Annotated in this window: 105 protein-coding genes, 3 tRNA genes and 2 pseudogenes (2 of these 110 only partly in view); 71 read left to right on the top strand and 39 right to left on the bottom strand. The window is 66.7% G+C overall.

Features of this window, described 5'->3' with window-relative positions; translation table 11 throughout:
• Positions 1–1074 carry the 5' portion of an ATP-binding cassette domain-containing protein gene (locus CKJ82_RS02960; protein WP_240510654.1) on the bottom strand. The gene continues 741 nt to the left of window position 1, outside the view, so 1074 of the gene's 1815 nt are visible here — the first part of the coding sequence; the start codon lies at positions 1072–1074; the stop codon falls past the left edge of the window.
• Positions 1041–1784 carry a molybdate ABC transporter substrate-binding protein gene (gene modA, locus CKJ82_RS02955; RefSeq protein ID WP_240510653.1) on the bottom strand — a complete coding sequence of 248 codons (744 nt, stop codon included), beginning with the start codon at positions 1782–1784 and terminating at the stop codon, positions 1041–1043. Before modA ends, CKJ82_RS02960 begins: the two co-directional genes overlap by 34 nt.
• A gap of 297 nt (positions 1785–2081) precedes the next feature.
• Here modA and CKJ82_RS02950 point away from each other — a divergent pair, with 297 nt between their 5' ends.
• Positions 2082–3368, top strand: coding sequence for an HNH endonuclease signature motif containing protein (locus CKJ82_RS02950; RefSeq protein WP_095536956.1), 1287 nt, complete (start codon positions 2082–2084; stop codon positions 3366–3368).
• Here the strand turns inward: CKJ82_RS02950 and mobA are convergent.
• Genes mobA through CKJ82_RS02925 form a run of 5 tightly spaced genes read right to left on the bottom strand, consistent with a single transcriptional unit; the run spans position 3332 to position 8504 of the window.
• Positions 3332–3931: a molybdenum cofactor guanylyltransferase gene (gene mobA / locus CKJ82_RS02945; protein ID WP_255456040.1), complete on the bottom strand. Its 600-nt coding sequence runs from the start codon at positions 3929–3931 to the stop codon at positions 3332–3334. The two genes, CKJ82_RS02950 and mobA, sit on opposite strands and share 37 nt — an antisense overlap.
• 3 nt (positions 3932–3934) lie before the next feature.
• A complete protein-coding gene (moaC, locus tag CKJ82_RS02940) occupies positions 3935–4432 on the bottom strand; it encodes a cyclic pyranopterin monophosphate synthase MoaC (protein ID WP_095536955.1) in 498 nt (165 codons plus the stop codon).
• 8 nt (positions 4433–4440) lie between these two features.
• Positions 4441–5703 (bottom strand): molybdopterin molybdotransferase MoeA, encoded by a 1263-nt coding sequence (locus tag CKJ82_RS02935; protein WP_095536954.1) that lies wholly within the window; start codon positions 5701–5703, stop codon positions 4441–4443.
• 3 nt (positions 5704–5706) lie between these two features.
• The gene (gene moaA, locus CKJ82_RS02930) at positions 5707–6735 is read right to left on the bottom strand and encodes a GTP 3',8-cyclase MoaA (RefSeq protein WP_240510652.1); all 1029 of its coding nucleotides are present in this window, start codon (positions 6733–6735) and stop codon (positions 5707–5709) included.
• Complete coding sequence (locus tag CKJ82_RS02925; RefSeq protein WP_095536952.1) at positions 6732–8504, bottom strand: long-chain fatty-acid--CoA ligase; 1773 nt, start codon at positions 8502–8504, stop codon at positions 6732–6734. Before CKJ82_RS02925 ends, moaA begins: the two co-directional genes overlap by 4 nt.
• Positions 8505–8897: 393 nt before the next feature.
• On the opposite strand from CKJ82_RS02925, the gene rho reads away from it, so the two are divergent.
• The 19 genes from rho (at position 8898) to CKJ82_RS02830 (ending at position 25634) form a co-directional block, all read left to right on the top strand.
• The gene (gene rho, locus CKJ82_RS02920; protein ID WP_095275992.1) at positions 8898–10736 is read left to right on the top strand and encodes a transcription termination factor Rho; all 1839 of its coding nucleotides are present in this window, start codon (positions 8898–8900) and stop codon (positions 10734–10736) included.
• Positions 10736–11809 carry a peptide chain release factor 1 gene (gene prfA / locus CKJ82_RS02915; protein ID WP_095536951.1) on the top strand — a complete coding sequence of 358 codons (1074 nt, stop codon included), beginning with the start codon at positions 10736–10738 and terminating at the stop codon, positions 11807–11809. Before rho ends, prfA begins: the two co-directional genes overlap by 1 nt.
• 10 nt (positions 11810–11819) lie before the next feature.
• Positions 11820–12650 (top strand): peptide chain release factor N(5)-glutamine methyltransferase, encoded by an 831-nt coding sequence (prmC, locus tag CKJ82_RS02910; protein ID WP_095536950.1) that lies wholly within the window; start codon positions 11820–11822, stop codon positions 12648–12650.
• A gap of 24 nt (positions 12651–12674) precedes the next feature.
• A complete protein-coding gene (locus CKJ82_RS02905; RefSeq protein ID WP_095275998.1) occupies positions 12675–13334 on the top strand; it encodes an L-threonylcarbamoyladenylate synthase in 660 nt (219 codons plus the stop codon).
• Positions 13335–14537: an MraY family glycosyltransferase gene (locus tag CKJ82_RS02900; protein WP_095536949.1), complete on the top strand. Its 1203-nt coding sequence runs from the start codon at positions 13335–13337 to the stop codon at positions 14535–14537. It abuts the gene before it with no gap.
• An 11-nt stretch (positions 14538–14548) separates the two neighbouring features.
• Positions 14549–15013: a Cg1360 family ATP-synthase-associated protein gene (locus tag CKJ82_RS02895; RefSeq protein ID WP_095536948.1), complete on the top strand. Its 465-nt coding sequence runs from the start codon at positions 14549–14551 to the stop codon at positions 15011–15013.
• A gap of 440 nt (positions 15014–15453) precedes the next feature.
• A complete protein-coding gene (atpB, locus tag CKJ82_RS02890) occupies positions 15454–16248 on the top strand; it encodes a F0F1 ATP synthase subunit A (RefSeq protein WP_095276005.1) in 795 nt (264 codons plus the stop codon).
• Between the two features lie 101 nt (positions 16249–16349).
• Positions 16350–16595 carry an ATP synthase F0 subunit C gene (locus tag CKJ82_RS02885; RefSeq protein WP_095276007.1) on the top strand — a complete coding sequence of 82 codons (246 nt, stop codon included), beginning with the start codon at positions 16350–16352 and terminating at the stop codon, positions 16593–16595.
• Positions 16596–16649: 54 nt separating this feature from the next.
• Positions 16650–17222: a F0F1 ATP synthase subunit B gene (locus tag CKJ82_RS02880; RefSeq protein WP_095536947.1), complete on the top strand. Its 573-nt coding sequence runs from the start codon at positions 16650–16652 to the stop codon at positions 17220–17222.
• Between the two features lie 5 nt (positions 17223–17227).
• Positions 17228–18061 (top strand): F0F1 ATP synthase subunit delta, encoded by an 834-nt coding sequence (locus tag CKJ82_RS02875; RefSeq protein ID WP_095276012.1) that lies wholly within the window; start codon positions 17228–17230, stop codon positions 18059–18061.
• 10 nt (positions 18062–18071) lie between these two features.
• A complete protein-coding gene (gene atpA, locus CKJ82_RS02870) occupies positions 18072–19736 on the top strand; it encodes a F0F1 ATP synthase subunit alpha (RefSeq protein ID WP_095276014.1) in 1665 nt (554 codons plus the stop codon).
• 56 nt (positions 19737–19792) lie between these two features.
• Positions 19793–20767 (top strand): F0F1 ATP synthase subunit gamma, encoded by a 975-nt coding sequence (locus tag CKJ82_RS02865; protein WP_095536946.1) that lies wholly within the window; start codon positions 19793–19795, stop codon positions 20765–20767.
• 3 nt (positions 20768–20770) lie between these two features.
• A complete protein-coding gene (atpD, locus tag CKJ82_RS02860) occupies positions 20771–22279 on the top strand; it encodes a F0F1 ATP synthase subunit beta (protein ID WP_233125505.1) in 1509 nt (502 codons plus the stop codon).
• Positions 22280–22288: 9 nt separating this feature from the next.
• Entirely contained in the window at positions 22289–22660 is a 372-nt protein-coding gene (locus CKJ82_RS02855; RefSeq protein WP_095536944.1) for a F0F1 ATP synthase subunit epsilon, read from the top strand.
• A 219-nt stretch (positions 22661–22879) separates the two neighbouring features.
• Positions 22880–23338 (top strand): DUF2550 domain-containing protein, encoded by a 459-nt coding sequence (locus CKJ82_RS02850; RefSeq protein WP_095535050.1) that lies wholly within the window; start codon positions 22880–22882, stop codon positions 23336–23338.
• A gap of 74 nt (positions 23339–23412) precedes the next feature.
• Positions 23413–24105: an endonuclease NucS gene (nucS, locus tag CKJ82_RS02845; protein WP_095276025.1), complete on the top strand. Its 693-nt coding sequence runs from the start codon at positions 23413–23415 to the stop codon at positions 24103–24105.
• A gap of 16 nt (positions 24106–24121) precedes the next feature.
• Complete coding sequence (locus CKJ82_RS02840; protein WP_095276028.1) at positions 24122–24409, top strand: Rv1322 family protein; 288 nt, start codon at positions 24122–24124, stop codon at positions 24407–24409.
• A gap of 25 nt (positions 24410–24434) precedes the next feature.
• Positions 24435–24761: a thiamine-binding protein gene (locus tag CKJ82_RS02835; RefSeq protein ID WP_095536943.1), complete on the top strand. Its 327-nt coding sequence runs from the start codon at positions 24435–24437 to the stop codon at positions 24759–24761.
• Positions 24762–25634, top strand: a complete 873-nt coding sequence (locus tag CKJ82_RS02830; protein WP_095536942.1) for a tetratricopeptide repeat protein — start codon at positions 24762–24764, stop codon at positions 25632–25634. It begins immediately after the preceding gene.
• On the opposite strand, the gene glgB is transcribed toward CKJ82_RS02830, so the two are convergent.
• Together glgB and CKJ82_RS02820 are read right to left on the bottom strand one after the other, a co-directional pair.
• Entirely contained in the window at positions 25631–27835 is a 2205-nt protein-coding gene (gene glgB / locus CKJ82_RS02825; protein WP_095536941.1) for a 1,4-alpha-glucan branching protein GlgB, read from the bottom strand. The two genes, CKJ82_RS02830 and glgB, sit on opposite strands and share 4 nt — an antisense overlap.
• A 38-nt stretch (positions 27836–27873) precedes the next feature.
• Complete coding sequence (locus CKJ82_RS02820) at positions 27874–29898, bottom strand: maltotransferase domain-containing protein (protein ID WP_095536940.1); 2025 nt, start codon at positions 29896–29898, stop codon at positions 27874–27876.
• 188 nt (positions 29899–30086) lie between these two features.
• On the opposite strand from CKJ82_RS02820, the gene CKJ82_RS02815 reads away from it, so the two are divergent.
• From CKJ82_RS02815 to CKJ82_RS02795, 5 genes are all read left to right on the top strand, one after another.
• Positions 30087–30944, top strand: coding sequence for an ABC transporter ATP-binding protein (locus CKJ82_RS02815; RefSeq protein WP_095276037.1), 858 nt, complete (start codon positions 30087–30089; stop codon positions 30942–30944).
• A gap of 52 nt (positions 30945–30996) precedes the next feature.
• Positions 30997–31869, top strand: a complete 873-nt coding sequence (locus CKJ82_RS02810) for an NUDIX hydrolase (RefSeq protein WP_095536939.1) — start codon at positions 30997–30999, stop codon at positions 31867–31869.
• A complete protein-coding gene (locus tag CKJ82_RS02805; RefSeq protein WP_095536938.1) occupies positions 31850–33019 on the top strand; it encodes a THUMP-like domain-containing protein in 1170 nt (389 codons plus the stop codon). Before CKJ82_RS02810 ends, CKJ82_RS02805 begins: the two co-directional genes overlap by 20 nt.
• Before the next feature lie 21 nt (positions 33020–33040).
• Complete coding sequence (locus CKJ82_RS02800; RefSeq protein WP_095537059.1) at positions 33041–34177, top strand: cysteine desulfurase family protein; 1137 nt, start codon at positions 33041–33043, stop codon at positions 34175–34177.
• A gap of 100 nt (positions 34178–34277) precedes the next feature.
• The gene (locus CKJ82_RS02795; RefSeq protein ID WP_095536937.1) at positions 34278–35381 is read left to right on the top strand and encodes a glycoside hydrolase family 25 protein; all 1104 of its coding nucleotides are present in this window, start codon (positions 34278–34280) and stop codon (positions 35379–35381) included.
• A 13-nt stretch (positions 35382–35394) separates the two neighbouring features.
• Here the strand turns inward: CKJ82_RS02795 and CKJ82_RS02790 are convergent, their stop codons facing one another.
• The 6 genes from CKJ82_RS02790 to CKJ82_RS02765 all read right to left on the bottom strand — a co-directional run bounded on the left by CKJ82_RS02790 (position 35395) and on the right by CKJ82_RS02765 (position 40626).
• Positions 35395–36225 (bottom strand): spermidine synthase, encoded by an 831-nt coding sequence (locus CKJ82_RS02790; protein ID WP_095536936.1) that lies wholly within the window; start codon positions 36223–36225, stop codon positions 35395–35397.
• Positions 36226–36256: 31 nt separating this feature from the next.
• Positions 36257–37006: an ABC transporter permease gene (locus CKJ82_RS02785; RefSeq protein ID WP_095536935.1), complete on the bottom strand. Its 750-nt coding sequence runs from the start codon at positions 37004–37006 to the stop codon at positions 36257–36259.
• Positions 37007–37008: 2 nt separating this feature from the next.
• Positions 37009–37755 carry an ABC transporter permease gene (locus tag CKJ82_RS02780; protein WP_095536934.1) on the bottom strand — a complete coding sequence of 249 codons (747 nt, stop codon included), beginning with the start codon at positions 37753–37755 and terminating at the stop codon, positions 37009–37011.
• Complete coding sequence (locus CKJ82_RS02775) at positions 37752–38666, bottom strand: ABC transporter ATP-binding protein (RefSeq protein WP_095537058.1); 915 nt, start codon at positions 38664–38666, stop codon at positions 37752–37754. Before CKJ82_RS02775 ends, CKJ82_RS02780 begins: the two co-directional genes overlap by 4 nt.
• Positions 38667–38749: 83 nt before the next feature.
• Positions 38750–39451, bottom strand: a complete 702-nt coding sequence (locus CKJ82_RS02770) for a response regulator (RefSeq protein ID WP_205691351.1) — start codon at positions 39449–39451, stop codon at positions 38750–38752.
• Positions 39448–40626, bottom strand: a complete 1179-nt coding sequence (locus CKJ82_RS02765) for a sensor histidine kinase (protein WP_095536933.1) — start codon at positions 40624–40626, stop codon at positions 39448–39450. Before CKJ82_RS02765 ends, CKJ82_RS02770 begins: the two co-directional genes overlap by 4 nt.
• A 122-nt stretch (positions 40627–40748) precedes the next feature.
• Between CKJ82_RS02765 and mnmA the strand changes: the two genes are divergently transcribed.
• Positions 40749–41828, top strand: a complete 1080-nt coding sequence (gene mnmA, locus CKJ82_RS02760; RefSeq protein ID WP_095536932.1) for a tRNA 2-thiouridine(34) synthase MnmA — start codon at positions 40749–40751, stop codon at positions 41826–41828.
• On the opposite strand, the gene CKJ82_RS02755 is transcribed toward mnmA, so the two are convergent.
• Entirely contained in the window at positions 41825–42199 is a 375-nt protein-coding gene (locus tag CKJ82_RS02755) for a PH domain-containing protein (RefSeq protein ID WP_095276057.1), read from the bottom strand. The two genes, mnmA and CKJ82_RS02755, sit on opposite strands and share 4 nt — an antisense overlap.
• A gap of 37 nt (positions 42200–42236) precedes the next feature.
• Between CKJ82_RS02755 and CKJ82_RS02750 the strand changes: the two genes are divergently transcribed.
• Together CKJ82_RS02750 and CKJ82_RS02745 are read left to right on the top strand one after the other, a co-directional pair.
• Positions 42237–43088, top strand: a complete 852-nt coding sequence (locus CKJ82_RS02750) for a uroporphyrinogen decarboxylase/cobalamine-independent methonine synthase family protein (RefSeq protein WP_240510650.1) — start codon at positions 42237–42239, stop codon at positions 43086–43088.
• Positions 43085–43387, top strand: a complete 303-nt coding sequence (locus CKJ82_RS02745; protein ID WP_095536930.1) for a hypothetical protein — start codon at positions 43085–43087, stop codon at positions 43385–43387. Before CKJ82_RS02750 ends, CKJ82_RS02745 begins: the two co-directional genes overlap by 4 nt.
• Here the strand turns inward: CKJ82_RS02745 and CKJ82_RS02740 are convergent.
• Positions 43384–44079, bottom strand: a complete 696-nt coding sequence (locus CKJ82_RS02740) for a 3'-5' exonuclease (protein ID WP_198947114.1) — start codon at positions 44077–44079, stop codon at positions 43384–43386. The two genes, CKJ82_RS02745 and CKJ82_RS02740, sit on opposite strands and share 4 nt — an antisense overlap.
• A gap of 144 nt (positions 44080–44223) precedes the next feature.
• Here CKJ82_RS02740 and CKJ82_RS02735 point away from each other — a divergent pair, with 144 nt between their 5' ends.
• Positions 44224–44964: a cyclase family protein gene (locus CKJ82_RS02735; protein WP_095537055.1), complete on the top strand. Its 741-nt coding sequence runs from the start codon at positions 44224–44226 to the stop codon at positions 44962–44964.
• A 61-nt stretch (positions 44965–45025) separates the two neighbouring features.
• A complete protein-coding gene (gene ligA / locus CKJ82_RS02730; protein WP_095536929.1) occupies positions 45026–47089 on the top strand; it encodes an NAD-dependent DNA ligase LigA in 2064 nt (687 codons plus the stop codon).
• Here ligA and CKJ82_RS02725 read toward each other — a convergent pair.
• The 4 genes from CKJ82_RS02725 to CKJ82_RS02710 form a co-directional block, all read right to left on the bottom strand.
• Positions 47086–47607, bottom strand: a complete 522-nt coding sequence (locus CKJ82_RS02725; RefSeq protein ID WP_095536928.1) for an ArsR/SmtB family transcription factor — start codon at positions 47605–47607, stop codon at positions 47086–47088. The two genes, ligA and CKJ82_RS02725, sit on opposite strands and share 4 nt — an antisense overlap.
• Positions 47608–47612: 5 nt before the next feature.
• On the bottom strand, positions 47613–47873 hold the full coding sequence (locus CKJ82_RS02720; RefSeq protein WP_095536927.1) for a hypothetical protein: 261 nt from the start codon (positions 47871–47873) through the stop codon (positions 47613–47615).
• Positions 47870–48901, bottom strand: coding sequence for a serine hydrolase domain-containing protein (locus CKJ82_RS02715; RefSeq protein WP_095536926.1), 1032 nt, complete (start codon positions 48899–48901; stop codon positions 47870–47872). The genes CKJ82_RS02720 and CKJ82_RS02715 overlap by 4 nt, the downstream gene beginning before the upstream one ends.
• Positions 48902–48965: 64 nt before the next feature.
• Positions 48966–49655 (bottom strand): ACT domain-containing protein, encoded by a 690-nt coding sequence (locus CKJ82_RS02710; RefSeq protein WP_095536925.1) that lies wholly within the window; start codon positions 49653–49655, stop codon positions 48966–48968.
• 87 nt (positions 49656–49742) lie between these two features.
• Between CKJ82_RS02710 and CKJ82_RS02705 the strand changes: the two genes are divergently transcribed.
• From CKJ82_RS02705 to CKJ82_RS02680, 6 genes are all read left to right on the top strand, one after another.
• Positions 49743–50894, top strand: a complete 1152-nt coding sequence (locus tag CKJ82_RS02705) for a cytochrome P450 family protein (RefSeq protein ID WP_095536924.1) — start codon at positions 49743–49745, stop codon at positions 50892–50894.
• A gap of 115 nt (positions 50895–51009) precedes the next feature.
• Complete coding sequence (gatC, locus tag CKJ82_RS02700; RefSeq protein ID WP_095276076.1) at positions 51010–51312, top strand: Asp-tRNA(Asn)/Glu-tRNA(Gln) amidotransferase subunit GatC; 303 nt, start codon at positions 51010–51012, stop codon at positions 51310–51312.
• Positions 51313–52824 (top strand): Asp-tRNA(Asn)/Glu-tRNA(Gln) amidotransferase subunit GatA, encoded by a 1512-nt coding sequence (gene gatA / locus CKJ82_RS02695; RefSeq protein ID WP_095536923.1) that lies wholly within the window; start codon positions 51313–51315, stop codon positions 52822–52824.
• Between the two features lie 45 nt (positions 52825–52869).
• A complete protein-coding gene (locus tag CKJ82_RS02690) occupies positions 52870–54216 on the top strand; it encodes an MFS transporter (protein WP_240510649.1) in 1347 nt (448 codons plus the stop codon).
• A 70-nt stretch (positions 54217–54286) separates the two neighbouring features.
• Positions 54287–55318, top strand: coding sequence for a 6-phosphofructokinase (locus CKJ82_RS02685; RefSeq protein ID WP_095276080.1), 1032 nt, complete (start codon positions 54287–54289; stop codon positions 55316–55318).
• Entirely contained in the window at positions 55319–55861 is a 543-nt protein-coding gene (locus tag CKJ82_RS02680) for a mismatch-specific DNA-glycosylase (protein WP_095535029.1), read from the top strand.
• On the opposite strand, the gene CKJ82_RS02675 is transcribed toward CKJ82_RS02680, so the two are convergent.
• Positions 55801–56622 (bottom strand): PrsW family intramembrane metalloprotease, encoded by an 822-nt coding sequence (locus CKJ82_RS02675; protein ID WP_095536922.1) that lies wholly within the window; start codon positions 56620–56622, stop codon positions 55801–55803. The two genes, CKJ82_RS02680 and CKJ82_RS02675, sit on opposite strands and share 61 nt — an antisense overlap.
• Entirely contained in the window at positions 56619–57098 is a 480-nt protein-coding gene (locus CKJ82_RS02670; RefSeq protein WP_095536921.1) for a hypothetical protein, read from the bottom strand. The genes CKJ82_RS02675 and CKJ82_RS02670 overlap by 4 nt, the downstream gene beginning before the upstream one ends.
• Positions 57099–57237: 139 nt before the next feature.
• Here CKJ82_RS02670 and gatB point away from each other — a divergent pair, with 139 nt between their 5' ends.
• The gene (gatB, locus tag CKJ82_RS02665) at positions 57238–58737 is read left to right on the top strand and encodes an Asp-tRNA(Asn)/Glu-tRNA(Gln) amidotransferase subunit GatB (protein WP_095276239.1); all 1500 of its coding nucleotides are present in this window, start codon (positions 57238–57240) and stop codon (positions 58735–58737) included.
• Between the two features lie 86 nt (positions 58738–58823).
• Here gatB and CKJ82_RS02660 read toward each other — a convergent pair whose 3' ends face one another.
• Positions 58824–60278, bottom strand: a complete 1455-nt coding sequence (locus tag CKJ82_RS02660) for a YkvI family membrane protein (protein ID WP_095536920.1) — start codon at positions 60276–60278, stop codon at positions 58824–58826.
• Positions 60279–60586: 308 nt separating this feature from the next.
• Here CKJ82_RS02660 and CKJ82_RS02655 point away from each other — a divergent pair, with 308 nt between their 5' ends.
• A complete protein-coding gene (locus CKJ82_RS02655; RefSeq protein WP_095536919.1) occupies positions 60587–61069 on the top strand; it encodes a GNAT family N-acetyltransferase in 483 nt (160 codons plus the stop codon).
• Here CKJ82_RS02655 and CKJ82_RS02650 read toward each other — a convergent pair.
• Positions 61066–62129, bottom strand: a pseudogene (locus tag CKJ82_RS02650) (glutathione S-transferase family protein). The gene CKJ82_RS02655 and the pseudogene CKJ82_RS02650 sit on opposite strands and share 4 nt — an antisense overlap.
• A gap of 105 nt (positions 62130–62234) precedes the next feature.
• Between CKJ82_RS02650 and CKJ82_RS02645 the strand changes: the two are divergent.
• Complete coding sequence (locus tag CKJ82_RS02645; protein WP_095536918.1) at positions 62235–63011, top strand: DoxX family protein; 777 nt, start codon at positions 62235–62237, stop codon at positions 63009–63011.
• On the opposite strand, the gene ilvD is transcribed toward CKJ82_RS02645, so the two are convergent.
• The 4 genes and pseudogenes from ilvD to CKJ82_RS02625 form a co-directional block, all read right to left on the bottom strand.
• Positions 63008–64846, bottom strand: a complete 1839-nt coding sequence (gene ilvD, locus CKJ82_RS02640) for a dihydroxy-acid dehydratase (RefSeq protein WP_095536917.1) — start codon at positions 64844–64846, stop codon at positions 63008–63010. The two genes, CKJ82_RS02645 and ilvD, sit on opposite strands and share 4 nt — an antisense overlap.
• Before the next feature lie 62 nt (positions 64847–64908).
• Positions 64909–65427, bottom strand: coding sequence for a PH domain-containing protein (locus CKJ82_RS02635; protein WP_095536916.1), 519 nt, complete (start codon positions 65425–65427; stop codon positions 64909–64911).
• A 55-nt stretch (positions 65428–65482) separates the two neighbouring features.
• Positions 65483–65917, bottom strand: a pseudogene (locus CKJ82_RS02630) (TlpA family protein disulfide reductase); the annotation flags it as partial.
• Between the two features lie 178 nt (positions 65918–66095).
• Entirely contained in the window at positions 66096–67577 is a 1482-nt protein-coding gene (locus tag CKJ82_RS02625; RefSeq protein WP_095535021.1) for a multicopper oxidase family protein, read from the bottom strand.
• A 197-nt stretch (positions 67578–67774) separates the two neighbouring features.
• On the opposite strand from CKJ82_RS02625, the gene CKJ82_RS02620 reads away from it, so the two are divergent.
• Complete coding sequence (locus tag CKJ82_RS02620) at positions 67775–68101, top strand: heavy-metal-associated domain-containing protein (RefSeq protein WP_095536915.1); 327 nt, start codon at positions 67775–67777, stop codon at positions 68099–68101.
• Between the two features lie 13 nt (positions 68102–68114).
• On the opposite strand, the gene CKJ82_RS11970 is transcribed toward CKJ82_RS02620, so the two are convergent.
• Positions 68115–68354, bottom strand: coding sequence for a hypothetical protein (locus CKJ82_RS11970; RefSeq protein ID WP_240510668.1), 240 nt, complete (start codon positions 68352–68354; stop codon positions 68115–68117).
• On the opposite strand from CKJ82_RS11970, the gene CKJ82_RS02615 reads away from it, so the two are divergent.
• On the top strand, positions 68280–70388 hold the full coding sequence (locus tag CKJ82_RS02615) for a copper-translocating P-type ATPase (protein WP_240510648.1): 2109 nt from the start codon (positions 68280–68282) through the stop codon (positions 70386–70388). The two genes, CKJ82_RS11970 and CKJ82_RS02615, sit on opposite strands and share 75 nt — an antisense overlap.
• 49 nt (positions 70389–70437) lie before the next feature.
• A complete protein-coding gene (locus tag CKJ82_RS02610) occupies positions 70438–71124 on the top strand; it encodes a DUF305 domain-containing protein (protein WP_095536913.1) in 687 nt (228 codons plus the stop codon).
• A gap of 516 nt (positions 71125–71640) precedes the next feature.
• Here the strand turns inward: CKJ82_RS02610 and CKJ82_RS02605 are convergent.
• Positions 71641–73200: a mechanosensitive ion channel family protein gene (locus tag CKJ82_RS02605; RefSeq protein WP_095536912.1), complete on the bottom strand. Its 1560-nt coding sequence runs from the start codon at positions 73198–73200 to the stop codon at positions 71641–71643.
• A gap of 314 nt (positions 73201–73514) precedes the next feature.
• Between CKJ82_RS02605 and CKJ82_RS02600 the strand changes: the two genes are divergently transcribed.
• The 3 genes from CKJ82_RS02600 to ilvC all read left to right on the top strand — a co-directional run bounded on the left by CKJ82_RS02600 (position 73515) and on the right by ilvC (position 77054).
• Positions 73515–75404: an acetolactate synthase large subunit gene (locus CKJ82_RS02600; RefSeq protein ID WP_095536911.1), complete on the top strand. Its 1890-nt coding sequence runs from the start codon at positions 73515–73517 to the stop codon at positions 75402–75404.
• Positions 75405–75923, top strand: a complete 519-nt coding sequence (gene ilvN / locus CKJ82_RS02595) for an acetolactate synthase small subunit (protein ID WP_095536910.1) — start codon at positions 75405–75407, stop codon at positions 75921–75923.
• Positions 75924–76040: 117 nt separating this feature from the next.
• Positions 76041–77054, top strand: coding sequence for a ketol-acid reductoisomerase (ilvC, locus tag CKJ82_RS02590; protein ID WP_095535015.1), 1014 nt, complete (start codon positions 76041–76043; stop codon positions 77052–77054).
• A gap of 92 nt (positions 77055–77146) precedes the next feature.
• On the opposite strand, the gene CKJ82_RS02585 is transcribed toward ilvC, so the two are convergent.
• Positions 77147–77827 (bottom strand): hypothetical protein, encoded by a 681-nt coding sequence (locus tag CKJ82_RS02585; protein ID WP_095536909.1) that lies wholly within the window; start codon positions 77825–77827, stop codon positions 77147–77149.
• Positions 77828–78132: 305 nt separating this feature from the next.
• Here CKJ82_RS02585 and CKJ82_RS02580 point away from each other — a divergent pair, with 305 nt between their 5' ends.
• From CKJ82_RS02580 to CKJ82_RS02540, 9 genes are all read left to right on the top strand, one after another.
• Positions 78133–79029, top strand: a complete 897-nt coding sequence (locus CKJ82_RS02580) for a cation diffusion facilitator family transporter (protein ID WP_095536908.1) — start codon at positions 78133–78135, stop codon at positions 79027–79029.
• A gap of 20 nt (positions 79030–79049) precedes the next feature.
• Positions 79050–80894, top strand: a complete 1845-nt coding sequence (locus CKJ82_RS02575) for a DUF262 domain-containing protein (protein WP_095536907.1) — start codon at positions 79050–79052, stop codon at positions 80892–80894.
• Positions 80872–81735, top strand: a complete 864-nt coding sequence (locus CKJ82_RS02570; protein ID WP_095536906.1) for a hypothetical protein — start codon at positions 80872–80874, stop codon at positions 81733–81735. Before CKJ82_RS02575 ends, CKJ82_RS02570 begins: the two co-directional genes overlap by 23 nt.
• 87 nt (positions 81736–81822) lie before the next feature.
• Positions 81823–83406 (top strand): phosphoglycerate dehydrogenase, encoded by a 1584-nt coding sequence (serA, locus tag CKJ82_RS02565; RefSeq protein WP_095536905.1) that lies wholly within the window; start codon positions 81823–81825, stop codon positions 83404–83406.
• Between the two features lie 113 nt (positions 83407–83519).
• Positions 83520–84536 carry a 3-isopropylmalate dehydrogenase gene (locus tag CKJ82_RS02560; RefSeq protein ID WP_095536904.1) on the top strand — a complete coding sequence of 339 codons (1017 nt, stop codon included), beginning with the start codon at positions 83520–83522 and terminating at the stop codon, positions 84534–84536.
• A gap of 41 nt (positions 84537–84577) precedes the next feature.
• On the top strand, positions 84578–86095 hold the full coding sequence (locus tag CKJ82_RS02555; protein ID WP_240510647.1) for a cell wall-binding repeat-containing protein: 1518 nt from the start codon (positions 84578–84580) through the stop codon (positions 86093–86095).
• A 41-nt stretch (positions 86096–86136) separates the two neighbouring features.
• A complete protein-coding gene (locus tag CKJ82_RS02550; protein WP_095536902.1) occupies positions 86137–88008 on the top strand; it encodes a DUF294 nucleotidyltransferase-like domain-containing protein in 1872 nt (623 codons plus the stop codon).
• Position 88009: 1 nt separating this feature from the next.
• Positions 88010–88579 carry a 3'-5' exonuclease gene (locus CKJ82_RS02545; RefSeq protein ID WP_095536901.1) on the top strand — a complete coding sequence of 190 codons (570 nt, stop codon included), beginning with the start codon at positions 88010–88012 and terminating at the stop codon, positions 88577–88579.
• Positions 88580–88617: 38 nt separating this feature from the next.
• Positions 88618–89409: a fumarylacetoacetate hydrolase family protein gene (locus CKJ82_RS02540; protein WP_095537053.1), complete on the top strand. Its 792-nt coding sequence runs from the start codon at positions 88618–88620 to the stop codon at positions 89407–89409.
• A 12-nt stretch (positions 89410–89421) separates the two neighbouring features.
• On the opposite strand, the gene CKJ82_RS02535 is transcribed toward CKJ82_RS02540, so the two are convergent.
• Entirely contained in the window at positions 89422–90555 is a 1134-nt protein-coding gene (locus CKJ82_RS02535; protein WP_095536900.1) for an isochorismate synthase, read from the bottom strand.
• 129 nt (positions 90556–90684) lie between these two features.
• On the opposite strand from CKJ82_RS02535, the gene gltX reads away from it, so the two are divergent.
• The 8 genes from gltX to CKJ82_RS02495 all read left to right on the top strand — a co-directional run bounded on the left by gltX (position 90685) and on the right by CKJ82_RS02495 (position 97898).
• Positions 90685–92184: a glutamate--tRNA ligase gene (gltX, locus tag CKJ82_RS02530; RefSeq protein WP_205691372.1), complete on the top strand. Its 1500-nt coding sequence runs from the start codon at positions 90685–90687 to the stop codon at positions 92182–92184.
• A 260-nt stretch (positions 92185–92444) separates the two neighbouring features.
• A tRNA-Gln gene (locus CKJ82_RS02525) sits at positions 92445–92516 on the top strand.
• Positions 92517–92551: 35 nt separating this feature from the next.
• A tRNA-Glu gene (locus CKJ82_RS02520) sits at positions 92552–92624 on the top strand.
• 157 nt (positions 92625–92781) lie between these two features.
• Entirely contained in the window at positions 92782–93840 is a 1059-nt protein-coding gene (locus CKJ82_RS02515) for an ABC transporter substrate-binding protein (protein ID WP_420838542.1), read from the top strand.
• A 13-nt stretch (positions 93841–93853) separates the two neighbouring features.
• Positions 93854–95476, top strand: coding sequence for an ABC transporter permease (locus CKJ82_RS02510; RefSeq protein ID WP_095536897.1), 1623 nt, complete (start codon positions 93854–93856; stop codon positions 95474–95476).
• Positions 95473–96549 (top strand): ABC transporter ATP-binding protein, encoded by a 1077-nt coding sequence (locus CKJ82_RS02505; RefSeq protein ID WP_095536896.1) that lies wholly within the window; start codon positions 95473–95475, stop codon positions 96547–96549. Before CKJ82_RS02510 ends, CKJ82_RS02505 begins: the two co-directional genes overlap by 4 nt.
• Positions 96546–97736: a chromate efflux transporter gene (gene chrA, locus CKJ82_RS02500; protein WP_095536895.1), complete on the top strand. Its 1191-nt coding sequence runs from the start codon at positions 96546–96548 to the stop codon at positions 97734–97736. Before CKJ82_RS02505 ends, chrA begins: the two co-directional genes overlap by 4 nt.
• Before the next feature lie 89 nt (positions 97737–97825).
• Positions 97826–97898: transfer RNA gene (locus CKJ82_RS02495), tRNA-Glu, on the top strand.
• 308 nt (positions 97899–98206) lie between these two features.
• On the opposite strand, the gene CKJ82_RS02490 is transcribed toward CKJ82_RS02495, so the two are convergent.
• Positions 98207–100177 (bottom strand): purple acid phosphatase family protein, encoded by a 1971-nt coding sequence (locus tag CKJ82_RS02490; RefSeq protein ID WP_095536894.1) that lies wholly within the window; start codon positions 100175–100177, stop codon positions 98207–98209.
• 136 nt (positions 100178–100313) lie between these two features.
• Between CKJ82_RS02490 and CKJ82_RS02485 the strand changes: the two genes are divergently transcribed.
• Positions 100314–102002 carry an alkaline phosphatase D family protein gene (locus CKJ82_RS02485; protein WP_095536893.1) on the top strand — a complete coding sequence of 563 codons (1689 nt, stop codon included), beginning with the start codon at positions 100314–100316 and terminating at the stop codon, positions 102000–102002.
• 14 nt (positions 102003–102016) lie between these two features.
• Here CKJ82_RS02485 and CKJ82_RS02480 read toward each other — a convergent pair whose 3' ends face one another.
• On the bottom strand, positions 102017–102730 hold the full coding sequence (locus tag CKJ82_RS02480) for an IclR family transcriptional regulator (RefSeq protein ID WP_095536892.1): 714 nt from the start codon (positions 102728–102730) through the stop codon (positions 102017–102019).
• A gap of 49 nt (positions 102731–102779) precedes the next feature.
• Here CKJ82_RS02480 and leuC point away from each other — a divergent pair, with 49 nt between their 5' ends.
• Positions 102780–104201 carry a 3-isopropylmalate dehydratase large subunit gene (leuC, locus tag CKJ82_RS02475; RefSeq protein WP_095536891.1) on the top strand — a complete coding sequence of 474 codons (1422 nt, stop codon included), beginning with the start codon at positions 102780–102782 and terminating at the stop codon, positions 104199–104201.
• Between the two features lie 40 nt (positions 104202–104241).
• A complete protein-coding gene (gene leuD / locus CKJ82_RS02470) occupies positions 104242–104832 on the top strand; it encodes a 3-isopropylmalate dehydratase small subunit (protein ID WP_095536890.1) in 591 nt (196 codons plus the stop codon).
• A gap of 5 nt (positions 104833–104837) precedes the next feature.
• On the opposite strand, the gene CKJ82_RS02465 is transcribed toward leuD, so the two are convergent.
• The 3 genes from CKJ82_RS02465 to CKJ82_RS02455 are packed head-to-tail and all read right to left on the bottom strand — an operon-like array spanning position 104838 to position 106839.
• Positions 104838–105293 carry a YbjN domain-containing protein gene (locus CKJ82_RS02465; RefSeq protein WP_095536889.1) on the bottom strand — a complete coding sequence of 152 codons (456 nt, stop codon included), beginning with the start codon at positions 105291–105293 and terminating at the stop codon, positions 104838–104840.
• A complete protein-coding gene (locus CKJ82_RS02460) occupies positions 105293–105790 on the bottom strand; it encodes a YbjN domain-containing protein (protein ID WP_095536888.1) in 498 nt (165 codons plus the stop codon). The genes CKJ82_RS02465 and CKJ82_RS02460 overlap by 1 nt, the downstream gene beginning before the upstream one ends.
• A 14-nt stretch (positions 105791–105804) precedes the next feature.
• A complete protein-coding gene (locus CKJ82_RS02455) occupies positions 105805–106839 on the bottom strand; it encodes an NUDIX hydrolase (RefSeq protein WP_095536887.1) in 1035 nt (344 codons plus the stop codon).
• Between the two features lie 141 nt (positions 106840–106980).
• Between CKJ82_RS02455 and CKJ82_RS02450 the strand changes: the two genes are divergently transcribed.
• Together CKJ82_RS02450 and CKJ82_RS02445 are read left to right on the top strand one after the other, a co-directional pair.
• Positions 106981–107976, top strand: a complete 996-nt coding sequence (locus CKJ82_RS02450; RefSeq protein WP_095276170.1) for an NAD(P)H-dependent glycerol-3-phosphate dehydrogenase — start codon at positions 106981–106983, stop codon at positions 107974–107976.
• A gap of 42 nt (positions 107977–108018) precedes the next feature.
• Positions 108019–109065 carry a D-alanine--D-alanine ligase family protein gene (locus tag CKJ82_RS02445; protein ID WP_095536886.1) on the top strand — a complete coding sequence of 349 codons (1047 nt, stop codon included), beginning with the start codon at positions 108019–108021 and terminating at the stop codon, positions 109063–109065.
• A 2-nt stretch (positions 109066–109067) separates the two neighbouring features.
• Here CKJ82_RS02445 and CKJ82_RS02440 read toward each other — a convergent pair whose 3' ends face one another.
• Complete coding sequence (locus CKJ82_RS02440; protein ID WP_095536885.1) at positions 109068–110027, bottom strand: DUF3515 domain-containing protein; 960 nt, start codon at positions 110025–110027, stop codon at positions 109068–109070.
• A gap of 35 nt (positions 110028–110062) precedes the next feature.
• Between CKJ82_RS02440 and CKJ82_RS02435 the strand changes: the two genes are divergently transcribed.
• The 4 genes in view from CKJ82_RS02435 to CKJ82_RS02420 are tightly spaced (at most 11 nt apart) and all read left to right on the top strand, a layout consistent with a single transcriptional unit that may run on beyond the window.
• Positions 110063–111028 carry a thiamine-phosphate kinase gene (locus tag CKJ82_RS02435; RefSeq protein ID WP_095536884.1) on the top strand — a complete coding sequence of 322 codons (966 nt, stop codon included), beginning with the start codon at positions 110063–110065 and terminating at the stop codon, positions 111026–111028.
• The gene (locus CKJ82_RS02430; RefSeq protein WP_095536883.1) at positions 111025–111669 is read left to right on the top strand and encodes a uracil-DNA glycosylase; all 645 of its coding nucleotides are present in this window, start codon (positions 111025–111027) and stop codon (positions 111667–111669) included. Before CKJ82_RS02435 ends, CKJ82_RS02430 begins: the two co-directional genes overlap by 4 nt.
• An 11-nt stretch (positions 111670–111680) precedes the next feature.
• Positions 111681–113282: a fatty acid kinase ATP-binding subunit FakA gene (locus CKJ82_RS02425; RefSeq protein ID WP_095536882.1), complete on the top strand. Its 1602-nt coding sequence runs from the start codon at positions 111681–111683 to the stop codon at positions 113280–113282.
• Positions 113283–113285: 3 nt separating this feature from the next.
• A protein-coding gene (locus tag CKJ82_RS02420) for an ATP-dependent DNA helicase RecG (RefSeq protein WP_095536881.1) crosses the window boundary here: on the top strand, positions 113286–114095 show its start. Its footprint extends 1293 nt past the window's final position; 810 of the gene's 2103 nt are visible here — the first part of the coding sequence; its start codon is at positions 113286–113288; the stop codon falls past the right edge of the window.

Genomic DNA, 114095 nt, shown 5'->3' with positions numbered 1-114095 from the left:
CGGCGTCGCGGTCGGCGGCAGTGCGGGGTCCTGCGTGAGCAGCACTACGCCCCGTTGCTTTGCAACGCCCCTGGCCAGCGTCGTCTTCCCCGCGCCATTCGGCCCGATGAGCGCCGTCGTTGCGTTGGCGGGGAAGCGGGTGGCGCCGGCACGGACTTCCTCGCCGCGCGCGTCGGGGCGGGTCAGCTGACTGAGTTTCGCGGCGTCGATCGTGCCGGTTTCCCGCGGTTGTTCCGCGGGCCGGTGTCGGCCGCGCCACTGCGCGAGCGCGGCTGGCAGGGCGGTTGCCGCCAGCGCGAGGACCGCGAACCCCACCAGAATGGCGGAAAGCCCGTAGGCGAGTGACTGGTCGACCTCGCGCGCCAGGTAGATCCCCAGCGGCATGGTTCGTGTGGTGCCAGGCATGGAGCCGGCAAAGGTGAGGGTGGTGCCGAACTCGCCCAGCGAGCGGGCGAATGCGAGCCCAGCGGCGGTGACGAGAGCCGGGGCGATGGCGGGCAGGATAATCCGGCGAACGATCCGTCCCGGCGGGATCCCGACCGCCTCCGCCGAAGCGGCCACCTCCGGCCCCAGCTGGCGCAGCGCGGAATCGAGCGTGATGACCACGAAGGGCAGGGCAACGTACACGTGAGCGGCGACAACGCCGGGGAAGGCGAAGGCGAATTGCCAGTGCAGCGCGTCGAGGAGCGGGGCGGCGAGGCCCCGCCTGCCGATGAGCGCCGAGAGCGCAAGGCCCGCGACCACCGGCGGCATTGCCAGTGGCAGGAGGACGAGGAGCCGCGCCAGCGATGACCCGCGGCGGACCCGCTGGAGCCACAGCGCCAGCGGCGTGCCGAGCGCGACCGCGATGACCGTGGCAAGCATGGCCGACGCAACCGTTACCCGCAGCAGTTCGTGCGTTTCCGGTGTCCGGAGCACGGCGCCGAGGTCGGTCCACGGCACGCGCGCTCCGAGCGCAAACACGGGCAGGACGATGAGCGCGAGCGTGATCGCCGCCAGCGCCGAAACGGCTGGCGGGGTAGGGTTCGGCCGAGCGCGCATCATGCTGCCGGGGTGAAGCCGGACTGCTCCCACATCTCGCGCGCCTGCGGGCTGTGGAGTCGGTGCACCAGTTCGCCCGCCTCGCCCGGGTGCTCGGAGCTCGTGACGACGCCCGCGACCAGGGAGTTCGGGAACTCGGCGGCGTGCGGAATGTCGACGGTGTCCACGTCGCCGCCCGCCGCAGCCGCGTCGGTGCGGTACACGAACGCGGCGTCGGCTTCGCCCGAGACCACTTTGCCCAGCGTGTCTGCCACGTTGTGCTCCAGCGAGACGGGGTGAACGTCGAGCGAGTTGGCGCGGAGAAGCTGCTGCGACACCGCGCCGCAGGGGACTTGGGCGTCGCACATGACGAAGTTCACGTCGCCGCGCTCCAGGTCATCGACGCTGCGCACGCCCGCCGGGTTTCCCTTCGGCACCACGAGCACCATCGAATTCGTCGCCACGACCTCGGGATCGTGCGCTACGCCCGCGCGCACCGCGTCGTCCATGTTTTTCTCGTCGGCGGTGATGAGCACGTCGCCGGGTGCGCCGTCGCGCAGCTGCTGCACGAGGGTGGAGGAGCCTGCGTTGTTGAAGGTGAGTGGGGCGTCGATAAGCGTGCGCATCTCGTCGTTGAGGACTCTTGTCGACGCCGCGCCGAGGACGACCACCGCCTCGCTGCCGCCGGGAACGGGGTCGCTTGCGCACGAGGCGAGCAGGGATGCGAGCGCGGTCGCGGCGATGGCGGCGTGAACGGCGCGCACGGCGGCTCCTTTGTGGCGGCGAGTTGTACGGAGAGAATCTACCACGCAGGGGTGGGCGCAACGGCGCGGTGCAATGAGCCGATTTTTCCGCACAGGCGGAATTTCTGGCGGGCCGATTTTTCCGCACAGGCGGAAAACCGAATGCATGTGTGTGCGTAAATGTGGCGGGTTCTAAGAGGAGAATGTTCGGCCGTAGTATGCGCGATTACCTGCTATGTTCGAAATGTTCTGACTCCGTGTTCGGTGGGGGTGTTAGTGTTCGCACAAACATGAGATCGATGATTCGGAGACAGGACAGTGACTACCACCTTGGAGCGGCCGAAGAGCCTCAAAGCGCTCTCGGCGGAGATAGTGAAAGCGAGCCACGCGCTGAGCCAGAGCCACGCTGCGGTGCTGGATGCGATAGGGCAGTTTGATGAGGCAGACTACGCCGGCGAAACCGGGTGCCGCAGCACCGCGGCGTGGCTCATCCGTTACTGCAGGATGAAGAAGTCCCGCGCCTACGAATACGCTGATGTTGCCCGCAAGCTGCGCCCATACGAGCTGCTTCGTGAGGCGTTTGCTGGTGGGGAGCTTGATTATTCGACGGTCAGGCTTGTCCTGAAGTACATCACGCCGGACAACGAGGCGGTGCTTGTTGAGCAGGCTGTTGAGCTGGGTTACCACGGGCTCAAGCAGGCGCTGGCGGGCAGTATGGAGAACGATTCGGGCGGATCCACGCACTCCGCCAATGGGTTGCAGCTGAGGGAGGATGGGGAGAAGACTCGAATCTGGGGCACGATGAGCGCTGTCGACGGAGCGCAGTTCAAAGCGGCGCTGAAGGCAGGGGCGCTGGCGTACCACGCCGGGATGAGCGACATGCGCGACTACCTGGATGCGGACGGCATGCTGGACCACGCCAAGCTGGACGCGGCGCTGGACAAGGTCGCCGACCTCCCGGACGCCGCGCAGGCTGACCTGCTGAAATCGGGGACGGGTCTGCCTCCGCAGCGGCTGCTGCTCGCGTCGCTGATGGGGATGGTGCAGCTGGTCCGCTCGGGGATGGCCAGGTCGACCAAGCTCGCCCCGGCAGCGCAGGTGACCATCATGATGGACACCCAGGGGCGGGGATATTTGCCCAACAACACTTCGGTGCCGGCGTTCAGGCTGGCAAACATCGCGGCGAACGCAGAGGCGCGCGGCGTGCTCGCCGACACCCACGGGCTGATCATCAATTACGGGAGAAAGCGCAGGCTGGCCAGCAAAACCCAGATGCAGGCGCTCTCCGCGATGTGGGGAAGTCAATGTGCCATGCCCGGATGCACGCATGAGCACTTCATCGAGGCGCACCACATCGACGACTGGGCCAACGGCGGGCTGACCGACCTGGACAACCTCCTCCCGCTGTGCAGTTCGTGCCACTCCATGGTCTCCGACGGGGAAATACGAATTCTGCGACAGGGCGACGACATCCACTTCGTCGGTCCCGACGGCGCGCGGTGGGTCTCGCGGGACCGGCGCACCCCGCTGCGCGACGACGATGCCCGCGTCATGGCGGAGCTGCCAGATTACGGCGAATGCTTCGACGATTGGTTGGACGCATGAGTGGGGCCGAGTTCGACCTCACCGAGGGCGCCCAGTTCCTCTGGGGTGTCGTAGTCCTGCTCGCGGCCGTCGCCAGGTACGCGCGCCACCTGCGTGGGGGCGTCGAAAAGCCGCTTTGCGGCGACGCCGCTTGTGCCTCCGCGCTCGAGCGCCCGGAGCAGCGCTGTGCGGTGCCAGACGGCGCACAACGGCTGCAAGTAGCTGTCTTCGGCTTCGACTGCAGCGACGTCGGTCTCCTTGTCGGTGAGGGTGCGCACCAGGCAGGGCAGCAGCGCGCCGGACCGGGGAGCGTCCACGGCGATCACGCCGACGAGGTCGGTTTCGAGCGCGCCCAGACCCGCGGCAATCCCCGCGACGGGGCCGCCGAACGGCGGGTCCTCTGCGACCTGGCTGACGCCGCGCAGTCCCAGCGGGAATGGGGACACCACCACGACGTCCGCATCGTCCGGCAACGAGGCGATGACGTGGTCGACCAGCCGCTGGCCGTCGAGTTTGACCTGCGCCTTCTCCGCGCCCATGCGCGTGGACCTGCCGCCAGCGAGGACGATGACGCCGAGCGACACGCGCTACGCCTCCGGCTGCTCGCGCAGCGTGGGCAGCTCGCGCGACCAGTCACCGGAGCGCCCACCCGACTTCGCCGTAATGCCGCAGCGGCGGATGTACGCGGACCGGTCCACACCCTTCACCATGTCCACGATCGACAGCGCGGCGACGTTCACCGCTGTGAGCGCCTCCATCTCCACGCCGGTACGGTCAGCAGTGCGCACTGTCGCCTGGATAAACACGTGGTCCTCGCGCAGCGCAATCTCGACCGCGCAGCCGTGCACGCCAATCGTGTGCGCCAGCGGCAGCAACTCTGGCACGCGCTTCGCAGCGGCGATCCCGGCGACGCGCGCCACCGCGAGCACGTCGCCCTTCGGCACGGTTCCGTTCGCCAGCGCCGCCATCACCTCGGGCGAGCACGCGACCTCGCCCTGCGCCGTCGCCGTGCGCACGGTCGGCCGCTTCTCCGTGACGTCGACCATGTAGGCCTCGCCAGCGCCGTTCAAGTGGGTGAATTCCATCATGCTCCTTAGAGATATACGTGTACTGGGCCAGAGTGCTTATCGACGACAGCGAGCCCGTCCACACCCGCCAACGATGCCACGAAACTCGAGCTCGTCGCCGCCGAAAACGGCTCCGCCACCGCCCGGTCGCCGTCGTACCGCAGCCGGACGGGAACCGCGAACGTCGTGTCCGGCCTCGATGTCGACGGGAACCCGGGTGCACGCTCGGTCACAACCCGCGGACGCTCGGCGAGACGCAGTCGGTCAGTGCGACCGGCGTGGGCTGCAATCAACGGCGCGGCGTACAGGACGAACGAGACGTAGGCGGCAACCGGATTGCCCGGCACGCACACCATTGGGGTGCCGCGGAACGTGCCGGCCCCCTGTGGGCTGCCGGGGCGTTGCGCAACGTGGCCGAACCACATCGACCCGCTCGCCTCGTCCTCCGCCACCGCGCGGACCACATCGAACGCTCCGGCGCTGACGCCGCCGGAAGTAATGACCAGGTCTGAGGATGCGGCGGCGCGGGCAAGGAGGTCCGCGGCGTCGGTGGCGGCGTCGTTGGCGTGGAAGCGCTGGACGGTCCCGCGGTGCCCGGTCGCTGCGGCGGCCAGTTCTGCGAGCATTGGCAGGTTCGAGTCGGGGATCTGCGGGCCGCTGACCGCGCCGGGCCAGGGCACGAGTTCGCTCCCCGTGGACACGACGGCGATGCGAGGCGCCGCGAAGACGTCGACGGTGCGAATGCCGGTGGAGACGCACGCGGCGAGCGTGGGGGCGTCGCAAAGCGTGCCGCGGCTGGCTATCCGCGTGCCGGGGCGGACGTTCTCGCCGGCGCGCCGGATGTGGCGGCGCGAGGTGTCGGCTTCGTTGATGGTCACGTGCTGCGGGAGCGGGTGCGGGCCGCGGGGGATGCTGGTCTGCTCGACCGGGACGACAATCAGGTCGGAGTCGGCTCCGTCGACGGGGGCGCCCGTCATGACCCGGATGGCGTGGCCCGCGGGGCAGGCGAGTGCGGGCGAGCCGGCGGGGACGTCGCCCGCGACCGGGAGCGTCCACGGGCCGGGGGCGGGGAGGTCTGTCGCGTGGACGGCGAACCCGTCGACGGCGGAGTTGTCGAACGGGGGAACGGCGAGTGCTGCGCTGACATCGGAGGCGAGCACGAGGCCGGCTGCGGCGTCGAGCGGGACGTCGCGTTCGACGCGCGGGTGGGCGAGCGAGAGCACGCGTTCGAGGTGTTCGGTAACGCTCGGCCGTGTGCCCTGGCCTTCTCCGGGGTGGTGGGCGCGCATGGGTTAGCCGCCGATCTCGCTCATGAGGCGTTCGGGCTGGAGGAAGCCTTCGTCGTCAATGCCGTGACCTGGCTTCTTCAGCCACATGGCCTGGGCCCAGGCGTCGGCAAGTTCGTCGTCCGAGGCTCCTGCGCGCATGAGGTCGCGCAGCGACACCTCGTCCGCGGTTGAAGAGAATAGGCAGGAGCGGACCGCGCCATCTGTAGTGAGGCGCGTGCGGTCGCAGGCACCACAGAACGGGTGCGTCACCGATGCGATGACCCCCAGGGTGCCCGAGCGGGTGCCGTCCGTGATGTTCCACAGGGCGGCGGGTGCCGAGCCGCGCGGTGATTCGGCGGGCGAGAGCGCGTAGCGTTCCTCGACCCGGGCGAGGATGTCGGTGGCCGTCACCATGTCGCTGCGTCGCCAGTTTTCCCGCGGCCCCAGTGGCATCTGCTCGATGAAGCGCAGCTGGAGTCCCTTGTCCAGGGCGAAGTCGACGAGGTCGAGGATCCCGTCCTCGTTCACCCCCGGCATGACCACCGCGTTGACCTTGACGGGGGTCAGGCCGGCGGCGAGGGCGGCGTCGATGCCCGCGAAAACGTCGTGGATACGGTCGCGGCGCGTCAGGCGCGTGAACAGGTCCGGGCTCGTGGTGTCTAGGGACACGTTGATGCGGTCCAGCCCCGCATCGGCGAGCGCGGTGGCGCGGCGTGCCAGGCCTAGCGCGTTGGTGGTGAGGGCGGTGGTGGGAGGGGTGGGCGTGGCGTCGGTACGCATGCGCTTCGTCGCGGCGACAATCTGCTCGAGCGACTTGCGCAGGAGCGGCTCGCCACCGGTGAAGCGGACCTGGCGGATGCCCAGCGACTCGACGGCGAGACGGATGAGGCGGATGGTTTCCTCGTCCGTGAGTGCTTGCTCGGTGGGCATCCACTCGAGGCCGTCTGCCGGCATGCAGTACGTGCAGCGCAGGTTGCAGCGGTCGGTCAGGCTGACACGGAGGTCTCGGGCGGTGCGTCCGTAGCGGTCATCAAGCGTGCGGGCTCCTGTCACTTTCGCTCCTCTTCGTGCGCGGCCTCCACCTCCGCCGTCGACGGGTTGCCGTGCGACCGGTTGCCGGGGCCGGGTAGCGCGATGATGTCGAATTCGTCGCGGGCGAGGTGCTTGCGCAGGTCCTTCTTGTCAAACTTTCCCACGGAGGTTTTGTCGATGGAATCCACAAACGTCCAGTACTCCGGCGTCATCCACTTGGGTAGCACCGATTCCAGCCCGGCGCGCAGCCGCTCGGCGGTGGCGGGGGACGCCTCGATGCCTTTGAGCAGCTTCGTCACCGCGAGCGGGCGCTCGCCCCACTTCTTGTCGGGGATGCCGATGACGGCGCACTCGACGACGACGTCGGATTCCATGATGAGATTTTCCACCTGTGCGGAATAAATCCACTCGCCGCCGGAGCGGATGACGTCGCGGGCGCGGTCGTAGAGCGTCATGAACCCGTCGTTGGTCACGGTGCCAACGTCGCCGGTGCGGAGCCAGCCGTCGGCGGTGAAGTGCTTGCGGGCGTCGGTAATCTGCTCCCCGCGGAACTCGGAGGCGATTTCTCCGGGCTCCTGGGTCGGGGAGTGGTAGTAGCCCTTGGCCACGAGGTTGCCGCGGACCTGGATCTCGCCCTGGGTCAGGTCCGTCGAGGCCATGATCTGGCCGTCGTTGACCACCCGGTACTCCAGCGACGGCGAGAACCGGCCCTGGGAGATGCGGTACGCCCAGCGAGCCTCGCCGGACGCGCCCGACGGCGGGCGCGCAACCGTGCCCACCGTGGACGTTTCGGTCATGCCCCACACGTGGACAACGTCGACGCCGTAGCGCTCCTCCCACATCTTGATCAGCGCCGGCGGGGCGGGGGAGCCGCCGACGTAGAGCTCCTGCAGGCTCATGCGCTCCGGGGGATTGTGCAGGTAGTGGACCATCAGCTGGATCCAGAGTGTCGGCACGCCGTGGGCGACGCGCGGGTGCGTGGTGGCAATGAGCTTGGCCAGCGTCGGCGCGGACATGTCCGAGTCGGGCAGGACCAGGGGCGCGCCGGCGAGGAACGCGGCGAAGGGCACACCCCAGCTCAGCACGTGGTAGATGGGGATGCAGCAGAGGAAAGATTCGCCATGGGTCACGGCGAGCGAGTCCATGGCGCGCAGGCTTGTCGCCTCGAGCCACAGCGAGCGGTGCGAGTACGCCACGCCCTTCGGCGCGCCGGTCGTCGCGGTGGAGTACACCAGGGCGGCGGCCGTGTTTTCGGGGAGGGTGGGCCAGGGGAAGACGGTGCTGCGGCCGTCGAGAAGCTGCTCATAGCTCGCCGTGCGAACCCCCTCCGGAATCTCCTCCGAGGGTTCCGCGATGGGGTAGAGGCCGGTGAACACGACCGTCTCTACCAGCGGGCAGTGTGCGAGCAGGCGGCCGAGTTTGGGCGCGAGGCGCGGGTCGGCGACCACGACCTTCGCCCCGGAGTGGTTGACAATGTAGGCGATCTGGTCCTCCATGAGCTGGATATTCAGCGGCGTGAAGACCGCGCCCTTCGCGGCGACGGCGAACATCACCTCGAGGTGCTCGGCGCAGTTGTACATGAAGGTGGCCACGCGCTGGTCGCCGTCGATCCCCAGGTCATCGTGCAGTGCGTTGGCGAACGCCCCGGCGCGCGCGCCAATGTCCGCAAACGTGCATTCCTCTGCGCCGGTCGCGCGCCAGGTCGTGCACTTGGTGGACCCGTGGGTGTGCTGCCCGTAGTGCAAAATCTGCGCGACTGAGAACGGCACTTCCTGCATCGTTGAAAGCATGCGGTCTAGTCTAGCCAGTCCGACTCGCCGGAAAACAAGGGCAGGAAGTACACGTGTTGCGCTATGCGTTACACTGTTCGCGGGTTCGACATAGTGCCTGGGCGCTTGACGCGCAGTCGGGGTTCCAGGTAGTTCCCACCAACCCTCCGCACTCGTCGCGTCGCGCACGCAGGCGGCGCACGAATGGTGCGAGGCCAGTGATGCCTTGGCCACCACGACCTCGAGGCCTTTGAGGGGAACACTCGCGGCGAGCAAGTGCCGCATAGAGATTGACACGCCGGTTTAGGCGATGAACGTCCCACATATTGCGCACGGAAACGCGATCGCTTCCGGAGCGCCCGCCGGCTCCTTGGCGGGGGACACCACAATTGGTCAAGCGACGAAAGGACATTCGTGACCGACACGGGTAACGCGGCAGCAGGCGGCAACGCCGATCTTTCCGCACTCAAGATCCCCGAGCTGCGCAAGATGGCGGCGGAAAAGGGCCTGAAGGGCGTCTCCGGTTTGCGGAAGGGCGACCTGATCCAGGCGATTGTGACCGGGGAGGTTCCGCGCAAGGCACGCGCCGCGGCGGCCGAGGCAGCAGCCGAGGAACACACCAACGAAGGGCATCACCGCCGCGCTTCTCGACGCTCCGCTGGTCCCGCGGACGGTGAGCACGCAGCGCAGGACACGCAAGCGGAACAGCCGCAGCAGGGCGAGCAGGCTGAGAACGAGGGGCAGAAGTACGAATCGCGCTCGGCCGCGCGTCGGGCGCGCCGCAACCGCGCACGCCAGGACCAGGACGACAACAACAATCGCGACGACAAGCGCGATGAGAAGCGTGACAACAACGATCACGACAATCGCGACAACCGCGACAACAACAACGACAACAACGGTCGCGGCGGCAAGCACAACAATCGCGGCGGCCGAAACAATAACAACAACAACGACGACGGCAACCAGGGCGGTGGCGGGCGCCGCGGCCGCCGGAACCGCCGCAACCGGAACCGAAACCGTGACAACCGCGACAACCAGCACAATCAGAACGACAACAACCAGCAGTTCGACCCGGAGGAGCTGCAGGAAGTTGCCGGCATCGTGGACATCGTGGACAACAACGCCGCGTTTGTCCGCACCACCGGTTACCGCAAGAACAGCGCAGACGTGTACGTGAACCAGAAGCTGGTGCGCCAGAACGGCCTGCGCGCGGGCGACGCCGTGATCGGCCAGGTTCGCCAGAATGGGCAAAGCCATTCCCACGGCAACGGCCGCAACCGCCAGCGCTACAACCAGCTCGTCCGCGTCGACTCCGTCAACGGGATGACCACGGAGGAGGCGAAGCAACGCGCCGAGTTCCACAAGCTCACCCCGCTGTACCCGAACAAGCGCCTCCGCCTGGAGACCGAGCCGAAGATCCTCACCACCCGCGTGATCGACCTGGTCATGCCGATTGGTAAGGGGCAGCGCGCGCTGATCGTCTCCCCGCCGAAGGCTGGTAAGACGACGATCCTGCAGAACATCGCCAATGCGATCGCCACCAACAACCCGGAGTGCTACCTCATGGTCGTTCTCGTCGACGAGCGCCCGGAAGAGGTCACGGACATGCAGCGCAGCGTGAAGGGCGAGGTCATCGCGTCGACCTTCGATCGCCCGCCGTCAGAGCACACTGCCGTCGCGGAGCTCGCCATCGAGCGTGCGAAGCGTCTAGTGGAGATGGGCCAGGACGTCGTCGTGCTGCTCGACTCCATCACCCGCCTGGGCCGCGCGTACAACAACTCCTCGCCGGCGTCGGGCCGCATCCTTTCCGGTGGTGTGGACTCCAACGCCCTGTACCCGCCGAAGCGCTTCCTGGGTGCAGCCCGAAACATCGAGGAGGGCGGCTCGCTGACCATCATCGCGACCGCCATGGTGGAGACCGGTTCCGCCGGCGACACCGTCATCTTCGAGGAGTTCAAGGGCACCGGTAACGCGGAGCTCAAGCTGGACCGGAAGATCGCGGAGCGCCGCGTGTTCCCAGCGGTGGACGTCAACCCGTCCGGTACGCGCAAGGATGATCTGCTCATGAGCCCGGAGGAGACGCGCATTATGCACAAGCTGCGCCGCATCCTCTCGGCGCTGGATCCGCAGCAGTCCATCGATATGCTGATTAAGCAGCTGAAGAAGACGAAGTCGAACGGCGAGTTCCTCATGGGTGTGGCCAACTCCGCTCCCATGGTCGCGGACAAAGACGAAGAGGAGTACAAGTAATGGCGAATGAAGTCTCACTTGTAGACGACTACGTCTCCGAGTACCAGGGCATCCAGGCCCAGATGAGTGACCCGGAGGTGACCTCGGACCAGAACCTGTTCCGCAAGCTGTCCAAGCGCTACGCCGAGTTGCAGCCGATCATCAAAGCGAACGACGCGCTCCAGCAGGCCAAGGACGACCACGAGGCAGCAGCCGAGATGGCCAGCGAGGACAAGGAGTTCGCGGAGGAGGCGGAGCGCCTCGAGGGCGAGATCGTCCGCCTGGAGGAGGAGCTCGCAGACCTCCTCGCCCCGCGCGACGAGCACGATGGCGACGACGTCATCATGGAGCTCAAGGCCGGTGCGGGCGGCGAAGAGGCCGCCCTGTTCGCGGGCGACCTGGCGCGCATGTACCAGAAGTACTGCGAGAAGAACGGCCTGAAGTGGGACGTCCTCGACGCTGCGGAGACCGACCTCGGCGGTATCAAAGACATGACGGTGTCCGTCAAGGCAAAGAACCCGTCGCGCGACGGCGCCTGGTCCAAGCTGAAGTTCGAGGGCGGCGTCCACCGCGTGCAGCGCGTGCCTGTCACCGAGTCCCAGGGCCGCATCCAGACCTCTGCGGCAGGCGTCTACGTCTTCCCGGAGGCCGACGAGGTCGAGTCCGTCCACATTGACGAGAAGGACATCCGCGTCGACGTCTACCGCTCCTCCGGTAAGGGCGGCCAGGGCGTGAACACCACGGACTCCGCGGTGCGCATCACGCACCTGCCCACCAACATCGTGGTGACCTGCCAGAACGAGCGCTCCCAGATCCAGAACCGCGCCCGCGCGATGCAGGTCCTGCAGGCTCGCCTGGACCAGCTTGAGCGCGAGAAGACCGAGGCCGCAGAGGCCGAAGGCCGCGCCTCCCAGGTCCGTACGATGGACCGCTCGGAGCGCATCCGCACCTACAACTGGCCGGAGAACCGCATCTCGGATCACCGCATCAACTTCAAGGCGAACAACCTGGATTCGGTCCTCGACGGCAACATGGAGGACCTGATCACCGCGCTGCAGACCCACGAGCGCCAGGAGCGACTTGAAGCCGAGTAGGCGCACCACGATGCGGGAGCAGCTTCTCGACGCCACCTCGATCCTCGCCGACGCCGGCGTCCCCACCCCGGACGTCGACGCCCGCCTGCTCGCCGCCCACGTGCTGGGCGTGAGCCCGATGGCGGTGACGTTTGCGGAGGTGGACGAGACGTTTGCTGAGTGTTTCGCTGGCGTCGTTAAGCGTCGTGCGCAGCGCGAGCCGCTCCAGCACATCACGGGCACGGCCCCCTTCGGGCCGCTCGACCTCGCGGTCGGCCCTGGCGTGTTCATCCCGCGCCCGGAGACGGAAGTCCTGGCCGATTGGGCCGTGCGCACCCTCGCCGCCACGCCGGCGCCCACCGTGGTGGACATGGGTACCGGCTCGGGGGCGCTGGCCATCTACGTTGCCAGCCATATCCCCGAAGCACGTGTGTACGCCGTCGAGCTCTCCGCCACCGCGCGTGAGTACGCGGCGCGCAACGCCGCGTCGAACGGGGTGCGCATCACGCTTGTCGACGCCTCCATGACCGATCCCCAGCTCCTCCGCGACCTCGACGGCGCGGTGGACCTCGTGGTGGCCAACCCGCCGTACGTCCCGGAAACACCGGACCTCGAGCCGGAGGTGTACCTTGACCCGCCCGAGGCCGTCTTCTCCGGTGCCGACGGCATGGACGCGATCCGCGGGCTCGTACCGGTGGCCCAGCGCCTGCTGCGCCCCGGGGGCTGGTTGGGCGTGGAGCATGACGACGTGACGTCGACAAGCACGTGCTCCGTGATTGAGGCCTGCGGCGGCTTCGGCCCGCCGACGGTACTGCGCGACCTGGCCGGGCGGAACCGGTTTGTGCGCGCGAGTAAGCTGTAGCCGAAACGGAACCGAAGGAGCGTTATGGGGAGCATGATCTACAACTGCCTCGAGCCGAGCGGGCGCGAGGCGGGGCTGACCGCTGCGGTTGAACAGGTGCAGGCGGGTCGCTGCGTCGTGCTGCCCACGGACACGGTCTACGGGATCGGCGCTGACGCCTTTAATAACGACGCCGTGGCGAGCCTCCTGGCCACCAAGCGCCGCGGGCCGGACATGCCGGTGCCGGTGCTCGTCGGCTCCTGGACCACCATTCAGGGGCTCGTGCGGGAGTTCTCCGACACGGCGAAGACGCTGGTCGAGGCGTTTTGGCCGGGCGGGCTCTCCATCGTCGTCCCGGAGGCGCCGAGCCTGCCGTGGAACCTGGGCGATACGCGCGGCACCGTGCTGTTGCGCATGCCTAACCAGCCGCTCGCGCTGGAGCTGCTGCAGCGGACGGGGCCGATGGCGGTGTCGTCCGCCAACATCTCTGGCAATCCGCCGGCGCTCAACGCAGCGAACGCGAAGCAGCAGTTTGGCGACGCGATCGGCGTGTACCTCGACGGTGGCGACGCGCAGGTGGGCGAGCCTTCCACGATCATCGACATCTCCGGCCGCCACCCGCAGATCTTGCGCGAGGCCGCGATCAGCGCCGAACGGCTCGGTGAAGTCCTGAACCTTGACCCGGAGAGCTTGCGGAGGAAGTAGATGACGGGAGCTGGCGTCCCGCTGCGCGAGCTCGGCCTCGTCCTGCTCGTAGCCGCCGCAATCACGTACCTAGCCACCGGCCCGGTGCGCTCACTGCTCGTGCGCACCGGGCGTGTCGCGGAGGTCCGCAAACGAGACGTGCACACGCAGCCGACGCCCTCCGTGGGCGGGCTCGCCATGTTCACCGGCTTCGTTTGCGCCGTGTTCCTCGCACAGCAGCTTCCCGCGCTGACCCGCGGGTTTGCGCCGATCACCCCGGAGATGACGGCAGTGCTGGCGGGCGCGTTTGCGATCGTCATCGTCGGCATCGTGGACGACCTCTACGAGCTCGGCGCGATGACGAAGCTGCTGGGGCAGTTCTTAGCCGCCATCATTATGTGTCTGATGGGCATCGCGTTCACCGTGTTCTACGTGCCCTTCGGTGAGGGCACTACGCTGATTCTGGACCAAATGCAGGGGATGGTGATCGCTGCCGTGTTTACGGTGCTGCTGGTCAACGCCGTGAACTTCGTCGACGGCATCGACGGGCTCGCCGCGGGGATCGGCGTCATCGCCGGCGCAGCGATCCTGGTGTTTTCGCTCACCGTCCTGCACGAGCAGGGCGGTGCCGTGTCCGCGTATCCACCTGCGATCATTTGCGCGGCACTCGTGGGCATCTGCGCGGGTTTCCTTCCGCACAACTTTGAGCCGGCACGCATCTTCATGGGCGACTCGGGCGCGATGCTGATCGGATTGCTGCTGGCTGCGGCGTCGATCTCCGCGTCGGGCAAGATCAACATGTCGCTGTACGGGACCGCAGACCTCGTGGCGTTGATCAGTCCGATCATCGTGGTCGCCGCTGCGATTGCGCTTCCGGTGTTGGACCTGGTTTGGGCGGTGATTCGACGCACCGCGAGGGGGCAAAGCCCCTTTGCTGCGGACGCCGGGCACATCCATCACAGGCTGTTGCGCTTGGGTCATACGCACCGACGCACCGTGCTCGTCCTGTACTTCTGGGTCGCCGCTGTGGCGTTTGGCGCGGTGAGCTTCTCCATCGTGCCGGTGCGGGTGGCGGCGGTGTTCACCGCTGTACTCTTGCTCGGCGCCTTTCTGCTCACACTCGTCCCGTTGATGGCCGGAAAGATTGGGCCGAAACCGGTCGAGGCCCCGCAGGGGGCCGGCGAGGGGAGAGGGCGCGGGGAGATCGAGCACGCGCGTAGGTAAACTTACCCACCGTGACTACTTCCAGCCCGAATCCGGAATCCCAGCCCCGCGACCTCAACGTGCGCGACGCCTCCGAGTACACGGACCAGCGTCGGCCAATCATCCGAGCCCTCAAGGTTGCCGGGGGAGCGCTCGTCGCGCTCACGTTGGTCAGCCTGATGGCATGGGGCGCCACGCGCGATCTCCCCGGGATCTGGGCCGTGCTCTTGGGCGTGGCCATTGGCGGTGGGTTCGTGCTGGCCACCGCAGTCACCGTCCTGGTGACCTCCGAATCCTCGCCCAGCACCACGATGGCGGTCGTCCTCGGCGGGTGGCTGGTCAAGATGGTGGTCTTGATTTTGCTCTTCGTCTGGCTGCGTAACTTCAACTTTTATGATTCGACGGCGTTCGGTGTCACCACGCTCGCGGCGCTCGTTGTCGCGCTGGCCGCCGAGGCGTGGGGCGTTATTACGACGAGGACGTCGTACCTGAGCTAGCCCCGAGCTATCCCCGATCCGGCCTGCCCCCGGAGGTGCGCAACCGGGGGTAGCCAGGCCCACGCCTTGGCCAAAGAAGGGGAAAATTCCACCCCTTTTCGCGTGTGTGTGACTGATGTTACAGGAGGGCAAATCTGCAGGCTGTTGAGCCAAAGTTGGGCGCAAACTTCCCAGGTTGAAAGCACATAGTGTCCGAGTCCCCCCAAAGTCCAGGAAACTCGTGATGACCTGTTAAAGTATCCGCTGGGCTTACTTGAGGCAGGGGACTGCCCAGCGCCGCTGGGTCTCGCTGCCTGAAGAGACTCCCCTGTCCCCGCGGAAGCAGATGTGCGACGGAGTCCGCCGCGGGAGACAGCCTTGATGAAGACGTCCATCGCACCGCATTCTTTGAGGATGCGGCCCGAGAACGGGAGAGAACGCTGAGCGTTACAACTTTGGCCATGAAGGGTTCATTCCACGCACCCGAACTTGGTCCAGAAATTTTCCCGGGGCACACGTACGACCAGTTCATTGGTGAAGACTTTGCCAATGGATGGTTCGCGCTCGACCGCATTATGCTTGTCCGACTTCTTGTCGCGGCAATCCTTGTGGTCCTCTTTGTTATTGCCTTTAGGAAGCCGAAGCTGGTTCCTAAGGGGCTGCAAAACTTCGCAGAGATGGGCGTGGACTTCGTCCGCGTCAACATTGCAGAAGATACGTTGGGGAAGAAGGACGGAAACCGGTTCCTGCCGGTCATTGCCACCATCTTCTTCACCGTGCTGTTCATGAATGCCGCGACGATCATTCCGTTCCTCAACATCTCACCTAACGCACGTATCGGCATGCCGGCCGTGCTGGCGGTTGTTGCCTACATCGCGATGATCTACGCGGGCGTCCAGCGCTACGGTGTGGCGTTTTTCAAGCACTCCACCGTCATTCCTGGACTGCCTTTCTTCCTCCACTTCCTCGTGGTGCCGATTGAGATCTTCTCAACCTTCATCCTGCGTCCGGTAACCCTGGCAATTCGTCTGATGGCGAACTTCCTGGCCGGCCACATCATTTTGGTCCTGCTGTACTCTGCTACGAACTTCTTCTTCTGGCAGCTCAACGGGTGGACCGCATTCAGTGGCCTGACCATCATTGCTGCGATTCTGTTCACGCTCTACGAGCTCATCGTTATTTTCCTGCAGGCATACATTTTTGCCCTGCTGACGGCGGTGTACATCGAACTATCGCTGCATGCGGATGCGCACTAACAAAGCGCGACCAACCGGTCAAACTGAATAACCCCTCCACATTGTCACTCGCCCTCCCGCACTAGGAGCGGGGGAGCACCTAGAAAGGGAACGACTTTCACATGAACGACATCATCCTCGCCCAGGCAAACGAGTCTGTCACCGCGTTCGACGGCCTCCAATCCATCGGCTACGGCATCGCCACCATCGGCCCCGGCATCGGTATCGGCATGCTGGTTGGCAAGACCGTTGAGGGCATGGCTCGCCAGCCCGAGATGGCTGGTCAGCTGCGTACCACCATGTTCCTGGGTATCGCCTTCGTTGAGGCCCTTGCCCTCATCGGCCTCGTTGCCGGCTTCCTGTTCTAAGAAAAGCTCGCACCACCTAGCGAACAGATTTCATTTCTAGAACAGGAGCAACCAATGACTAACGTCAACGAATTTCTCGTGGCGGCAGAAGGGACCGAGGAGATTCCGATGACTTCGGAGCCCTCCGTGCTTCTGCCTGCCCCGTACGACGTGGTTTGGTCGCTTGTCGTCTTCATCATCATCTTCCTCCTCTTCTGGAAGTACGTGCTTCCGAAGTTCCGGGAAGTGCTGGCGGAGCGCGAAGACCAAATCAAGGGTGGCATTGAGCGCGCTCAGGCTGCCCAGGCTGAAGCATCGGCTGCCCTGGAAAAGAACAATGCTGAGCTTGCCGAGGCACGCGCCGAGGCCGCCGCGATCCGCGAAGCTGCCCGCACCAAGGGTAAGGAGATCGAGGCGGAGTCCCGCGAGCGCGCGGAGGCAGAGTCCAAGCGCATTGTGGAAGCTGGAGAGAAGCAGCTTCTGGCATCCCGTGAGCAGGTCGTCGCAGAGCTGCGCAACGATTTGGGCCAGAACTCGATCAACCTCGCCGAGCGTCTGCTTGGCACCGAGCTGTCGGACTCCACCCGCCGCTCGAACACGATCGACTCCTTCCTCTCTGAGCTCGACAACGTCTCGACGAGAAAGTAGGCGAGATGAAGGCAGCGAGTCGCGAAGCACAAGCAAAGGTCTCGGAGAAGCTTGATCAGCTGATCCAGAATTCCGACAATGCCGTCGCCGTGGCGATGAACGTCGGTGCTGAGCTCTTCCTCATCGTGAACCAGCTCGACGGCGAGCGCGCACTGCGCATCGCCGTTGCTGATAACTCGGTGGAGAGCTCCCAGCGCACCGGCATTATGCGCGACGTGTTCAGCGCCAAGGTCGCAGATCCGACGCTTGAGGTCCTGCTGGCAGCAGCCGAGCAGGAGTGGTCCACGCCCCGCGAGTTCCGCACCGGGCTGGTCAACCTCGGCCGCCGCGCAATCGCGCGCGGGGCCGAGAAAGACGGCAAGCTCGAGCAGGTTGAAACTGAGCTGTACCAGCTCGCCAACGTGCTGGAGCGCGAAAAGGATCTGACCCAGCTGTTGTCCGACCGCACGGCGGCCTCCGAGAAGAAGCGAGGACTGCTGGCAAACGTGATTTACGGCAAGGTGACGATGTTCACCGAGGCTTTGGCTTTGCAGGTCATCGGTCGCCCGCGCCACAACCCGGTAGATGACTTGGTGGAGCTGTCCTCCGAGTTTGCCGGTATGCGTGGCAAGACCGTGGCACGTGTCGCCACCGCGGAGGAGTTGTCCGACTCCCAGCGCGGCGTCCTGGCGCAGAAGCTTGAGAAGATTTACGGCCGCGAGATGGCCATCCACTCCGAGGTTGACCCCAGCCTCCTCGGTGGTGTGGTTATCCGCGTTGGTGACGAAGTGATTGATGGTTCGACGCGTGGCAAGCTCACGCGCCTGCGCACCGACGTCGCTGCCAACGCGGCCCTTTAGAACGAAGATAATGCTGGAACAAACTACCGAGAGCAGGAAGAACATGGCGGAGCTGACGATCTCCTCCGATGAGATCCGTAGCGCGATAGCGAACTACACCTCGAGCTACTCCGCGGAGGCCTCCCGTGAGGAGGTCGGCGTGGTGACTTCGGCTGCAGATGGTATTGCCCAGGTTTCCGGGCTGCCAGGGTGCATGACGAACGAGCTGCTCGAGTTCCCGAACGGCGTCATTGGCGTCGCACAGAACCTCGAGACCGATTCCATCGGTGTCGTGGTGCTGGGTAACTTTGAGTCCCTGACCGAAGGCGACGAAGTCAAGCGGACGGGCGAAGTCCTGTCCATCCCCGTTGGGGAAGACTTCCTTGGCCGAGTAATCAACCCCCTGGGTCAGCCGATTGACGGCCTTGGCCCGATTGAGTCCAAAGAAGAGCGCGCCCTGGAGCTCCAGGCCGCAGGCGTTCTCGACCGCCAGCCGGTCGAGGAGCCGCTGCAGACGGGTATGAAGGCGATCGACGCCATGACCCCGATCGGCCGCGGCCAGCGTCAGCTCATCATTGGTGACCGCAAGACCGGTAAGACCGCGGTCTGCATCGACACCATCCTCAACCAGAAGGCTTTCTGGGAGACCGGTGACCCGTCGAAGCAGGTGCGTTGCATCTACGTGGCTGTGGGCCAGAAGGGCTCCACCATCGCTGGTGTGCGCAAGACCCTGGAGGATCACGGCGCGCTCGAGTACACCACCATCGTGGCGGCTCCGGCGTCCGACTCCGCAGGCTTCAAGTGGCTGGCACCGTTCTCCGGCGCCGCACTCGGCCAGCACTGGATGTACCAGGGCAAGCACGTCCTGGTCATCTACGATGATCTGACCAAGCAGGCCGAGGCCTACCGTGCGATCTCGCTGCTGCTGCGCCGTCCGCCGGGCCGCGAGGCATACCCGGGCGACGTCTTCTACCTGCACTCCCGTCTCCTGGAGCGTGCAGCGAAGCTGAACGACGAGCTCGGCGCTGGCTCCCTGACCGCACTGCCGATCATCGAGACCAAGGCAAACGACGTGGGCGCGTTCATTCCGACCAACGTCATTTCCATTACGGACGGCCAGGTCTTCCTCCAGTCCGACCTGTTCAACCAGGGCGTGCGCCCGGCTATCGACGTGGGTATCTCTGTCTCCCGTGTCGGTGGCGCTGCGCAGACCAAGGGCATGAAGAAGGTCGCAGGTAACCTGCGTCTGGACCTCGCCGCATACCGCGACCTTGAGGCGTTCGCGGCTTTCGCTTCCGACCTCGACGCTGCTTCCAAGAAGCAGCTCGAGCGCGGTCAGCGTCTGGTCGAACTGCTGAAGCAGTCCGAGAACGCACCGCAGCCGGTGGAGTACCAGATCGTGTCCATCTGGGCAGCGAACGAGGGTCTCTTCGACGTCGTTCCCGTCGAGGATGTCCGCCGTTACGAGTCCGAGCTGCAGGAGGCCATCCAGTCCTCCGCACCCGAGGTCTTTAGCCAGATCGAGGGCGGCAAGCAGCTTGACGACGCTTCGAAGGACGCCATCAAGCGCGTCAACGAAGAGTTCGCTCGCACCTTCCAGGCTTCCTCGGGCGAGCGCGTCGTGCGCGAGCCGGAGGCGCAGGCCCTGGACGCCGGCGAAGTGTCCAAGAACAAGCTCAACGTCAGCCGCTCCTAGGTTCTGCAGCGCGCAGGACTTTAGGACCTACATAAAGGAAGGGAGGAAACAGCACCATGGCAACACTTCGCGAATTGCGTGACCGCATCCGGTCCGTCAACTCAACGAAGAAGATCACGAAGGCCCAAGAGCTGATCGCTACGTCGCAGATCACCAAGGCCCAGGCTCGCGTCGCTGCGGCGAAGCCGTACGCGGACGAGATGCAAGACGTCATGGAACGCCTCGCCGCCGCGAGCTCCCTCGACCACCCCATGCTCCGGGAGCGTGACGGTGGGCGAGTCGCGGCGATCCTCGTGGTCACCTCTGACCGCGGTATGGCTGGCGGCTACAACCACAACGTGCTGAAGAAGGCCGCCGAGCTTGAGCGCATGCTGAGCGACGCAGGCTACGAGGTGGTTCGCTACGTCACCGGTAACAAGGGAGTTACCCACTTCCGGTTCCGTGGCATGGACGTCGGTGGCGCGTGGACCGGCTGGTCCCAGAAGCCGTCGTGGGAGGATACGCACAACGTGCGTCGCCACATCATCGACGGTTTCATGGCTGGTTCCGAGGACACCGCCAAATGGCGCGAAGGCGTCAACGGCACGGAGGGCCAGGGCGTGCGCGGTTTCGACCAAGTGCACGTTGTCTACACCGAATTCGTGTCTATGCTCTCGCAGGAAGCGCGCGTGCACCAGCTGCTGCCCATCGAGCCCGTCCTCGAGGAATTCGAGTACGAGCAGAAGAGCATGCTGGAGCAGGACGGCTCCGTGAACCCGGATATGAGCTTCGAGCCCGATCCGGACACGCTGCTGACCTCGCTGCTTCCGACATATGTTTCCAGGTCGCTCTACTCGATCTTCTTGGAAGCATCGGCTTCGGAATCCGCTTCTCGCCGTACGGCGATGAAGAACGCGACGGATAACGCCACCGACCTGGCGAACAATCTGTCCCGTGAGGCTAACCAAGCCCGTCAGGCAAAAATCACCCAGGAAATCACCGAGATTATCGGCGGCGCTGGCGCGCTGTCCGGTAGTGGAGAAAGTGACTAAATCATGACTACTGCTCAATCATTTGATGAGCGCAACGATGAGCCGGTGGGCGAGGCCGAGACCAAGGCTGCAGCCCACGAGGCACAGTCCGCGCAGAACCCGCAGGGTTCTGACAACGGACGCGTCGTTCGCGTAATCGGCGCAGTCGTCGACGTGGAGTTCCCGCGCGGCGAGCTGCCCGCTCTGTACAACGCACTCGAGGTCGACATCGAGCTCGAGGGCATGTCCCGCACCATCGTGCTCGAGGTCGCCCAGTTCCTGGGCGACAACCTGCTGCGTACCATCGCCATGGCCCCGACCGACGGCCTTGTGCGTGGCGCGAAGGTGCTCGACACCGGCAACCCGATCTCCGTCCCGGTCGGCGACCAGGTCAAGGGCCATGTGTTCAACGCACTCGGCCAGTGCCTGGATGACCCGAGCGTCGGCGAGAACGGCGACCGCTGGGGCATCCACCGCCAGCCGCCGGCCTTCAAGGACCTCGAGGGTAAGACCGAGATCCTGGAAACGGGTATTAAGGTCATCGACCTGCTCACCCCGTACGTGAAGGGCGGCAAGATCGGCCTTTTCGGCGGCGCAGGTGTGGGCAAGACGGTCCTCATCCAGGAGATGATTACCCGTATCGCCCGCGAGTTCTCTGGTACGTCGGTCTTCGCCGGCGTCGGCGAGCGTACCCGTGAGGGCACCGACCTCTTCCTCGAAATGGAAGAGATGGGCGTGCTCCCAGATACGGCCCTTGTTTTCGGCCAGATGGATGAGCCGCCAGGGGTTCGTATGCGCGTGGCCCTGTCCGGCCTGACCATGGCGGAGTACTTCCGCGATGTGCAGAACCAGGACGTGCTGCTCTTCATCGACAACATCTTCCGTTTCACCCAGGCCGGTTCCGAGGTCTCGACCCTGCTGGGTCGTATGCCTTCCGCCGTGGGCTACCAGCCCACCCTGGCTGATGAGATGGGCGTGCTGCAGGAGCGCATTACCTCCACGAAGGGTCGCTCCATTACCTCGCTGCAGGCGGTCTACGTGCCGGCCGATGACTACACCGACCCGGCACCGGCGACCACCTTCGCCCACCTGGATGCGACGACCGAGCTGTCGCGTTCCATTGCCTCCAAGGGTATTTACCCGGCTGTGGACCCGCTGACCTCGACGTCCCGCATCCTGGAGCCGGGCATTGTCGGCGAGCGTCACTACGCTGTCGCGCAGAAGGTGATCGGTATTCTGCAGAAGAACAAGGAGCTGCAGGACATCATCGCCATCCTTGGTATGGACGAGCTGTCCGAAGAGGACAAGATCACCGTTATGCGTGCTCGTAAGCTGCAGCGCTTCCTCGGCCAGAACTTCTTCGTGGCGAAGAAGTTCACGGGCGACGAGGGCTCCTACGTCCCGCTCGAGGAGACGATCGAGGCCTTCGACAAGCTCTGCGAGGGCGAGTTCGACGCCTACCCGGAGCAGGCCTTCAGCAACCTCGGTGGTCTCGACGACGTCGAGGCCGCGTACCAGAAGCTGCAGGGCTAGGAGGCAGACATGGCTGAACTTACCGCGCAATTGGTGTCGGTGGACCGCATGCTTTGGTCGGGTCAGGCCAGCATCGTCACCGCCCAGACCATCGAAGGTGAGATCGGCGTGCTGCCCGGTCACGAGCCGTTCCTTGGCCAGCTCAAGGAGAACGGCGTGGTGACCATCCGTCCCACCAGCGGCGACCGCATCGTCGCCGCTGTGCAGGGCGGGTTCCTCTCCGTCCAGGGCGACAACGTGACCATCCTCGCTGACTTCGCGAAGCTCGCGGAGGAGGTTGACACCACCGAGGCAGAGTCTGGCCTGCGCGCCGACGACTCGCTCGTGAAGGCCCGCTCGGAGGCCGAGCTTGCCGCGGTTCGCCGCAACAGCTCGCGCTAGACCGAGTTTGCGTCAGCGCCCGGGAGGAGGGCAACGCACGCTCCTTCCTTGTACGTTTCGCGCCCCCACCTGCCGTGAGGTAGGTGGGGGCGCGACGTCGTTAAGCGGCTGCCCCGATGATGCTTGCATTGTCTGCGCAGCAAAGTAGGATTATCGCATAAGCGTGCTTCCACGATGTGCGGGGGCCTGGCAACAACGGAATCTCGCAGGGAGGTGTCGATGGAGATCATCGTCTCTGTGGTGCTGCTTGTGGTCATCGGGGTCACGGGTATTGCGATCTGGCGGTTTGCCATGTTCCGGAATTCCGGCGGGCGCGCGCTGATCCGCAAGCTGCCGGCCCAGGGGCTGCACGGCTGGCGGCACGGTATTCTGCGATACACGGGGGAAGAGCTGCAGTTTTATAAGCTGCGGTCGCTGTCATCAAACTACGATTACGCGCTGGACCGCCGCGACCTGACTATCAACGGGGTGCGCGACCTGACCGCGGATGAGCAGGAGATTATGCCGGGGGTGTCGACGGTCCTGGAAATGACCAGCCCGCGCGGGCAACTCGAGTTTGCGGCGGATCGCCATGTGGAGATGGCGCTCATTTCCTGGGTGGAGTCTGCGCCGGATCGTCGCCAGCAGCGCGTGGACGTTCGCTCGCTGGCACAGCGCGTGCAGCGGGGCCGCGCCTAAGTGCTTCTCGACGCCACCGCGCACCCACCCGACCCGTTTCTGTTCCCCGCTGCGCGCCCGGTACCCTGTGGTGCATGCGTCTCGTCATAGCTCGTTGCTCCGTTGACTACGTTGGTCGCCTCGCGGCGCACCTTCCGTCCGCGCTGCGCCTCATCTTGCTGAAATCCGACGGCTCGGTGTCCGTCCACGCGGACGACCGTGCCTACAAGCCCCTGAACTGGATGACGCCGCCGTGCACCCTGAAGGAGGAAGCGGTGGTCGACATCGACGGCGAGGATACCGGCGAGCAACTCTGGATCGTGGAGAACCCGAAGGGGGAGCAGCTGCGCATCACGGTGGAAGAGATCCTGTCGGACTCCTCCTACGAGCTGGGCGAGGACCCGGGGCTGGTCAAGGATGGCGTCGAGGCGCACCTGCAGGAGCTGCTGGCGGAGCACATCGGCACCCTCGGCGAGGGCTACAGCCTGGTGCGCCGCGAATACCCCACGGCGATCGGTCCGGTGGACATCCTCGCCAGGGATGCAGACGGACAGACCGTGGCGGTAGAGATCAAGCGGCGCGGCGGGATCGACGGCGTGGAGCAGCTCACTCGCTACGTTGAGCTGCTCAACCGCGACGAGGTGCTCAAGCCGGTGCGCGGGGTGTTCGCGGCGCAAGAGATCAAGCCGCAGGCGCGCACGCTCGCCGAGGACCGCGGCTTCCGCTGCCTGACCCTGGACTACGACGAGCTCCGCGGCATCGAGTCCGACGAGCTGCGGCTCTTCTAGGCGCGAAGGGGAAACGATGCCGAGACGGAACCGGAGACACAACGTCACCCCGTCCTACGTGCTACCGCGCGACGGGTCCACATTCATTGGGACCCAGGAGGTCGAGGGCCCAAGTTGGGCGAACGGGGAGATCTACCTCGTGCGCCAGATCGGCGCCGCAGCGGCGAATAAGTTCTACGTGTGCCCGCGATGCAACCAGAACATTCCGCCGGGCGTGGCGCACGTCGTGGCGTGGCCGCGCGACACAGGCGGGCGTGGCGACGATCGCCGCCACTGGCACAAGCACTGCTGGGAGAAGCGGTAGCGTCCGTCCGGGTAGGCTGGGCCGCATGATTGCTGCATTTTCTGTCGCCCCAACGGTGACCAATAACGCTACTGCAGAGATGTCGGAAGCCGTGTCGCGCGCCGTGCGCGTCGTGCGCGAATCCGGGCTGCCGCACGAGACGACCGCGATGTTTACCACGATCGAGGGGGAGTGGGACGAGGTCATGGACGTGATCAAGCGTGCCACGCAAGCGGTGGAGGCGGTGTCCCCACGGGTATCGTTGGTGATCAAAGCTGACATCAGGCCGGGCTACACCGACATGATGCACCAAAAAGTCGCGTCGCTAGAGAAGCACTTTTCCAATGACGCCAATGACGAAGGAGCGAACTAAATGCCGGATTTCGGACCAGGCGCAGTTGACCTGAACAAGCTGGTGGAGCAGAAGGAGGCGCAGCAGCAGCTCAAGGAGGGCGGATTCGAGCCGTTTATCACGGTCACCGAGAAGGACATCGAGGCCCGCGCCTTCCAGCGCTCCGTGCAGGTGCCGGTGGTGCTGATGATTGGCACTTCCCGGTCGGAGGATTCGGAGTCGCTCAAGGCTACGCTGCAGCAGCTGGCGGCGGGGCAGCGCAAGTTCCTCGTCGCGTATGTTGACGCGGACGCCACGCCGCAGGTGGCGCAGATGTTCGGTCTTCGCGCCCTGCCGACGGTTGTGGCGCTGGCAGCCGGCCAGCCGGTGACTAATTTTGAGGGCAACCAGCCCGCCGACCAGCTCAAGCAATGGGTCGACGCGCTGGTGAAGAACGTCGGCCCGCAGCTGCAGGGGCTGGACGACGAGCCGGAGACGGATGCCCCCGAGCCGGAGGACCCGCGACTGGACCAAGCAACCGCCGCGCTGAATAGGAGCGATTTCGAGGGTGCTACCGCGCTTTATAACGCAATCCTGGCCGACGAGCCCGACAACCAGCCCGTCAAGCAGGCGAAGGCGACGGTGGCGGTCCTGCAGCGCCTCGACCCCCAGCGCCGCACCACCGACCCGATCGCGGAGGCGGAACAGGACCCGCAGGATGTGGACAAGCAGCTCGTTGCGGCGGACGCTGAGGTTGTCGCTGGCGCGCCGGAGAAGGCGTTCGAGCGTCTGCTGCGCTACGTCAAGGCCGAGCCGAAGGCGAAGGAGCGCCTGCTCGAGCTCTTCACCTTGTTCGAGCCGGGCGATCCGCGCGTGATCAACGCGCGGACCGCCCTGGCCAGCGCACTGTTCTAGCCACGCAGCGTGTACAGCTGCACGCTCATCGCCGGGATGTGCAGGTTGAGGGACTGGTCGAACTGGTCCCAGGTGGTGGGCTCGGTGTCCACGGTGGGGAGGAGCTCGTTGCCTGCTCCGCCGTAGACGGCGTCATCGGTGTTGATGAGCAGCTCCCACGTGCCCGCCTTGGGTGAGCCCAGGCGGTAATTCGGCTGCGAGGCGCCGGAGAGGTTCACCACCGCGAGGACGGCCGAGCCGTCCGCGCCCCAGCGGACGTAGGCGAGGATGTTGTTTTGCGCGTCGTCGCCCTTGATCCACTGGAAACCTATGGGCGTGTTGTCCTGGGAGAAGAGCGCCGGGGTGTCGCGGTAGACCAGGTTGAGGTCGCGCACGAGGCGACGGATGCCCTTGTGGTAGTCGTGGTCCCAGTCGTCGGCAAGGTTGTCCCAGTTGACGGAGTGGGCTTCGTCCCATTCGGTGGTCTGCCCCCACTCGCAGCCCATAAACATGAGCTGCTTGCCCGGGTGCGAGAACATGTAGCCGTAGAGCGCGCGCAGTCCCGCGGCCTTGTTCCAGTCATCGCCCGGCATGCGGGTCCACAGCGAGCCCTTGCCGTGCACGACTTCATCGTGGCTAAACGGCAGGACGTACTTCTCGCTGAACGCGTAGACCAGGGAGAACGTGATCTCGTTGTGGTGGTAGGAGCGGTGGATGGGGTCGAGGGAGAAGTACTCCAGCGAGTCGTTCATCCAGCCCATGTTCCACTTCAGGGAGAACCCGAGGCCGTCGGACTCGGTGGGCGCGGTCACGCCGGGCCACGCGGTGGACTCCTCGGCTACGGTGATCACGCCCGGGTGGGTGCGGTGGACCGTGGCGTTCATCTCCTGCAGGAACTGGACCGCGTCCCAGTGCTCGCGGCCGCCGAACTGGTTGGGCAGCCACTCGCCGGGTTCGCGCGAGTAGTCCAGGTAGAGCATGGAGGCCACGGCGTCCACGCGCAGGCCGTCGAGGTGAAACTCTTCGCACCAGTAGAGCGCGTTCGCCACGAGGAAGTTGCGGACCTCGTTGCGGCCGAAGTCGAAGACGTAAGTGCCCCAGTCCTTCTGCTCGCCGCGGCGCCAGTCGGGGTGCTCGTAGAGCGCGGTGCCGTCGAAGCGCGCGAGCGCCCAGGCGTCCTTGGGGAAGTGTGCGGGGACCCAGTCGACGAGGACGCCGATGTTGTGCGCGTGGAGCTCGTCGACAAGCGCGCGGAACTCGTCTGGCGTGCCCCAGCGCGCGGTGGGTGCGTAGTAGCCGCTGACCTGGTAGCCCCAGGAGCCACCGAAGGGGTGCTCGGCAACCGGGAGGAACTCCACGTGGGTGAAGCCGTGCTCGACCAGGTACGGGACGAGCTCTTCGCGCAGCGTGTTGTAGTTCGAGCCCTGCTTCCAGGAGCCGATGTGGCACTCGTAGACGCTCATGGGGGAGTTCGCCGGGTCGACTCCCTGGCGGCGCTGCATCCACTCGGCGTCGCGCCACTCGTACTCGGTGGTGTCGGCGACGACGGAGACGGTCTCCGGCGGGGCGAGGGTGGCCTTGGCCAGCGGGTCGGCCTTGTCCACGCGGTAGCCTTCGGAGGTCTGGACCGCGAACTTGTAGTGGGCGCCGGGCGCGATTCCGGGGATGAAGATCTCCCACACGCCCGTCGAGCCCAGGGTGCGCATCGGGTACTGGTTTGGGTTCCAGTTGCAGAAGTCGCCGACGACCGCCACACCCTTGGCGTTCGGGGCCCAGACCGCGAAGGCGGTGCCGGTGACCTGGCCGAGGTCGGTGGTGTAGGTGTGGACGTTCGCGCCGAGGACCTCCCAGAGACGCTCGTGACGCCCCTCGGCGATCAGGTGCAGGTCCAGCGAGCCGACGGTGGGCAGGAAGAAGTAGGGGTCCGCGATGATCTGCGGCTCCGCGTCCGGGTAGGTGACCTTGAGGCGGTAGTCGCTCGCGTGCTCGCCCTCGAGCTCGGCGATCCAGATGTCGTCGCCGGTGTGGTGCATTTGCACGGCGTCGTTGTGAATGAGCAGCTGCACGTCGGTCGCGCCGAGCAGGCGGGTGCGCACGACGGTGTTTCCGGCCACGGCGTGGCGGCCGTAGAAGTCGTGCGGTGCGTGGTGCTTGCACTCGAGGAGGCGTTGGCGGTCGTGCTCCGGGATGAGCGCTGCGGGGGAAAGTTCGTGGCCGGTCATCATCGTCTTTCTAGTAAAGCGAATGGAGAAGGTGCTGGTTACGGGCGGTAGTCGTGGTCCGAGATCTGACGGTACGCGAGCGCTTCACGACGCTCCGGAGCAACCTCGGGCAGGCGGAAGATATGGGCAACGTTTTGCTGCGGCACGAGCTGGACGTAGTTGTGCTCGTTCCAGGTGTAGCGGTCGCCGGTGATGAGGTCGTGGACCGGGAAGGGCTCGCCGTTGTCCAGGCCGAGTGAGGCGGCGTCGATATGCACCATGCCCTCTTGCATGTGCCAGGGGTCCAGGTTGACCACAACGAGGACGGCGTTGCCCGTGACCGCGTCGACCTTGGAGTAGGCGATGATCTGGTCGTTGGTCACCTCGTGGAAGCGGATCTGGCGCAGCTGCTGCAGGGCAGGCTGCTCGCGGCGGATGCGGTTGAGCAGGGTGAGGTAGGGCTCGAGGGACTGGCCGCGCTCGAGGGCCGCCTCGAAGTCGCGGGGGCGCAGCTGGTACTTCTCAGAATCCATGTACTCCTCGGAGCCGCCGTGTACGGGGATGGACTCGTAGAGCTCGTAGCCGGAGTAGACACCCCACAGCGGGCTCATCGTCGCGGCGAGTGTGGCGCGGAGCGCGAAGGCGGCGGGGCCGCCCTGCTGCAGCGAGGCATGCAGGATGTCGGGGGTGTTGACAAACAGGTTGGGGCGGGAGACGTCGGCGACGTCGATGAGCAGCTGGGTGAAGTCGGTGAGCTCTTCCTTGCTCACCTTCCAGGTGAAGTGGGTGTAAGACTGCGAGAAACCGGCCTTGGACAGCCCGTACATGCGCGGCGGGCGGGTAAACGCCTCGGCGAGGAAGATGACGTCCGGGTGGGTCTCGTGCACCTTGGCAATGAGCCAGTGCCAGAAGTTCACCGGCTTGGTGTGCGGGTTGTCCACGCGGAAGGTAGAGATGCCCAGCTCGACCCAGTACATGATGACGCGGTAGACCTCGTCGTAGAGGGTCTCCGGGTCATTATCAAAGTTGATGGGGTAGATGTCCTGGTACTTCTTCGGCGGGTTCTCCGCGTAGGCGATGGTGCCGTCCGCGAGCACGGTGAAGAACTCGGGGTGGTCGTCGGCCCACGGGTGGTCGGGCGCGGCCTGCAGGGCGAAGTCGAGGGCGATCTCCAGGCCGAGCTGGTCGGCGTGGTGGAGCATGTCGAGGAATTCTTCCTCGCCGCCGAGCTCCGGGTGGAATGCGTCGTGGCCGCCGTCCTTGGAGCCGATGGCCCAGGGGGAGCCCACGTCGCCGGGCGCCGCGGTCACGGAGTTGTTGCGGCCCTTGCGGTTGACCTCGCCGATCGGGTGGATCGGCGGGAAGTAGACGGTGTCAAAGCCCATCGCCGCCACGCGGTCGAGCGCCTGAGCGGTCGTCGCCCACGTGCCGTGGACCGGTGCGCCGCTCTCGTCGCGGCCGCCGGTGGAGCGCGGGAAGAGCTCGTACCAGGAGTTCACGAGCGCTTCGCGACGCTCCACGAGAACGTCGCACACCGGGCCGTGGGAAACCAGGTCGCGCAGTGGGTAGGCGGCGAGCACGTCCAGGACGTCCTCGCTCAGGCCGGCTTCGATGCGCTCCTGGAGGGGGAGGGAATCGTCGGCAAGCGCCGATGCTACGTCGCTGAGCACAGCGGCGTCGGGGGCGGGGGTTTGCTCGGCGGCGGCGGTGAACAGCTCGATGCCGTGGGCGAGGTCATTGGCCAGCTCGGCGGCGGACTGGCCGGCCGCCAGCTTCTTCGTCACCGCGTTGCGCCAGGTCGCCATGACGTCGGACCAGGCGTCTACGCGGAACTGCCACAGGCCCTGCTCGTCGGGCACGAAGACGGAGTGGACGTAGTCGGGGCGGTAGGGCTCCGGGTGCATGTGCACGGAGTACTGCTCGCCGTCGGGGGAGGTGATCACCAGGGTTGCGGCCACCGCGTCGTGGCCCTCGCGCCACACCAGGGCGGAGACGGGAACGACCTCGCCGACGACCGCCTTCGATGGCAGCGTGCGGCCAGAGACCTGGGGCCGGACATCATCAATTCCGAATCTTGCAACCATGGCGTCATCTACCTCGTACGTGGCGTAGGGATCCCGCGACGCGCGTGCTGCGCCAACCGCGAGCCGGTCAGTAACACTAGCCACAGTAGCGAAACTGCAAGGACCGCACCGGCCTAAGTTGCTCCTAACTTTCGCGCTGGTGCGACGCGCACCCCAACCTCCCCACATGTGCCGGAAAATAGGACAGAATGGGAGGCGTGAATGACGCACAAGCAACCGAACCAGTGACCGACCCAGACCTCCTGCTCGACTTCCGCGGCGTGGAGTTTGTCCGCGGCGGCAATACACTCGTCGGCCCCGTGGATTGGCAGGTGGAACTGGACGAGCGCTGGGTGATCGTGGGCCCCAACGGCGCCGGCAAGACCACGCTGATCCGGATGGCATCGGCCCTGGAGTTCCCGTCCAAGGGCACCGCGTTCGTGCTCGGCGAGCAGCTCGGGCGCACCGACATGCGCGATCTGCGCGCCGCGATCGGGCTGACCTCCTCGGCGCTCGCGCAGCGCGTCCCGGAGGACGAGAAGGTGGGGGACCTGGTTGTCTCCGCCGGCTACGCCATCGTGGGCCGGTGGCGCGAGGACTACGACGAGATGGACTACGAGCAGGCCATGGACGTGCTCGAGCAGGTCGGCGCGATGCACCTCATCGACCGCCGCTGGGGCACGCTGTCCGACGGTGAGAAGAAGCGCGTCATGGTGGCGCGCGCGGTGATGATCAACCCGGAGCTGCTCATTATGGACGAGCCGGCCGCGGGCATGGACCTCGGCGGCCGCGAGGACCTCATGGCTTACCTGGGCGAGCTCGCGCTCGACCCGGACGCGCCGGCGATGGTGATGATCACCCACCACCTCGAGGAGATTCCGTACGGCTTTACGCACGCCATGCTGCTGGACGAGGGCGAAGTGGTCGCGCAAGGGCTCATCGATGACGTGCTGAACAGCGAGAACGTGTCCAAGGCCTACCACCAGCCGATCGAGGTGACGCGCGCCGACGGGCGCTACTTCGCGCGCCGGGCGCGCTCCTCCCGCGCTGGGGCGCACAGGAAGTGAGTGCGGGGGCGTCGAGAAGCACTCGAGGCCCTTCGGAACTATGAGTCGAGGCATGCAGCGCAGCGTGGGGGCGTTCTCCGCCGACCGCGGCGACGAGATCGACGTCACCGAGGTCAGCGGGTTCCATGGTGCGCGCATGTCCGCCACTGTGATCCTGCTGCGCGACACCGCCGCCGGGCTGGAAGTCTGGATGCAGGAACGCGTGCTGAGCATGAAAAACTACCCCGGGGTGACGGTGTTTCCCGGCGGCGGGGTGGACAGCCGCGACTTTCCGGGCCGCTCGTGGAACGACGGCGACCTGTGGCTCGGCCGCAGCGCGATCTCCATGGCCCGCCAGCTCGGCGTGACCAAGTACAAGGCACACGCGCTGGTGTTCGCGGCGGTGCGCGAGCTCTTCGAAGAATCCGGCACGTTGCTCGCCGTCGACGAGGAGGGGCAGCTGCTTGCCGACGCCCGCCCGTTCCACCACCAGCGTCTCCAACTGGAGTCGCACGAAATCTCGCTGACGGATGTGCTGCGCGACAACGACCTCAACGTGTGCGCCGACCTGCTCAAACCGTTCGCGCGCTGGGTGGGCCAATCCGCTCGCGGCGACTGGTTCGACACGTTCAGCTTCATCGCGGCCAACCCGACGGGACAGGAACCGGACGGCAACACGGGGGAAGCGGACGACGCGAACTGGTTCCCGCCTTCCCTTCTGTTGGAGGGCTGGCGCCACGGGCTGGTCCGCTTCGCCCCCGCGACCTGGGCGCAGCTGCGGCTGATCGAGCAGTACGGCACCGTCGACGAGGTCTTGGCCGCGGCGAAGCACGCGACCATCACGCCGGTGATCGGCGACCCGGTGGACGACGAACGCTTTACCGAGTTTTTCACGTTCAAACCCAAGGACCGGATCGGAGGCCGCTATGGCATTCAGCCCGAGTGAGGTCGCCTACCTGGCGGAACACGCCGCGCGGATCGAGGCGCTCGCCCCGGAGATCGCGCTGACGAAGGCGAGCGTGTTTGCGGACCGGGCGCGGCTAGACGCGGAGTTTGGGGAGCACGCCCGCGCCGTGTCCGCGCTCATCGCCGCGCAGCGGCAGGCGGACGGGAAGTTCCCCGGCTGGTGGCTCACCGACTCCGACGCCGCGCAGCAGGCGACTCCGGCGCTCGTGGCCGCGTACCGCGCGCGCACGCTCGCCGGCGCGGGCGCGACGCTCGTGCACGACGTGACGTGCTCGGTGGGTTCCGAGGCCCCACACATGCTGGACGCGGGGCTCACCTGGCTGGGCTCCGACCTGGACGCGACGCGGCTGCGCATGGCGCGCTACAACCTCGGCCGCGACGCCTGGCTCGTCCGCGCCGACGCGCTGCACCCGGTGTCCGCGCCGGTGGCAAGGGGCGTGGTTGTTGCGGACCCGGCGCGGCGCAAGAACGGGCGTCGCATCACAGACCCCGCCGACCTCGAGCCGCCCCTGCCTGCGCTCGTGGACGCCTGCCGGAGTTCGGAGCTGGCAATCAAGTGCGCGCCGGGCATTGATTACTCGGAGTGGGACGGTCTGGTCAGTGTCGTCTCGCTCGACGGCGGGGTGAAGGAAACCTGCCTCTACACGCCCGGCATTGGCGCCGGGCGCGAGGCGGTCGTGCTCCGCGCCGACGGGTTCGTGGACGTGGTGCGCGGCGCGGGCGACGTCGTGGGCGAGGGGGATCATCGCGCCGAAGGGCCGGGGGAGTGGATCGTCGAACCCGACGGCGCCGTCATCCGCGCCGGGCTGGTGCAGGAGTGGGCACGCCGCCACGGACTCTGGATGCTCGATCCGCACATCGCGTTTCTGACCGGTCGGGACGTGCCGCCGGGGTACAGCGGGTTCCGCCTGCGCGAGGTGGTGCAGCTGAAGACGCTGAAGGCGGCCCTCCGCGCCCACGACGCCGGGTCGGTTGAGATCCTCGTGCGCGGCGTGGGCGTGGATCCCGATGCGCTGCGCAAGAAGCTCAAGCTGAAGGGCGCACACCAGCGGGCGGTGATTGTGGCCCGGGTTGGCGACGACGCACTCGCCTATATCTGCGACGCGAGGGAGCACCGCCCGGCACCGTAGGAGGCGGCTACGATGAGCGGCATGGTGTATCTGGATCACGCAGCAACAACCCCCATGCGGCAAGTGGCTATCGACGCCTGGGTGGAACACGCACACGCCGTCAACCCAGGCGGGCAGTACGGCTCCGGCCGCGCGGCAAACGCTGTTCTCGCGCAGGCACGCGAGGACATCGCTGAGCTGCTTGGTGCGGACCCGGTCGAAGTGGTGTTCACCGGTTCCGGCACCGAGGCGGACAATATCGCGGTGCGCGGCCTTTACCGTGCCCGGACGAAGCAGGGGGCGCCGCGCCGGGTCGTCGCGAGCACGATCGAGCACTCCGCGGTCCTGGAGACGGTCAAGTCTCTGGCACAGACCGAAGGGGCGGAGGTGGCGTGGCTGGAGCCAGACCGGGGTGGCCACGTCCGCGAACTTTCGGCGCTCGATGATCCCGCCGCGGTGGCGACGCTCATGTGGGCGAACAACGAGACTGGCGCGATCCAGCCGGTCCGTGAGGCCGCCGAGCGTGCGAACGCCGCCGGCACGCCGTTGCACGTCGACGCGGTGCAGGCGGTGGGCAAGGTCGAGGTGGACTTCCACGCGTCCGGTGCGACGACACTGGCCGCCAGCGCGCACAAGTTCGGCGGACCCCGCGGCTCCGGCATCCTGCTGGCCAAGCGTTCCCCGGTCCCTCTGCCGGTGGTGCTCGGCGGCGGCCAGGAGCGAGGGCTGCGCCCCGGCACCGTCGACGTCGCTGCTGCGGCGGCGACGGCGGCTGCCTTGCGCGAAGCGCTGGACGAGCGCGAGGCGGAGAACGCACGGATCGCGGGCCTGCGCGACCAGCTCATCGAGCGTGTCGTCGCCGCGGTCCCGGGGACGAAGGTGACCGCGACCGAACCCCGCCTGGCCGGCCACGCACACCTGCTCTTCCCGGGCGCGGAGGCGGAGTCCATGCTCATGCTGCTCGACTCGCTCGGTGTCGAGGCCTCAGCGGGCTCGGCCTGCTCGGCGGGCGTGCACCGCGTCTCGCACGTGCTCGAGGCGATGGGGGTGGACGCTCGCGATGGCATGGGCGCGCTGCGCCTCACGCTGGGGCGAACCACCACCGAGGAGGACGTCGACACCTTCGTGGCCCATATCGCCGGGGTCATCGAGCGCGCCCGCGCGGCCGGCTCGCTCTAGGGCTGGGCGCTTATCAGCGCTCCTTGTGCTCCCAAACTTTCCGCCTCCAATGGTGTGTCTCGTGTGAAAGTTGTGAATTGAGTGCGCTAGAGTGCCGGGTATGCACGCATCCTGGACGCTTTCCCCCGCGCGCGCCTCGCGCCCGCACGCCCTGCTCAGCCACCCCAAAGCCCTCATTGCCGCGGTGGTCTCCGCCGCGATGGTGTTCACCCTGCTCGTCGTGAGCCCGATCGGTCAGAAGACCGCGGACGCGCAGTCGCTACCCGGCTTGATCTCCGGCGTCGACGTTGCCGGCCACCAGCACCCGGGCGGCGGCCCAATTGATTGGAAGACCGTTTCTGGCCCGGGCGGTCAGAAGTTCGCCTTCATCAAGGCCACCGAGGGCGTCGGATTCAAGAACGACTTCTACGACCAGGACGCTCAGGCCGCCGCGGACGCGGGCATGCAGGCCGGCGCTTACCACTACGCGCGCCCCGCCGAGGACGCGCTGGCGCAGGCCCGCTACTTCGCCGACGTCATCAACGCGGGCCCCAAGACCGACCTGCCGCCGGTCCTGGACCTGGAGGTCGACGAGGGGCTCGGCCCAGTCCAGCTCGCAGCCTGGACCCAGCTCTTCCTGGGCGAGGTTGAAGCGCGCACCGGCCGCAAGCCCATCGTGTACACCTACCGCTACTTCTGGTACGAGCACATGAACAACACCAACGCGTTCACCAGCTACCCGCTCTGGCTGGCCGCGTACCAGAACCAGCCCCCGGCCCCGGTTGGTGGCTGGCGCACGCTGAGCTTCTGGCAGCGCTCCGATGCCGGCCGCGTTGCCGGCATCAACACCCCGGTGGACATGAACCTGTTCAACGGCACTGACGCCCAGTACAACGCCTTTGCAGCCGGCAACCTGGACGCAGCCGGCGGCCTACTCGAGCAGTTCCAGGCACCCGACTCCGGCGAGCTGCAGGTCCTGGAGCAGGACAACACCGCGCTGGTCGTCGCGATCCTCGCGCTGGCGGGCGGTGCCCTCGGCATCGCCGGGCTCGCCGAGGCCGCCGACCAGGCAGGCTTCGACGACGAGGACGCGCGCAACATCGCCGACCTGGTGGCCAAGCTCGCCGCCAACGGCGAGCTGCCGGTCGATGACCTGCGCAGCATGATGATCGGCGACTACCAGGTCGGCGACCTGCTCATCCTGTTGGATAACGCCACCAAGTAGCCCCGGGAGTTCCTCACTCGCCGGCAGGAGGTGTCGGCTCGGGGTCGTGGCGCGGAGTCGTCGCTAAGCTCCGTGCCCACTGCTCGCCCTTGAACTGCGCCGGCACCGCGCCCTTGAGCAGGTTGCGCGTGAGTTGCGGGCTCGCCTCGATGGGGGTGTTGGCGCCGATGAGCACGATATTGCCGTAGCGCCGCCCCTTGAGCATCGGCGGGTCCGCGATCGCCGCAACGTGCGGGAACACCTCACACATACCGGCCAGCTCCTCCTTAGCCTCCTTGAGATCCGCGCGCGAGCCACAGTTGGCCACGTAGACGCCGGTTTCGCTTATCGACGCCCACACGCTCCCATAAAACTCCACCGTCGTCAGCTCCCGCGGAGTCACGGCGTTGGCGAACACGTCGCGGATGATGACGTCCCGGGTCGCTGGCTTGAACGAGTCGGTGACATCGCGCGCATCGCCCACCCGGATCTTCACGGCCGGGGCGCGGGGGACGTCGAACAGCTCGCGCGCGAGCTCGGCGAGCCTGCCGTCGATTTCCACGACGGTGTTGCGCGAACCCGGCCACGCATCCGCGAAGTACCGCGGCAGCGAGCAGGCCGCGCCGCCCAAATGCGTCAGGCGAGGCTTGGGCCAGCGGGCCTGGTCGCTCCCGCCGCTGCGCTGGACCGAGTCCAGGAAGTCCGCGATCCAGCGCATGTACTCAAAATCCAGGCGCTGCGGCTCGCCGGGGACGATGTGCGAGCTGGGGACCCCGTTGACCAGCAGCACCATCGACCCGTCAGGCTCGTGGTGGACCTCGGCCTCGCCGGTGTCGATCTGGTACGTCTCCTGTTTCGCAGCCATGCCTGGCAGGGTACCCGGCAGCCCCGGGGACTTAAGCGTTCACGTCGACGCGGCGCAGGTACATCGTTGACGCGAGCCACCCTGCCACGGCGAGTACCGCGGCTGTGAGGGTGATGCTGGCGACCGTTTTCGGGTCGAGTGCGTTGGCGTCCGCGACCGCAGAGCTGCCCATCCACAGCGCCTTGGACAATCCGACGGGCGGGAGCACGAACTGCATCGCGTGTGCCCTGGCAGCGATCGACCCGAAGGAAATGACGCCCGTGACCGCGCCGAGCGCGATCGGCATAGCAAAGTTGCGGATGACCATGGACAAAAAGCTTTGCCACGCCGCGACCGCCACCGCCGGGAGCACCGCAATGAGCGACGACGCGGGCAGCGCCCACGGCGGCATGCCGCTGAGCCCGCTCATCCACCCGCCGACAAGGCTGCACACGATGAAGATGAGCTGCATGGCCAGCGTGAGGGTGGCTATCGCCCCCAGCTTCGCGGCGGCGATGGTGCCCGCAGACCGGGAGGAGGTAAGCAGTGTGTGCCAGTTCCTGCCGCGGTGCTCGACACGCCAGGCCGCTGCCGCGATGATGGCAATGCCCACCACCATGAACAGCATGCCGTAGAACAGGGTGGCCTGTGACCAGTAGCTTTGCCACCCCGCGCTGAGCGTTCCGGAGTTTGCCGAATAGTTGGCTGCACCAAACGCGACCGCGATCAGCGGCACGCCGCACAGGACCGCTGCGATGTGGGTGCGGCGGAGCTTAGCAAGATCATTGACAAGCAGGTCCATGGCTAAATTTCCTTCCTATTGAGGTACCGGGTCGCCACGGCGAAGGCGGCGGCGAGACAGATGACGTAGGCGCCCCACAACACCCAATGGGGCTGGGTGAGCGCGATGCCGTCGTCTGCAAAGGTGTAGGGAAGCACCACCGCGAAGGAGCCGAACGGGTTGATCGCGGCGAGCCAGGCTGGGGAGAACAGCGAGGCGATCCCGAGGAAACCGCCCACCACCCCCAAGGTGAGTACGCCGATCTGGGAATCCGTCACGGCGGCGAGGACGAGCATGATGCCCGTGATGGCAAGGCCGGTCACCACAGCGGCGGCGCCGTACGCCACCCACGCGGATGCGACCGAGCCCGCGGGGAGCGGCGCTCCCATGGCAGCGGGCAAGGCGGCGCTTGCGCCGACCTCCACAAGTTTCAGCGCGACCATCAGCGGTGCGACAACGCGAAGCTTGCGGCGCAAAAGCGTGCCCTGCCGGATGCCGGCCACAGCGTTGAGCAGCCACCCGCCGTTGGCGTGCTCGTTATCCACGGTGCGGCTGGCAATGATCGCGGCCTGCAGGGGCGTAAGGAACGCGAGCGCGATCGCGACACCGATGAGGTGGCTGGCCCAGGAGTCGTGCGGGTCGGAGGCGAATTGCTCGATCTGGTCGCCGGCAAAGATGTTCATGCACGCGATCAGTACGATGCCGAGCGAGAGCGCCCCGCCCAGAAGGAGGACATGCGTGCGGCGCAGTTTTAACAATTCGACGCTCATGCGCTGAGCCCCTCTCGCCCAGTCATGCCGATGAAGATCTCTTCCAGGCTGCGACGCTTGCGCACGACCTGGTGGATCGGCACGCCGTGGCTGACAAGCTGTGCGCACGCGGCGGCGACGTCGTCGTCGGCGAGCCCGGTGAGCTCCACTCCGCCGGGCACGGTGCGGGGGCGCGATGCCCGCAGGACCTCCGCGGCGACGTCGCCTGCTGGGGTTTGGATGAAGAGGTCGGGGAGGTGGGCGTCGAAAAGCTGCTGCTGCGAGCCCTGAAAGACGAGCTTGCCCTGGTTGATGATGCTCAGGCTGGTGGCCATCTTTTCAATCTCGGAGAGGAGGTGGCTCGAGACTAAGACGGTGCGGCCCTCGTCGCGTGCGAGGCTGATGATGAGCTCGCGGATCTCCTCGATGCCGGCTGGGTCGAGGCCGTTGGTGGGCTCGTCCAGAATGAGCAGCTGCGGGTCGCGCACAAGCGCGATGGCGATCCCGAGGCGCTGCTTCATCCCGAGCGAATAGTGCTTGACCTGCTTGTCCATGTGCTGTTCGAGACGTACGAGTCGTACCGCGCGTTGCGCGTTTGCGGGATCGGCCTTAAACAGGCGGGTGACAATGCGCATGTTCTCGGCGCCGGTGAGGTGCGGGTACGCGGCAGGCGACTCGATGAGCGAACCAATACCGGTGAGTACCTCGCCGCGGGTCCCGCGCGTCATCGGCCGGCCCAATACGGTGATCTCGCCAGAGGTCGGGGTGGTCAGTCCGAGCAGCATCTTCATCGTGGTCGACTTGCCCGAGCCGTTCGGCCCCAGCAGGCCATGTACCGCACCCTTGGGCACTTCGAGATCGAGCTTATCGACGACTGCGTGTTTCCCGTAGGTCTTAGTCAGACCCTTCGTTGAAATGATTGGTGTGTCCATGGCTTCCACTCTTGCCGCGCGGAGCTGCGAAAACATCGGAGCGGGGTACCATTTTTCGCGTCATACCCGGGGATGAGCGCACCTTAGGGAGCGAGCAGATCGGCGCGACTGACCAGGCCGGTGCGGTAGGCAAACAGCGCCGCGTGCACGCGGTCGCGCGACTGCGTCTTGGACAGAATCCGGCCGACGTGGGTCTTCACCGTCGGCATGGAAATGAACATGTGCTCGGCAATCTCCGCATTCGACCAGCCGCGGCCGATAGCAACGAGGACCTCGCGCTCGCGGGCAGTGAGCTCCTCGAGCGCCACGCGATCCCCGTCCGAGAGCGGCGGGGTGTCGTGGTGCTCGGCAGGAGATGGGCGCTTGGAGAATCGCGCGAGGATGCGTTTGGTGGCTCGCGGGGAGATGACGGCGTCGCCGGCGGCCACGGTGCGGATGGCGTCGAGCAGCATTTCCGGCTGTGCGTCCTTGAGTAGGAAGCCACTCGCGCCGGCGGAAAGCGCGTTGACCACGTAGTCTTCGTCGTCGAACGTGGTCAATATGACCACCTTCGTCGCTGGGAACCGGCGGGCGACCTCGGCGGTGGCGGCGATGCCGTCGAGGACCGGCATCTGCACGTCCATAAGTATCAGGTCGACGGGGTGTGCCTCGCGCTGCTCGAGGGCCTCGGCGCCGTTGGCGGCAAGCCACTGCACCGACATGTCCGGTTGGGAATCGATAACGCGGCGAATTCCGTGGAGGAAGAGCGCCTGGTCGTCGACGATGCCGACGTGAATTGTGCTCATGCCTGCTCCTTCGGGTGAGGGGCAGTGTAGGGTACGCGCAGTTCAGTCACCCACTGCTGCGCTCCGGTGTTGGAGTGCGCGGGGCCGGTGTGCACGGTGGCGTCGATAAGCGAAGCCCGCTCGCGCATCCCCCGCAAACCGTGACCGTCCGAGGGGCCGGACGGCGGGGCTGCGATGATGTTGACCACATCGATCACCACCAGCTCGTCCTGCCACGTCACGTCGAGCGATGCCCGGCCGTCGCCGTGCTTGAGCGCATTCGTAAGCGCCTCCTGGACCATGCGCCGGGTCGCGATCGCCGTGGCCAGCGGCAGTTGCTCAGGCGGGGTGCCGGCCTCCGTGTAGTCCACGGCCAGGCCGCCGAGTCGGCTCGTGCGCACCAGCTCGTCCAGGTCAAGTGAATGGGGTGACGGTGCGACCGGCCGCGTTTCTGGCGCGCGTAGTAACGTGACTACCTCGCGCATCTGGGTGAGCGACTCCCGGCCGACCTCGCCGATCGTGCGTAGCGCCTCGTCCTTGGCCGCGAGCGCGGAGTCGCCGTCCCCGCAATATCGTCCGCCGTCGGCCTGCGCGACCATCACGGCCAGCGAGTGGGTGACCACGTCGTGGATCTCGCGGGCGAGGAAGGCGCGCTCCTCCGACATGGCGTGCTCGAGTGCTATCCGTTGCTGCTGTAGCGCCTGCTCCAGTTCGCGGGCCGCGGTCTCCTCCGCGCGCCTGCGGAGCTCGCCGAAAAGCCCAGCTGCGACGAGGAGCGTGGCGCTCCACGCCAGGTAGGGGAGGCGCTCGTCGAGAGGCATGCTCCGCAGCACGGGCGACACCAGGGAGAGCGCGAGGAGATCGCCCACGACCAGCGCTGCGGCGGCGACGTCGCGAAGCACAGGGCGCAGGTTGCGGCGGGCGATGTACGCGGTGAAGACCGCGACGACGATTTCGGCGATGGTGAGCTCCGTGCTGCAGGCGCGGATGCCCAACAGCGCACACGCGGAGAGCGCCGTCGTGATCGGCCACCGCCACCGCGTGAATGGCGCAGCGGCCGTCCACACGACGAGCATGGCGGTTGCCCAGACGGGTTGCGAGGCACTGACGACACCGAGCGCAGCACACGCCGCAAGCACAAGGGAATTGCCGACGTCTCGCACACGAATCGGCGACGGGGGAGTTGTGCGTGGCATACCCTCAACCTAGCCAACCCGCGCACCTGAATCGTCATGCCACGGTATGACCCTCCGGCCTGTTGAGAGCCCAGCGCCGACGGGTTTTCCCCGGCTCCTGTTGACGGGTACACTTCCGCCACATGCGAGTATTAGCAGCGATGAGCGGGGGCGTGGACAGCTCGGTGGCGGCTGCGCGCCTGGTTGAACAGGGCCACGACGTCATCGGCGTCCACCTCGCGCTGTCCAAGGACGCGCAGCAGACCCGTGAGTCAGCCCGCGGCTGCTGCTCGCTCGAGGATTCCGCGGACGCGCGCCGGGTGTGCGACAAGCTGGGCATCCCGTTTTACGTGTGGGATTTCTCGGACCGTTTCAAAGAGGACGTGATTGACAACTTCGTCTGGTCCTACGAGCACGGCGAGACCCCCAACCCCTGCCTGCGCTGCAACGAGAAGATCAAGTTCGCGGCGCTGCTCGAGCGCGCGGTCACTCTCGGCTTCGACGCGGTGGCCACCGGCCACTACGCCATCGTGGATGCGGAGGGCAATTTGCGACGCAGCGCTGATCCCAAGAAGGACCAGTCCTACGTCCTGGGCGTGCTCACCCGCGACGAGCTGGACCGCTGCCTGTTCCCAGTGGGCGATACGGAAAAGCCGCAGATCCGCGAGGAGGCCGCGGCCTACGGGTTCTCCACGGCGAACAAGCCGGATTCCTACGACATCTGCTTCATCCCAGACGGCAACACGCAGGCGTTCCTCGGACGCTCCATCGGCATGCGTCCCGGCCTGATCAAGGACCAGGACGGCACCGAGCTCAAGGAGCACGACGGCGCGTTCCAGTACACGATCGGCCAGCGTCGCGGGCTGAACCTGCGCGTGCCCGCCGCCGACGGCAAGCCGCGCTACGTCACCGACGTGGACGCCGAGACCGGCACCGTGACGGTGGGACCGCGCGAGGCGCTGAAGATCAACCAGATCACCGCGGACCGGCTCAAGGTGCTTCACCCGGCCATGGAGGGCGAGTTTGAGGCGAATGTGCAGATTCGGGCGCACGGTGGCGTCGTCAAGTGCACCGCGCGCATCGGTGACGACTCAATGACCCTTGACCTGCACACCCCGCTCGAGGGCGTGGCGCGCGGCCAGGCCGCGGTGCTCTACCTGCCTGACCCGGACGGGCTGGGCGATGTGGTGCTCGGCTCGGGCACGATCTGCGCTACGGCCTAGGACGCGCCGAACACGCAGGAGGCGATCAAGCGGTCGATGCCACGGATATCGATCTCCTTGCCCAGGTTGATCTTGAACTGGCCGACGTTGGTCCACAGCTCAAGCTCTGCGTTCCAGTCGAGCATCCTGCCGGCGTTTTCGGTCGACCACATGGTCACCGCTTTGAAGGGGATGGAATACATCTCGACCTTCTTGCCTGTCATGCCCTGCGCGTCGCGGATAATCAGGCGTTTGTTGGTAAACACGGCCGCGTCGCGGATTGTTTTGAACGCCTGGATCGCCTGTTCGCCGTGGGCGAGGATGTCCTGAATGTCGCTGGGGACAGGGCAGGGGGAGATGAAGGTCCAGCCCGTGAATTGTTCGAGTGCCATGCACAGAGCATACCCGCACGTCCGTATCATCGGTGCCGTGAGTGCAACTGCTTTTGGGCTTGGGCCCTTGCCCGGCGCGGATCTCATGCAAGCCGCCGACGTCGTACTTTCCGAGTCGCCGCTGCCACACATCCCGCAGCTGCCGGAGCGCGGCGTGGGCTCGGACGCGATCGGTCGCACGGCCGCGCTGTTGGAGATCCCGATTGGTCGCGGTCCGCGCGGTTGGCGCGTCGCCGCCCGCGAGCGCGGTGATGCCGACCGCATGGCCCGCGATCTCGACATGCTCGAGGAGGCCTGGCACGGCAAGGTTGACACCGTCAAGGTGCAGCTGGTCGGGCCGTTTACGCTCGCCGCTGAGGTGGAGATGCCCAATGGTCACCGCATGATCACCGACGCCGGGGCGCTGCGTGACCTCACGGATGCGCTGATTGAAGCGTGCGGCGAGCACCGCCACGATGTCGCAGCCCGCTTCGGCGACGTGGTACTACAGCTCGACGAGCCGCTGCTGCCCGAGGTCACCGCCGGTACGCTTCGCGGCACCACGGACTACGAGACGATCCGGGCCATCCCTGAGCCGCAGGAAACCTTGCAGCGATTCGGGGAGCACCTACTGCACACACCAAAGCTTGTCGACGCCACCCCGTGGATCACCGTCGACCCGCGCACCTGTGACAAGGACGCGCTGGCCAAGCTACTGGACCAGGGTACTCGCATCGCGATTCCGACCATGGCACCGCGCGAGCTCTACCGTGTCTTGGATGATCTGCAGATCGACCCGGCGCAGACCCGCGTCGACGTATACGCCGAACCCGCGGCGACGTTGGTGGGCACCGCCGCGAACTATCGCGCGGCCCGCGAGATGGCCGAAGAGCTGAGTATGGAGGTATGAGCGAGCCACTGCACTGGAGCAAGAAAACCGCCGACTACGCGACGGGCGTCACCTTTGGCACGATGTTCTTCGTCGTCTTCGGCCTGATGATGGACGACCTTATTTTGGGTACCGCCCTCGGTGTGCTGTGGTTCGTTGTGTTCTCGGGTTTGCTGGCAGAAAACATCGAGTCTGTGGACCTGACTGACGGCGACATGATTGTCCGGACGAAGAACGGGGAGGAGCACGCCCTGGGGTCTGATGACGAAGGGTTGCGTGAGTTCGTCGACAAGCTGCGCGCGGAGCTCACGGAGGTTTAGCCCACCATCGGCCAGCCCATGTTCACGTTGGACGCGTCGCGCCCACGCGACTCCAGCCACTTCTTCAGGTCGGTCTGGATGCGGTAGTTTTCTACCGCCTGGTACTCCATGAGCTCGTCGGTGTCCATCTCCGCGAGCTCGGGCCAGACCTTGCGCACCTGTTTCCACGCGATGCGCGCGGCCGCCATCGCGTCCGAAGTCGCCTCGTGGGCGTTGTCCAGGCGCACCCCGTAGTGCTCGCACAGCGCGCCCAGGTTGCGCTTGCCCTTGCGGTAGCGGTCGCGCGCCCTGTCGATGAGCAGCGGGTCAAACACCGGGCCGGTCACGGTGAAGTCGCCGGTCAGCGCGCGCAACACGCTTAAGTCGTAGGGGGCGTTGAAGACGATGAGCGTGAGCCCGTCCTCCCAGCCCTGCTTGATGGCGTCGACGGTCTCGCGCAGGACCTCGTCGTGGTCGCGGCCCTCGGCGCGCGCCTTCTCGGTGCTGATGCCGTGGACCGCTGCCGCGGCCTCTGGGATCTCCACGCCGGGGTCAGCGAGGGTCTCGTTGGCGGTGACCTCGCGGCCGTCGATACGCACGAGGGCTGAGGTGACAATGCGAGCCTCGAGCGGGTTTACGGAGGTGGTTTCGAGGTCGAAGGAGAGCATGCGGGACGCGTCAAAAGCGGCGGGTGCGGAAGCCATGCCCGTCATTGTATCCGCGCCCCCAACACGGGATGGGTTTCCGTTCGAACGCGCGGGAGTCGTTGCCGTGAATGGAAGTATTGAACCGAGCTGTCTAGTGGCGAATAGTTGACTCGCATCACCCCGATCCACCCCGACGAAAGGCGGCCCACCGTGGCACGACTCACCGACTGGCAGCAGCAGATCCTCGGCGCGAAGCGCGTCGACCTCACCCACGAGGTCCACCCCGACATCCCGCGCTTCGCGGCATTCGAGCCGATGCAGGAGCGCGACGTCCGCACGATCGAAAAGGACCGCTTCTGGGCCAAGGAGTACACCTTCGCTACGCCCTACGGCACCCACGTCGACGCGCCCGGCCACTTCGCAGCGGGCAAGCGGCTCGTCTCCGGCATCGGCGTCGATGAGCTGATTCTGCCGCTCAACGTGCTGCACCTGGAGGACAAGGTGGCGGCCGACCCGGACTACGCCGTGACCGCCGACGACATCGTCGCATTCGAGGCCGAGCACGGCACGATCGAGCCCGGCAGCTTCGTCGCCTTCTCCAGCGGCTGGTCCACACGTTGGGAGGACCCAGACGCGTTTGTGAACCTGGACGAGGACGGGGTGCAGCACACCCCCGGCTGGTCGCTCGAGGCGCTGCATGTGCTTATCGACGATCGCCGCGTCGCAGCCATCGGCCACGAAACCCTGGACACCGACCCCGGTGTCGCGGCCGCGGAAAGCGGCTTCCTCTACGGCGAGCTGTACGTGCTGGAGCAGGACATCTACCAGATCGAGGTGCTGGACAACCTCGCGCAGGTGCCCGCCACCGGTGCCGTGATCGTGGTCGGCCCGGCGAACATCAAGGGCGCCCCAAGCATTACCTCGCGCGTGTATGCGCTCTTCCAGGAGTAGCCAGCACGCTACAGAGTCGGCGCACCCCGGTCGGCGCCGCGGGCAACTAGAATCCAACGGCATGACTACACCTGAGCCAGACGTACCGTCGCCCGAGCGCCTCGAGGACCTGCAGCGCACGTGGAGTGAGATGGCGGACGAGGTCCGTCACCACCGCGACCTGTACTACAACGGGCAGCCCGTCATCTCCGATGCGGAGTTCGACGCCCTGTTCCGTCGGCTGCAGGAGCTCGAAAAGGAGCACCCCGAGCTTGCCGTGCCGGACTCGCCGACCAAGGAGGTCGGCGCGCCCACGTCCGCCTCCTCCGCGTTCGCGGACGTGACGCACCTGGAGCGCATGTACAGCCTGGACAACGTGTTCTCGGCCGAAGAGCTCGCTGAGTGGCTGGACAAGACCCCCGGCCCGTATCTCACCGAGCTGAAGATCGATGGGCTCTCCATCGACCTGGTCTACCGCGACGGCGTCCTCGAGCGCGCCGCCACCCGCGGCGACGGCACGGTCGGAGAGGACATCACCGCCAACGCCCGCGTCATCGAAGACATCCCGCACGAGCTTGCCGGCGACGCCCCCGCGCTGCTGGAGGTCCGCGGCGAGGTGTTCATCCGCCCCGAGGACTTCCCGGAGCTCAACGAGCAGCGCATCAAGGAGGGCGGCAAGCCCTTTGCCAACCCGCGCAACACGGCGGCCGGTGGCTTGCGCCAGAAGAACCCGGCAGACGTGAAGAAGCGCAAGCTGCGCATGATCTGCCACGGCATCGGCGCGCGCGAGGGCTTCGCACCGGAGACCCAGCACGACGCCTACCTCAAGCTCGCCGAGTGGGGCCTGCCGGTCTCCGAGTACACCAAGCCGGCCAAGACCGCCAAGGACGTCCAGGACGCGGTCAAGTACTGGGCGGACCACCGCCACGACGCCATCCACGAGATGGACGGGCTGGTGATCAAGGTCGATAGCGTCGCTCAGCAGCGCCAGCTCGGCTCCACCTCCCGCGCGCCGCGCTGGGCCATCGCGTACAAGTATCCGCCGGAAGAAGTCACCACCACGCTCAAAGACATCCAGGTTTCGGTCGGCCGTACCGGGCGCGCGACCCCGTACGCGGTCCTCGAGCCGGTCTTCGTCTCAGGCTCCACGGTGTCCATGGCCACCCTGCACAACCAGCACGAGGTCAAGCGTAAAGGCGTGCTCATCGGCGACACGGTCGTAGTGCGCAAGGCCGGCGAGATCATCCCCGAGGTGCTCGGGCCCGTCGCGGATCTTCGCGACGGTTCAGAGCGCGAGTTCGTCTACCCCCAGGACTGCCCGGTATGCGGCACCAAACTCGCGCCGGCGAAGGAGGGTGACGCGGATTGGCGCTGCCCGAATACCCGCTCGTGCCCGGCGCAGCTGTCGGCACGCCTGGAGTACCTCGCCTCGCGCGGTGCATTCGACATCGAGGCGCTCGGCGAGAAGGGCGCCCAGGACCTCATCTCCTCGGGCGTGCTCATCGACGAAGCCGCCCTGTTCGACCTCACCGAAGACGACCTGAAGAAGTCCAACGCCTACACGCGCAAGGACGGCCAGGTCAACGCCGCCGGCAAGAAACTGCTGGCCAACCTCGAAACCGCCAAGCAGGTCGACTTCTGGCGCGTGCTCGTCGCCCTGTCCATCCGCCACGTCGGCCCCACCGCCGCCCGCGCGCTCGCCGCCCGCTACAAGAGCATGCAAGCGCTTCTCGACGCCCCCTTGTCCGACCTTGCCGAAACCGATGGCGTCGGGCAGATCATCGCCGAATCCTTCAAGGACTGGTTCACCGTGGACTGGCACCAGGCCATCGTGGACTCCTGGACGAAAGCCGGGGTACGCATGGAAGACGACCACGACGCTGACGCCACCCCGCACACCCTCGAGGGCCTCACCGTCGTCGTCACCGGCACCCTCGAAGGCTTTAGCCGAGACTCCGCCAAGGAAGCGATCCTCACCCGCGGCGGCAAGGCCTCCGGCTCGGTGTCCAAGAAGACCGACTTTGTCGTAGTCGGGGAGAACGCCGGGTCCAAGGAACAAAAAGCCCGCGACCTGGGCCGCCCGATCCTCAACGAGGAGCAGTTCGTGACCCTGCTGGAGGAAGGGCCGGACGCGCTGTCACGCTAGTGTGCCTCCGCGGCAATGATGATTGCCATCAGCGGCACGACGCGCGCCGGGCGGATGGCAAACGCGCCGGCCTCCTTGGCAACCCACCCCGCGGCCTGCAGTGCGTTGAGGTGGTGGTAGGCCGTCCCTGTTGAGGTGACCACCTCGGCGGCGACAAGGTCTGCCGGGGTCGCGGGGCCGGAAAGCAGGTGCCGCAGCATCTCGGCGCGCACGGGGTGGGCGAGCGCGGCCAGGCGCTCGATCTGTTCCTGCCAGGCGTGCTCGGTCACCGCCTCCGTCGGCCGGGTCCACTGGTAGTCGTAGGTGCCGCTGCGGGTGGTGACCGAGCCGCCGAACGCGACCGCGCCGCCGTCGCAGCCTTCCAATGCGCGCAACGCGGCGGGGAGGTCGGGAAGGTCGGTGCCGTGCGGTACCGCGGTGGGCGCTGGGGGAGTGCCGGATCGCGCGGCTTCGAGCGCGGCGACGCGCGCCTCGAGGGCGTCCAGGCGCGCGTCGGTGGAGAAATCAGCAGATGTCATGCGTTCTAGCGTTCCAAAACCGTGGAACGCTGTAAAGCGAGTCGCGCGGCGCTCAAGCCGACGAGCACCGCTGCCCACACCGCGAGGGCCCACCACAGCCAGATGGGGAGCGTAGCGTTCCAATCAAGTGGGGTGGCGATCCACCACACTACGAGGGCGGTGAGGGCGGCGTTGACAAGCGCGAAGCCCCTACGCTGCGGGCGACGCATGGCGCGGAACGTCTCCCACGCCAGGAGGGCGATAACGAATGCGATGAGCGGGATCATGCGAGCTTCTTGGTGGTGTCGAGGAGGTTGATGCCTAGGTCATCGACCCAGGCTTCGGTGTCGCCGGCAACGAACACCGCGCGGTGCGGGTTTTCCGGGTCCCACACGAGCATCGTGCGAAACCCACCGGTCCCACCGTTGTGGAAGGTGTATGCATCGGCGGTGGCCCAGCCGTAGTCGGGCCGGCCGTGCTCGTCGACCCACTCGATGAATCGCGCCATGTCGGACGCGGTCGAGCGGATTGCGCCCGCCGGCGCCCAGCCGTCCATGTCCCAGGGCTCCGCCTCGCGCCCGTTACTGCGCAGGCCGCGCCCGAGCAGGTGCGTATCCACCCCGCCGGGGCCCGCCACGAACGATTCGTCCATGCCCGCAGGCAAGAAGATCCGCGTTCGCACAAGTTCTTCGTACGGCGTGCCAGTTTTCACCGCGAGCAGTTGCCCGAGCAGCGCGTGCCCGTAGTTGGAGTATGCGTATTCGCCGCGGCCGTGGAGCTCCATGGTCCGGGCGGCGGCAAGGATGTCGTCGGGGGAGTCGGTGCGGTACGCGTTGCCGCCCTGGGTGACGTTGGCTTTCAGGATGTCCGGCAGCCCGAGGTGGCCCATTGGCGGGAGCCCAGCGGTGTGGTTGAGCAGCTCTTCCACGGTGACTGAATCGATCGGTGCGCCGGTGGGGCCGAGGATGTCGTCGACGGTGGTGTGAAGGGTGAGCTCATTGGCGCGGAATAGCTGCCGTACCAGCTCCGCGTTGAACGTTTTGGTCACCGAGCCGATCTCAAACTCGGTGTGCTCGTCGGCGCCGAGGCCGCCGAACGTGACTCGGCCCTGGTCGTACACCAGCGCCGAGAGCGCGCGGTGCCCCGGCTCGGCGGCGGCGCTGCGCTCGAGCGCGGACGCGAGCTGCGCGTCGCCGGTGTGCATGGTAGCCAGGCTGATGCGCTGTGGGCCGAAGGTGAGCAGGAGGGCAGCCGTCGCGGCGGCGGTGACGGCGCCAATGGCACCGGCAATAGGTCGGGAGCATGCGTGTTTCATACCTTCTAGAATTCCAAAAATCTAGAAAGGTGTAAAGGGGGGGGCGGTGGCGTCGATAAGCCAACTAGCTCAGGATCGCCCCGATGATGCTGCCTAGGTCGCCGATTTGCGATACCTCGGAGGCCAAGAAGTCCGGCCCGCCGACGCGGCCGACCACCAGGACCAACTCGGTGCCGGGCAGGCGGGTGATGGACAGGGCGGTGTCCAACAGCCACCACGACTCGGGGACCCAGGTATCCGCGTCGGGCAGGAGGATGCGCGCGGCGTCCACGTCCTGCATTGTGGGGTGAGAGCCGTCGTCCTCCGGCGCCGCCTGCGACGCGGCGACGCGGTCCAGGCCGTGGTCGGTCGCTCGCAGCACCACCGCCCAGGACGAGGTCATCGACCGCGGAATCGCGCCCACCAGTTCCTCCATCGCGCGCTGCTCGTCGCCGGACGCCGCGACGATGCGCTGCAGCATCTGGACCTGGCCGCGGCGATCCACGCGCCCCGTGAACGGGCGGATCGAATCCACCTCCGCGCCCTCCACCGAGGCCGCGGCGGTAATTAGCGTGTCCACCATCGTGCCGGTGGGGAGCTCGACGACAATGTCGTCGGTCACGTGGCCGCTCGCCGAATCCCCCGTTTTGCCTGCGGCAACGCTGTCCACGATGTCCACGGATTGGATATTTGCGTCGACCATGCCGAACGCCGCGGCCAGCTCGCCAAGGCTGCCCGGGACATCAGGGAGAGAGACGCGAATAAGGTAAGACATGCACCTAGTTATATCAGTCAGCCCGTACAACTGACCGTGAAAACGGTGATAGGCTGGCGAATCTTTACGCAGAAAGGACCATGCACCGTGCACGCACGCGAGCTTCCAGACGCCCCCACCGCCAACACCGAACCACGCTCGTACGGCGACGCGCACCTCAGCCGCGGGGAGCGCATCGTGCGCAGCGGTAACGAGGTCGTCGTGCTCGGCAACATCCAGGCCCGCGCCGTGGCGGAGGACCCCGCCCGCTTCTCGTCTGCGGTCTCGCGCTTCATGCAGCTGCCCAACGGCCTCGATGGGGAGGAGCACGAGCGCTTCCGCGCGCTTATCGACGCCTACCTCACCCCCGACGCACTCACCCCCTACGCCCCGGCGTTCCGGGAGGCCGCGCGCAGCGTTGTCGCCGACGTCCAGGGGGCGCAGTTGGACGCTGACGGGGGAGAGGTGGACGCGGTGGCCACGATCGGCGCTCGCTACGCCGTGCGCGCCATGCTCGCGTGGCTTGGCTGGCCCGCAGGCATGGAGGATCGCCTGGTCGACTGGGTCGCGGAGAACAGCGCCGCCACCCGCTCGGGTCAGCTCGAGCGCACCGCCGCGGTGGCGGAGGCGTTCGACGCCATGATCCACGAGGCCGTCGATGCCGCGAAGGAGTCGAAGACTGCGAAGCCTGCAGACGCGGCAGGCCAGCCGAGCGTGACCCTGCAGTTGCTCAACGACACGAGCATCGGCCGCCACCTCGAATTCGACGAGCTGGTCTCCGTCCTACGCAACTGGACCGCGGGCGACCTAAGCTCGATGGCCTACTGCGTCGGCGTCCTGCTCTACGCGCTGGGCAACGACGCGGCGCTGCAGGACCGTCTGCGCAGCGGAGTGTCCGAGCGCGAGTTCACCGCGATCGCCGACGAGATCCTGCGCCGGGACTCGCCCTTTGTGAGTAACCGCCGCGTGACCACCTGCCCGGTGGATCTCGACGGCGTCGAGCTCGACGAGGGGCAGCGCGTGCGGATCCACTGGACCGCCGCGAACCGGGACCCGGAACACCCGAGCAACCTGGTGTGGGGAGCCGGCCCCCACGCCTGCCCGGGCAAGTACCTGTCCATGCTGGAGCTGCGGTGCCTCACCGAGGAGCTGCTGCGGGCGTTCACCGTGGGCGAGGTCGCCGCGGACGCGGGGCGGCGCGAGCAGTTCCCGGTCGGCGGGTGGGCGAGCCTGCCCGTCACGCTGAACCCGCGGCGCTAGCGTGGCGCGGGCGGTGCTCGTTAGCAAGCGAATGCCGTGACGTAAGATGAGGGGCGGTTTACTGACCTTGTTGGATAACGTTAGATAACTCAAGCACGAAAAGATTGGAACCGTTTTGGCTGAGATTTCACGCGAGGAGGTCGCCCGCATCGCCCGGCTCGCCCGCGTTGCGCTGCAGGACGACGAGCTCGATCAGATTTCGCAACAGCTCGACCAGATCGTCGACGCTGTCTCGAAGGTGCAGAGCGTGGACACCGAGGGCGTTGAGCCGATGAGTCACCCGCACTCCATCGAGGCGGGCATGCGACCGGACGTTGAGAAGAAGACACTGACGCAGGCGCAGGCGCTGGACCAGGCGCCGGAGGTGGAAGACGACCGCTTCGTCGTGCCGCAGATCCTCGGGGAGGGAGACGAGTAAATGAGCGAGAACACCAGCTTCACCATGCCCAGCGACGGCCTCATCGCCACGCCCGCCCACGAGCTGGCGCGCATGATCCAGGCCGGCGAGGTCACCTCCCGCGAGGTCACCCAGGCGTTCTTGGACCGCATCGCCGAAACCGACGAGACCCTCGGCGCGTTCCTGCACGTGGGCGCGCACGAGGCGCTCGCCGCGGCCGACGCCGTGGACGCGCAGGTCAAGGCGGGGGAGGAGCCCGCGTCCCCGCTCGCCGGCGTGCCGCTGGCGCTGAAGGACCTGCTCGTGACCACCGACGCGCCGACGACCGCCGCGTCGAAGATGCTTGAGGGCTACATGAGCCCGTATGACGCGACCGTCGTGAAGCACTTGCGCGAGGCCGGCATCCCGATCCTGGGCAAGACGAACCTGGACGAGTTCGCCATGGGCTCCTCGACCGAGAACTCCGCCTACAAGGTCACCCGCAACCCGCACGACACCGAGCGCGTGCCGGGCGGCTCCGGCGGCGGCACTGCGGCGGCGCTCGCGGCGGGCCAGGCACCGCTGGGTATCGGCACGGACACGGGCGGCTCGATCCGCCAGCCGGCGTCGCTGACCGGCACCGTCGGCGTGAAGCCAACCTACGGCGGCGTCTCCCGCTACGGCGTCGTAGCCTGCGCGTCCTCGCTGGACCAGGTCGGCCCCTGCGCCAACAACGTGCTGGACACCGCGCTGCTGCACGAGATCATCGGCGGCCACGACGAGTTCGACGCGACCAGCGTGGACCGCCCGGTGGCACCGCTTGCGGACGCCGCCCGCGAAGGCGCGAGCGGCGACCTCACCGGCGTCAAGGTGGGCAAGGTCAAGCAGTTCCAGCGCCCCGGCACCCAGGACGGGGTCAACGCGCGCATCGACGCCGCCTTTGCCCAGCTCGAGGCCCAGGGCGCGGAGATCGTGGAGGTGGACTGCCCGCACTTCGACGACGTGATGGGCGCCTACTACATCATCCAGATGTCCGAAATGTCCTCCAACCTCGCGCGCTTCGACGGCATGCGCTACGGCCTGCGCGAGGGCGACGACGGCGAGCACTCCGCCGAGCAGGTCATGGCCGCCTCCCGTGGCGCCGGCTTCGGCTCCGAGGTCAAGCGCCGCATCATCCTCGGCACCTACGCCCTGTCGGTGGGCTACTACGACGCCTACTACCTGCAGGCGCAGCGCGTGCGCACCCTCATCGCGCAGGACTTCGCCCGAGCATTCGAGCTTTGCGACGTCATCGCGGCCCCCGCCGTGCCGTCCACCGCCTTCAAGCTCGGCGAAAAGGTCGACGACCCGCTGGCCATGTACAACTTCGACCTGTTCACCCTGCCGCTCAACCTCGCCGGCCTGCCGGGCATGTCCGTGCCTGCCGGCAAGGCGGACGACACGGGTCTGCCGGTCGGCCTGCAGCTCATCGCCCCGGCGTTCGAGGACGCGCGACTCTACCGCGTCGGCGCCGCCTACGAGACCGGCCGCGACGGCCGCGACGCAGACAAGTAACGCGTCGCCCATCCCAACCCCCGAGACCCTGAGAGGACCCCTTTCGTGACAACTTCTGTGACGTCGGCGGGGCGCTCGGTGGCACCCCACTCTGGCCCCAACCCCTGGGTGACGCTCGCGGCGCTCGCCGCGGGCTACTTCCTCATCCTTGTGGACCAAGGCCTTATGCCGGTGATCACCCCGCGGCTGCCCTACGAGGTCGGCGACGCTGTCTGGCTCACCAGCGTCTACCTGCTGTGCACCGTCGTGCCCATGCCGGTGACCGGGCGGCTTGGTGACAAGTACGGGCAACGCCCCGTCTTCCTTACCGGCCTGAGCATCTACGTCGCGGCGCTCGCGATCGCCGCGGGCTCCTCGCACCTGTGGGGGCTCGTCCTCGTGCGCGCCATCCAGGGTGTCGGCTCCGCGATTTTCCTCCCGCAGGCTTTCGGGATGATCAACCGCGTCTTCCCGCAGCACAAGCGCGGCCGCGCGTTCGCCGCGTGGGGCGTCATCGGTTCCATCGCCTCGCTCACCGGCCCGGTGGTCGGTGGCGCGATCATCGACGCCGGCGGGTGGCGCGCCGGATTCATCGCCCAAGCTGTCCTGGGCGTCGTCGCGCTGTGCGCGGCGTTCGCGTGGGTGCCGCGGCTGCCGTCGTCGCCCGCGCAGATAGACCTGGCGTCGGTCGCGCTCTCCTTCGCCGGCCTGGGTTTGCTCATCTACGGCATCCAGTACGGCAACGTGGTCGCCATCGTGCTCGGCCTGTGCGGCGTCGCGCTCATCATCTGGCGCGGCGTGAGCGGGCGCGACCACGGGTTCCTGCCCGTCGGGCTGTTCCGCGACAGCAACTTCGCCCTGGGCACCCTCGGGGTCGCCGCCCTGGGCTTCACGGCAGCGTCGATGTTCATCCCGATGATGTACTGGCTGCAAACCGTCATGGAGGTGTCGTCGGCACGCGCGGGCCTGCTCACCGCCCCGATGTCTATCGTCGCGCTCGTGCTCACGCCGGTGGCCGGCGTGCTGTCGGACAAGATGCGCCCCAAGGTGCTGTGCGTGTTCGGCTTCGGCACGATGAGCATCGCTCTGCTCGCCACGTACGCCGTCGTGCGCACCGGTGCGAACCCGCTCTGGGTCGCGCTGCTCGCCGCGGTCTTCGGCGTGGGCAGCGCGTTCACGTGGGCGCCGAATGCCACGACCACGATGCGCTCGGTGCCCGAGGAGGACTCGGGCGCGGCCTCCGGGCTGTACAACACGTTGCGCCAGGTGGGCAGCGTGCTCGGCGTAGCGCTCGTCGGCGCCGTGCTCGTCTCCGGCGACATCGCAGTGTCGGTGCGCTGGGCTGTGCTCATCCCGCTCGCGGCGATGCTCATCGGTGCGGTCAGCTCGTTTTTCCTCAAGAGCGACCGCTAATTCGCTTTTCGACGCTCACGCCACCGACTCGGTCGGCCAGCTTCCTGGCAAACGCGCTAAGGTGGCAGTTATGCGACTTGCGACACTAACTTCCGGCGGCGACTGCCCAGGGCTGAACGCCGTCATCCGTGGAATTGTCCGCACTGCCAGCGCCGAGTACGGCTCGACCGTCGTCGGCTACCAGGACGGTTGGGTCGGCCTCATGGAGGATCGCCGCGTCGACCTGTACGACGACGCGTTCATCGACTCGATCCTGCTGCGCGGCGGCACGATCCTGGGCACCGGCCGCCTGCACCCGGACAAGTTCAAAGCCGGGATTGACACCATCAAGGAAAACCTGGCCGACGCGGAGATCGACGCGCTGATTGCCATCGGCGGCGAGGGCACCCTCAAGGGCGCGAAGTGGCTGGCGGACAACGGCATCCCAGTCGTCGGCGTGCCGAAGACCATTGATAACGATGTCGCGGCAACCGACTACACCTTCGGCTTCGACACCGCCGTCTCCGTCGCCACCGACGCGATCGACCGCTTGCACACCACCGCAGAATCCCACAACCGCATCCTCATCGTCGAGGTGATGGGCCGCCACGTCGGCTGGATCGCGCTGCACGCCGGCATGGCCGGCGGCGCGCACTACACCGTGATCCCCGAGGAGCCGTTTGACATCGCCGAGATCTGCAAGGCGATGGAGCGCCGCTTCCAGATGGGCGAGAAGTACGGCATTGTCGTCGTCGCAGAGGGCGCCACCCCGAAGGAAGGCACCATGGACGGCAGCCTGGGCGAGGAGGACGAGTTCGGCCACATCACCTTCAACGGCATGGGCCAGATCGTCGCTGACGAGATCAAGAAGCGCCTGGGCTACGACGTGCGCACCACCGTGTTGGGCCACATCCAGCGCGGCGGTACGCCCACCGCGTACGACCGCGTCCTGGCTACCCGCTACGGCGTCCACGCGGCGCGCGCGGCGCACGAGGGCAACTTTGACACCTGCGTGGCGCTGCACGGCGAGGACATCGACCTCGTCCCGCTGGAGAACGCGGTTGCGCACCTGAAGAGCGTGCCGGAGCACCGCTACACCACGGCGAAGGCGATGTTTGGCTAGATGCGGGATCGGATCCCGGACCCCTGCCGCCTGCTGGTGGTGGGGATTAACCCCGGTCGGCTGACGGAAGAGGTTGACGCCCCGTTCGCCCACCCCGGAAACCGGTTCTGGCCCGCGCTCGAGCGCGCCGGCATCACGCCGTACCGGGTGCACGCCGAGCGAGGGCTCGCAGATGAAGACGCCGCCATGCTCGCCGGAATGGGCATCGGTTTTACCAACTTTGTTGACCGCATGACGCCGCGAGCCTCAGCACTGACACGCGAGGAGCTCGTTGCGGGTGGCGACAAAGTACGCGCGTGCGTCGCGCGGCATCGGCCTGACGTGGTCATGGTCGTGGGCATCGGGGCTTTTCGCGACGCCTACCGTGCTCCGAAAGCCAAGCGCGGACTGCAGCCCGAACGCCTTGCCGGGGTGCCCGTCTGGGTGGTGGGCAACCCGAGCGGGCTCAACGCCCACGAAACAGTGGACAGTCTGGCCGAGAGCTACCGCGAAGTGTGGGACTCAGTCGCCGCGTCGGCGCCGACTGCCCGTGAGCGTCGGTAGCACCAAACCAGCAAGCACCAGCTGGCCGCAACGGTGACCAGCATCGCGATGAGTCCCGCGGCCCCGGGGAGCTCTGACGACGCGTTGAAGGCGCCGTGGACGCACACCGCGAGGAGGAACCAGCCAGCGACGCGCTGCAGCCTCCACGACAGCGAGCGGTCGGTCCGGCACAGCAACGCGCCAAGGCCCCACGCGGCGAGCCCCGTGTACAGTGCGTGGGCGAACGGCGACATGATGAGCCGTACCGCATAGGTCAACGTGCCGTCGGCGAAATCAGACTCCAGGTCGGTCGCGGCGGCGATTGCGGCAAACGACATGGTTTCTGCGATAAAGAAGCCGGCTCCGACGGCCATGCCGACGACCGCCACCTCGATCCGGCGGGACACCGGCGCGAACGCCGACACGGCGGCAAGCACCAGCAGCAGCTTCGCCGTTTCTTCCGGGAACGGCGAAATGGCGTAGAAGACCACGCTCGGCAGGCTCGCCGCAGCCTCCTGGAAGGCGGAGTTGACCGGGCCCATGGGGCCGGTGAGCGCCATGCCCGCGAGTACGGCTGCGGGGAGGCACCAGCGCGAATCCGGGCGGCCGGGGTGGCGGCGCAGCAACACCCATGCGATGAGCAGCAGCGCGATGACAATTGCCACCGAAATCCCGGCGAACACGGGGCGCCACGGGATCTGCACGTAGCTGTAGCCGGAGTAGGCCAGCAGGGCGGTGAAGATCAGCCCGACGAAGACCTGGGGGAGGCGGAAGCCACTCACTGGCGCATCGCCTCCTCCGCGGCGAGCCGGGAAATGAGGTCGACGCCATCGCCACCGCTCGCACTGAAGTAGGTGGTGGTGTTGCCGCGTTGGACGGAAGCGGCAGCGATGTCACCGCGCTGGCCCACCGCGACGTGGGGAGCGGGGTGGGTGATGTCGTCCGGGCGGAGGTCCTCGCCGCTGGTCATCTGCCAGAAGTAGCGTGTCAGAGCCGCGGGCGCCTCGCCGTCGGCGGGGGAGAGCTCGACGCGGGCGCTCGCCTTCACGTCATTGGCGCAGTTCCACGTCCACATACCGCCGACGCCGGTGTCGTCCTGCGCCGGGCGGTTCTCGGTACGTGGGCAGACGAGTGGGGTGCCGTGGGCGTCGACAAGCGTGACACTGCCTGCGGAAACCGGTTCTGCCTGCGGGTCGGGGTTGCTCACCACGGCGCGGGCGGCGAATGGTGCCGCGAGTATGAGGAGGCCAACGAGCACTACGATCACCGTGCCCGTTCTGGTTGGGGAGTCTGAGAAATCGGGGTAACGCACGGCGACGATGATAAGGAAGCGTATCTTCGCTCGCAATCGTGCACTGGCGAGGAGAACGTGCGCGTCGATTAGTAGAATGGGGCGCATGACTGCCTACGACTTGATGGATTACGACGAAGTACTGGAAAAGTACGACCCCGTGATGGGGCTCGAGGTGCACGTGGAGCTCGCGACGGAGACGAAAATGTTCTCCACCGCCTCCGCGCACTTCGGTGCTGAGCCCAACACCAATATTGACCCGGTCTCGCTCGGCCTGCCGGGCGCGCTGCCCGTGGTCAACGCGAAGGGCGTCGAGTGGGCGATCAAGATCGGCCTGGCGCTCAACTGCGAGATCGCGGAGAGCTCCCGCTTCGCGCGCAAGAACTACTTCTACCCGGACCAGCCGAAGAACTACCAGATCTCGCAGTACGACGAGCCGATCGCGCACGACGGCTACCTCGACGTGCAGCTGGAGGACGGCACCGAGTGGCGCGTGGAGATCGAGCGCGCCCACATGGAGGAGGACACCGGCAAGCTCACGCACCTCGGTTCCTCGTCCGGCCGTATCACGGGCGCGACCGCCTCGCTGGTGGACTGCAACCGCGCCGGCATCCCGCTCATTGAGATCGTGACCAAACCGATCATTGGCGCCGGCGAGCGCGCCCCCGAGGTGGCCAAGGCGTACGTTGGGGCGCTCCGCGAGCTGGTCAAGGCCCTCGGCGTGTCCGACGCGCGCATGGACCAGGGCTCGATGCGTTGCGACGCCAACCTGTCCCTGCGCCCCATCGGCCAGGAGAAGTTCGGCACACGCACCGAGACGAAGAACATCAACTCGCTGAAGTCCGTCGAACAGGCGGTGCGCTTCGAGATGCAGCGCCAGGCCCAGGTGCTTGACGACGGCGGCGAGATCGTCCAAGAGACCCGCCACTACCAAGAGAAGGACGGCTCCACCTCCAAGGGCCGCCCGAAGGAGGAGGCGAGCGAGTACCGCTACTTCAACGACCCGGACCTGCCGCCGGTGATTGCGAAGCCGGAGTGGGTCGAGGAGATCCGCCAGACGCTGCCGGAGCTGCCGTGGGTGCGCCGCGCGCGCATCCAGGAGGAGTGGCAGCTGCCGGAGAAGGAGTTCCGCGACCTGGTCAACGCGGGCGCCCTCGACCTCGTGGTGGACACCGTCGAGGCCGGCACCACCCCGGACGAGGCCCGCGCCTGGTGGGTCTCCTACATCCAGGCGAAGGCGAACGAGGCGGGCAAGGACCTCGACGCGATCGGCGTCGCCCCCGCCGACGTCGCGCGTGTGGTTGAGCTGGTCAAGGAAGGCAAGCTGACCACCAAGCTCGGCCGCCAGGCGATCGACGGCGTCATCGCCGGCGAGGGCACCGTGGACGAGGTGGTCGCTGCCCGCGGCCTCGAGGTCGTGCGCGACGACGGCGCCATCGAGAAGGCGATCGACGACGCGCTGGCTGCGAACCCGGACATCGTGGAGAAGTACCGTGCGGGCAACAAAAAGGTCACCGGCGCGATCGTGGGCGCTGTCATGAAGGCCACCCAAGGCAAGGCTGACCCAGGCGAGGTCAACAAGATGATCGCCGCGAAGCTCGCCTAGGCGCAGTTTTTCGCTTCACGACGAAAGGCGCTCCCGGTCTTGGACCAGGAGCGCCTTTTTGCGTGCGCGGGGGCGTCGAGAAGCTGCTACTTCACCGGGGTGCTGCCGCCCGGGGTGTCGTCGTTGCCCTTGACGCCGTTGGGTGAGTTCGGGTCGACGGCGGGGAAGCTCCCGGTCTCGTAGACCTCCTTGTAGGCGTCCCAGTCGATGCCGTCGCCGTCGGACTCCGGCGCGCCCTCGTAGTCGTCGTGATCCGGGTCGAGGGAGGGGGCGTCCTCGAGGTTGAACTCGTTCTCCTCGTCAGCGTCGAGGTTTGCTGCGACCTCCTCCTGGACAGAGTGCCACAGGTCGGAGTCCTCGACGTGGGACTCGGAGGCGAGCCGCTCCACTTCCTTGCGCTCCTTGGCGGTCAGCTCGTCCTCGGACGGGTCGAGCGCGGTCTCGGCGAGCTCGGCGAGGCGCTCGCGGCGGCTGGTCTCCTCCTTGATGTTGTCGCGGTCGTTGAACCAGCCGACGATGATGGCGATGGTCAGGATGATGCCCAGATAGCCGATCGCCGGGTAGACCCAGCTGATCAGGTCCGCGAAGCCGACGAAGGACAGCAGGAAGCCGATGCCGACCACGATGAAGTACACCATGCGGAAGCGCTCCGGGTGCTTGTTGGTCAAGCGGCGGGCCATGGCGTAGAACATGCCCACGGCGGTGTTGTAGATCATCATGTAGATGATGATGGAGACGATGACGCCGACGACCGGGTGCATCGAGTCAAACACGGCGAGCAGCGGCATGTCCTTGCCCGCGACCTTGTCCATGTTGAAGAACAGGATGAAGTTCAGGATGACCAGCATGATGGCGAAGATGAGGCCGCCGAGCAGGCCGCCGACGCCGGCGGTGCGCGGGTTCATCTGCGAGCCGGCGATGACCAGCATCATCGACACCGCCATGATGTTGACCAGCGTGCCGTAGTTGACGGCGGAGAGCAGCCAGTTGTTAAACACGCCGTCGGCGGGGGACTGCTGCAGGGCGATGTCGTTCATCGCGTGCAGGCTGTCGGGCATGTGCATGATGGTGATGCCAAACGCCACGAAAACGGCGATGATGAGGAACGGCGTGATGACGGAGATGACCTGCGTGATGCGGTCCACATCGAGGAAGCCGGACAGGACGAGCAGGACCGTCATGATGGTCGCGCCGATCCACGGGGCGAATCCGAACTGCTGGTTGAGGTTGGAGCCGGCGCCGGCGACCATGACGAAGCCGAATGCGAAGAGGCTGAACATGGTGGCGTAGTCCATGTACTTGGACACGATCGGGCTGGATACGCGGTTGAACACCACGGAGTGGTCGTCGGCAAGGTAGTACGAGCCGAGCTGGAAGATGGTGGTGCCGACGACGAAGATGATGATGCCGGAGATCACGGCACCGACGATGCCGATGTAGCCGAAGGCGAGGAAGTACTGGATGACTTCCTGGCCGGAGGCGAAGCCGGCGCCGACGAGCAGGCCGACGAGCGCCATGGCCACCTGAATTGTCTGTTTCATGGAATGATCCTAGAAAAATAGTCGTACGATAAAAATGAACCGGGGCGATATTAACAAAGCGCGCTCGCCCCCGCGAATGGCCATTTTGCGTGTGTACGGGCATTTTTCGCTTCTCGACGCCACCACCCACCCCAAGAAACGCCAGCGTATCGCCCCGCACGCGCGCCCAGCGTGCGCACAGCGCCGCCTCGGCCGCGGGATCGTTTCGCACAGTAAAACGTGACCTTCTCGTGACATTGAGGGTGCGGCAGGGTCGTTGGTGTCTCCCAATTCTGGAATCCGCCCGCTCTCGCCTAAGCTAACGACCCATGACGACAATCCGCCAGGCCACCGACGCCGATGCTGCTGCCATCTACGCCATGATCAACGAGCTCGCGCTCTACGAGAAGGAGCCCGACGCGGTGACGTCGACCGAGCAGGACGTCCGCGACCACCTCTTCGGCGTGAACCCGAGTGTGTTCGCGCTGGTGGCGGACAACGACGGCGAACTCGAGGGGATGGCCCTGTGGTTCTTGAGCTACTCCACCTGGGAGGGCCGCCACGGCATCTGGCTGGAGGATCTCTACGTCCGCGAGGAGTGCCGCGGCAGGGGGATCGGCACGGCGCTGCTGCAGGAGCTCGCGCGCATCGCGGTCAAGAACGACTACCGCCGCGTCGAGTGGTCCGTGCTGAAGTGGAACACGCCGTCCATCGGCTTCTACAACGCGATGGGCGCCGACGATATGGGCGACTGGTCGACGATGCGCCTCGACGGGGCGGCGCTGCGCGTTCTCGGCGGCACGCGCGACTAGCGCTGGAACGGCGCGGGGTGCTTGACCTCCTCGCCGGCGCGGACGGGGCACGGCGGGGTGACCCCGTTGGCGAAGGGGGAGCCGGGGAGGAGGTGGCGCTCGTGGGCGTCGATAAGCCAGCGCATGTCGGGGCCCGTGGGGACGACGCCGGTGGGGTTGATCTCCGCGTGGGTGATGTAATAGTGCTCCTTGATTTCTTGGAAGTCGGTGGTGTCGCCGAAGCCCGGGAGCTGGAAGAGCTCCTGGAGGTAACCGCGCAGGTTGGGCATCTGCGCGATGCGGTTGCGTGACGCCTTGAAGTGGCCGACGTAGACGGGGTCGAAGCGGACGAGGGTGGGGTAGAGGTAGACGTCGGCAAGCGTGATGTGCTCGCCCACGAGGAAGCGGTGCCGCGAGAGGTGGTCCTCCAGCCGGTCCATGTGCTCCCAGAGGTCGGCGTAGGCCTCCTCGTACGCGTCCTGCGAGCCGGCGAATCCTGCGCGGTACACGCCGTTGTTGATGTGGTGGTAGACGCGGTCCGCGACCTCGTCGATCTCGGCGCGCAGCTCGCGCGGGTAGAGGTCGGGGGGGCGCCGTCGCGGTGGTGGGCCGCCCAGGCGTCCTGGAAGTCGACGGGGATGCGGCGGAAGTCGTTCGTGACCGCGGTGCGCGTTTGCTTCTCGACGATCACCGGCACCGTAATCCCACGCGGATAGCCCGGGAAACGCGCCTCATAGGCGTCTTTGAGGAAGTGCAGGCCCGTCTCGGGGTCCTTGCCGTCCGGGCCGAGGTCGAAGGTCCACGAGCGGGCGTCGTGGGTCGGGCCCGCCAGGCCGAGTGAGATGGCGTCTTCGAGGCCGAGGAGGCGGCGGACGATGATCGCGCGGTGCGCCCATGGGCAGGCGCGCGCCGCCATGAGCCGGTAGCGGCCCGGCTCGACGGGCCAGGCGCAGGTGCCGTCGTCGGCGGGCTGCGGGGCGCTGCCCGGGGCGAGGTCGGCGCTGAAGGAGTCGGCGATATAGGTGGTGTCGCGGACGAACTCGCCGTCCGGGGACGCGTTGCGTGCTGGGGTGGAGATCATGGACTCGAGTATCCACGCGAAACGATGACGTGTCAGCCAAGTTTTGCGGGGGCGCGCCGAGGAGATTGCCAGCGGCCGTGGGGCGCGTGGCATAGATTTACAGGCATGGACAAGAAGAACGCACGTGACGTCACTCCTGATGATTTCGATCCGCTCGACGGCCTGCCGTACGCGCCGCTCGGCAATGAGGACACTGCCGGGAGTACGGCGGTGGGGGCGTCGACAAGCGAACAGCCCGCGACGCTGACCGGCAAGGCTGCGCCGACCGAGGTGTTCCCCGAATCGCCGACCGAGACCGTACACCTCGACCCGACCCCAGCCGTGGCCGAGCCGGAGCCGGTGCGCGTCGAGGAGCCGCGGGCGAAGCGCGGCACCATTGACTTTGGGCTGCTGCTGCTGCGCCTCCTGCTCGGCGGTTGGCTCATCGTCGCGTCCGTGACCACGCTCTTCCGCCTCGGCGGCTCCGACGGCATCTCCGAGCTGCGTGACGCGTTTGGCGACTACGCGTACGGCGACGGCCTGGCCATCGTGGTGCCGATCCTGCAGCTCGCCGCCGGCGTCTTCCTCGTGCTCGGGCTGCTCTCGCCGATCGCGTCGATGGTGGCGGTCGCCGTGACCGGGTTCATGGCGGTGCACGGCATCGTCGACGCCACCGACTCCTGGAACGTCTTCGCCTGGGGCGCCGAGGCGTGGCTGCCGATCATCCTGTTCGGCCTGGCACTGGGCCAGCAATTCACCGGCCCGGGCTTCTACGGGGTGGACGCCAACCGTTCGTGGGCGCGCCGCCCCATCGCGTGGAGCTGGATCTGCGCGCTGCTCGGCGTGGTCGCCGCCGGGCTGATCTGGTGGTTCGGCACCGGCGTGAACCCGGTCGCGAACTAATCCACCTGGCGGACCGCGCCCTTGTCGGCGCTGGTCGCCATCTTTGCGTAGGCGCGCAGCGCCTTCGATACCTCTCGGACGCGGTTCGGCGTCCAGGGGCGCTCTGAGGCCTCCATCGCTTCTCGACGCTTCCGCAACTCCTCCTCCGGCACGTCCAGCTTCAGCTCGCGGTTCGCCACCGAAATGGCGATGGTGTCGCCGTTCTCGATCAGGCCGATCAGGCCGCCGTGCGCAGCCTCGGGGGAGATGTGGCCGATGGACAGGCCGGAAGTGCCGCCGGAGAAGCGGCCGTCGGTGATCAGCGCGCACTTTTTCCCCAGGCCAGCGCCCTTGAGGAAGGACGTCGGGTGCAGCATCTCCTGCATACCCGGGCCGCCCGACGGGCCCTCGTAGCGGATCACGACGACCTCGCCCTCGAGCACCTCGCGGTTCAGAATCATAGATACCGCCTGCTCCTGCGAGTCGACCACGCGAGCCGGGCCGGTGAACTCCCAGAGCCCTTCCTCGACGCCCGCGGTCTTGAGGATCGCGCCGTCCGGGGCGAGGTTGCCGCGCAGGACGACCAGGCCGCCGTCGGAGGTGATGGGGTGCTCCAGGTCGTGGATCACGCCGTTGGCGGAGTCGGTGTCAAGGCAGTCCCAGCGGGCCGACTGCGAGAACGCCTCGGTGGTGCGGTTGCCGCCCGGGGCTGCGTGGTAGAGCTCGATGGCCTCGTCGAGCGGGTGATCGCCGCGAATGTCCCAGTCGCCGAGCCATTCGGTGAGGGAGTTGTAGGCGACCGAGTGGACGTCGTCAAGCAACAGGCCCCCGCGGTGCAGCTCGCCGAGGATGGCGGGGATGCCGCCGGCGCGGTGCACATCCTCGACGTGCGCCTCGCCGTTCGGCGCGACCTTGGACAGACAGGGGATGACGTGGGAGAGCTCGTCGATGTCGGTGAGGTCGAAGTCGACCTCGCCCTCCTGCGCGGCGGCGAGGATGTGCAGGATCGTGTTGGTCGAGCCGCCCATCGCCATATCCAGGGCCATCGCGTTGCGGAACGCGTGCTTCGTAGCGATGTTGCGGGGCAGGACGCGCTCGTCGCCGTTGCCGTAGTAGCGCTTGCACATCTCGACGATCATCTCGCCGGCCTTGGTGAACAGGTCGCGGCGGGCGGTGTGGGTGGCCAGCGTCGTGCCGTTGCCCGGCAGCGAGAGGCCGAGGGCCTCGGTGAGGCAGTTCATGGAGTTCGCGGTAAACATGCCGGAGCAGGAACCGCAGGTGGGGCAGGCGCCGTTGGCGATGTCGTCGAGCTGCTCGTCGGAGACCGCGTCGTTGGCGGAGAGCGCGATGGCGTCGATGAGATCCGACTTCGGCTTGGTCACACCGTCGACCGCGAACGCCTTGCCGGCCTCCATCGGGCCGCCGGAGACGAAAACCGCGGGGATGTTCAGGCGCATCGCGGCGTTGAGCATGCCTGGGGTGATCTTGTCGCAGTTAGAGATGCATACCATCGCGTCGGCGGTGTGCGCGTTGACCATGTACTCCACCGAGTCCGAGATGATCTCACGGCTTGGCAGGGAGTACAGCATGCCGGAGTGGCCCATCGCGATGCCGTCGTCGACGGCGATCGTGTTGAACTCCTTCGGCACGCCGCCCGCCTTGCGCACCGCGTCAGCGACGATGTCGCCGACGTGCTTGAGGTGCACGTGGCCCGGCACGAACTGCGTGTACGAGTTGACGATCGCGACGATCGGCTTACCAAACTCGCTTTCCTCCGTGCCAGTTGCGCGCCAGAGGGCGCGGGCACCGGCGGCTTGGCGGCCAACAGTGGTCACGCGCGAGCGAAGGGGAATCACGAAAAGCTCCTTACGACGAGGGATGGGGTGGGGGCACGGGGGCGTCGATAAGCGAAAGGGCGCTAGCTCGGACGCGGGCCCGGCGTATCAGGGTGAGACTTAAGGTACTCCTCATACTCTTCGCGCGACAGCAGAACGTGGTGGTTGTCCTTGTCGATGATCTCGTACTTGCCGTCCGCAGCCTCCTGCGCGCCCGTGATCACGTCCGCTATTCGTCCGCGCGACGCCTCCGCGAGCTCTGGCAGTGAATTAAAAGTCACGCCGGGCATGGGGTACTCCTTGCCGGAGGTGGTCGTCGCCATCGCGCGCGCCCCCTTAAACCCGATCCCCTCGAGCTCATCCCAAGCGATGCGCGTATTCGGTCGTACGACATAACGCAGTGCGATGCCACGCTCATCGACAGTGGTTGAAGACGAAAGCACCCACACAATCCACCCGATCGGGAACAGCAGCAACCACCCCAACGCCAACGGCGCCCACGAAATACCAATCAACGCGATACCAATCATGAGGACAACACCAATGATGTGCTCGCGAGACGGACGAAAAACCTTCGGCTGATGATCAGACTGCTCAGTCATGCACAACATGCTAGTCGGCGCGAGGCTGGACGCGGCGATTGGTGCGCGGGTGCGTAGCGATACGAAACGGCGGGTCGTAGATCGAGAGATAGGTCACCGCGTTGTCGAGTTTGAAGTCCTGGGCGATGGTCTGGTTGTAGTCACGGATGTTGATGCCTAGCACCGTGCCGCCGAGGGGATCGAGAGTCTCCTGGACAAGCTGCAGGTCATCGACTTCCGCCTGACACGGTGCACACCACTGGCCCTAAGCGTTGAGGACGACGACCTCGCCTTCAAAATCAGACAGGCTTATCTCATCACCCTTCTCCATCAGCGACGGGCCGGAGAAATCCGGCAGCGGGGCACGTTCCTCCTTTACGCAGATAATCTCGGTTTGGCCTCCTGGTGAGTGGTACTGGAAGGTGCCCCCGACGGCGACGGCGTTTCGAGCGCCGTCGCCTGAGGAACAGGCCACCAGGGTCACGGCGGTGAGTACCGCGACAACCGCGATGGCGGCTCTACGGGGGTGTGCTCGGCATCGATTAGATTTCCTTATTCCGGGGCGGTGGGGAAGAGGACGGTGTTCTGGTTGTCCCGGAAGACCACAACACCGAGGAAGCTCATCGTGCTGCCCGGCGGGTGGTCTGCAGCGACTCTGCCCACCTCGGCACTCAATCCTGCTGTGGGGGTTACTCGTAGCGAAGCGAGCTGAACATCCCGGTTTCCATGTGATAGGCGTTATGGCAGTGAAATGCCCACTCACCGGGGTTGTCAGCGATCAGGTCGGCGACCATGGTTTCACCGTGGCGGAGAAGGACGGTGTCCTTGCGTAGCCCGCCGCTGCCGGGCAGCGCCCACGTGTGGCCGTGGATGTGCATGGGATGGGGCATCATGGTCCTGTTGCGCATGACCAGTCGCAGGCGCTGGCCCTCCTGCACGGTTGCGGAGGAGGATTGGCCGTCGGTGAGAATGCTCCATTCATACGGCATCATCTGCCCGCCCAGGTCGATGCTGACTTCTCGGTCTGGTGTGCCCTCGGGCAGGAGTGCACGGTCTGCTGGCTTCAGGGAGGACAGAAGCAGTCCGGTGGACGACAACTCGGGGAAGTCGACATCGGGGTTGGGGGCCTGGCCGCCGGCGGTGCGGATGACGGCGAAGGCGCGGTCGTCCTTACCCACCGCCAAAGCCGTGAGCGGGAAGATGCCGTCGTCGAGGATGACCTCGACGTCGACACGCTCGCCCATCGACAGGTAGATCGATTCGGTCTCCGAGGGCTGGACAGGGAAGCCGTCGGTGTGGGTGACGGTCATGCGGTGACCACCGAGGGCCACCTTGAAGATGGTGTCACCGCCGGAGTTGATAAACCGCAGGCGGGCCTTGTCGCCCGGGCGAGCCTCGAAGGTCCGGTGAGCGCGGGGGATACGTCCGTTGATGAGGTAGTGCGGATACATCACATCGCCGGCATCCCCGCCCAGTACTCGGTCCGGGGTGCCGTGCATCATCTGGCCGTGACCTCCCATTCCCATCCTCCCGTTATGGTCGCCCGAACCCATTCCGGTGAGCTTGTCGAGCTCATCTTCGGGAGTGCCCTGAATGCCATCGACCCAGTCGTCGAGCACGATGGTCCACTCGACGTCGTGGTCCTCAGCGTCTTGCGGGTCACGGATGATCAGTGGGGCGTGGAGGCCGCGATCAAGCTGCAGGCCGGTGTGAGAATGGTAGAAGTAGGTGCCACCGTGGGGGGCTTCAAAAACATAGGAGAAAGACTCGCCAGGTTCAATGGGGTCCTGGGTCATGCCGGGCACACCGTCGGCTGCGTTGTGGAGTGCGATGCCATGCCAGTGGATGGAGGTGCTCTCAGGCAGTTCATTGGTGATATCGACCTGGAGGACGTCGCCGGCGGTGGCCTCAATGGCCGCATCCCCGGTGTCAGAGACGTATCCCCACGTCTTGGCTTCGATGCCGCCGATATCCAGCGAGAGGGGCCGGGCGGTCAGTTTCCGGCGCACCGTCGGCTCACCGAGCGCAGTGGGGGTGGGAGTGGGGCGAAGGGAGGGACTTGGTGCCGAGGCAGCGGGTCCAGGATCGCTGGTGCAGGCGGCCACGGCCCCGGTGCCGGCGAGGGCGAGCCCGCCGAGCAGAATCTGTCGTCGGGAATACGCGTTCATCATCATTTAACCTTTCTTGGTGCAAGATTTCAGTGACACGGGAGACAGGCGCAGGTGAGGACCCAGCCCCGCGTGAGAGCCGTGCCCTCCACTCCTTGAAAATATACCCTGGTGGGGTATACGCTAGGGAAATATACCCCAGGGGGGTATACGATAAAGGGCGGCATCGCCGCACCCCACCGAACCGAAGGAGCTTTCCCATGATCACCTCCCAGCCCCGCCTCTTGCCCATGGCCTCCCACGGCTGCAGCTGTTGCGGACCTGCCTCACGCGCCGACACCGCCTCCAGCCCTGCCACCAGCGACTCGTCAGCAGGAGGGTCTACCCCTAGCTACCAGGTCACCGGCCTGACCTGCGGGCACTGCGCGAAAAGGGTGACCCAGGCCCTTCAGGCCCTTCCCCAGGTCGACGACGTCCAGGTTGATCTCGCTGCTGGTGGAGTTTCCACCGTCACGGTCACCGGTGTCGTACCTCCGGAGATGGTTCGCCGGGCCATCGAGGACGCCGGCTACACCGTCTTATCCTGATCAGTTTTACCCGTCATCTCGACCCCGACCGGGTTGAGTGGAAAGGAACGTCATGAGCACTCCCCACCATTCCGGCGATCATCATGGTGATCACCCCGCTCCGGAAACAGACCACACCTACCATCCGGATCATGCCAGCCACGAACACCACGCAGATGCCGACACCCACGGCCAGGCGATGCCCCACGATCACCCGCATTCCGCCCTGGACGACGACCACCACGTTCATGGTCACGGCGAACACGCCGGACACAGCACCGCAATGTTTCGGGACCGCTTCTGGTGGTCGCTGATTCTGTCCATTCCCGTCGTTATTTTCAGCCCCATGGTCGCCAACCTGCTTGGCTACCACCTCCCGGCATTCCCCGGATCCACCTGGATCCCCCCGGTGCTGGGCACGATCATCTTCGTCTACGGCGGAACGCCTTTCCTCAAGGGTGGATGGAAAGAACTGAAATCCCGCCAACCCGGGATGATGCTCCTGATCGCCATGGCCATCACCGTGGCGTTTGTCGCCTCCTGGGTCACCACTCTGGGGCTGGGCGGTTTTGAGCTGGACTTCTGGTGGGAGCTGGCCCTGCTGGTGACCATCATGCTGCTGGGCCACTGGCTGGAGATGTCCGCTCTCGGGGCCGCGTCCTCCGCGCTTGACGCGCTGGCTGCCCTGCTGCCGGATGAGGCCGAGAAAGTCATCGACGGGACCACCCGCACCGTGGCCATCTCCGAGCTGGTCGTCGACGACGTCGTGCTGGTGAGGGCCGGTGCCCGGGTGCCGGCCGACGGAACCATCATCGACGGAGCCGCCGAATTCGATGAGGCGATGATCACCGGCGAATCCCGTCCCGTCTTCCGCGACACCGGTGACAAGGTGGTCGCCGGTACCGTGGCCACCGACAACACCGTCCGCATCCGGGTGGAGGCTACCGGCGGGGACACCGCCCTGGCCGGGATCCAACGCATGGTTGCCGACGCCCAGGAGTCCTCCTCCCGGGCCCAGGCCCTGGCGGATCGGGCGGCGGCGTTGTTGTTCTGGTTCGCGCTGATCTCCGCTCTGATCACCGCGGTGGTGTGGACCATTATCGGCAGCCCGGACGATGCCGTGGTGCGCACGGTCACGGTGCTGGTCATCGCCTGCCCGCATGCCTTGGGCCTGGCGATTCCGCTGGTCATTGCGATCTCCAGCGAGCGGGCCGCGAAATCCGGGGTGCTCATCAAGGACCGGATGACGCTCGAGCGGATGCGCACCATCGACGTGGTGCTCTTCGACAAAACCGGCACCCTGACCGAGGGTGCGCACGCGGTCACCGGTGTCGCGGCAGCTGGCGGCGTCACCGAGGGCGAGCTGCTGGCCCTGGCCGCCGCCGCGGAGGCCGACAGTGAGCACCCCGTGGCCCGCGCCATCGTGGCGGCCGCGGCCGCCCATCCCGAGGCCTCCCGTCAGCAAATGCGTGCAACTGGTTTCAGCGCCGCCTCCGGCCGGGGGGTCCGGGCCACTGTCGATGGCGCTGAGATCCTCGTGGGCGGGCCGAACATGCTGCGCGAGTTCAACCTCACTACCCCGGCCGAGCTCACCGACACCACCAGCGCCTGGACCGGGCGTGGGGCCGGTGTGCTCCATATTGTCCGCGACGGTCAGATCATCGGTGCGGTGGCCGTCGAGGACAAGATCCGCTCCGAATCTCGCGCCGCCGTGAAAGCCCTGCAGGACCGCGGGGTGAAGGTCGCGATGATCACCGGTGACGCGCAGCAGGTGGCCCAGGCGGTTGGCCAGGACCTGGGGATCGATGAGGTCTTCGCCGAGGTCCTGCCTCAGGACAAAGACACCAAGGTCATGCAGCTGCAGGACCGGGGTTTGAGCGTGGCCATGGTCGGTGACGGTGTCAATGACGCCCCCGCTCTGACCCGCGCGGAGGTCGGTATCGCCATCGGTGCCGGCACGGATGTGGCCATGGAATCTGCCGGGGTGGTCCTAGCCAGTGATGACCCGCGGGCAGTGCTGTCGATGATTGAGCTGTCCCAGGCCAGCTACCGCAAGATGATCCAGAACCTGATCTGGGCCTCTGGCTACAACATCCTCGCCGTGCCGCTGGCCGCCGGAGTGCTCGCCTCGATCGGGTTCGTGCTGTCCCCGGCCGTGGGCGCGATCTTGATGTCTGCCTCGACCATCGTGGTGGCCCTGAACGCCCAGCTGTTGCGCCGGATTGATCTGGACCCGGCCCACCTGGCTCCCACCGAGTCGAAGGAGGAACACACCACGCCTACTCCGAAATCCACCGCCGTCCACTGATCCACCACTTTTCTCCACTGACCCCATATGACCCTGAAAGGGCTCCACCATGAAGCGCACCCTTGTGCTTTCCGCTCTCGCCGTGGCCTCCACCCTGGCGCTGGCCGCCTGCGGTGAGGCCACCGAGTCGGGCATCACCGACGCCACCACCTCGGCCACCAGCACTGCGAAGACTACCGCTGAGACGACCAAGACCACCACGGCGACGACTGATGCGGACGGGGAGATCTCCGCCGATCACAACGACGCGGACATCATGTTTGCCCAGATGATGATCCCTCATCACCAGCAGGCCGTGGAGATGAGTGAGATGCTCCTGGCCAAGGAGGGTATCCCCGCCCAGGTCGTGGAGTTTGTCCAGGGGGTTATTGACGCCCAGGGACTGGAGATTGACCGGATGAACGCCATGCTCGAGGCCTGGGGCCAGCAGCCGGTCACCGACTCTGGGGGCATGGGGGCCAGTGACGAGATGGGTGGAATGGATCACGGCGAGATGGGTGGCATGAGCGGGATGATGAGCCAGGAGGACATGACAGCCCTTGAGGAAGCCCAGGGCACCGAGGCCGCCCGCCTCTACCTGGAGCAGATGACCGCCCACCACGAAGGTGCGGTCGACATGGCCCGTGACGAGGTTGCTGACGGCCAGAATCCCCATGCGATCACCCTGGCCGAACAAATTATCAACGACCAGGAGGCCGAGATCGCTCAGATGCAGCAGATGCTCACTGACCTATGACAGGTCCCCGTCTTTTTCTGACCCCGAGGACAGGAATCTGAAAAAGAAGGGTAACCGTGACGATTGCCACCTGCTGCGGGCGATGGGTCGTTGTCACTGCAGCGGGTGCACCGGGGTGGATGTTTCTTCTCCTTCTGGTCGCACCACTGAGCAAAGGGGAGAGCTCCTGTGTCCAGACCCTTGGAGGACTACGCATTATTGTCCGATACTCACACGGCCGTAAAACACCCCGGCCGTATCCACCAAGTGCTCGGCACGGTCCTGGTCTCACCCGCGAGAGTTGAGCGCATCAACGCTTGCGCCGGCGGCATCGGCAATGATGGAGATGCCGTTCCTGTCGGCGGTAACAAGCGCGTCAATGTAGTCCATGCCCCACATAATAACCGCAACAAGCACCCCATGACCAGGGAAAACGGCAAAGTGCGAGAAGTATTCCAATATCGCCCCGAAACAGAACCGAGCCCCTGTTTCCAACGTCTAATACAGTTTGGGGCTTTTCAGCATAGGACGGTCGTTTTAAGGCTCGGTGGAGAGCGTTGCGGACTCAGTGACCTGTGGGAGTGCAGACTCAGAGGCGGTCGGGCTCTGAAGCGCGTCGCTGCTTCGGACGGTTTCGTCTGAGCTCGAGGTTTCCAAAGGTGTGTGCTCAGTGGACTGTTGGGCCTCAGTGGTGGGCTGGGCTGGGGCAGTAAACTCCGGTTCGGTTTGCTCGTAGGTGGGGGCGACGTCCTCAGCGTCCGGCACGGTCTCGGTCGTCTGCGCGGTGGTGCGGGCGGGAGGTGCGAGGAAGCCGCTGTTTGCCTCGCTTTCTTCGCCTGGTTGCACCATGAAGCCACGGATGAGCAAGAGGACGCCGAAGATCGCCAGCAATACGAGGGTAGACATTCGCATGATGCCGTTGAGTACCCGTTGTGGCGAAGAGAAGAACCAGGTGCGGTGGTCGCTGCCTGTATCGGTGCTGGGGGCGTCGTCAGTGCGCGCGTTGTCGCCGTGGGCAGCGAAGGAAGCGGGGTCAGACCGGGTGGGTGCTGCGGCCGGATCGTCTACCGGGTGCGGAGGGGTCGGGCAGTTCGTCGCTTCGGCGGAGGGCGACGGTGCTGGTGTTTCCGTCGTGTCTGTCGCATCCAGTGCATCGGGAGGACGAACAGGAGAGGGTGCCTCGGGCGGGTTGACGCCGGAGTGATGCGTGTGTGGAGGGGTGACGGGGGCGTCGACAAGCGTCCCGTCGAGCGTCGTTGCGGAGCCGTACTCGTTCCAAAATTCGTCGAGGATGGCGACGCGGATTGCGCGCTCGACCATCCACTGGGCTAGCGGGTCGACGCGCACGAGGAAGCGCATGTCCACGGTCCAGGGCGAGCCGACGGTGGCGGGCGGTGCGATGCCGACGGCGGGGTGGACCTGCAGCTCATCGCGGACGGTGTCGGCGATTTCCGGCTGGGCGAGGGCGCGGCGCGCGGCGCGTTCGGAGCGCGCGATGGCCTCGTCGGCGGAGCGGGATCCGAGCAGCGGGACGGGGATGACCACCATCGCGTTGGACCAGTAGTTGGATTGGTTGATGCACACGCGGGCGGTGGAGTTCGGGATGGAGACGGTCGCCTGCTCGATGGTGCGGATCTGCGTCGCGCGCATGGTGATCTGGATGACTTCGCCCTCGATGTCGACCCCGCTGCCTTGGAACGAGACGTAGTCGCCCACGCCGTACTGCTTTTCGGTGAGGATGAAGAAGCCGGCGAGGAAGTCCGCGATGATGCTCTGCGCGCCGAAGCCGACGGCGGCGGAGACGACGGTGGCGGGGATCGCGGCGCCGGCGAGCGAGAAGCCGATCTGTTGCAGCGCGAAGATGAGCAGGAGGAAGTAGGCGACGATTTCGCCGATGTAGACCGCCACGCCGACGAGGGCGAGTCGGCTCTTGCCCTCGTCCACATCGGTCGTGCGCGTGACCTGGCGCTCGAAGTAGCGGTTAATAAACCGGCCGGCGCGCGGCACCAGCAGCGCGAGGACGAAGAGGAGGGCGAGGTTGATGCCGGTTTCGGCGATCCAGTGCCACCACTCGAGCAGAATATATGTGAACGGCATAGTCTGTTTGAGTTTAGTCCGGGGCAGGGGGCCTGAACGGTGCCGTCGGTCACACTCGCGCGGCTTCCCAAAAAGTGGGATGTGAATTTTAATCAGTGAAATCGGCGCGGTAGTCCGCCCGGCTGTGTAACGTAGCGCACATGATCACACAGCGACTAGTAGTACGAATTCCCTCGCGGCGCTTGCCGTAGCGGGTTCGTTTTCGTACGCCGCTGACACAAGCGCCCTCGACAGCACTCACGAGAAGTGCTCGCCGGGGGCTTTTGTTTTGATCACCCTCACAACCGACACATTGACCCAAGGAGTTTGGAAACGTGGCAGCTTCATCGAATGCGCCGGACGGCAACTCGCAACCGGCGCCGAGCGTCGAGCCGGAGCGAATCACAGGCGCGGACGCGGTCGTGCGAAGTCTTGAGGAGTTGGGCACCCGGTTCGTCTTCGGGTTGCCGGGGGGAGCGGTCCTTCCGCTTTACGACGCCCTGTTTCAGGCCGAGAAGCTGCGCCACGTGCTCGTGCGTCACGAGCAGGGTGCCGGCCACGCGGCGGAGGGGTACGCGGTCGCCTCTGGCCAGGTGGGCGTGTGCCTGGCCACCTCGGGTCCGGGCGCGACGAACCTGGTCACCGCGATCGCGGACGCGTACCTGGACTCCGTCCCGATGATCGCGATTACGGGCCAGGTCGGTTCGCCGCTCATCGGCACCGACGCCTTCCAGGAGGCGGACATCCGCGGTATCACGATGCCGATTACCAAGCACAACCTGATGGTCACCCGCGCCGAGGACATCCCGGCGGCGATCATCGCAGCGCACCACATCGCGTCGACGGGTCGCCCGGGCCCGGTCCTGGTGGACATTCCGAAGGACCTGCAGGCCGCAGAGATCGAGTTCGCGTGGCCGCCGGTAGTGGACCTGCCCGGCTACAAGCCGAACACTAAGCCGCACAACCGGCAGATCGCGCAGGCGGCGAAGCTGATCGCCGCCTCGGAGCGCCCGGTGCTCTACATCGGCGGCGGCGTGGTGAAGTCGGGCGCGCACGAGGAGCTGCTTGCGTTTGCGGAGCGCACCGGCATCCCGGTGGTGACCACGCTCATGGCGCTGGGCGCGTTCCCGCAGTCGCACCCGCTGTACATGGGTATGCCGGGCATGCACGGATCCGTCCCCGCGGTCGGCGCCCTGCAGGAGGCGGATTTGCTCATCGCCATCGGCACGCGTTTCGACGACCGCGTCACCGGCGACACCAACACCTTCGCCCCCTACGCCAAGGTCATCCACGCCGACATCGACCCGGCCGAGGTGGGCAAGATCCGCGAGGCGGACGTGCCGATCGTCGGCGACGCGAAGAAGGTCCTGTCCCAGCTGTTCGATGCGTTTAGGGACGAGAAGAGGAACGCTGCGCCGTCGATAAGCAATTGGCTCGCGCGCCTCAACGACTTGAAGGAGCGCTTCCCGCGCGGCTACGACCCGCAGTCTGACGGCAAGCTCTCGCCGCAGTTTGTGATTGAGACGCTGTCGAAGACGGTGGGGCCGGACGCGATCTACGTCTCGGGCGTGGGGCAGCACCAAATGTGGTCGGCCCAGTTTGTTGACTTTGAACAGCCGCGGCACTGGATCAACTCCGGCGGCCTCGGCACGATGGGCTTCGCGGTGCCCGCGGCCCTCGGCGCGAAGGTCGCCTGCCCGGATAAAGAGGTGTGGGCGATTGACGGCGACGGCTGCTTCCAGATGACCAACCAGGAGCTCACCACCGCCGCGATGGAGGGCTTCCCGTTCAAGGTGGCGCTGATTAATAACGGCAATCTTGGCATGGTGCGCCAGTGGCAGACGCTGTTTTACGACGGTAACTACTCCCACACCAAGCTCGGCGGGGAGGAAGTCTACGTCCCTGACTTTGTGCAGCTGGCAACGGCGCTCGGCGCGGAAGCGATCCGCGTGACCAAGGAGGAGGACGTGGTGCCCGCGATCCAGAAGGCGCGCGAGATCAATGACCGCCCGGTCGTGGTTGAGTTCATCGTGGGGGAGGACGCGCAGGTGTGGCCGATGATCGCGGCCGGCACGTCGAACTCGGATATGCAATACGCGCTGGGCATGCGCCCCTTCTTTGATACGGAGGAGTCCGCCGGCGAGTCGCCGGAGGCGATCAACGAGGCCATCGAGGCCGTAGAAGCTACAGAGGCTGCCGATACCACCACCCAGGAGGGAAAGTAGATGTCTGACCAAACCATTTCTCGCAACACGCTGTCGGTGCTGGTGCTGGACGTCGACGGCATCATCACCCGCGTCACCGCGCTGTTTACCCGCCGCGGTTACAACCTGGTCTCGCTCGTGTCGGCGAAGACGGAGACCGAGGGCATTAACCGCCTGACCATCGTTGTCGACGCGTCCGAGTACGCCATCGAGCAGATCACGAAGCAGCTGCACAAGCTGGTGCAGGTGCTCAAGGTCGCGCGCCTGGAAGACGACTCGATGATCGCGCGCCAGCTCATGCTGGTCAAGGTGGCCACGACGAACCAGAACCGCCCGCAGGTGGTGGACGCGGCGAACATCTTCCGCGCCCACATCGTCGACGTGTCGCCGGAGTCCGTGGTCATCGAGGCCACCGGCTCCTCCCAGAAACTCAAGGCGTTCCTCGAGTTGATGGAGACCTTTGGCATCAAGGAGCTCGTCCGCTCGGGCAACGTCGCGCTGAGCCGCGGCCCGAAGACGATGGCGCCGACGAAGGGGTAGGCGGTGGCGTAAAGAAGCAATCGCTTGCCGACGCCACAAAATCCCCACACAAACACAAATCTGTGCCATAATATGAAATGGCCGTCCCACATAATAGGAAAGGTGAGTGTTTCACTCATGGCAATTGACGTTCTGTACGACAACGACGCGGACCTGTCCATCATCCAGGGCAAGAAGGTCGCCATCATCGGCTACGGCTCCCAGGGCCACGCCCACGCGCAGAACCTGCGCGAGTCCGGCGTTGAGGTGGTCGTCGGCCTGCGCGAGGGCTCCAAGTCCGCCGCGAAGGCCCAGGAGTCCGGCTTTGAGGTCAAGTCCAACGCGGACGCCGCGGCGTGGGCCGACGTGATCATGCTGTTGGCCCCGGATACCTCGCAGGCAGAAATCTTTAGCAAGGACATCGAGCCGAACCTGAAGGACGGCGACGCGCTGTTCTTCGGCCACGGCCTGAACATCCACTTCAAGCTGATCGATCCGGCCGACACCATCACCGTTGCGATGGTCGCGCCGAAGGGGCCGGGCCACCTGGTCCGCCGCACTTACGTCGACGGCAAGGGCGTGCCCTGCCTGATCGCGGTCGAGCAGGACCCGACCGGCAACGGCAAGGAGCTGGCGCTGTCCTACGCCGCCGCGATCGGCGGCGCACGCGCGGGCGTCATCCCGACCACGTTTGAGGCGGAGACCGTCACCGACCTGTTCGGTGAGCAGGCAGTCCTGTGCGGCGGCCTGGAGGACCTGATCATGAAGGGCTTCGAGGTGCTGACCGAGGCCGGCTACGAGCCGGAGATGGCCTACTTCGAGTGCCTGCACGAGATGAAGCTGATCGTGGACCTCATCTACGAGGGCGGTATTGCCAACATGAACTACTCCGTCTCTGACACCGCGGAGTTTGGCGGCTACCTGTCCGGCCCGCGCGTGATCGACGAGGGTGCCAAGGATCGCATGCGCGACATCCTGAAGGACATCCAGTCCGGCGAGTTTACCAAGCGCCTGGTGGCCAACGTCGAGGGCGGCAACAAGGAGCTCGAGGGCCTGCGCGCGAAGGTTGCAGAGCACCCGATTGAGAAGACCGGTGCGCAGCTGCGCGACATGATGACCTGGGTGAAGAACCCGCTGAACGAGACCGCGTAGACGCACGCGCGACAACATCCGCACGAAAACACCGCCCCAGCATCCTGGTCAGTCCAGGAGCTGGGGCAGTGTTGTGTTGCGCTGTGGCGAAACTAGTTGGTGGCGCCGGAGATAGCGTCGCCAGCCTTGTCGGCCGCGTCGCCTGCAGCGTCCTTCGCGTCGCCCGCGAGGTCGCCAGCCTTGTCGGTTGCGTCGCCTGCGAGGTCGCCAGCCTTGTCGGCCGCGTTGCCAGCGCCGTCCTTCGCGTCGCCTGCGAGGTCGCCAGCCTTGTCGGCCGCGTTGCCAGCGCCGTCCTTCGCGTCCCCCGCGAGGTCGCCAGCCTTGTCAGTTGCGTCGCCTGCGGCATTGCCAGCCTTGTCGGTGGCGTCAGCCGCTGCGTCGCCGGCACCCGCGGTAGCGTCCTCGCTCGGGTCAGCGGTGACGGTCTCGCTGGTGGTCTCCGTAGCAACGGTGGAGGTCTCGGTGACGGCAGCGCCGTCCGAGTCGTCGCTGCCGCCGCTGAAGAGGCTGATCAGCAGCCAGACCAGCAGAGCTGCGACGATCAGGCCGAGCAGCCACTTCCACCAGCCGCCACCGCCGTTGCCGGCGTCGGCTGCGGTGGTGCCGGAGGTTGCCTTCGTGGTGCCCTCAGTCTTGGACACGGTGGTGGAGCCGGTGCCGCGAACGCCGTCCACAGCGTCGCCAGCCTTGCCCTTTGCGGAGGTGAAGGTCTCGCCGGCCTTGTCCTTTGCGTCGTGTGCGTGGTCGCCGATGTGCTTCGCGGCCTTCTCCACGCGGTTCGGATCCTTCGGGTTCGGGTTTGCGGAAGTGATAGTCGTATCCTTTCGTATGTGGCCCCATGCGAGCGGATGAACATTGCGTAAATTGGCTCACTGCTCGAGACCATTGTGCTATTGCGCCTATCAACGGTAGCAAAAGTTGTTGAGGCATCGCCCAAATAGTCAGCAACTTGTACGGTTGTGTGGGGTGGGCAGGGCATAGCGTCGATAATGAGCCCTGCTCACCGCGTGTTTTTTTTGAAACCGGGAGCCGTTTTCATTTAATTGTCATTAACTGTGTGGCAGCTTAGGGTTGAGCTATGGCACACGACCACAACCACGATCACGCCCCGTCGAGCGATACTCCGCTGCGCGCGCTCCTCGTTGCGCTCGCCGTCACCGCCACGGTCTTCGTTGCGGAGCTGGTTGGGGGATGGCTCGCCGGGTCCATGGCGCTCATGGCGGACGCGATGCACATGCTTTCCGACGCCGCCGGGCTCATCATCGCCGTTCTCGCGGTGCTCGTGGGGCGGAAACAGGCCTCGCGCCACGCAACGTACGGCTACCGGCGCGTGGAGGTGCTCGCGGCGCTGGTCAACGCGGTGCTCGTGCTCGCGATCTCTGTGTGGATTGTCGTTGAGGCGATCCGTCGCCTCCGCGAACCCGCCGACGTGCACGGCGGGACCATGCTTCTCATCGCCGTCATCGGTTTTGTGGCCAACGGCATCTCGGCGTGGGTGCTGCACGGTCACCGCGGCGACTCGATCAACGTCCGCGGCGCGTTCCTTCACGTGCTGGTGGACTTGCTGGGATCGGCCGCGGTTATTGTCGCGGGCATCGTGGTCATGGCAACCGGTGTGGCCGTGGCGGACGCCGTGGCCTCGCTCATCATCGCCGCGCTCGTGCTGCCGCGGGCGTGGCAGCTGATGCGCCAATCTGCTGGCGTGCTCCTCGAACAGGTCCCGGAGGGTTTCCGCACCGCCGAGGTGGAGGAGGCGCTGCGAGCGACCGCGGGGGTTGCAGACATCCATGACCTTCACCTTTGGAGCCTCGACGGCGTGAACGTGTTGGCTACGGTGCACGTGGTCGGCGCGGCGGGTACGGATAGTGGGCCGCTCCTAGATGCAGTACAGCACGCCCTGCGCGAGCTGGGCATCGAGCACTCCACGATCCAGATCGAGCGCCCGGAGCACGAATCGCACGAGCAGGTTTGCTGATTCCGTTCTAAGGTTGGGGCATGGGTTTTACAACGCCAAGCTATTCCTTGAAGGACTTGTTCGCCCGTGCTGAACGTGGCGAATTGCAGTTGCCCGACTTCCAGCGTGAATACATCTGGGATGTTGACAGGATTCGCACCCTGGTCACCTCAGTGCTTCGCGGTTACCCCATCGGTTCTTTCCTCGCCCTGGACACCCGAAACGCGCCCATGCGTTTCCGCCCGCGCCCGCTCGACGGTCTGACGACGGGGGATCGGGAGCCGGGGCTTTTGCTTCTCGACGGCCAACAGCGCCTCACCTCGCTCTTCTACGCCCTCAAGGGGGCCGGCGAGATCCCGACGGTGGACTACCTGGGCCGGCGCATCCGTCGCCGCTTCTTCGTCGACGTGCGCGCCGCGGTGGCCGCCGACCCGATGCCGGTCGAAGCGGTCTTTGCCGTCGACCCGGACGGTCAGGTGCGCTCCCACTTCGGCCCGCAGATCGACGGGGGCATCCACTCCCGCGAGGACATGTTGGCGCACGGCGTCGTGCCCGTTTCAATGCTGCTGTGGAAGGAAGGCAACGACCTCCTCATTGATATGGCCGCCGACACGGACGACCCGGAGATGCGCGCCGCGGTGAAGACCTTCCAGAACGAGGTCCTGCGCTGGCTGCCGGCGTACGACGTGCCTGTGATCCGGATTGACCGTGAAACCTCGCAGATCGGCGTCGGCCAGATCTTCGCGCACGCCAACTCCGCCGGTGTGCAGATGGATGTCTTCGAGCTGCTCACCGCCGTATTCGCCACTGAAGACCCCAACTTCCGCCTAGCCGACCACTTCGCGCACATCGAACGCACGCTGCGCCTGTACCCGGCGCTGGACGGGATCGGGCGCATCGAGTTCCTGCGTGGGCTGTCGCTCCTGATCACCAGCAGGAAGGGCAACGCGGTGGGGCACCGCGGCGACATCCTCAGTATCTCGCTGCACGACTACCTGACCCACTGCGACGAGCTGGCCGATGCCTTCGTTGCCGCTGCCGAGTTCCTCGCGGAGCGCTGCATCCTGGCCATCGACCAGGTCCCGTACTCCTCGCAGATCATTCCGCTGGCCGTCATCCTCGCGCGACTGGCCGAGCAGCCCGGACTGCTGGACGAGAAGGAGCCGCGCGACCGACTCAACCGTTGGTACTGGTCCGGCGTGTTCGGCGAGCTCTACGGCGCACACGCGCCGACGATTCGCGCCGGCCTCGACGTCACCGAGGTCACCCCCTGGGTCCGCGGGGACACCGACGAGGTGCCGCGCACCGTGGGCGACGCGCAGTTCCACGAGTCCCGCCTGCAGTCCGCGACGGCGGAGAGCGGCGTGTACCGCGGGCTGTACTCCCTGCTGATGGCCCGCGGAGCGCTCGACTGGCGCACCGGGAAGCCGCTCAACCGCGACACCATCGCCGAGCTGCAGCCGCGCTTCCACACCGTCTTCCCGCGCGAGTTCTGCCTGCAGGCCGGCGCGACCGAGGAGCTGGCTGACTCCGTGCTCAACCGCACCCCGATGGGGCGGCGCACCGACGTGGTGATGGAGAACAACGAGCCGAAGCGTTACCTGCCGCGCCTGCAGTCGAAGTCCCTGATGGACGACGCAGAGTTCGACGCAATGCTGGAGGGCCACGAGATCCGCCCGGCCGACCTGTTGAACTCGGACTGGAACAGCTTTATCCATGACCGCCGCGACCGTTTCGTGGGCATCATCGAGTACGCGCTGGACAAGCCGGTCGTCCGCGACCTGGGCGGAGCCCTCGGAGCCCTCGGGGCCCTCGGTACGCGCACGGTGGACGCCTGCAGCACCAATCACGCAGACGGGGAGAATGGCAGCGAAGCAGAAAGCTAGCCGGGGCCTCGCCGCGGCGATGTGCTGCGTGGCGCTCGCCGTCGGCGGGTGCGCGGGCGAGGACACAAGTACCCCGTTGGACCAGGCCCGGGCCGCGAATCAGTCGCGGCACGTCTCCACTGCGTTTGATGATCACCCGGTAGTACTCGATGACACGAACGGGCTTGTCAGCTCCGAGTACTTCTTCAACACGTCCGAGACGTTGGTGGTGTCGGATTCCAGCGTGGAGGCGCAGTTGCGGGCGGCGTCGATTGCCGCGTACGCGCACGCGCCGATGCTGGTCTACGACGAGGACCACCACGGGCAGATCACGCAGGAAGTGAAGCGTCTGAAAACGTTTACGCTGCTCACAGTGGGCGATGTGGCGATCGCGCCGGCGTCCGGGAGCGTGCGCGTCTACCGCGATCCGGGCGGGATCGACGCGCTGGGCAAGATGACCTCGGTACGGTTCCACGAACGGCCCGTGCACGACCCGGCGGACGCGCAGGAGGTGATCGCCGACCTGGATACGTCGGTGCCGACGTGGCTGCACGCCAATTGGGCGGAGCCGCAGGTGATGCCGAACGCGGTGGCGAAGCCGTTCCCGGTCCATTCGCGCCGCGATGCGGATATGGCGCCGCAGGTGGTGGCCACGCGGGCGTCGTCAATTGCTTCGATTGCAAACGCCCGGGCGTTCGGCGCGCGGGTCACGATGGTGGACAACCCGGACCCCCGCGAATCCGAGGACACGCTGCTGGCGATGGCGGGCCTGGCGGACGCACCGCTCATTGCGCTCGGGACGCAATTCGAGCCGGCGAGCGACATTCCGGAGCGAATTATGCAGGCGGAAGAAAAATATTAGCGCGGATGGCAGACAAGCGTGCCTGCGGACATTAAAGTTACCCCCGTACCTATTCCTTTATTGAAATACCGCAGGAGACGATCCCCAGTGTCCAAACCGGTCGTGCTGATCGCAGACAAGCTGTCCCAATCAACCGTCGAAGCGCTTGGAGACTCCGTGGAGGTGCGCTGGGTCGACGGTCCGAACCGCGACGAGCTGCTCGCCGCGGTGCCTGAAGCGAACGCACTGCTCGTGCGCTCCGCCACCACCGTGGACCGCGAGGTGATCCAGGCGGCGCCGAACCTGAAGATCATCGGCCGCGCCGGCGTTGGGCTGGACAACGTAGACATTGACGCCGCGACCGAGCGCGGTGTCATGGTGGCCAACGCGCCGACCTCCAACATCCACTCCGCGTGCGAGCACGCGATCGCGCTGCTGCTGTCCACCGCGCGCCAAATCCCGGCGGCGGACAAGACGCTGCGCGACGGCGAGTGGAAGCGCTCGTCGTTCAAGGGCGTTGAGGTCTTTGGCAAGACCGTCGGCATCGTCGGCTTCGGCCACATCGGCCAGCTTTTTGCGCAGCGCCTCAGCGCGTTCGAGACCACCGTCATCGCCTACGACCCGTACGCGAATCCGGCGCGCGCCGCGCAGCTCGGCGTTGAGCTCGTGGAGCTGGAGGAGCTCATGGGGCGCGCCGACTTCGTCACCATCCACCTGCCGAAGACGAAGGAGACCGCGGGCATGTTCAATGCGGACCTGCTCTCCAAGGCGAAGGAGGGGCAGATCCTCATTAACGCGGCCCGCGGCGGCCTGGTGGATGAGCAGGCGCTTGCCGACGCCATCGTGAACGGCCCCATCCGCGGTGCCGGATTCGACGTGTACGCCACCGAGCCGTGCACCGACTCGCCGCTGTTTGCCCTGGACGAGGTCGTCGTGACTCCGCACCTGGGCGCGTCAACGGTGGAAGCGCAGGACCGCGCGGGCACGGACGTTGCGGACTCGGTACTCAAGGCCTTGGCCGGCGAGTTCGTCGCCGACGCGGTGAACATCACCGGCGGCCGCGTGGGCGAGGAGGTCGCTCGCTGGCTCGAGCTGTCGCGCAAGCTCGGCCTCATCGCCGGCGAGCTGCTGGACGGCGCGCCGACGTCGCTGAAGGTGACCGCGCGCGGCGAGCTGTCCACGGAACAGATTGATTCGCTGGGGCTGTCCGCTGTGCGCGGCCTGTTCTCCGGCATCATTGATGAGCCGGTGACGTTTGTGAACGCGCCGCAGATCGCGCAGTCGCGCGGGCTGGAGTACTCGGTGGAGACGCAGACGGAGGCGCGGGCGCACCGCAGCGCGCTGGAGGTCCAGGTGGTCTCTGCGGCGGGCAACGCCGTTTCGGTCACGGGCGCGCTCACCGGCCTCGAGGGCGTGGAGAAGATCGTGCGCATCAACGGCCGCGGCGTGGACATGCGCGCGCAGGGGCGCAACCTGTTCTTCCAGTACACGGACGCGCCCGGTGCGCTGGGCACGGTGGGCAGCAAACTGGGGAACAAGGGCATCAATATCGAGGCCGCCGCGCTCACGCAGGCGTCCAAGGGCGATGGCGCAATCCTGATTCTGCGCGTCGAGGCCGAGGTGCCGGAGGCCCTGGTCAACGAGATTGCACAGGAGCTCGGCGCCTCCGCGCTGCAGATCGACCTGGACTAGGTCGTTCCGGGCTGGACTCGGTCCTGAATCCTTTTCCGCGCAGCGCCGATTTTTCGCCGGCGGAGCTGTTACGCTATCCCGTAGTCCAATATGTGGGAAAGGAATCTCAGAAAATGAAACTGGCTGTGATTGCTGGCGACGGCATCGGGACCGAAGTCATGGCGGAGGGCCTCAAGGTGCTCCGCGCTGTCCACAACGACGTGGAGACCACCGAGTACGACCTTGGCGCGCGCCGCTACCTCCGCAACGGCGAGCTGCTCACGGACGCGGACCTGGACAGCCTGAAGTCGCACGACGCGATCCTTCTCGGGGCGGTTGGCGACCCAGCCAACGTCCCCGCGGGCGTGCTGGAGCGCGGTCTGTTGCTGCCGCTGCGGTTCAAGCTTGACCACTACGTCAATCTGCGCCCGTCGCGGTTGTTCCCGACGTCGACGAGCCCGCTGGCCAACCCCGGCGACGTGGACTTCGTCGTCGTGCGCGAGGGCACCGAGGGGCTCTACGCCGGCAACGGTGGCACGCTGCGCCAGGGCACCGACCACGAGGTGGCCTCCGAGGTGAGCCAGAACACCTACTTCGGCGTGGAGCGCGTGGTGCGCTACGCCTTCGAGCTGGCCATGACGCGTCGCAAGAAGCTCACCCTGGTGCACAAGACGAATGTGCTGGTGAACGCGGGCGGGTTGTGGCAGCGTGTCGTCGATACGCTTGCTTCGGAGTTTCCCGAGGTCGACGTGGACTACAACCACATCGACGCCGCCACGATCTACATGGTGGATGACCCGTCGCGCTACGACGTGATCGTGACGGACAACCTGTTCGGCGACATCCTGACGGACCTCGCGGGCGCCATCACGGGCGGCGTGGGGCAGGCGTGTTCCGGCAACATCAACGCCGCGGGCGAGTTCCCCTCCATGTTCGAGCCGGTGCACGGTTCGGCGCCGGACATCGCGGGGCAGGGGATAGCGGACCCGACCGCGATGATTCTTTCCGTGGCGATGATGCTGCGCTTCCTCGGCGATGAGGAGAACGCCACGCGGATTGAGCGCGCGGTTGAGGATGAGGTGGCTGCTCGCGACGGCGGCGCGGTGCGCACCGAGGAGGTCGGAACCCGGATCGCGGCAGCACTGCAGTAATCTGTCAAGCAGCTTTAGACAGATGAAAGGTGCACTCCCGTATGAGCGTTCCCGCGATGTCCGCCAGCACGAACCGAGCCCGTAGGAAGGTAATTGGGGCGGTGGGGCTGGCCGTAGTGCTGGCCTCCAGCCTCGCCCTGACCGCGTGCGGTGAGGGCGGCGTCGGCGCGGGATCCTCGCCGCAGCCCGACAAGCTGGAGACGCATGGTGCCGAGGCGATTGATGACGCCGACGGCTCCGGCGTCGAAGTGTCGCGCCGGCTGTTCGACGCCGCCGACACCGCCGTGGTGTCCGGCCCGAAGCGTGAGGACCAGCTGAAGGCCGCTGCGCTGGCGGTGGACAAGGGGGCGCCGATGCTCGTGCGCTACCCGGCGACGGGCGACGCGGTGAGCGCGGAGCTGGAACGTCTAGGCGCCGACGAGGTCATCGAGGTCGGTGCGAACGCGCAGGACACCGCCGACGACGCCACCGAGCCCGTGCAGAGCGACGCGCCGGAACAGGACGTCGCCGCGATCGCAGCGCTCGATGCGCCGAACAAGGGCGAGCGCGAGCTCCCGCCTATGCTCGCCACCGCCGAGACCTCGCGCGCGGCGGCCGCGACGGCGCGTGCCGCAGGCGCTGACGTGCAGGTGGTGGCGTACCCGGATCCGCGTGTGACGTCGGAAAGCATGCGTACCGTCTCCGACCAGGACACGCTCGCGCTTGGCCTGCAGTGGGGCGGCACCGATGCGTTCGCGCGCCGCGTGGAGCTGGCGGGCAACGGCGAGCTGCCGGGCGGCGGCGGCCTAGTCTTCCCGGGGCGCAGGATGATCGCGCTCTATGGTCACTCGTTCGCCCCCGAGCTGGGAGTGATGGGCGAGCAGCCGCCGCAAGAGGCTGCCGCGATGGCCAAAGACTACGCCAGCAAGTACCAGCCGTTGGCAGGGGAACCGGTCATTCCGGCGTTTGAGATCATCGTGACCGTTGCGTCCAACTCGCCGGGCGAGGACGGGGACTACTCCAACGAGGCGCCCGTGGAATCTGTCGTGCCGTACACCGACGCGATCACGGAGGCGGGCGGCTACGCCGTACTGGACCTGCAACCGGGCCAGGGCGACTTCCTCCACCAGGTGCAGATGTACGAGGAGCTGCTGAAGCGACCGAACGTCGGCCTTGCACTCGACGCCGAGTGGAAGCTCAACCCGGGCGAGGCGCCGCTGTCCCGCGTGGGCTCCGCCACCGCCGAGGAGATCAACGTTGTCGCCGATTGGCTCGCGGACCTCACGCGCGACAACAACTTGCCGCAGAAGGCGTTTGTGCTGCACCAATTCCAGGTACAGATGTTCCCCGACCGGCAGAACATCCGCACCGATCGCGACGAGCTCGCGTACGTGCTGCACGCCGACGGGCACGGCGACCCGGGGCAGAAGTTTGATACCTGGAACATGCTGCGGGAGGGCCTGAACCCGCGCTTCTTCATGGCGTGGAAGAACTTCCTGGACGAGGACGCCCCGACCTTCAGCCCGGAGCAGACGTTCAACGACGTCCAGCCCCGCCCGTGGTTTGTGAGCTACCAGTAAAGCCGCTGATATTGTGCGCTGCCCCACGCTAGTGTTGGGGCATGAGCGTCGAACTTGAAGAAGTCGCAGGTTTCCTCGGCCAGCACGAGCCGTTCTCGCACCTGCCGGAGGAAGTGCTCGTCGGCCTGCCTGCGCAAATGACAGTGACGTACGTCCGTAGGGGCGAGACGATCGTGGCGCCCGGGCAGATTAACGACGCACTCCACATCATCCGCTCCGGCGCGGTGGACATCGTCTCCGGGGACGGCGTGCTGCTGGACCGCCGCGATGCCGGCAAGAATTTTGGCTACTCCACGCTGCTCGGCGCGCGGGAATCGCAGTACGGCATGGTCGCGGTGGAAGACAGTTTGCTCCTGCTGCTGCCGCGCGCGTCGTTTAGCGAGCTCCTTGCCAGCTACCCGGACCTGGGGCGATTCTTTCAGTCCGCCTCGCGCCGTGTGCGCGCTGCTGCGGAAGAGGTCCGGAGGTCGAGCTCCGCGGAGGTGCTGCGCACCGAGCTGGGCCAGCTGCTCCGCGACCGCAAGCTTGCCACCGTCCACCCCGGCACCTCGATTGCAGAGGCCGCTGCCGAGATGGACCGGCAGGGCGTGACGTGTCTGATCGTCGCCGATGCAACGGGGACGCAGCGGCCCGGCATCCTGACGGACCGCGACTTGCGCTCCCGCGTCGTGGCGCGGTGCAAGGACCCGCGCGGGCCGGTGCGCGAGGTGATGACTGCGCCGGTGCGTACCATCGGCGCGGACGCCCTCGTGTTCGAGGCGATGTTGCTCATGGGCGAACTCGGCGTGCACCACCTTCCGGTCACCGGCACGGGCGGGATCGTCGGCGTGGTGACCTCTAGCGACATTATGCGCCTGCTCCAGGCGGACCCGATCTACCTCGCCGCCGACGTGGAGCGCAGTAGCCGCTCCGGCCTTGACGGCGCTTTTCGCCGCGCCGCCGAGGTGTCGGCGCGATTCTTCGAGCGCGGGGCCACCGCCGCCGAGTCGCAGCGTCTGCTCACCTCGATCACTGACGCCATCGCGCGGCGTCTGTGCGTCCTGGCCATCGAGGAGCTCGGCCCGCCGCCGGTCCCGTTCGCGTTCGTCGCCGTGGGCTCGCAGGCGCGCGGCGAGATGGGGCCGGCCTCGGACCAGGACAACGCGTTGGTGTTGGGCAACGCGTACGACCCGGAGGCGCACGGCGAGTACTTCGCCGCCCTCGGGAGGTTTGTTTGCCAGGGGCTCAGCGAGGCGGGGCAGGCGCTGTGCCCGGGCGAGATGATGGCGTCCAACGCGGCGTGGCGGATGACGCAGGCACAGTGGGAGCGCACCTTCCACCGCTGGGTGACCGCGCCCGACCCCGACGCCTTGCTGCACGCGCAGGTCTTCTTCGACTTCCGCACCGTGTTCGCCTCGGACGACGCGGCGCGGGAGGTGGCCCGGGAGGTGCGCGAGTCCGCACTCGCGTCCGCGCACGGCTCGCGGCGGCTCCACACCCATTTGGCGGCGTTGGCCACGTTCCGCGAGCCGCCGATCGGGTTCTTCCGCGGGCTCGTCGTCGAGCGCGGTGGCGAGTACGCCTCCACCCTGGACGTGAAGCGCGGCGGGACCGCGGCGGTCGTCCAGATGGTGCGCCTGTACGCCATCGTCGCGGGGGTTGGGGAGGTGGCGACGAGGGAGCGCGTGCGGGCGTCGATAGGCACTGCCCTCTCCGAGAAAGGGGCGCGCGAGCTTCTCGACGCCTCCGACTACCTCTCCGACCTGGTCCTTCGCCACCAGGCGCGGCAGCTGCGCGCGGGCGAGCGCCCCGACTACCACATCGACCCGCGCGAGCTCACCGAGCGTGACCGCGCCGCGCTGCGCGACAGCTTCCGCGTGATCAAGTCGCTGCAAAATGCGCTGGCCAGCAAGTACCCGGTCCAGGCGGTGTGACATGTTTGGGTTCACGAGAGCATCACGCAGGACGCTTGTCGACGCCGCTCTCCTGGCCGTCGACGTCGAGACCACCGGCCTGCGCCCCGGGCGCGACCAACTGGTGGCCGTCGGTTGGGTGCCGCTTGACGGGCGGGTGATCGACCTCTCACGAGCTGAATACCACGTGCTCGCGGGCGCGCAGGTGGGCGATTCCGCCACGGTGCACGGCATCACCGACGACGACGTCGCACGCCTGGGCGAGGACCCGGCCGAGGTGTGGGCGGCGTTCGCGCGCGCGATCGACGGGCGAAAGCTGCTGGCGCACTTCTCCCAGATGGAGACCGGGTTTCTGGGGCGCCTGGGCGGGCAGGTCACCGGCACAAAGTGGGTCCTGCACGACAGCGAAGTGGTGGATACGATGGCGCTGGAGCGGCGTCACATGGAGCGGATGGGCACGTACCCGCGCGGGGAGGATTTGCGGCTGGCGCGGGTGCGGCAGCGGTACAATCTGCCGCGGTACTCAAGCCACAGCGCGCTGACGGACGCGCTGGCGTGTGCGGAACTTTACCTTGCCCTGTCTGGTGAGTGATGTATCACTGCACTATGTAATTCGGTATGCTCGTCGGCATGCGTTTTGGACGAATTGCAACACCCGAAGGGATGACCTTCGCGGTCATCGATGACGAGGGGAAGGTGGCCAAGGCAATCGCCGGCACCCCCTACACGGACCCCGAGTACACGGGCAAGGAATACAAGCTGGAAGACGTGCGCCTGCTCGCGCCGACGCTGCCGAGCAAGATCGTGGCGGTCGGCCGCAACTACGCGGACCACGTCGCCGAGGTGTTTAAAGAATCTGCCGAGCACCTGCCGCCCACCATCTTTATCAAGCCGCCGACAGCCGTGGTGGGCCCCGGTGCGCCGATCCGCATCCCGGACTTTGCCACCGGCGTGGAGTTTGAGGGTGAGCTGGCCGTCGTCATCGGCGTGCCGTGCAAGAACGTCAAGGCGAAGGACTGGAAGTCAGTGGTACGCGGCGTGACCATCGTCAACGACGTCTCCTCGCGCGACCTCCAGTTCGCGGACGGACAGTGGGCCCGCGCCAAGGGCATCGACACCTTCGCGCCGCTCGGCCCCTGGATTGAGACGGACCTGGATAAGTTCGACTTCACGGACCTGCCCATCAAGGCCCACCTCACGCACGACGGCACCACGGAGACGAAGCAGGATTCCAACTCGAAGCAGATGATCATGAGCATCGGTGAGATGATCGAGTGGGTCACCCAGTCGTTCACGCTGCTGCCGGGCGACGTCATGGCCACCGGCTCCCCGGCGGGCACCGCGGAGATGGTGCCGGGTGACTTCATCGAGGTTGAGATCCCCGGGATCGGCTCGCTGGGCAACCCGGTCGCGAAGGCGTAGCGGCAGGCGGACCTAGAGCCCGAGCGCGCGCATGATGGTGCGCAGCTTTGCGCTTGTCTCGTCCAGCTCCGCCTGCGGGTCGGAGTCGATGACGAGCCCGCCGCCGGCCCAGGTGCGGGCGGTGGCGCCAGCGGCGTCGACCTCGGCGCAGCGGATGGCCACCATGTACTCACCGTCGCCGTTCGCGTCGGTGTAGCCGACCGCACCGCCGTAGAAACCGCGGTCGGTCTCCGCGGTGGTGATCAGCGCCTCCGCCGCGTCGGAGGGGGTCCCACACACGGCCGGAGTGGGGTAGAGGCGCAGCGCCAAGTCCAGCGCGCTCGGCGCTGGGTCCTTGAGTTCGCCGCGGATCGGGGTGGCAAGGTGCCACATCTCGCTGGTCTTCTCCAACTCCGGGCGGTCGGGGATGTCCAGGCGCGAGCACAGCGGTGCGAGTACGCGGCGGATGTGTTCAACCACGTAGGCGTGCTCACCCAGGTCCTTCGCCGAGTTGTACAGGGCTGCGGCCGCCGCCTCGTCGGCGTCGCGGTCGTGCGGGATGCGCGCGGCAGAGCCGGCCAGCGGGCGCGAGGACACCTCCGAACCGCGCCGCTTCACCAGCACCTCGGGGGAGGAACCGACAAAGAAGTGGCCGGTGCGGCCGGAGGGGGTGAGGTCCGCAATGAAGCCGTCGCGGGTGTACGACAGGTCAATCAGGCGCGCGGCGACGAGCCGGGGATCAACCGGCGGGTCGAAGGCAATATCGACGGCGCGCGCCAAGACCACCTTGTTCAGTTTGGAGGATTCGATCGTGCCGATCGCGGCCTCGATGCGGCGCAGGTGCTCCTGCGGCGAGGGGTCGAAGCTGGTCACCGACGCGCTGAGCTGGGCGCCCGGGCCCACTCGGTAGTAGGGGTGGGGCTCGAGCGTGCCGGACTCGCGCACAATCTTTTCCGGGGCGGTGAGCGCGGCGGGGCAGTCCTGGTCGAACGGCAGGGCGCCGACGAGCATGTCCACGTCGCCCGCTTCGAGCGCGTCGATTGCGTCCCACGCGTCGGAGAACCGGCGCGCGGCTCCTTGGGTGCGCACAGAGCCGCCCGGGCGTGAGAGCAGGAAGTCGGGTGCGCTCGCGGGGCGGAGGGAATCGGACGCGGGGGTATGCGGCATAAGGGAAGACTTTAGCAACCGCAATGTGTGCGGCAACTCTTGGGGATTTGGCGCTCGTGGTCGGGGGCGTGGGGAGGGGCGTCGAGAAGCAATTGCCTGCTAATTGACGCTGTTTGCGTCCGCGCTACTATTTACCTCATGACTGATTCTGCAATGCGCGTACGTTTCTGCCCATCGCCAACCGGCACCCCGCACGTCGGTATGGTGCGCACCGCCTTGTTCAACTGGGCGCAGGCGCGGCACAGCGGCGGTACGTTTGTCTTCCGCATCGAGGACACCGACGCCGCCCGCGACTCCGAGGAGTCCTACCAGGCCATTATCGAGTCGCTCGAGTGGCTCGGCCTGAACTGGGACGAGGGCATCAACGTCGGCGGCCCGCACGAGCCATACCGCCAGTCGCAGCGCATGGACATTTACAAAGATGTGCTGGACAAGCTCATCGAGGCCGGAGAGGTCTACCCCGCGTACTCCACCAACGAGGAGGTGCAGGAGCGGCACAAGGCCGCCGGCCGCGACCCGCAGCTGGGGTACGACAACTTTGACCGCGACCTGACCCAGGAGCAGATCGACACGTTCGAGGCCGAGGGCCGCAAGCCCGTGTGGCGCCTGCGCATGCCGGATCAGGACTGGACCTGGAACGACCTGGTCCGCGGCGAAGTCACGTTCAAGTCGAACACACAGCCCGACTTTGTGGTCGCCCGCTCAAACGGCGCCCCGCTGTACACGCTGGTCAACCCGGTCGACGACGCGCTGATGGGCATCACCCATGTGCTGCGCGGCGAGGACCTGCTGTCCTCCACCCCGCGACAGATCGCGCTTTACGCGGCACTGCAGCGCATCGGCGTCGCGGAGTTCACGCCCGAGTTCGGCCACCTGCCGTTCGTGATGGGGCAGGGCAACAAGAAGCTGTCCAAGCGCGACCCGGAGTCCAACCTGTTCAACCACCGCGACGCCGGCATCATCCCCGAGGGCATGATCAACTACCTCGCGCTGCTCGGCTGGTCGCTGTCCGCGGACCAGGACATCTTCTCCGTCGACGAGATGGTCAAGGCCTTCGACGTGCACGATGTGCTGGGCAACCCCGCGCGCTTTGACCAGAAGAAGCTCGAGGCCATCAACGCCGACCACATCCGCCAGCTGGACTCGGAGGACTTCCGCGATCGCCTGCGCGCCTACCTCACGGAGTACACCGATTTCCCGGCCGACTACCCGGCCGACAAGTTCGCGCTGGCCGCGGAGCTCGTGCAGACGCGCATCAAGATGCTTGGCGACGCCTACGGGCTCCTCAAGTTCCTTGTCACCCCGGACGCCGAGCTGCAGCTGAACGAGAAGGCCGCGAAGAAGAACCTCAAAGAGGACGCGGTCCAGGCGCTCGACGAGGGCATCGCCGCCCTCGAGGCGATCGACGAGTCCGCGTGGGCCACCGACGCCATCGACGAGGCGCTCAACGAGGCCCTGATCCAGAAGCTGGAGCTCAAGCCCCGCAAGGCCTTCGGCGCCCTGCGCGTGGGCATCTCCGGCGAGCAGGTCTCCCCGCCGCTGTTCGAGTCCATGGAGCTGCTGGGCAAGGAGTCCACGCTGACCCGCCTGCGCGCCGCGCGCGAGGTCACACCGTTCACCGCCGCATAGGCGCCCATTGCTTCACGACGCCCGCGTGCCAGGCCCACCGCCTGTCACGCGGGTTTCGTTGTTGTGCAGGGTTGAGCGCAGGACGGGAGAGGGCCCGCAAAAGCACACTTACAACGGCGTGATTTAAGACGATGAAAATGCGCATTGACCAGGCGATTTGGTATGTATAGCGCGTTCTGGTTATAGTAATCATCGTTGTTCAGAGCGAACACGGAAAACAACTTCACAGAGAGTTTACTCCGGTAAGCACTGAAAAACGATGGCCTATGGTGTAATTGGCAACACAGCGGTTTCTGGTACCGCCATTCTTGGTTCGAGTCCAGGTAGGCCAGCAACAGAACTTCACATTGTTGTTCTGTGTCCTTAAGCCCCGTTCGTCTAGTGGCCTAGGACGTCGCCCTCTCACGGCGGTAACACGGGTTCAAATCCCGTACGGGGTACAAGATACTGAGGCGGTCAGCGAGTTTGCTGGCCGCCTCAGTTTTTTGCGTTTGGGGCGGGGGAGTGGCGTCGAGAAGCAATAGTGCGTTCGCGCTGCGAAGTACCTGAGTCCTTGCTACGGTATTGGTCGTTAAAAATGGCCGAGTGCGAGGAACGATTGACATGCGCATGACTGCGAAAACCACCCTGACCGCCCTGTTTGCCATGGGATCCGTGGCGGCGCTGCTGGTTGGCTGCTCCGAACCATCCGCTGAGGATTCCACCGAGAACGGGTCCACGGCCGCGGCCGATGGCGGCGAGACCACGATCACCGTGTACACCTCCGAGCCGGAAGAGAAGGTGGACGAGATCAACCAGGCCTTTGAGAAGGCCAACCCGGACGTGAACGTGGAGGTCTACCGCGCTGGCACCGGTGACCTCACCGCGCGCCTCGAGGCGGAGAAGACCGCGGGCAGCATCGAGGCCGACATCTTCTGGGCCGCCGACGCGCCGACCTTTGAGACGTACAAGGAGGCGGGCGACCTGGCTGAGCTGAAGGACGTGGACACCTCCAAGGTGATCGAGGAGGCGCAGGACGCCGACAACATGTACGTGGGTACCCGCATCATCCCGACGGTGATTGCCTACAACACCGGCGTGTACGACCAGGGCAACGCGCCCGCCTCCTGGCAGGCGCTGACCGACCCGGAGTATCAGGGCAAGATCGTCATGCCGGACCCATCCGTGTCCGGCGCCGCCGCGTACAACGCGACGGTGTGGAAGGGTAACGAGGAGCTGGGCGACGAGTGGATCACCAAGCTGGGCGCGAACCAGCCGATGATTGCCAAGTCCAACGGCCCGACCTCGCAGGAGATCGCGGGCGGCGGCCACCCGGTGGGCGTCGTGGTGGACTACCTGGTGCGCGACCTGGCGGATGCGGGGTCCCCGATCGCGACGTCCTACCCGGAGGAGGGCGCGCCGTTTATCACCGAGCCCATCGCCGTGTTCAAGGACTCCGATGCGCAAGACGCTGCGCAGCGCTACATCAACTTCGTGCTCTCTGAGGAGGGGCAGAAGCTGGCGGTGGAGCAGAACTACCTGCCGGTGATTGATTCGGTGGGCACGCCTGGCGACGCACCGAGCCTCAAGGACATCCCGCTGATGGAGGCCGACCTCAAGTCGGTGACCAACGACCGCGAGGAAGCGGTCTCGTTCTTCCAGAACGCGGTGAAGTAGCCCGACTAATACCGTGCCCACTCCCACCTCTCGCCGTATCACCGGCGTCGGCCTCGCGCGCCTCGGCGTGTGGCTGGTCGTCGCCGCGCTGTTTCTCACTCCGCTCGCGCTCGTCGTGTCGCTCGCGCTCGGCGGCAACCAGATTCCGCTCCTGCTGGAGCAAGGCCTTGGAAAGGCGACGCTGAACTCGGCGGTGACCACGTTGGCGTCGTCAGCCTTCGCGGTGCTTCTCGGCGGGGCAGTGGCGCTGCTGCTCGAGCGAACAGACGTATACGGCAAAGGCGCGCTGCGGATCCTGCTGTTGTCGCCGCTGCTCGTCCCGCCGTTTGTTGGTGCGATTTCTTGGCTGCAGCTGTTTGGCAACAACCAGGGCCTCAACGCTGTGTTCGGCCGCGAGATCTGGAACCTCTACGGAGCGGACGGCGTGATCTTCCTCATGACGCTGCACTCCTACCCGCTGGTGTACGTCATCGTCGCGGCGGCGCTGCGCTCCATCCCCGCCGACTTGGAGCTCGCCGCGCGGATCAGTGGCGCCGGCAACGCCCGCGTGCTGCGGACGGTCACGCTGCCGCTGCTCGGCCCCGCGTTCCTCAGCGCGTTTACGCTGACCGCGGTGTCGAACCTGGCCGACTTTGGAATCCCGTCGATCTTGGGCTCGCCTGTCCGCTTCGAAACGCTGGCCACCATGGTCTACCGCATGATGGAGTCAGGCATCGTGGCCAACCCGCTGCAGGTGGTCTCCACCATCGGCACGGTGCTGCTTGTCCTCGGGATCGTGGCGGTGGTCGCGGACTACGTCGTCTCCGCCCGGGCCGCGAACACCACCCACACTGGCGCGTCGATGCCGCTGCCGCTGGGGAAGTCGCGGGCGGCGGTGTCCGTCGTCGCCTGGATCGTCGCGCTGGCGCTCACCCTCGGGCCGCTCATCGGCCTGACGTACCGCGCGCTGCTTCCCGCACCGGGCGTGCCATTTACGCTGGAAAACATCTCGCTGTCGAACTTCCAGTCCACCCTGGAGAACCCGCGTGTGATCGAGGGCTTCACCAATTCGGTCACCCTCGCGCTAGGTGCTGCGCTGCTGTGCGGCCTGCTTGGTTGGGCAGTCGGGTTGTTGGTCACCCGCACACGGGCGCGCTCGAACACCGCCCTGACGCTGATCGTGCTGCTCCCGACGGCGCTGCCCGGGCTGATCATCGGCGTCGGATGGGTCATCTACGGCCGCTACACCGACCTGTACAACACTCGGTGGGTGATCCTCCTGGCGTACGTGTGCGCGTTCACCGCGCTCGTGCTGCAGGCGGTGCGTGCCCCGCTGGCGTCCATGCCAGCCGCGGTGGAGGAAGCGGCGCGAATCTCCGGTGCTGGCCGGCTCCGCGCCATGCTTGATACGACCGGCCGCATGGCCATCCCCGCGGTCGTCTCCGGCGCGGTGCTGGTTGCGGTCACCGCGGTGCGGGAACTCACTGTCTCCATCCTGCTCATCGCGCCCGGCACCACCACGATCGGTGTGCAGCTGTTTAACCTGCAGCAATCCGGCAACTACAACCAGGCGTCCGCGCTGGCGCTCATGTTCGCCGTCATTGGCATCGTCGCGCTCGCCCTGACCATCCGCAACCCAGAAAGGAGCGCCAAGTGAGCGAAATCCAGCTCGAGCACTTGACCGTGGCGTTTCCCGACGGCACCGTCGGCCTCAACAATCTCGACGCGAACGTGCAGAGCGGCGAGTTCCTCGCGCTCGTCGGCCCCTCCGGCTCTGGTAAGACGACGCTGCTGCGCACCCTCGCCGGCTTCCTCAGCCCCACGTCCGGCACGATCCGCATCGGCGGCCGCGATGTGTCCGCCGTGCCGCCGGAGCACCGCAACATGGGCATGGTCTTCCAGCAGCACGCGGTCTGGCCGCACATGACGGTGGAGGCCAACGTGGCCTACCCCCTCAAGCAGGCCAAGGTGCCCGCATCGCAGCGCCGCAGCAGGGTCCAAGAGGTGCTCGAGCTCGTCGGCCTGGCGGGGTTCGGCGCGCGTAAACCGGACTCGCTGTCGGGCGGCCAGCGCCAGCGCGTCGCCCTCGCTCGTGCCATCGTTGCGCGGCCGAGCGTTTTGCTTCTCGACGAAGCCCTGTCCGCCCTCGACGAGCCCCTCCGCGACGGCCTGCGGCGCGAGCTCGTCGCGCTCACGCGCACGCACAACCTCACGACAGTCCACGTCACCCACGACCGGAAGGAAGCGCTGGCGATCGCCGACCGCATCGCGGTCCTGCGCGACGGCGTCATCGAACAGATCGCTGCTCCGGCGGACCTGCTCGCGCGGCCGGCGTCGGCGTGGGTGGCGTCGTTTATGGGCGACGCCACCGTGCTGCCAGGGCGGATCAATGGGGGACGGGTGGTCGTCGATAGCCTTCCCGAGTTGTCCTGGCCCGCCGAGGTCTCGGGCACCGCCGCGGCGGACGGCACCGAAGTCGAGGTGGCGGTCCGGCCATCCATGGTCCACCTCGACGGCGCCGGGCACGACGGCGCGACAGCGACGGCGATGACGATGATCGTGACATCCGCGCTCTACGAGCGCGACGGCTACTCGGTCTCGCTGCGCGCGGGTGACCACGAGTTCCGCGCCTTCGCCCCCGGCAGCGCACGCCCGGAGATCGACACCGCCGCAGTGGTCCGCATCGACCCACCACTGGTCTTCGCGTCAACGCCAAAGGAGCAGGAGTGAGCCAGCGCGGCAGCGTCGCCGAGGTATTCGGCGTCTTCCTCAAACTCGGCTGCACCTCTTTCGGCGGCCCCGTTGCGCACCTCGGCTACTTCCGCGACGAGTTCGTCGAGCGCCGGAAGTGGCTCTCGGACTCCGAGTACGCCGACCTCGTCGCGCTCTGCCAATTCCTCCCTGGCCCCGCCTCCAGCCAGGTCGGCATGGCGCTCGGCCTCCGCCGGGCGGGGTACCTGGGCATGGCGGCGGCGTGGGCGGCCTTCACGTTGCCGTCGGCAATCGCCCTGGTGTGCTTCGCTCTGGGGCTCGCCACGCTTGACGACGCCACCCACGCCGGCTGGCTCACCGGAATGAAAGCCGCCGCCGTGGCAGTGGTTGCACACGCGGTGCTTGGGATGGCGGGTTCGCTGGTGACAGACGCGTCGCGCGCGCTGATTGCGGTGTCCGCGATGGTGCTGGTCCTACTCGTGCCGAGCCCCTGGGTCCAGGTGGCCGCGATCCTCGTCGGCGCGGCGGCCGGGTTCGGTTTGCTGCGCGGGGAGGGCGGCACGGTCGATGATGTGTCGCGCGACCGCGCCATGTACCAGCAGTCCAAAGGCGTGGGCGTGACGTGCCTGGCGCTGTTCGCCGGGCTGCTGGTCGCGCTGCCGTTGATTGCTCGGGGCGGCGACGTCGGCCTCGGCATCGTGGATACCTTCTACCGCGCTGGCGCCCTCGTCTTCGGCGGCGGGCACGTGGTGCTGCCGCTGCTGGAACAGGCCGTGGTGCCGAACGGGCTCGTGGGCGAGGACGTCTTCCTCGCCGGCTACGGTGCCGCGCAGGCGGTGCCCGGGCCGCTGTTCACGTTTGCCTCGTTCCTGGGCGCGAGCGCACACGGCATCCATTGGGCGCTGGGGGCGGTCCTGGCCACGGTGGCGATCTTTCTGCCCGCTGCGCTCCTCGTGGCGGGGGCGATGCCGTTTTGGGACCAGCTGCGTGCCCACCCGGCGAGCCGCAGTGTGCTCGCCGGCGCGAACGCCGCGGTAGTGGGAATCCTGGCGGCGGCGCTGTACACGCCGGTGTTTACGTCGGGGATTAGCGGGCCCGCGACGATGGCGCTCGCCGCCGTCGCGTTCGTTGCGCTGCGGTCATGGAAGGCCCCGGCGTGGGCCGTTGTGATCGGCGCGGCGCTAGTCGGGTTTATCGCCTTGTGATCCGCGCGAGAAATGCGTGACGAGCTGGCGATTTGCTAAGTGGTAGGGTCTGCCTTTATTGTTTACAAAGTCGCAAGGACAGCGAACGAGCCCCGTTCGTCTAGTGGCCTAGGACGTCGCCCTCTCACGGCGGTAACACGGGTTCAAATCCCGTACGGGGTACAACGTAGCCGGACCGTTTTTCACCACAGCGTGGAAGCCGGTCCGGCTTTTGTCGTGTGGGCCGTAACTGGCCCGGCGTGCCGGCGGGGTGCAGTTTGGACTGTTTGACGAAGACAGGTTGACGAGATCACGGAGTTTTTTCCAGCGTCTTCGTCACGGGGTTCTCGTCAACTGGGCACCGTCGGGGCGGCTCCGGATTCACACACCCCTGCCTGGACGTCGCCGATTCCGGGCGCTTCATACACAATGCGCCGCCCCTGGCCCCTCGTGGAGGCAGGCGGCGGCGCAAAGCGGCAATGGCCGTTGAGCTAGATGTTGAAGTAGTTGCGGATCTGCTGCACCAGGTCGGGGTACTGGTGGGCGAAGATGCCGGCGATGACGGCGAGCAGGGAAGCGAACAGGCCGAGCGCGAGCAGGACGGCGCCGGCGACGCTGCTGCCGCTCGATGCGCCTTCGGTGTCGTCGCTCGGCTTCTCGCTTGGCTGCTGGTCCGGCTTCTCGCTTGGCTGCTGGTCCGGCTTCTCAGTGGGCTCGGCGGTGGTGGTCACCGTGGCGTGTGCGGTGGTGGCGACGGTTTTCTCTACCGTCTCCTTGACGGTTTCTTTCGCGGTGGAGGACACCTCCTCCGTGCGCGTGATGGTGGTGGGCACCAGCTTGGTGGTGGTTTTCTCCACCTCCTCGCGCACGGTCGTCGGGACCGCAGTAGTCACCGTGGTCGGGGCCGGGGAGCCCTTGGTGATCGTGGTCGGGACCTCGGTGGTCTTGTCCACCGTCTGCGTCGTGGTGACCGGCTTTTCCACGGTGGTGGTGACCACGCTGGTCTTCGGCTCCTGCCGCACGGTGGTCGTTGCGGTCGTTGTCTCGGCCGGGCTGGTCTTGCCCGTGGTCGGCGTCGCCTGCGCGGAGGTCGCGGAGGTCGTGGCCTCGGACGGCTTGGCCGGGGTGGTGGTCTCCTCCGGCTTCGCCGCGTCCTTCTTCTGCAGCGTGACTTGATCGACCGTGTACGGGGTGTTGATGTTGTAAGTGGTCAGCTTCAGGGACTCCGGGGAGACATCGATGCTGGTGTAGTCCGGGTTGTAGTCCTGGCGCCAGCGGGCCGTGGACTTGTGCACAAGGTCCGTCGCGCGCTCCTCGCGGATGCGCGGGTGCTTCTCCTTGTTCTCGTCCTGGAAGTCGTAGTACTTGCCACCGGTCGCGGTGGTGGAGGTGACGTAGAGGACCTGGTTCTCGTCCGGGATGAGTACGTCCCCGGCCTTCGCCGCGCCTTCAGGGACGACGGGGTCGGCGCCGTTCATGAGGTGGGTGCGGGTGTAGATGTGGTCGTGGCCGCTGAGGACGAGGTCCACGCCGGCGCTGGACAGCTCTGGGGTGAGCTCGTTGCGCATACGCACGACGTCATTGTCGGTGTAGTGGGTGCCCTGGGAGAATGGCGCCTGGTGAATGCCGGCGATCACCCAGTCCGCGTCCTTGCCCTGCTCGGCGATGGTCTTCTTTACAAACTTCGCGTGCTTCTGAATGTCTTCGCTGGAGCTGCGGTTGCCGTCCAGGCCGATGAACAGCACGTTGTTGTAGGTGAAGAAGTAGTCGGTGGTATCGGCGTCCTCGTTGGGGAGGTAGAAGCCGTCGTCGAAGATGCTGGCCGGGGCGTAGGTCTCGTGGTTGCCGCGCAGCACGGCGAGGCGGTACTCCTTGAGCTTCTCCGGAGCCAGGAACGCCTTCATCTGCTGGTTCGGCGCACCCCAGCCCTCGATCTGGTCGCCCAGGTGCATGATGAATGCGGAATCCGGGTGCTCAGAGGTGGCGGTAGTGACTGCCTTGTCCCAGGCGGCGGCCTGCTCATCGATCTTGGTGTCCACACCGATCTGCGCGTCTGCGAACGCGAGGAAGTTCCAGGAATCCGACTCCTCGCCGGTGGTGAAGGTCGCCTCATCGGTCCAACCGATCTTGTCGCTGCCAATGCGGTAGGTGTACTCAGTCTCCGGCTCGAGGTTGGTCATCAGCGCCTCGCGGGGGCCCTTTTCCGACGTCACGCTCTGCTTCGACGACGGATCGTCGCTCTTCCAGTACTCGAGGTACTGCTCGCCGAGTCGCGCGGACTGCCAAGCGACGTTCGCCTGGGTCTCGTCAGCGCCGATACCGAGGGCGACGCGGTCGACCGCATTGGTCGCGGCGTGCGCCGTGGGCACTGCGACGGGAGCGGCGAAGAGGGACACTGCAAGTGCGGCTGCGAGTGCGCCGCGGCGGGCGGGGGAACGGTGAGGGGTACGTATGAAGGCCATGGTCCTTTACTTAATCTGAAGATTCTGAACAGGCGGTTACGTGCAAAGCAGCGGAAAGCTGAAATTTAAGTGAACAGTAACTTACTTTGCGCTGTTCGTCTTGCGGAGGCGTGAGCGTTGGGTAAAAGTAGCGGTCATGAGCTCAGAGTTTCGTGTGAATCGTCGCGTCGTCCTGCAGGCGGCCGCAGCGTCCGCTGCCGCCGCTGCTGTGGGGGCCACCGGGGCGTACGCCGCCCGCACCGGTACCGTCTCCACCCCGGAAACACCCACCACTGCGGACCAGTGGGGCCTGCCGTTCCTGCACGGTGTCGCGTCCGGTGACCCGCTGCCGGACCGGGTCGTGCTCTGGACGCGCGTCACCCCGTCGCGCGAGGCGCTACCGGGTTCTGGGCTGGGCGAAGACGTGGAGCTGGAGTGGCAGCTGGACACCTCGGAGGACTTCAAGAAGCCGAAGACGGGCTCCGTCATGGCGGTGGCGTCCTCGGACCACACCGTGCACGTGGACCCGACCGGACTGAAGCCGGAGACGGAGTACTTCTACCGCTTTGTCGTGAAAAGCGGCGAGCATGAGGGAGCGGTCTCTCCGGTCGGGCGCGCGCTGACGGCGCCGAAGGAGGACGCGGACCTGGATCAGCTCAACCTGGCCATCGCCTCCTGTGCCAACTGGGAATCCGGGTACTTCCGGGCGTATGCGGACATGGCCGAGCGCGGACGCAGTGGCGAGATCGACCACGTGGTCTTCTTGGGCGACTACATCTACGAGTACCCCACGGGCGAGTACGCGGGCAAGAGCGGTGTCGCCCGTATGCACCACCCGGAGTGGGAGATCACCACGCTGGAGGACTACCGCCAGCGCTACGGGCGCTACCGTACGGACCTCAACCTGCAGGCGGCGCACGCGGCCTGCCCGTGGATCGTGGTGTGGGATGACCACGAGGTGGCCAACAACAACTGGCGCGAAGGCGCGGAGAACCACACGGACGGCCGCGTGGAAGGGCAGTTTGACGAGCGCCGCGACGCCGCGATGCAGGCCTATTTTGAGTGGCTTCCGGTCCGCGCGGAATCCTTGTCGGGCGAGCGCCGCATCTACCGCCGCTTCAACTTTGGCAAGCTTGCGCAGCTGACCATGATGGACCTGCGCACCTACCGCGACGAGGAGTCCGGCAGCGACCACTTCGACGATCCGGATCGCACGATGCTGGGCAGCGAGCAATTTAATTGGCTTGCCGAGCAGCTGCAGGAATCCAACGCTAGCTGGGACGTGCTGGGCAACTCGGTGATGATTTCCCCGATGCGCTTTGTCACCATCGCGGACAACGACAAGGCGAATGAAGCCGTCGGGTTCATTAAGGAGCGCTCCACCGGTATCGCGGTCAATTCGGACCAGTGGGACGGCTACGCTGCCGAGCGCAACCGTCTGCTTACGATGCTGGACGAGCAGGAGAGCAATGTCTTGTTCCTCACCGGCGACATCCACTCCGAGTGGGCGAACTCCATCTCCTCGACCTACGGCGAGATCGGCTGCGAGATGGTCACCACCTCCATCTCGGCGCCCAACGTGGACGAGATTCTCACCAGCGCGTTTGGCACCTACCACGAGGAGGATAACTCCACCTCGCTGCTGGTGGAGAAGGTCATTCGTGACAACAACCCGTGGGTCAAGCACATCGATTTTGACGGTCACGGGTACGGGGTCGCCAGCATCCACCATGACTACGTAGACATGCTCTACTACCGCGTGTCCGACGTCGAAGACCCGGACGCCACCGTGTCGCTCGCGCACGAGCAGCAGTGGCGCATCGGCGAGGGCTTCGTCGAGGCCTAACTTAGAGGCCTAACTTAGAGGGCGGCCTCGAGCCGGCCGCGGGCGCTTAGGAGCTCCGCGCCCCACTTGTCGGCGGGGCTGGGGGAGAACCGCTCCGCCGGGCCGGAGACAGAGAGCACCGCGATGACCGAGCCGTCGGGGTCGCGCACCGGCGTCGAGACGGATGCGAGGCCGACCTCGCGCTCGGCGACGGATTCTGCCAAGCCCGTCTCGCGCACGGAGTCCAGTTCGGAGGTGGGGAACGGGGTGGCGTCGATAAGCGCATGTGCGGCGTAGACTCGCGCGGCCGAACCCGCGGTGAGCGAGAGCTGCGAGCCGACCGGCACGGTGTAGGTCAGGCCGGCCGCGGGTTCCTCGGCGGCGATGCACGTGCGGGTGTCGCCGGTGAGCTCGTAGAGCTGGACCGCCTCGCCGGTCGTGGCGACGAGTTCGCGCATGATGGGCGACGCCGCACTGAGCAGCCGCGGCGGCGTGCCCGAAGAGAACGACTCGAGCGTGGGGCCCAACGTCCAGGCGCCCGTGTCGGTGCGCGCGAGGATGTGGTGGACCTCGAGCGCGGTGGCAATGCGGTGGGTGGTGGCCCTGGGCAGCCCCGTGTCCTCGCTGAGTTGCGCGAGGGTCTTGTCGCCCCGCGCGACCGAGCGGACGATCGCTACGGAACGGTCGAGCACTTTGATGCCGGAGTCTTCGCTATACTGTCTCACGTAATGGATAGTAGCATCTCGCATTTTGGGAAGCAGCGCTTCTCGACGGTGCGTTGACCCAAGGAGAATCACCATGGAGCAACAGCCCCTGACGCTGGCCGAAAAAGTGTGGAACGACCACGTCGTTTCCGCAGGCAAGGGCGACGAGCCCGACCTTATCTACATCGACTTCCAGCTGCTCCACGAGGTCACCTCCCCGCAAGCGTTTGACGGACTGCGCATGGCGGGGCGCACTATGCGCCACCCCGAACTGCACCTGGCCACCGAGGACCACAACGTGCCCACGGAAGGCATCGTGAACGGCAACCTGCTGGAGATCTCCGAGCCGACGTCGCGCACCCAGGTGGAGACGCTGCGCAAGAACTGCGAGGAATTCGGCGTGACGCTGCACCCGATGGGCGACGTCAAGCAGGGCATCGTCCACACGGTTGGCCCGCAGCTGGGAATCACCCAGCCCGGCATGACGATTGTGTGCGGCGACTCGCACACCTCGACGCACGGCGCGTTCGGCTCCATCGCCATGGGCATCGGCACCAGCGAGGTCGAGCACGTGATGGCGACGCAGACCCTGTCGCTCAAGCCGTTTAAGACGATGGCCGTCGAGGTTACCGGCGAGCTCGCCGAGGGCGTGAGCGCGAAGGACCTGATTCTGGCCATCATCGCCAAGATCGGCACCGGTGGAGGGCAGGGCCACATCATCGAGTACCGCGGCGAGGCGATCCGCAAGCTGTCGATGGAAGCGCGCATGACCATCTGCAACATGTCCATCGAGGCGGGCGCGCGTGCGGGCATGGTCGCCCCGGACGAGACGACGTTTGAATACGTCAAGGGCCGCGAGTACGCGCCGAAGGGCGCCGACTGGGACGCGGCCGTCGAGTACTGGGAGACGCTGCCCACGGACGAGGGCGCCACCTTTGACACCGTCGTCGAGATCGACGGCTCGGCGCTCACCCCGTTTGTCACCTGGGGCACGAACCCCGGCCAGGGCCTCCCGCTGGGCGAAAACGTGCCGGACCCGGAGGACTTCACCGACGACAGCTCGAAGCAGGCCGCCGAGAAGGCGCTCGCGTACATGGACCTCACCCCGGGCACGCCGCTGCGCGACATCGCCATCGACACCGTCTTCCTCGGCTCCTGCACCAACGCGCGCATCGAGGACCTGCGCGCCGCCGCCGAGGTCGTGCGCGGCCGACGCATTGCCGACGGCACCCGCATGCTCGTTGTGCCGTCGTCCACACTGGTCAAGCAGCAGGCCGAAGAGGAGGGCCTGGACGCGGTCTTCACCGAGTTCGGCGCGGAGTGGCGCACCGCCGGCTGCTCGATGTGCCTGGGGATGAACCCGGACCAGCTGGCGCCGGGGGAGCGGTCGGCGTCGACAAGCAACCGCAACTTTGAGGGCCGCCAGGGCCCCGGCGGGCGCACCCACCTGGTCTCGCCGCTGGTGGCCGCCGCGACTGCGGTGACCGGGCACCTGGCCAGCCCCGCGGACCTCTAAGCCCACAAGCACTCACACACGACAACGAGGAGTACACATCATGGAGAAGTTCACCACCCACACCGGCGTTGGTGTGCCTCTGACTAGGTCAAACGTTGATACGGACCAGATTATCCCTGCCCGCTACCTCAAGCGAGTTTCCCGCACCGGTTTCGAGGACGGCCTGTTCTCCAACTGGCGCGAGAACCAGCCGGACTTCGTGCTGAACCAGGAGGACTTCGCGGCAGGCTCGGTGCTGTTCGCCGGCCCCGACTTCGGCACCGGATCCTCGCGCGAGCACGCCGTGTGGGCGCTCATGGACTACGGCTTCAAAGCCGTCTTCAGCCCCCGGTTCGCCGACATCTTCCGCGGCAACGCTGGCAAGGCCGGCCTGCTCGCGGGCATCATGAGCGAGTCCGACATCGAGCTGATCTGGAAGCAGCTGGAGCAGACGCCGGGTTTGGAGGCCACGGTCTCGCTCGCGGACCGCACGGTCACCGTCGGCGAGAACACGTACACCTTCGACATCGACGACTACACCCGATGGCGCCTGATGGAAGGGCTGGATGACATCGGGCTGACGCTTCGCGACGAGCCCGCGATCCAGGCCTTCGAAGCGAAGCGCCCCGCGTTCAAGCCGGCGGTGCGCTAGTCGCGCTACTCCGGCAGGTTTTCCAGCGCCTCCGGGGCGAACTCCTTGAGGAACGCCTTGGAGGTGTTCACCAGGCCGAGCACGCCGCGGTCCACGAAATCACGGAATTGCTCGTCGGTGTGCTTCCAGTGGCACGGCAGCGCGTAGGTCACGCCCAGCGCGGCGAGGTCGCGCTCCGGGTCCTCCAGCGCCACCGCGGTGGGGAAGGAGCGCACGTTGTTGAACTCCTCGCACCAGGTCAATACCTCGTCGAAGCGGGATGCGGTGACCTCGCTGACGCCGACGGTGGTAAACAGCACGATCGAGTTCGACGTGTACGAAATTTCCATCGAGATGCCCGCGAACCCCGTCTGGAACGAATCCGGGTTCTCGGAGTCGGTGTAGGTCCAGCCCTGCTGCCGGAAGTACTCGCGTACGCGGTCCAGGTCGGTGTTGCGGTAACCGGTTGTGTGGTCGGCCATTACTGTGCCCCCTCGGCGGATGCGTCGGATGCGTCGGTTTCAGTGCTGGATTCGGCGGTACGCTCGCGCGCGATGTCGTCGCGAAGCTCGCTGAGCTCCTCGTTGAGCGCATCGGTGGCGTAGCGCAGCATGGAGAAGTAGAAGTCCAGCATGCGCTTGAGCTGCTCGTCCTCCGCGCCGCCGCTGGGGAAGAACGGGGAATCGACGAAGGCCAGCATGGCGTCGTCTTCCCACGGGGTGGGGTGAATGCGCAGGCGGGGCAGGGAGCGGTTGATGGTGTTCACGCAGCGTCGCAAAGCTTGCTTGTCTTCTTCGGTGCGGGCGGTACCCAGCCACCGGGCGACGATGTTGAACATATCGCCGTCGAAGCGGAAGAAGCACACCGCGCTGGGGAACGCGGTGACCGTCATGTCGTCCGACTCGCTGCGGTAGTGCTTGAGGCCCAGCTCGTCTAGTGTGGCCTCGACGCGCTCCTGCGTAATCGGGGCGAAAGCCATAGTTGTCCTTTCTGCTACTTCACCGGTAGCGCCGAAGGCAGGTAATCCGCACCCGAGAGCTGGCCCTTGTGGAACGTCAGCGACCACACCGAGCCCTTTTTCGCGTTGATTTCCGTATCAATCGGCAGCGTACCGCTTGCTGCCAACCACGCTATCAGCCCCGGGATGGCCTCGCCTTGGCTGCAAATCACGCTCGTACCCTCGGCGTTGATCACGTCCTCGAACGCGCGTTTCGCGCCGACCATATCGCCCAGCCAGGCCTGGTCGCCGAAGCGAGGGTCGACGGTGACGTCCAGGCCAAGTTCGTCCGCAAGCGGCTCGACGGTGGCCTGGCAGCGGTCCGGCTCCGCCGAGAAGATGCGGGTGGGTGCGAAGGGGGAGAGCATCGGCACCAGCATTTCCGCCTGGCGGCGACCCTTCTTGTCCAGCGGGCGCAGATTGTCATCCCCGGACCACTTCGCGCGCTCGTGCGCGCGAGCATGGCGCACGAGGAGGATGCGGGTATCTGCGGAGCGTGCAAAGCGCTTCTGTGCCTTCTCCAGCACCTGGCGGTCCAGGTTGTAGCTCATCAGCGGCTTCGCCTCGGAGATGGGCAGCCAGCGGATCTCGTCCACCTCGTCGTTCGGGGTGAACTCGCCACCGGTGACCTCGCCCGTCCAGTAGTAGACCACCTTCGTGGTGTGCTTCACCGGGTAAATGGTCTTGCCCAGCAGCTTGCCCAGACGCACCTCGTAGCCAGTCTCCTCGCGGATCTCGCGCACCGCGGTGACCACGAGCGACTCGCCGGGGTCGAGCTTGCCCTTGGCCAGGGACCAGTCGTCGTAGTGCGGGCGGTGGATGCACGCCACCTCGATGGATTCCGGTCGGGTGCGGTCGCCGCGCCACAGCACCGCGCCCGCGGCCAGGGTGGTGCGGGGGAACTCGTCCAGCGGGCGCTTCGGGATCTCCTGGTGGCGCCCGGTGAGGAACATCTCCCCGGCGATGTCCTTGTGCTGCTCGTGCAGTTTCCCCTTGCGCGGTGCGCCCGCGCGCGATTTCTTGTCAGCCATACCCGCTATTTTTGCGCACGCTGTGCCCGCGCGCCAATGCGCCCGCTGCGCCCGCGCGCCGCGCACGGCGTGCAAAACTCTTGATAGGCTGACAAAGTTTGTTGAGGCACAGCGAGGAAGAATGAGGAAGGCAGCAACGCAATGGTGAATGTGGCAGTGCTCGGTGCCGGTTCGTGGGGCACCACGCTGGCAAAGGTCTTCGCCGACGCCGGCAACGCGGTAGACCTCTGGGCGCGCCGCCCGGAGCTCGCCCGCACGATAGAGACCACGCGCGAAAACCCCGACTATTTGCCGGGCATCACGCTTCCCGACGCCGTGCGCCCCACCTCCGACGCCGCAGCCGCACTCGGCGCGGACATCGTCGTCTTCGCGGTGCCGAGCCAGACGATGCGCGACAACCTCACCGGGTGGGCGCAGCATTTGCGCACCGATTCGACGCTGCTGTCCATCTCCAAGGGCATCGAATCGGACACGCACCTGCGTATGTCTCAGATCATCGGCGAGGTCACCGGCGCGACCGAGGACCGCATCGCCGTGCTCTCCGGCCCGAACCTGGCCAAGGAGGTCGCGCTCGAGCAGCCGGCCGCCACCGTCATCGCCTGCTCCGACCTCAACCGCGCAAAGCTGGTGCAGGCCGCCTGCGCGACGAACTACCTGCGCCCGTACACCAACGAGGACGTCGTCGGCTGCGAGATCGGCGGGGCGACCAAGAACGTCATCGCGCTCGCCTGCGGCATGGCCTCCGGCCAGGGCCTCGGCGAGAACACCTTGGCCTCGCTGATCACGCGCGGCCTCGCGGAAATCACCCGCCTCGGCACGGAGCTGGGCGCGGACGCCCGCACGTTCTCCGGGTTGGCCGGCCTGGGCGACCTCGTCGCCACGTGCTCGTCTCCGCTGTCCCGCAACCGCACGTTCGGCGCCGCGCTGGGCAAGGGGGCCACGATCGAGGAGGCGAAGGCTGCGACGAAGGGGCAGGTCGCGGAGGGCGTCGTGTCGTCGAGAAGCATCTTCCAGCTCGCGCAGGAGCGGGGCGTGGACATGCCGCTGACCCAGGCGGTGTACGCCGTGTGCCACAAGGGAGTGAAGGTGCCGGAGACGATTGCGGCGCTGATGGGGCGGAGCAAGAAGTCCGAGTAGCTGGGGAGCTGGCTGGGTCGCTGGCTGGTGTAGTCTCGATCTGTGATTCGTATAGCCGTCATTTACGGTGGCCAGTCCACCGAGCACTCGATTTCCTGCATCTCGGCCGACGCAGTCATGGCGCACCTCTCGTCCGAGCGCTACGAGATTTACCCCGTGGGCATTACGCGCAGCGGCGCCTGGGTGGAGGGCGCGCTCGACCCGGTCGCGGGCGCCACGCTGCCGGAGGTATCCGGGAAGCGCGAGGTGGCGCTCTCGCTCAACCCGGACCGGCGCGGCGTGTTCGTCGACGCGGCAAGCGGCGAGGCCCTGGCTCAGGTCGACGTTGTCTTCCCGGTCCTGCACGGCAAGTTCGGCGAGGACGGCACCATCCAGGGCCTCCTCGAGATGGCCGGCGTGCCCTACGTCGGCCCCGGCGTCCTCGCCTCCGCGTGCGGCATGGACAAGGAGTACACGAAGAAGCTCGTACGGGCGGAGGGGGTCGCCGTCGCCGAGGAGGTGGTGCTGCGCGCAGGGCAGACGCTTGACGACGCCCAGCGTGCCCGCCTCGGACTGCCCGTCTTTGTCAAACCTGCCTCGGGTGGTTCGTCGATTGGCGTGTCCAAGGTGGAGTCGTGGGAGGCCCTAGACGAGGCGATCGCGCTCGCCCACGAATCGGACGGCAAGGTCCTCGTCGAGTCGGAGCTGCACGGTGACGAGGTTGAAGTCGGCGTCATCGAGCACCCGGACGGGCGCATTGAAGCGAGCGTGCCCGCCAGGCTCAACGGCACCGAGGATTCCGCCGAGGGCTTCTACGGGTTCGAGACGAAGTACCTGGACAACGAGGTCACCGCGACCATTCCCGCGCCCTACGACGAGGCAACGATCGCGGAGCTCAAGCGGCTCGCGCTGCGCTGCTTCGAGGCGCTGGACTGCAAGTCCCTGGCCCGCATCGACTTCTTCGTTACCAAGGACGGCCCGGTGCTCAATGAGATCAACACCATGCCCGGGTTCACCCCGATTTCCATGTATCCGCAGGTGTGGCAGGCCAGCGGGCTGGCGTACCCAGACCTGCTGGACCTGCTGGTCACCACCGCGCTGAAGCGGTAGCGCTAGCCCTGCTCCGGCAGCTGTTCGGCGATGAGTGCGGAGAGGTTCGTGATCGCCTCGCTGCCCGCCGATTGCGGCAGCGACACCGCCACGCCCGTCGCGCGCCCCAGCGCGTACCAGGTCGAGGCGGTTGTCCCGTTCGCCAGCGTCGTGTCCTCGAACCAGGGGACCTCATCCACCTGTGAGAGCTGCGCCCCCGCGGCGTAGCTTGCCGGGTCCGCGACACCGCAGCGCACCACGATCGGCTCCTTGCCGTCCGCGATCCAGCCGACGGCGTGGGCGGACTCGGGGACGTCGCGAGGCGCGCTGCGGCGGTAGCCCTCGGCAATCGAGTCGGGGGCGGCGTCCGTGAGCGCGCGGCACGAGTCCGCCGCGCCCGACTCGTCGGCAGCGAGCTGCGTCAGCGGCGCCGGCGCGTAGACGTGTTGCTGCGCCGGCAGCCCGGAGAGGTCCAGGCCGTCGAGCGGGGTGTCATCGCGCCCGAGGGATGCCTCGTCGGCGGTGACGGCCACGGCGGGCTCGCGGTCCACGGTGTACCAGGTGGACATGGTGGAGCCGGGGGTGGCGTCGTCGACGCGCAGCCAGCGGGCGCCCGCGGCCTCGAAGGTTAGGGGCTCGACGAACGCGGTGTACTGCTGCGGCATGGCCACCCCGCAACGCAAGGTCACCCGCTCGGTGGAGGAGGACTGCCACGCGGCAGCGCCCTCGGGCGCGGGGTCCGCAAGTGCTGCGCGGCGGTGGGAGAGGAGGCGGTTGGGGAGGGCGTCGATAAGCGTGCTGCACTCCTGAGACCCGGCCTGCGGCGAGTCGAGCTGGGACATCGCTACCGGCTGGTTCGCGGCCTGGGTGGCCACGAAGCGCGCCCCGCCGAGCACCGCCACAACGAAGACGACGGCGAGCCCAAGGCTGACGTACGCCGCTGTTCTATTAACCTGTGATTCGTTCGCCGGGGAAGCACTCATGGCGCCACAGTCTAACGAAAGGCGGTATAGCAACCGTGATCCGAACCGGGTTTCCCACCGTCGGGCCCACGCTGACATCCGTGGGCGAACACGCGGTGATCGACGCCATCGTGCGCGCCTCGCCATCGCCCATCAACGGCGACGACGCCGCCGTGCTCACCCCCTCGACCCCGAACTCGCGGGTCGTGGCCGCCACCGACATGCTCGTGGAGGGGCGCCACTTCCGCGCCGACCTCACCACGCCGGAATTCGTGGGGCGCAAGGCCGTCGTCCAAAACTTCGCCGACATCGAGGCGATGGGCGCGCGCCCGATCGCCGCGCTGCTGGCCATCGCCGCGCCGCCGGAGATGCCGCTCGCCGTGATCGAGGGGCTTGCGCGCGGCGTGGGCCAGGCAACCGCGGACTATTCCACCGAGCTCGTCGGCGGCGACGTAACGCAGTCGGACCAGCTCGTGGTCTCCGTCGCCGCGATCGGCTCGCTCGGCGGGAACCGCGATCCGCTCTCGCTGGACCACGCGCGGCCCGGGCAGCGCGTCGTGGCCCACGGCGACATCGGCTACTCCGCCGCCGGGTTCGCGCTGCTCAACGCCGGGGTGCGGATCCCGGAAGCGCTCGAGCCGCTCGTCCACGCGCACCAGGTCCCGCGCCTGACCCCCGGCCGCGGCGTGGTTGCGCGCGCCGCCGGCGCCACCGCGATGACGGACAACTCCGACGGACTGATCCGCGACCTGTCCCAGATTGCCACGCACTCCAAGGTGGGCATCGACCTGTCCAGCCTGGCCATCGCGCCGGACGACTTGCTGCGCAAAGCCGGCGAGCTCCTCGAGCAGGACCCCTGGGAGTGGGTGCTCACCGGCGGCGAGGACCACACGCTCCTGGGCACCTGCGACGGCTCCGCGCCCGTCGGCTTCCGCTCGATCGGGAGGGTCACACGCACAGGGCAGGTGCTTATCGACGCCACCGCGCCCCACTACACCAACGGATGGGAGAGCTTCGGATGAATCTGCCCGTACACGAGACCTGGCAGGCACCGCTCGCGGGAGTGGAGGACCGCATCCACGCCATGGGAGACTTCCTCCGCGGCGAGGACTCCTACCTGCCGCGTGGTAACGACATCCTGCGCGCGTTTGCGGACCCGTTTGACACGGTGCGCGTACTCATCGTCGGGCAGGACCCGTACCCTACGCCTGGCCACCCGATGGGCCTGGCGTTTTCCACCCAGCCGGGCGTGAAGCCGCCGCGCAGCCTGGTCAACATCTACAAGGAGCTGCAGGAGGATCTCGGTGTCGCCCCGCGCGCCGACGGCGACCTGTCGTCCTGGTCCGCCCAGGGCATCCTGCTGCTCAACCGCGTGCTCACGGTCCGGCCCGGTGCGCCCGCCTCGCACCGCGGGAAGGGCTGGGAAGCGGTGACCGAGGCGGCGATCCGCGCGCTCGCGGCCCGCGACCAGCCCCTCGTGGCGATCCTCTGGGGCCGCGACGCGCAGTCGGCGGCGCGCTTCCTTGGTGATACGCCGCGCATCGAGTCCCCGCACCCGTCCCCGCTTTCCGCCAACCGAGGGTTCTTCGGCTCCCGCCCGTTTAGCCGGGCCAACCAGGCGCTTCAAGACCAAGGTGGGCAGCCGGTGGACTGGGGCCTGTAAGATAACCGCTCATGGTGACTCCTCGTGGCTTCGACGGTGACCGCCTGCGCTCATGGGCCAGGCGCGCCGCCAGCGAACTCGAACGCCGCAGGGTGGAGATCAACGAGCTCAACGTGTTCCCGGTTCCCGACGCGGACACCGGCTCCAACATGGCGCACACCATGCATGCTGCCGTGGAGGCGACCGAGCAGATCGGCGCGGACGCTACGGCCGCCGAGGTCGCCGAAGCCCTCGCCCAGGGCGCGGTGCGGGGCGCACGCGGCAACTCCGGCGTCGTGCTCTCCCAGGTCATGCGCGGCCTGGCGCAGTCCATGACGGAGGAGACCTCCGGTGGCGTCATCGTCGCCGACGCGCTCGCCGCCGCGGTGCGGTTTGCGGACCGGGCGATCGCCGAGCCCGTCGAGGGCACCGTGATCACCGTGCTGCGTGCCGCAGCCGTCGCCGCAAAGGAGGTGGCTGCCGGCACCACCGCGAACACGCTCAGCGACGTCGCTGCCGCCGCAACCGGGGCGGCGCAGCAGGCGCTGGCGAACACGCCGTCGCAGCTCGAGGCCCTGCGCCAAGCCGGAGTCGTCGACGCGGGCGCGACGGGGCTGGTCATCCTCCTCGAAGCCCTCGTGGCCGAGGTAGCGGATGACGCTGCGCAAAACGCGCCGGGGGCGAGCGAGCCGGGGGAGGGGGCGCCCAGAAGCACTGGCTCGGCGGCGCACTCGCACGGTGCCGCGGGAAACCTTGAGGTCATGTTCTACTTCCGCGGCGAGGTCGGCGCACTAGGGAGGCTCGAAGACGCGCTGGGCGCGCTGGGAGACAGCCTCGTCGTCGCGCGCGCCGGCGAGGACGAGGGAACCGTCCATATCCATACCGAGCGCGCCGGCGAGGTGATCGAGCAAGCCTTCGGCGCAGGGCAGGTCAGTAACCTGCGGCTGGAGATCCTGCCCGCGGAGCCGGTGACGCGCGCGCCGAAGCGAGTGATCATCGCGGTCACGCCGCCCGGTTCGCTCACCGAGCTGTACGGTCAGGCCGGCGCCGTGACCATTGCCCCCGGCCCTGATGTGGTGGCGGACATCCTCGCAGCGATCCGCCGCTCCCGCGCCCAGGAGGTGATCCTGCTGCCAAACGGGCTGCTGGACAGCCGGAACCTGGTCGCGGTCGAGCGCGCGACGCGGGCCTTCGAGCAGACGATCACGCTGCTCGCCACCGTGCGGCTGGTCTCCGGGATCGCTGCGCTGACCGTCCACGACGCGAACCAGCCCCTGGCGACCGCCGCGTTCACCATGTCTGAGGCCGCGGGCGAGATGCGCACAGCCGTCGCGCACCGCGCTACAAAGGCGGGGCTTATCCAGGGTGGCCCCGTGGGCAAGGGCGACATCATCGTTACTGCTCACGGAGAGACCGTGCTCATCGCGGACACGCCGGCGGAGGCGCTCGAGGGTGCGTGCCGGCGCCTGCTCGATCACGGCGGCGAGCAGGTCACGGTGCTCTACGACCCCACCTACCTGCACGCCGAAGAGTTGGACGCGCTCGCGGTGCGGTTCGCCGAGACGCTCGGCGTTGAGGCGGTGGCGTACCCCGCGGACGGCCTCGGCGCGGTCGCCGAGATTGGGGTGGAGTAGCCCATGCTTGGGTTTGCAGACTCGCGTCCGCTGAACCTGGTCATCCCGCTCAAACAGGCGCGCGCGATTGCGAAGCACCTGGACATCACGACCTGCGGCGAGCTCCTGCAGTACTACCCGCGCCGCTACCTCCAGTACGGCAAGGGCGCAGACTTGACCGGCATGGAGGAGGGCTCCACCGCGACGACCATCGGCACCGTCGTGAGCACGACCCTGATCCCGAACCGCAAGACCCCGAAGCGCCCCATCTTCCGCATCGAGGTCGACGACGGCCGCCAAACCATCCCCGCCACCTTCTTCGGCTCCGCCTACGCGCAACGCATGCTCCGCGAGGGTCGCCGCGTGATGCTCAACGGCAAGCTCAATTTTTTTCGCGGTCGCCCCCAGCTCCAGCACCCGGACTTCGTGCTTCTCGACGGCACGTCCCAGGCCACCGGCTCACTGAAACAACTCATGCACTTCGGGTCGTTGGAGCACATCCTTTCCGGGCGCGACTGGCTGCCCATCTACCCGGCGAAAAAGGGGATCAACACCTGGACGATTATGGGCGCGGTCCACATGGTCCTGCACTCGCTGCCGACCATCGAGGAACCGCTCGGGTTCACTCCGATCGGGATGCTGCCGCTGAACTCGGCGGTCCGCCAGATCCACGAGCCCGGCCCCGAGGGGCCCGGCAAGGCGCTGCACCGGCTGAAGTACGACGAGGCGCTGTCCGTCGCGCTGGCCATGGGGGTGCGCCGGGCAGACCTCTCGCACCGTCGCGCGGAGGCCCTGCCGCGGGTGGCGGACCGGGACCAGGCGAGACTGCTGGAC

The organism is Corynebacterium gottingense (assembly GCF_002285125.1).
GTDB classification, from domain to species: domain Bacteria; phylum Actinomycetota; class Actinomycetes; order Mycobacteriales; family Mycobacteriaceae; genus Corynebacterium; species Corynebacterium gottingense.
The sequence above is the reverse complement of the archived record's forward strand: the minus strand, read 5'-3'. Positions and strand labels throughout refer to the sequence as shown.

Coding starts and splice junctions, on each gene's coding strand:
- moaC (WP_095536955.1), bottom strand. CDS start 4,432: ATGGAATTCACCCACTTGAACGGCGCTGGCGAGGCCTACATGGTCGAC.
- CKJ82_RS02935 (WP_095536954.1), bottom strand. CDS start 5,703: ATGCGCGCCCACCACCCCGGAGAAGGCCAGGGCACACGGCCGAGCGTT.
- CKJ82_RS02925 (WP_095536952.1), bottom strand. CDS start 8,504: ATGCTTTCAACGATGCAGGAAGTGCCGTTCTCAGTCGCGCAGATTTTG.
- prfA (WP_095536951.1), top strand. CDS start 10,736: ATGGCGAATGAAGTCTCACTTGTAGACGACTACGTCTCCGAGTACCAG.
- prmC (WP_095536950.1), top strand. CDS start 11,820: ATGCGGGAGCAGCTTCTCGACGCCACCTCGATCCTCGCCGACGCCGGC.
- CKJ82_RS02905 (WP_095275998.1), top strand. CDS start 12,675: ATGGGGAGCATGATCTACAACTGCCTCGAGCCGAGCGGGCGCGAGGCG.
- CKJ82_RS02900 (WP_095536949.1), top strand. CDS start 13,335: ATGACGGGAGCTGGCGTCCCGCTGCGCGAGCTCGGCCTCGTCCTGCTC.
- atpB (WP_095276005.1), top strand. CDS start 15,454: ATGAAGGGTTCATTCCACGCACCCGAACTTGGTCCAGAAATTTTCCCG.
- CKJ82_RS02885 (WP_095276007.1), top strand. CDS start 16,350: ATGAACGACATCATCCTCGCCCAGGCAAACGAGTCTGTCACCGCGTTC.
- CKJ82_RS02880 (WP_095536947.1), top strand. CDS start 16,650: ATGACTAACGTCAACGAATTTCTCGTGGCGGCAGAAGGGACCGAGGAG.
- CKJ82_RS02875 (WP_095276012.1), top strand. CDS start 17,228: ATGAAGGCAGCGAGTCGCGAAGCACAAGCAAAGGTCTCGGAGAAGCTT.
- atpA (WP_095276014.1), top strand. CDS start 18,072: ATGCTGGAACAAACTACCGAGAGCAGGAAGAACATGGCGGAGCTGACG.
- CKJ82_RS02865 (WP_095536946.1), top strand. CDS start 19,793: ATGGCAACACTTCGCGAATTGCGTGACCGCATCCGGTCCGTCAACTCA.
- atpD (WP_233125505.1), top strand. CDS start 20,771: ATGACTACTGCTCAATCATTTGATGAGCGCAACGATGAGCCGGTGGGC.
- CKJ82_RS02855 (WP_095536944.1), top strand. CDS start 22,289: ATGGCTGAACTTACCGCGCAATTGGTGTCGGTGGACCGCATGCTTTGG.
- CKJ82_RS02850 (WP_095535050.1), top strand. CDS start 22,880: ATGGAGATCATCGTCTCTGTGGTGCTGCTTGTGGTCATCGGGGTCACG.
- nucS (WP_095276025.1), top strand. CDS start 23,413: ATGCGTCTCGTCATAGCTCGTTGCTCCGTTGACTACGTTGGTCGCCTC.
- CKJ82_RS02840 (WP_095276028.1), top strand. CDS start 24,122: ATGCCGAGACGGAACCGGAGACACAACGTCACCCCGTCCTACGTGCTA.
- CKJ82_RS02835 (WP_095536943.1), top strand. CDS start 24,435: ATGATTGCTGCATTTTCTGTCGCCCCAACGGTGACCAATAACGCTACT.
- CKJ82_RS02830 (WP_095536942.1), top strand. CDS start 24,762: ATGCCGGATTTCGGACCAGGCGCAGTTGACCTGAACAAGCTGGTGGAG.
- glgB (WP_095536941.1), bottom strand. CDS start 27,835: ATGACCGGCCACGAACTTTCCCCCGCAGCGCTCATCCCGGAGCACGAC.
- CKJ82_RS02820 (WP_095536940.1), bottom strand. CDS start 29,898: ATGGTTGCAAGATTCGGAATTGATGATGTCCGGCCCCAGGTCTCTGGC.
- CKJ82_RS02815 (WP_095276037.1), top strand. CDS start 30,087: ATGGGAGGCGTGAATGACGCACAAGCAACCGAACCAGTGACCGACCCA.
- CKJ82_RS02810 (WP_095536939.1), top strand. CDS start 30,997: ATGCAGCGCAGCGTGGGGGCGTTCTCCGCCGACCGCGGCGACGAGATC.
- CKJ82_RS02805 (WP_095536938.1), top strand. CDS start 31,850: ATGGCATTCAGCCCGAGTGAGGTCGCCTACCTGGCGGAACACGCCGCG.
- CKJ82_RS02800 (WP_095537059.1), top strand. CDS start 33,041: ATGGTGTATCTGGATCACGCAGCAACAACCCCCATGCGGCAAGTGGCT.
- CKJ82_RS02795 (WP_095536937.1), top strand. CDS start 34,278: ATGCACGCATCCTGGACGCTTTCCCCCGCGCGCGCCTCGCGCCCGCAC.
- CKJ82_RS02790 (WP_095536936.1), bottom strand. CDS start 36,225: ATGGCTGCGAAACAGGAGACGTACCAGATCGACACCGGCGAGGCCGAG.
- CKJ82_RS02785 (WP_095536935.1), bottom strand. CDS start 37,006: ATGGACCTGCTTGTCAATGATCTTGCTAAGCTCCGCCGCACCCACATC.
- CKJ82_RS02780 (WP_095536934.1), bottom strand. CDS start 37,755: ATGAGCGTCGAATTGTTAAAACTGCGCCGCACGCATGTCCTCCTTCTG.
- CKJ82_RS02775 (WP_095537058.1), bottom strand. CDS start 38,666: ATGGACACACCAATCATTTCAACGAAGGGTCTGACTAAGACCTACGGG.
- CKJ82_RS02770 (WP_205691351.1), bottom strand. CDS start 39,451: ATGAGCACAATTCACGTCGGCATCGTCGACGACCAGGCGCTCTTCCTC.
- CKJ82_RS02765 (WP_095536933.1), bottom strand. CDS start 40,626: ATGCCACGCACAACTCCCCCGTCGCCGATTCGTGTGCGAGACGTCGGC.
- mnmA (WP_095536932.1), top strand. CDS start 40,749: ATGCGAGTATTAGCAGCGATGAGCGGGGGCGTGGACAGCTCGGTGGCG.
- CKJ82_RS02755 (WP_095276057.1), bottom strand. CDS start 42,199: ATGGCACTCGAACAATTCACGGGCTGGACCTTCATCTCCCCCTGCCCT.
- CKJ82_RS02745 (WP_095536930.1), top strand. CDS start 43,085: ATGAGCGAGCCACTGCACTGGAGCAAGAAAACCGCCGACTACGCGACG.
- CKJ82_RS02740 (WP_198947114.1), bottom strand. CDS start 44,079: ATGACGGGCATGGCTTCCGCACCCGCCGCTTTTGACGCGTCCCGCATG.
- ligA (WP_095536929.1), top strand. CDS start 45,026: ATGACTACACCTGAGCCAGACGTACCGTCGCCCGAGCGCCTCGAGGAC.
- CKJ82_RS02725 (WP_095536928.1), bottom strand. CDS start 47,607: ATGACATCTGCTGATTTCTCCACCGACGCGCGCCTGGACGCCCTCGAG.
- CKJ82_RS02720 (WP_095536927.1), bottom strand. CDS start 47,873: ATGATCCCGCTCATCGCATTCGTTATCGCCCTCCTGGCGTGGGAGACG.
- CKJ82_RS02715 (WP_095536926.1), bottom strand. CDS start 48,901: ATGAAACACGCATGCTCCCGACCTATTGCCGGTGCCATTGGCGCCGTC.
- CKJ82_RS02710 (WP_095536925.1), bottom strand. CDS start 49,655: ATGTCTTACCTTATTCGCGTCTCTCTCCCTGATGTCCCGGGCAGCCTT.
- gatA (WP_095536923.1), top strand. CDS start 51,313: ATGAGCGAGAACACCAGCTTCACCATGCCCAGCGACGGCCTCATCGCC.
- CKJ82_RS02685 (WP_095276080.1), top strand. CDS start 54,287: ATGCGACTTGCGACACTAACTTCCGGCGGCGACTGCCCAGGGCTGAAC.
- CKJ82_RS02680 (WP_095535029.1), top strand. CDS start 55,319: ATGCGGGATCGGATCCCGGACCCCTGCCGCCTGCTGGTGGTGGGGATT.
- gatB (WP_095276239.1), top strand. CDS start 57,238: ATGACTGCCTACGACTTGATGGATTACGACGAAGTACTGGAAAAGTAC.
- CKJ82_RS02660 (WP_095536920.1), bottom strand. CDS start 60,278: ATGAAACAGACAATTCAGGTGGCCATGGCGCTCGTCGGCCTGCTCGTC.
- CKJ82_RS02655 (WP_095536919.1), top strand. CDS start 60,587: ATGACGACAATCCGCCAGGCCACCGACGCCGATGCTGCTGCCATCTAC.
- CKJ82_RS02645 (WP_095536918.1), top strand. CDS start 62,235: ATGGACAAGAAGAACGCACGTGACGTCACTCCTGATGATTTCGATCCG.
- CKJ82_RS02635 (WP_095536916.1), bottom strand. CDS start 65,427: ATGACTGAGCAGTCTGATCATCAGCCGAAGGTTTTTCGTCCGTCTCGC.
- CKJ82_RS02625 (WP_095535021.1), bottom strand. CDS start 67,577: ATGATGAACGCGTATTCCCGACGACAGATTCTGCTCGGCGGGCTCGCC.
- CKJ82_RS02620 (WP_095536915.1), top strand. CDS start 67,775: ATGATCACCTCCCAGCCCCGCCTCTTGCCCATGGCCTCCCACGGCTGC.
- CKJ82_RS02615 (WP_240510648.1), top strand. CDS start 68,280: ATGCCCCACGATCACCCGCATTCCGCCCTGGACGACGACCACCACGTT.
- CKJ82_RS02610 (WP_095536913.1), top strand. CDS start 70,438: ATGAAGCGCACCCTTGTGCTTTCCGCTCTCGCCGTGGCCTCCACCCTG.
- CKJ82_RS02605 (WP_095536912.1), bottom strand. CDS start 73,200: ATGCCGTTCACATATATTCTGCTCGAGTGGTGGCACTGGATCGCCGAA.
- ilvN (WP_095536910.1), top strand. CDS start 75,405: ATGTCTGACCAAACCATTTCTCGCAACACGCTGTCGGTGCTGGTGCTG.
- ilvC (WP_095535015.1), top strand. CDS start 76,041: ATGGCAATTGACGTTCTGTACGACAACGACGCGGACCTGTCCATCATC.
- CKJ82_RS02580 (WP_095536908.1), top strand. CDS start 78,133: ATGGCACACGACCACAACCACGATCACGCCCCGTCGAGCGATACTCCG.
- CKJ82_RS02575 (WP_095536907.1), top strand. CDS start 79,050: ATGGGTTTTACAACGCCAAGCTATTCCTTGAAGGACTTGTTCGCCCGT.
- CKJ82_RS02570 (WP_095536906.1), top strand. CDS start 80,872: ATGGCAGCGAAGCAGAAAGCTAGCCGGGGCCTCGCCGCGGCGATGTGC.
- CKJ82_RS02560 (WP_095536904.1), top strand. CDS start 83,520: ATGAAACTGGCTGTGATTGCTGGCGACGGCATCGGGACCGAAGTCATG.
- CKJ82_RS02555 (WP_240510647.1), top strand. CDS start 84,578: ATGAGCGTTCCCGCGATGTCCGCCAGCACGAACCGAGCCCGTAGGAAG.
- CKJ82_RS02550 (WP_095536902.1), top strand. CDS start 86,137: ATGAGCGTCGAACTTGAAGAAGTCGCAGGTTTCCTCGGCCAGCACGAG.
- CKJ82_RS02545 (WP_095536901.1), top strand. CDS start 88,010: ATGTTTGGGTTCACGAGAGCATCACGCAGGACGCTTGTCGACGCCGCT.
- CKJ82_RS02540 (WP_095537053.1), top strand. CDS start 88,618: ATGCGTTTTGGACGAATTGCAACACCCGAAGGGATGACCTTCGCGGTC.
- CKJ82_RS02535 (WP_095536900.1), bottom strand. CDS start 90,555: ATGCCGCATACCCCCGCGTCCGATTCCCTCCGCCCCGCGAGCGCACCC.
- CKJ82_RS02490 (WP_095536894.1), bottom strand. CDS start 100,177: ATGGCCTTCATACGTACCCCTCACCGTTCCCCCGCCCGCCGCGGCGCA.
- CKJ82_RS02485 (WP_095536893.1), top strand. CDS start 100,314: ATGAGCTCAGAGTTTCGTGTGAATCGTCGCGTCGTCCTGCAGGCGGCC.
- CKJ82_RS02480 (WP_095536892.1), bottom strand. CDS start 102,730: ATGCGAGATGCTACTATCCATTACGTGAGACAGTATAGCGAAGACTCC.
- leuC (WP_095536891.1), top strand. CDS start 102,780: ATGGAGCAACAGCCCCTGACGCTGGCCGAAAAAGTGTGGAACGACCAC.
- leuD (WP_095536890.1), top strand. CDS start 104,242: ATGGAGAAGTTCACCACCCACACCGGCGTTGGTGTGCCTCTGACTAGG.
- CKJ82_RS02465 (WP_095536889.1), bottom strand. CDS start 105,293: ATGGCCGACCACACAACCGGTTACCGCAACACCGACCTGGACCGCGTA.
- CKJ82_RS02460 (WP_095536888.1), bottom strand. CDS start 105,790: ATGGCTTTCGCCCCGATTACGCAGGAGCGCGTCGAGGCCACACTAGAC.
- CKJ82_RS02455 (WP_095536887.1), bottom strand. CDS start 106,839: ATGGCTGACAAGAAATCGCGCGCGGGCGCACCGCGCAAGGGGAAACTG.
- CKJ82_RS02450 (WP_095276170.1), top strand. CDS start 106,981: ATGGTGAATGTGGCAGTGCTCGGTGCCGGTTCGTGGGGCACCACGCTG.
- CKJ82_RS02440 (WP_095536885.1), bottom strand. CDS start 110,027: ATGAGTGCTTCCCCGGCGAACGAATCACAGGTTAATAGAACAGCGGCG.
- CKJ82_RS02430 (WP_095536883.1), top strand. CDS start 111,025: ATGAATCTGCCCGTACACGAGACCTGGCAGGCACCGCTCGCGGGAGTG.
- CKJ82_RS02425 (WP_095536882.1), top strand. CDS start 111,681: ATGGTGACTCCTCGTGGCTTCGACGGTGACCGCCTGCGCTCATGGGCC.